The 109,875-nt window shown below is 70.8% G+C and carries 113 protein-coding genes and 1 riboswitch (2 of these 114 only partly in view); of the genes, 68 read left to right on the top strand and 45 right to left on the bottom strand.

What is annotated here, in order from left to right:
- On the top strand, window positions 1-1,306 hold the 3' portion of the coding sequence (locus AC07VM_RS05605) for a glycine--tRNA ligase (RefSeq protein ID WP_267416183.1). 80 nt of this gene lie to the left of the window's left edge; 1,306 of the gene's 1,386 nt are visible here — the last part of the coding sequence; its start codon lies off the left edge, out of view; it ends in the stop codon at window positions 1,304-1,306.
- A 1-nt stretch (window position 1,307) separates the two neighbouring features.
- Window positions 1,308-2,027, top strand: a complete 720-nt coding sequence (locus AC07VM_RS05600; protein WP_494910308.1) for a hypothetical protein — start codon at window positions 1,308-1,310, stop codon at window positions 2,025-2,027.
- Window positions 2,028-2,036: 9 nt separating this feature from the next.
- On the opposite strand, the gene AC07VM_RS05595 is transcribed toward AC07VM_RS05600, so the two are convergent.
- Entirely contained in the window at window positions 2,037-2,993 is a 957-nt protein-coding gene (locus tag AC07VM_RS05595) for a helix-turn-helix transcriptional regulator (RefSeq protein WP_494910307.1), read from the bottom strand.
- Window positions 2,994-3,062: 69 nt separating this feature from the next.
- Here AC07VM_RS05595 and AC07VM_RS05590 point away from each other — a divergent pair, with 69 nt between their 5' ends.
- Window positions 3,063-4,220, top strand: a complete 1,158-nt coding sequence (locus AC07VM_RS05590; RefSeq protein WP_494910306.1) for an epoxide hydrolase family protein — start codon at window positions 3,063-3,065, stop codon at window positions 4,218-4,220.
- A 74-nt stretch (window positions 4,221-4,294) separates the two neighbouring features.
- On the opposite strand, the gene AC07VM_RS05585 is transcribed toward AC07VM_RS05590, so the two are convergent.
- Genes AC07VM_RS05585 through AC07VM_RS05575 form a run of 3 tightly spaced genes read right to left on the bottom strand, consistent with a single transcriptional unit; the run spans window position 4,295 to window position 6,635 of the window.
- Window positions 4,295-4,720 (bottom strand): DUF1801 domain-containing protein, encoded by a 426-nt coding sequence (locus AC07VM_RS05585; protein ID WP_494910305.1) that lies wholly within the window; start codon window positions 4,718-4,720, stop codon window positions 4,295-4,297.
- Window positions 4,717-5,289, bottom strand: coding sequence for an HhH-GPD-type base excision DNA repair protein (locus AC07VM_RS05580; protein WP_267416178.1), 573 nt, complete (start codon window positions 5,287-5,289; stop codon window positions 4,717-4,719). Before AC07VM_RS05580 ends, AC07VM_RS05585 begins: the two co-directional genes overlap by 4 nt.
- A gap of 44 nt (window positions 5,290-5,333) precedes the next feature.
- The gene (locus AC07VM_RS05575; RefSeq protein WP_267416176.1) at window positions 5,334-6,635 is read right to left on the bottom strand and encodes a glutamyl-tRNA reductase; all 1,302 of its coding nucleotides are present in this window, start codon (window positions 6,633-6,635) and stop codon (window positions 5,334-5,336) included.
- A gap of 87 nt (window positions 6,636-6,722) precedes the next feature.
- Here AC07VM_RS05575 and hemE point away from each other — a divergent pair, with 87 nt between their 5' ends.
- Window positions 6,723-7,745: a uroporphyrinogen decarboxylase gene (gene hemE / locus AC07VM_RS05570; RefSeq protein WP_494910304.1), complete on the top strand. Its 1,023-nt coding sequence runs from the start codon at window positions 6,723-6,725 to the stop codon at window positions 7,743-7,745.
- Window positions 7,746-7,761: 16 nt separating this feature from the next.
- On the opposite strand, the gene AC07VM_RS05565 is transcribed toward hemE, so the two are convergent.
- Window positions 7,762-8,664, bottom strand: a complete 903-nt coding sequence (locus tag AC07VM_RS05565; RefSeq protein WP_494910303.1) for an NAD(P)H-binding protein — start codon at window positions 8,662-8,664, stop codon at window positions 7,762-7,764.
- Window positions 8,665-8,731: 67 nt separating this feature from the next.
- On the opposite strand from AC07VM_RS05565, the gene AC07VM_RS05560 reads away from it, so the two are divergent.
- The 10 genes from AC07VM_RS05560 (at window position 8,732) to hemL (ending at window position 16,795) form a co-directional block, all read left to right on the top strand.
- Entirely contained in the window at window positions 8,732-9,064 is a 333-nt protein-coding gene (locus AC07VM_RS05560; RefSeq protein ID WP_267416172.1) for a metalloregulator ArsR/SmtB family transcription factor, read from the top strand.
- A gap of 26 nt (window positions 9,065-9,090) precedes the next feature.
- A complete protein-coding gene (gene hemG, locus AC07VM_RS05555; RefSeq protein ID WP_494910302.1) occupies window positions 9,091-10,662 on the top strand; it encodes a protoporphyrinogen oxidase in 1,572 nt (523 codons plus the stop codon).
- A gap of 150 nt (window positions 10,663-10,812) precedes the next feature.
- On the top strand, window positions 10,813-11,250 hold the full coding sequence (locus AC07VM_RS05550) for a hypothetical protein (RefSeq protein ID WP_267416170.1): 438 nt from the start codon (window positions 10,813-10,815) through the stop codon (window positions 11,248-11,250).
- A 2-nt stretch (window positions 11,251-11,252) separates the two neighbouring features.
- Window positions 11,253-11,660, top strand: coding sequence for a phage holin family protein (locus AC07VM_RS05545; protein WP_267416169.1), 408 nt, complete (start codon window positions 11,253-11,255; stop codon window positions 11,658-11,660).
- Window positions 11,647-11,919, top strand: coding sequence for a hypothetical protein (locus tag AC07VM_RS05540; protein ID WP_267416168.1), 273 nt, complete (start codon window positions 11,647-11,649; stop codon window positions 11,917-11,919). Before AC07VM_RS05545 ends, AC07VM_RS05540 begins: the two co-directional genes overlap by 14 nt.
- A 79-nt stretch (window positions 11,920-11,998) precedes the next feature.
- Complete coding sequence (hemQ, locus tag AC07VM_RS05535; protein ID WP_494910301.1) at window positions 11,999-12,679, top strand: hydrogen peroxide-dependent heme synthase; 681 nt, start codon at window positions 11,999-12,001, stop codon at window positions 12,677-12,679.
- 5 nt (window positions 12,680-12,684) lie between these two features.
- Window positions 12,685-13,674, top strand: coding sequence for a hydroxymethylbilane synthase (gene hemC, locus AC07VM_RS05530; RefSeq protein ID WP_494910300.1), 990 nt, complete (start codon window positions 12,685-12,687; stop codon window positions 13,672-13,674).
- Window positions 13,675-13,680: 6 nt separating this feature from the next.
- Complete coding sequence (locus AC07VM_RS05525; RefSeq protein WP_494910299.1) at window positions 13,681-14,478, top strand: uroporphyrinogen-III synthase; 798 nt, start codon at window positions 13,681-13,683, stop codon at window positions 14,476-14,478.
- On the top strand, window positions 14,475-15,452 hold the full coding sequence (gene hemB, locus AC07VM_RS05520; protein WP_267416164.1) for a porphobilinogen synthase: 978 nt from the start codon (window positions 14,475-14,477) through the stop codon (window positions 15,450-15,452). Before AC07VM_RS05525 ends, hemB begins: the two co-directional genes overlap by 4 nt.
- Before the next feature lie 20 nt (window positions 15,453-15,472).
- Window positions 15,473-16,795: a glutamate-1-semialdehyde 2,1-aminomutase gene (gene hemL / locus AC07VM_RS05515; protein WP_494910298.1), complete on the top strand. Its 1,323-nt coding sequence runs from the start codon at window positions 15,473-15,475 to the stop codon at window positions 16,793-16,795.
- A 61-nt stretch (window positions 16,796-16,856) separates the two neighbouring features.
- On the opposite strand, the gene AC07VM_RS05510 is transcribed toward hemL, so the two are convergent.
- The gene (locus tag AC07VM_RS05510) at window positions 16,857-17,189 is read right to left on the bottom strand and encodes an SdpI family protein (protein ID WP_494910297.1); all 333 of its coding nucleotides are present in this window, start codon (window positions 17,187-17,189) and stop codon (window positions 16,857-16,859) included.
- Window positions 17,190-17,364: 175 nt separating this feature from the next.
- On the opposite strand from AC07VM_RS05510, the gene AC07VM_RS05505 reads away from it, so the two are divergent.
- Window positions 17,365-17,814: a hypothetical protein gene (locus AC07VM_RS05505; RefSeq protein ID WP_267416161.1), complete on the top strand. Its 450-nt coding sequence runs from the start codon at window positions 17,365-17,367 to the stop codon at window positions 17,812-17,814.
- Between the two features lie 103 nt (window positions 17,815-17,917).
- Here AC07VM_RS05505 and AC07VM_RS05500 read toward each other — a convergent pair whose 3' ends face one another.
- A complete protein-coding gene (locus tag AC07VM_RS05500; RefSeq protein ID WP_494910296.1) occupies window positions 17,918-20,029 on the bottom strand; it encodes an ATP-binding cassette domain-containing protein in 2,112 nt (703 codons plus the stop codon).
- A 111-nt stretch (window positions 20,030-20,140) separates the two neighbouring features.
- Here AC07VM_RS05500 and AC07VM_RS05495 point away from each other — a divergent pair, with 111 nt between their 5' ends.
- The gene (locus AC07VM_RS05495; protein ID WP_494910295.1) at window positions 20,141-21,202 is read left to right on the top strand and encodes an enoyl-CoA hydratase/isomerase family protein; all 1,062 of its coding nucleotides are present in this window, start codon (window positions 20,141-20,143) and stop codon (window positions 21,200-21,202) included.
- 66 nt (window positions 21,203-21,268) lie between these two features.
- On the opposite strand, the gene AC07VM_RS05490 is transcribed toward AC07VM_RS05495, so the two are convergent.
- Together AC07VM_RS05490 and AC07VM_RS05485 are read right to left on the bottom strand one after the other, a co-directional pair.
- On the bottom strand, window positions 21,269-21,667 hold the full coding sequence (locus AC07VM_RS05490; protein ID WP_494910294.1) for a GntR family transcriptional regulator: 399 nt from the start codon (window positions 21,665-21,667) through the stop codon (window positions 21,269-21,271).
- The gene (locus AC07VM_RS05485) at window positions 21,664-22,710 is read right to left on the bottom strand and encodes a hypothetical protein (RefSeq protein ID WP_494910293.1); all 1,047 of its coding nucleotides are present in this window, start codon (window positions 22,708-22,710) and stop codon (window positions 21,664-21,666) included. Before AC07VM_RS05485 ends, AC07VM_RS05490 begins: the two co-directional genes overlap by 4 nt.
- Window positions 22,711-22,978: 268 nt before the next feature.
- Between AC07VM_RS05485 and AC07VM_RS05480 the strand changes: the two genes are divergently transcribed.
- Complete coding sequence (locus AC07VM_RS05480) at window positions 22,979-24,706, top strand: ABC transporter ATP-binding protein (RefSeq protein ID WP_494910292.1); 1,728 nt, start codon at window positions 22,979-22,981, stop codon at window positions 24,704-24,706.
- Complete coding sequence (locus AC07VM_RS05475; RefSeq protein WP_494910291.1) at window positions 24,703-26,970, top strand: ABC transporter ATP-binding protein; 2,268 nt, start codon at window positions 24,703-24,705, stop codon at window positions 26,968-26,970. Before AC07VM_RS05480 ends, AC07VM_RS05475 begins: the two co-directional genes overlap by 4 nt.
- A gap of 159 nt (window positions 26,971-27,129) precedes the next feature.
- Here AC07VM_RS05475 and AC07VM_RS05470 read toward each other — a convergent pair whose 3' ends face one another.
- Window positions 27,130-28,932, bottom strand: coding sequence for a D-alanyl-D-alanine carboxypeptidase family protein (locus AC07VM_RS05470; RefSeq protein WP_494910290.1), 1,803 nt, complete (start codon window positions 28,930-28,932; stop codon window positions 27,130-27,132).
- Window positions 28,933-29,014: 82 nt separating this feature from the next.
- Window positions 29,015-29,126, top strand: a riboswitch (TPP riboswitch).
- Here AC07VM_RS05470 and AC07VM_RS05465 point away from each other — a divergent pair.
- The 3 genes from AC07VM_RS05465 (at window position 29,117) to AC07VM_RS05455 (ending at window position 32,006) form a co-directional block, all read left to right on the top strand.
- A complete protein-coding gene (locus AC07VM_RS05465) occupies window positions 29,117-29,761 on the top strand; it encodes an ECF transporter S component (protein ID WP_267416151.1) in 645 nt (214 codons plus the stop codon). It overlaps the preceding riboswitch by 10 nt.
- Window positions 29,761-31,218 carry an ABC transporter ATP-binding protein gene (locus tag AC07VM_RS05460; protein WP_494910289.1) on the top strand — a complete coding sequence of 486 codons (1,458 nt, stop codon included), beginning with the start codon at window positions 29,761-29,763 and terminating at the stop codon, window positions 31,216-31,218. Before AC07VM_RS05465 ends, AC07VM_RS05460 begins: the two co-directional genes overlap by 1 nt.
- Window positions 31,215-32,006, top strand: coding sequence for an energy-coupling factor transporter transmembrane component T family protein (locus AC07VM_RS05455; RefSeq protein ID WP_494910288.1), 792 nt, complete (start codon window positions 31,215-31,217; stop codon window positions 32,004-32,006). Before AC07VM_RS05460 ends, AC07VM_RS05455 begins: the two co-directional genes overlap by 4 nt.
- Before the next feature lie 21 nt (window positions 32,007-32,027).
- On the opposite strand, the gene AC07VM_RS05450 is transcribed toward AC07VM_RS05455, so the two are convergent.
- Both AC07VM_RS05450 and AC07VM_RS05445 read right to left on the bottom strand, forming a co-directional pair.
- The gene (locus tag AC07VM_RS05450; protein WP_494910287.1) at window positions 32,028-32,381 is read right to left on the bottom strand and encodes a CHY zinc finger protein; all 354 of its coding nucleotides are present in this window, start codon (window positions 32,379-32,381) and stop codon (window positions 32,028-32,030) included.
- A 2-nt stretch (window positions 32,382-32,383) separates the two neighbouring features.
- The gene (locus AC07VM_RS05445; protein ID WP_494910286.1) at window positions 32,384-33,109 is read right to left on the bottom strand and encodes a phosphotransferase; all 726 of its coding nucleotides are present in this window, start codon (window positions 33,107-33,109) and stop codon (window positions 32,384-32,386) included.
- Between the two features lie 203 nt (window positions 33,110-33,312).
- Here AC07VM_RS05445 and AC07VM_RS05440 point away from each other — a divergent pair, with 203 nt between their 5' ends.
- Complete coding sequence (locus AC07VM_RS05440) at window positions 33,313-34,071, top strand: SDR family NAD(P)-dependent oxidoreductase (protein ID WP_494910285.1); 759 nt, start codon at window positions 33,313-33,315, stop codon at window positions 34,069-34,071.
- A gap of 46 nt (window positions 34,072-34,117) precedes the next feature.
- The gene (locus AC07VM_RS05435; protein WP_021198290.1) at window positions 34,118-34,948 is read left to right on the top strand and encodes an SDR family oxidoreductase; all 831 of its coding nucleotides are present in this window, start codon (window positions 34,118-34,120) and stop codon (window positions 34,946-34,948) included.
- 81 nt (window positions 34,949-35,029) lie between these two features.
- Here AC07VM_RS05435 and AC07VM_RS05430 read toward each other — a convergent pair whose 3' ends face one another.
- The 4 genes from AC07VM_RS05430 to AC07VM_RS05415 all read right to left on the bottom strand — a co-directional run bounded on the left by AC07VM_RS05430 (window position 35,030) and on the right by AC07VM_RS05415 (window position 37,807).
- Entirely contained in the window at window positions 35,030-35,779 is a 750-nt protein-coding gene (locus AC07VM_RS05430) for a sulfite exporter TauE/SafE family protein (RefSeq protein ID WP_494910284.1), read from the bottom strand.
- The gene (locus AC07VM_RS05425) at window positions 35,776-36,471 is read right to left on the bottom strand and encodes an ankyrin repeat domain-containing protein (RefSeq protein ID WP_494910283.1); all 696 of its coding nucleotides are present in this window, start codon (window positions 36,469-36,471) and stop codon (window positions 35,776-35,778) included. The genes AC07VM_RS05430 and AC07VM_RS05425 overlap by 4 nt, the downstream gene beginning before the upstream one ends.
- Before the next feature lie 38 nt (window positions 36,472-36,509).
- Window positions 36,510-37,148: a bifunctional 4-hydroxy-2-oxoglutarate aldolase/2-dehydro-3-deoxy-phosphogluconate aldolase gene (locus tag AC07VM_RS05420; protein ID WP_494910282.1), complete on the bottom strand. Its 639-nt coding sequence runs from the start codon at window positions 37,146-37,148 to the stop codon at window positions 36,510-36,512.
- Between the two features lie 74 nt (window positions 37,149-37,222).
- Window positions 37,223-37,807, bottom strand: a complete 585-nt coding sequence (locus tag AC07VM_RS05415) for a ribosomal protein L7/L12 (RefSeq protein ID WP_494910281.1) — start codon at window positions 37,805-37,807, stop codon at window positions 37,223-37,225.
- A 72-nt stretch (window positions 37,808-37,879) separates the two neighbouring features.
- Here AC07VM_RS05415 and rlmN point away from each other — a divergent pair, with 72 nt between their 5' ends.
- Window positions 37,880-39,181, top strand: a complete 1,302-nt coding sequence (gene rlmN / locus AC07VM_RS05410) for a dual-specificity RNA methyltransferase RlmN (RefSeq protein WP_494910280.1) — start codon at window positions 37,880-37,882, stop codon at window positions 39,179-39,181.
- On the opposite strand, the gene AC07VM_RS05405 is transcribed toward rlmN, so the two are convergent.
- The gene (locus AC07VM_RS05405; RefSeq protein ID WP_494910279.1) at window positions 39,130-39,771 is read right to left on the bottom strand and encodes an NAD(P)H-dependent oxidoreductase; all 642 of its coding nucleotides are present in this window, start codon (window positions 39,769-39,771) and stop codon (window positions 39,130-39,132) included. The genes rlmN and AC07VM_RS05405 overlap by 52 nt on opposite strands.
- 66 nt (window positions 39,772-39,837) lie before the next feature.
- Here AC07VM_RS05405 and AC07VM_RS05400 point away from each other — a divergent pair, with 66 nt between their 5' ends.
- Entirely contained in the window at window positions 39,838-40,410 is a 573-nt protein-coding gene (locus tag AC07VM_RS05400; protein ID WP_494910278.1) for a TetR/AcrR family transcriptional regulator, read from the top strand.
- An 86-nt stretch (window positions 40,411-40,496) separates the two neighbouring features.
- Window positions 40,497-42,032 carry a DUF4407 domain-containing protein gene (locus tag AC07VM_RS05395; protein ID WP_494910277.1) on the top strand — a complete coding sequence of 512 codons (1,536 nt, stop codon included), beginning with the start codon at window positions 40,497-40,499 and terminating at the stop codon, window positions 42,030-42,032.
- Here AC07VM_RS05395 and AC07VM_RS05390 read toward each other — a convergent pair.
- Window positions 42,020-42,361: a hypothetical protein gene (locus tag AC07VM_RS05390; protein ID WP_494910276.1), complete on the bottom strand. Its 342-nt coding sequence runs from the start codon at window positions 42,359-42,361 to the stop codon at window positions 42,020-42,022. The two genes, AC07VM_RS05395 and AC07VM_RS05390, sit on opposite strands and share 13 nt — an antisense overlap.
- 19 nt (window positions 42,362-42,380) lie before the next feature.
- Here AC07VM_RS05390 and AC07VM_RS05385 point away from each other — a divergent pair, with 19 nt between their 5' ends.
- The 3 genes from AC07VM_RS05385 to AC07VM_RS05375 are packed head-to-tail and all read left to right on the top strand — an operon-like array spanning window position 42,381 to window position 45,451.
- Window positions 42,381-43,880, top strand: a complete 1,500-nt coding sequence (locus tag AC07VM_RS05385) for an aminotransferase-like domain-containing protein (RefSeq protein ID WP_494910275.1) — start codon at window positions 42,381-42,383, stop codon at window positions 43,878-43,880.
- 9 nt (window positions 43,881-43,889) lie between these two features.
- Window positions 43,890-44,384 carry a hypothetical protein gene (locus AC07VM_RS05380; protein ID WP_494910274.1) on the top strand — a complete coding sequence of 165 codons (495 nt, stop codon included), beginning with the start codon at window positions 43,890-43,892 and terminating at the stop codon, window positions 44,382-44,384.
- A gap of 53 nt (window positions 44,385-44,437) precedes the next feature.
- A complete protein-coding gene (locus tag AC07VM_RS05375; protein WP_494910273.1) occupies window positions 44,438-45,451 on the top strand; it encodes an aldo/keto reductase family protein in 1,014 nt (337 codons plus the stop codon).
- A gap of 80 nt (window positions 45,452-45,531) precedes the next feature.
- On the opposite strand, the gene AC07VM_RS05370 is transcribed toward AC07VM_RS05375, so the two are convergent.
- The 4 genes from AC07VM_RS05370 to AC07VM_RS05355 all read right to left on the bottom strand — a co-directional run bounded on the left by AC07VM_RS05370 (window position 45,532) and on the right by AC07VM_RS05355 (window position 48,294).
- Window positions 45,532-46,047 carry a glycine cleavage system transcriptional repressor gene (locus AC07VM_RS05370; RefSeq protein WP_494910272.1) on the bottom strand — a complete coding sequence of 172 codons (516 nt, stop codon included), beginning with the start codon at window positions 46,045-46,047 and terminating at the stop codon, window positions 45,532-45,534.
- Window positions 46,048-46,070: 23 nt separating this feature from the next.
- The gene (locus tag AC07VM_RS05365; protein WP_494910271.1) at window positions 46,071-47,129 is read right to left on the bottom strand and encodes a PLP-dependent cysteine synthase family protein; all 1,059 of its coding nucleotides are present in this window, start codon (window positions 47,127-47,129) and stop codon (window positions 46,071-46,073) included.
- A gap of 42 nt (window positions 47,130-47,171) precedes the next feature.
- A complete protein-coding gene (locus AC07VM_RS05360) occupies window positions 47,172-47,528 on the bottom strand; it encodes a cytoplasmic protein (protein WP_267416129.1) in 357 nt (118 codons plus the stop codon).
- Window positions 47,529-47,616: 88 nt separating this feature from the next.
- Window positions 47,617-48,294, bottom strand: coding sequence for a FadR/GntR family transcriptional regulator (locus AC07VM_RS05355; protein WP_494910270.1), 678 nt, complete (start codon window positions 48,292-48,294; stop codon window positions 47,617-47,619).
- A 46-nt stretch (window positions 48,295-48,340) separates the two neighbouring features.
- On the opposite strand from AC07VM_RS05355, the gene AC07VM_RS05350 reads away from it, so the two are divergent.
- Window positions 48,341-49,315: an amidohydrolase family protein gene (locus AC07VM_RS05350; protein WP_494910269.1), complete on the top strand. Its 975-nt coding sequence runs from the start codon at window positions 48,341-48,343 to the stop codon at window positions 49,313-49,315.
- 45 nt (window positions 49,316-49,360) lie between these two features.
- On the opposite strand, the gene AC07VM_RS05345 is transcribed toward AC07VM_RS05350, so the two are convergent.
- Window positions 49,361-50,125, bottom strand: a complete 765-nt coding sequence (locus AC07VM_RS05345) for an SDR family NAD(P)-dependent oxidoreductase (protein ID WP_267416125.1) — start codon at window positions 50,123-50,125, stop codon at window positions 49,361-49,363.
- Complete coding sequence (locus AC07VM_RS05340; RefSeq protein ID WP_494910268.1) at window positions 50,107-50,967, bottom strand: fumarylacetoacetate hydrolase family protein; 861 nt, start codon at window positions 50,965-50,967, stop codon at window positions 50,107-50,109. The genes AC07VM_RS05345 and AC07VM_RS05340 overlap by 19 nt, the downstream gene beginning before the upstream one ends.
- Window positions 50,968-51,092: 125 nt before the next feature.
- Between AC07VM_RS05340 and AC07VM_RS05335 the strand changes: the two genes are divergently transcribed.
- A complete protein-coding gene (locus AC07VM_RS05335) occupies window positions 51,093-52,388 on the top strand; it encodes an L-fuconate dehydratase (protein WP_494910267.1) in 1,296 nt (431 codons plus the stop codon).
- A gap of 27 nt (window positions 52,389-52,415) precedes the next feature.
- Here AC07VM_RS05335 and AC07VM_RS05330 read toward each other — a convergent pair whose 3' ends face one another.
- Window positions 52,416-52,952, bottom strand: coding sequence for a CGNR zinc finger domain-containing protein (locus AC07VM_RS05330; RefSeq protein WP_494910266.1), 537 nt, complete (start codon window positions 52,950-52,952; stop codon window positions 52,416-52,418).
- Window positions 52,953-53,000: 48 nt separating this feature from the next.
- Between AC07VM_RS05330 and AC07VM_RS05325 the strand changes: the two genes are divergently transcribed.
- The 13 genes from AC07VM_RS05325 to AC07VM_RS05265 all read left to right on the top strand — a co-directional run bounded on the left by AC07VM_RS05325 (window position 53,001) and on the right by AC07VM_RS05265 (window position 65,019).
- Entirely contained in the window at window positions 53,001-53,999 is a 999-nt protein-coding gene (locus tag AC07VM_RS05325) for an EamA family transporter (protein ID WP_494910265.1), read from the top strand.
- An 85-nt stretch (window positions 54,000-54,084) separates the two neighbouring features.
- Window positions 54,085-54,393: a hypothetical protein gene (locus AC07VM_RS05320; RefSeq protein WP_494910264.1), complete on the top strand. Its 309-nt coding sequence runs from the start codon at window positions 54,085-54,087 to the stop codon at window positions 54,391-54,393.
- Window positions 54,390-55,601: a hypothetical protein gene (locus AC07VM_RS05315; RefSeq protein ID WP_494910263.1), complete on the top strand. Its 1,212-nt coding sequence runs from the start codon at window positions 54,390-54,392 to the stop codon at window positions 55,599-55,601. Before AC07VM_RS05320 ends, AC07VM_RS05315 begins: the two co-directional genes overlap by 4 nt.
- A 57-nt stretch (window positions 55,602-55,658) precedes the next feature.
- Window positions 55,659-56,267 carry a hypothetical protein gene (locus AC07VM_RS05310; protein WP_494910262.1) on the top strand — a complete coding sequence of 203 codons (609 nt, stop codon included), beginning with the start codon at window positions 55,659-55,661 and terminating at the stop codon, window positions 56,265-56,267.
- 7 nt (window positions 56,268-56,274) lie between these two features.
- Window positions 56,275-56,829 carry a hypothetical protein gene (locus AC07VM_RS05305; protein ID WP_494910261.1) on the top strand — a complete coding sequence of 185 codons (555 nt, stop codon included), beginning with the start codon at window positions 56,275-56,277 and terminating at the stop codon, window positions 56,827-56,829.
- A complete protein-coding gene (locus AC07VM_RS05300; protein ID WP_494910260.1) occupies window positions 56,819-57,619 on the top strand; it encodes a hypothetical protein in 801 nt (266 codons plus the stop codon). Before AC07VM_RS05305 ends, AC07VM_RS05300 begins: the two co-directional genes overlap by 11 nt.
- 200 nt (window positions 57,620-57,819) lie before the next feature.
- Entirely contained in the window at window positions 57,820-58,485 is a 666-nt protein-coding gene (locus AC07VM_RS05295) for a GntR family transcriptional regulator (RefSeq protein WP_494910259.1), read from the top strand.
- A 3-nt stretch (window positions 58,486-58,488) separates the two neighbouring features.
- Window positions 58,489-60,015, top strand: a complete 1,527-nt coding sequence (locus tag AC07VM_RS05290; protein ID WP_494910258.1) for an MmgE/PrpD family protein — start codon at window positions 58,489-58,491, stop codon at window positions 60,013-60,015.
- Window positions 60,015-60,917: a methylisocitrate lyase gene (gene prpB / locus AC07VM_RS05285; RefSeq protein WP_267416117.1), complete on the top strand. Its 903-nt coding sequence runs from the start codon at window positions 60,015-60,017 to the stop codon at window positions 60,915-60,917. The genes AC07VM_RS05290 and prpB overlap by 1 nt, the downstream gene beginning before the upstream one ends.
- A 2-nt stretch (window positions 60,918-60,919) precedes the next feature.
- A complete protein-coding gene (locus tag AC07VM_RS05280) occupies window positions 60,920-62,110 on the top strand; it encodes a bifunctional 2-methylcitrate synthase/citrate synthase (protein WP_494910257.1) in 1,191 nt (396 codons plus the stop codon).
- A gap of 188 nt (window positions 62,111-62,298) precedes the next feature.
- Complete coding sequence (locus tag AC07VM_RS05275) at window positions 62,299-63,786, top strand: MFS transporter (protein WP_267416115.1); 1,488 nt, start codon at window positions 62,299-62,301, stop codon at window positions 63,784-63,786.
- A 4-nt stretch (window positions 63,787-63,790) separates the two neighbouring features.
- A complete protein-coding gene (locus AC07VM_RS05270) occupies window positions 63,791-63,955 on the top strand; it encodes a hypothetical protein (protein ID WP_494910256.1) in 165 nt (54 codons plus the stop codon).
- A gap of 128 nt (window positions 63,956-64,083) precedes the next feature.
- Entirely contained in the window at window positions 64,084-65,019 is a 936-nt protein-coding gene (locus tag AC07VM_RS05265) for an Ig-like domain-containing protein (RefSeq protein WP_494910255.1), read from the top strand.
- A gap of 91 nt (window positions 65,020-65,110) precedes the next feature.
- Here AC07VM_RS05265 and arfA read toward each other — a convergent pair whose 3' ends face one another.
- The 5 genes from arfA to AC07VM_RS05240 form a co-directional block, all read right to left on the bottom strand.
- Entirely contained in the window at window positions 65,111-66,634 is a 1,524-nt protein-coding gene (gene arfA / locus AC07VM_RS05260; protein WP_494910254.1) for an arabinosylfuranosidase ArfA, read from the bottom strand.
- A 49-nt stretch (window positions 66,635-66,683) separates the two neighbouring features.
- On the bottom strand, window positions 66,684-67,607 hold the full coding sequence (locus AC07VM_RS05255) for a carbohydrate ABC transporter permease (RefSeq protein WP_494910253.1): 924 nt from the start codon (window positions 67,605-67,607) through the stop codon (window positions 66,684-66,686).
- Entirely contained in the window at window positions 67,607-68,554 is a 948-nt protein-coding gene (locus AC07VM_RS05250; protein ID WP_267416112.1) for a carbohydrate ABC transporter permease, read from the bottom strand. Before AC07VM_RS05250 ends, AC07VM_RS05255 begins: the two co-directional genes overlap by 1 nt.
- Entirely contained in the window at window positions 68,551-69,888 is a 1,338-nt protein-coding gene (locus AC07VM_RS05245) for an extracellular solute-binding protein (RefSeq protein ID WP_494910252.1), read from the bottom strand. Before AC07VM_RS05245 ends, AC07VM_RS05250 begins: the two co-directional genes overlap by 4 nt.
- A 97-nt stretch (window positions 69,889-69,985) precedes the next feature.
- Window positions 69,986-71,032, bottom strand: coding sequence for a LacI family DNA-binding transcriptional regulator (locus AC07VM_RS05240; RefSeq protein WP_267416110.1), 1,047 nt, complete (start codon window positions 71,030-71,032; stop codon window positions 69,986-69,988).
- A gap of 76 nt (window positions 71,033-71,108) precedes the next feature.
- Here AC07VM_RS05240 and AC07VM_RS05235 point away from each other — a divergent pair, with 76 nt between their 5' ends.
- The 6 genes from AC07VM_RS05235 (at window position 71,109) to AC07VM_RS05210 (ending at window position 78,531) form a co-directional block, all read left to right on the top strand.
- A complete protein-coding gene (locus AC07VM_RS05235; protein WP_494910251.1) occupies window positions 71,109-72,368 on the top strand; it encodes a D-arabinono-1,4-lactone oxidase in 1,260 nt (419 codons plus the stop codon).
- 41 nt (window positions 72,369-72,409) lie between these two features.
- Complete coding sequence (locus AC07VM_RS05230; RefSeq protein WP_494910250.1) at window positions 72,410-73,414, top strand: LacI family DNA-binding transcriptional regulator; 1,005 nt, start codon at window positions 72,410-72,412, stop codon at window positions 73,412-73,414.
- A gap of 238 nt (window positions 73,415-73,652) precedes the next feature.
- Window positions 73,653-74,372 carry an L-ribulose-5-phosphate 4-epimerase gene (locus AC07VM_RS05225; RefSeq protein WP_494910249.1) on the top strand — a complete coding sequence of 240 codons (720 nt, stop codon included), beginning with the start codon at window positions 73,653-73,655 and terminating at the stop codon, window positions 74,370-74,372.
- Window positions 74,369-76,012: a xylulokinase gene (locus AC07VM_RS05220; protein ID WP_494910248.1), complete on the top strand. Its 1,644-nt coding sequence runs from the start codon at window positions 74,369-74,371 to the stop codon at window positions 76,010-76,012. The genes AC07VM_RS05225 and AC07VM_RS05220 overlap by 4 nt, the downstream gene beginning before the upstream one ends.
- Before the next feature lie 72 nt (window positions 76,013-76,084).
- Complete coding sequence (gene araA, locus AC07VM_RS05215) at window positions 76,085-77,599, top strand: L-arabinose isomerase (RefSeq protein ID WP_494910247.1); 1,515 nt, start codon at window positions 76,085-76,087, stop codon at window positions 77,597-77,599.
- Complete coding sequence (locus AC07VM_RS05210) at window positions 77,599-78,531, top strand: aldose 1-epimerase family protein (protein ID WP_494910246.1); 933 nt, start codon at window positions 77,599-77,601, stop codon at window positions 78,529-78,531. The genes araA and AC07VM_RS05210 overlap by 1 nt, the downstream gene beginning before the upstream one ends.
- Before the next feature lie 27 nt (window positions 78,532-78,558).
- Here AC07VM_RS05210 and xylB read toward each other — a convergent pair whose 3' ends face one another.
- Window positions 78,559-79,890 (bottom strand): xylulokinase, encoded by a 1,332-nt coding sequence (gene xylB / locus AC07VM_RS05205; protein WP_494910245.1) that lies wholly within the window; start codon window positions 79,888-79,890, stop codon window positions 78,559-78,561.
- Window positions 79,891-79,895: 5 nt separating this feature from the next.
- Window positions 79,896-81,086: a xylose isomerase gene (gene xylA, locus AC07VM_RS05200; protein ID WP_494910244.1), complete on the bottom strand. Its 1,191-nt coding sequence runs from the start codon at window positions 81,084-81,086 to the stop codon at window positions 79,896-79,898.
- Between the two features lie 120 nt (window positions 81,087-81,206).
- Between xylA and AC07VM_RS05195 the strand changes: the two genes are divergently transcribed.
- Window positions 81,207-82,373 carry an ROK family transcriptional regulator gene (locus tag AC07VM_RS05195; protein ID WP_494910243.1) on the top strand — a complete coding sequence of 389 codons (1,167 nt, stop codon included), beginning with the start codon at window positions 81,207-81,209 and terminating at the stop codon, window positions 82,371-82,373.
- Between the two features lie 64 nt (window positions 82,374-82,437).
- Here AC07VM_RS05195 and AC07VM_RS05190 read toward each other — a convergent pair whose 3' ends face one another.
- Window positions 82,438-83,103, bottom strand: a complete 666-nt coding sequence (locus AC07VM_RS05190) for a type 1 glutamine amidotransferase domain-containing protein (RefSeq protein ID WP_494910242.1) — start codon at window positions 83,101-83,103, stop codon at window positions 82,438-82,440.
- Window positions 83,104-83,197: 94 nt separating this feature from the next.
- Between AC07VM_RS05190 and AC07VM_RS05185 the strand changes: the two genes are divergently transcribed.
- A complete protein-coding gene (locus AC07VM_RS05185) occupies window positions 83,198-84,097 on the top strand; it encodes a LysR family transcriptional regulator (RefSeq protein WP_494910241.1) in 900 nt (299 codons plus the stop codon).
- A 15-nt stretch (window positions 84,098-84,112) separates the two neighbouring features.
- Here AC07VM_RS05185 and AC07VM_RS05180 read toward each other — a convergent pair whose 3' ends face one another.
- Complete coding sequence (locus AC07VM_RS05180; RefSeq protein WP_494910240.1) at window positions 84,113-84,559, bottom strand: hypothetical protein; 447 nt, start codon at window positions 84,557-84,559, stop codon at window positions 84,113-84,115.
- Between the two features lie 94 nt (window positions 84,560-84,653).
- On the bottom strand, window positions 84,654-85,238 hold the full coding sequence (locus AC07VM_RS05175) for an antibiotic biosynthesis monooxygenase (protein WP_494910239.1): 585 nt from the start codon (window positions 85,236-85,238) through the stop codon (window positions 84,654-84,656).
- 414 nt (window positions 85,239-85,652) lie between these two features.
- On the opposite strand from AC07VM_RS05175, the gene AC07VM_RS05170 reads away from it, so the two are divergent.
- From AC07VM_RS05170 to AC07VM_RS05155, 4 genes are all read left to right on the top strand, one after another.
- Window positions 85,653-87,155, top strand: a complete 1,503-nt coding sequence (locus tag AC07VM_RS05170) for a CoA-acylating methylmalonate-semialdehyde dehydrogenase (RefSeq protein WP_494910238.1) — start codon at window positions 85,653-85,655, stop codon at window positions 87,153-87,155.
- 22 nt (window positions 87,156-87,177) lie between these two features.
- Window positions 87,178-88,383, top strand: coding sequence for an acyl-CoA dehydrogenase family protein (locus AC07VM_RS05165; protein ID WP_494910237.1), 1,206 nt, complete (start codon window positions 87,178-87,180; stop codon window positions 88,381-88,383).
- Window positions 88,380-89,285, top strand: a complete 906-nt coding sequence (mmsB, locus tag AC07VM_RS05160; RefSeq protein ID WP_494910236.1) for a 3-hydroxyisobutyrate dehydrogenase — start codon at window positions 88,380-88,382, stop codon at window positions 89,283-89,285. The genes AC07VM_RS05165 and mmsB overlap by 4 nt, the downstream gene beginning before the upstream one ends.
- A gap of 153 nt (window positions 89,286-89,438) precedes the next feature.
- Window positions 89,439-90,215 (top strand): enoyl-CoA hydratase, encoded by a 777-nt coding sequence (locus tag AC07VM_RS05155; protein WP_267416090.1) that lies wholly within the window; start codon window positions 89,439-89,441, stop codon window positions 90,213-90,215.
- Window positions 90,216-90,283: 68 nt separating this feature from the next.
- Here AC07VM_RS05155 and AC07VM_RS05150 read toward each other — a convergent pair whose 3' ends face one another.
- Genes AC07VM_RS05150 through AC07VM_RS05140 form a run of 3 tightly spaced genes read right to left on the bottom strand, consistent with a single transcriptional unit; the run spans window position 90,284 to window position 91,732 of the window.
- Window positions 90,284-90,727 (bottom strand): YdeI/OmpD-associated family protein, encoded by a 444-nt coding sequence (locus tag AC07VM_RS05150; protein ID WP_267416089.1) that lies wholly within the window; start codon window positions 90,725-90,727, stop codon window positions 90,284-90,286.
- Window positions 90,724-91,194, bottom strand: a complete 471-nt coding sequence (locus AC07VM_RS05145) for an SRPBCC family protein (RefSeq protein WP_494910235.1) — start codon at window positions 91,192-91,194, stop codon at window positions 90,724-90,726. Before AC07VM_RS05145 ends, AC07VM_RS05150 begins: the two co-directional genes overlap by 4 nt.
- A 1-nt stretch (window position 91,195) precedes the next feature.
- Entirely contained in the window at window positions 91,196-91,732 is a 537-nt protein-coding gene (locus AC07VM_RS05140) for a MarR family winged helix-turn-helix transcriptional regulator (protein ID WP_267416086.1), read from the bottom strand.
- A gap of 139 nt (window positions 91,733-91,871) precedes the next feature.
- Between AC07VM_RS05140 and AC07VM_RS05135 the strand changes: the two genes are divergently transcribed.
- From AC07VM_RS05135 to AC07VM_RS05125, 3 genes are read left to right on the top strand one after another with little or no spacing between them, the layout of a single operon-like run.
- A complete protein-coding gene (locus AC07VM_RS05135) occupies window positions 91,872-92,648 on the top strand; it encodes an electron transfer flavoprotein subunit beta/FixA family protein (protein WP_267416085.1) in 777 nt (258 codons plus the stop codon).
- Between the two features lies 1 nt (window position 92,649).
- Entirely contained in the window at window positions 92,650-93,621 is a 972-nt protein-coding gene (locus AC07VM_RS05130) for an electron transfer flavoprotein subunit alpha/FixB family protein (protein WP_494910234.1), read from the top strand.
- Window positions 93,622-93,623: 2 nt separating this feature from the next.
- Entirely contained in the window at window positions 93,624-95,330 is a 1,707-nt protein-coding gene (locus tag AC07VM_RS05125; RefSeq protein WP_494910233.1) for a cytochrome b/b6 domain-containing protein, read from the top strand.
- Window positions 95,331-95,339: 9 nt separating this feature from the next.
- Here the strand turns inward: AC07VM_RS05125 and AC07VM_RS05120 are convergent, their stop codons facing one another.
- The gene (locus tag AC07VM_RS05120; protein WP_267416079.1) at window positions 95,340-95,771 is read right to left on the bottom strand and encodes a hypothetical protein; all 432 of its coding nucleotides are present in this window, start codon (window positions 95,769-95,771) and stop codon (window positions 95,340-95,342) included.
- 127 nt (window positions 95,772-95,898) lie between these two features.
- Between AC07VM_RS05120 and AC07VM_RS05115 the strand changes: the two genes are divergently transcribed.
- A complete protein-coding gene (locus AC07VM_RS05115) occupies window positions 95,899-97,050 on the top strand; it encodes an acetyl-CoA C-acetyltransferase (RefSeq protein ID WP_494910232.1) in 1,152 nt (383 codons plus the stop codon).
- A gap of 84 nt (window positions 97,051-97,134) precedes the next feature.
- Here the strand turns inward: AC07VM_RS05115 and AC07VM_RS05110 are convergent, their stop codons facing one another.
- The gene (locus AC07VM_RS05110; protein ID WP_267416076.1) at window positions 97,135-97,644 is read right to left on the bottom strand and encodes a GNAT family N-acetyltransferase; all 510 of its coding nucleotides are present in this window, start codon (window positions 97,642-97,644) and stop codon (window positions 97,135-97,137) included.
- 131 nt (window positions 97,645-97,775) lie between these two features.
- Here AC07VM_RS05110 and AC07VM_RS05105 point away from each other — a divergent pair, with 131 nt between their 5' ends.
- Entirely contained in the window at window positions 97,776-98,336 is a 561-nt protein-coding gene (locus AC07VM_RS05105) for an acyl-CoA thioesterase (protein WP_267416075.1), read from the top strand.
- Between the two features lie 43 nt (window positions 98,337-98,379).
- Window positions 98,380-99,780, top strand: a complete 1,401-nt coding sequence (locus tag AC07VM_RS05100) for a hypothetical protein (RefSeq protein ID WP_494910231.1) — start codon at window positions 98,380-98,382, stop codon at window positions 99,778-99,780.
- Here AC07VM_RS05100 and AC07VM_RS05095 read toward each other — a convergent pair.
- The 3 genes from AC07VM_RS05095 to AC07VM_RS05085 are packed head-to-tail and all read right to left on the bottom strand — an operon-like array spanning window position 99,735 to window position 101,580.
- The gene (locus AC07VM_RS05095) at window positions 99,735-100,334 is read right to left on the bottom strand and encodes a hypothetical protein (RefSeq protein WP_494910230.1); all 600 of its coding nucleotides are present in this window, start codon (window positions 100,332-100,334) and stop codon (window positions 99,735-99,737) included. The genes AC07VM_RS05100 and AC07VM_RS05095 overlap by 46 nt on opposite strands.
- The gene (locus AC07VM_RS05090) at window positions 100,331-100,891 is read right to left on the bottom strand and encodes a DUF4352 domain-containing protein (RefSeq protein WP_494910229.1); all 561 of its coding nucleotides are present in this window, start codon (window positions 100,889-100,891) and stop codon (window positions 100,331-100,333) included. Before AC07VM_RS05090 ends, AC07VM_RS05095 begins: the two co-directional genes overlap by 4 nt.
- Window positions 100,888-101,580, bottom strand: coding sequence for a hypothetical protein (locus tag AC07VM_RS05085; RefSeq protein WP_267416070.1), 693 nt, complete (start codon window positions 101,578-101,580; stop codon window positions 100,888-100,890). Before AC07VM_RS05085 ends, AC07VM_RS05090 begins: the two co-directional genes overlap by 4 nt.
- An 88-nt stretch (window positions 101,581-101,668) precedes the next feature.
- On the opposite strand from AC07VM_RS05085, the gene AC07VM_RS05080 reads away from it, so the two are divergent.
- Window positions 101,669-105,328, top strand: coding sequence for a proline dehydrogenase family protein (locus AC07VM_RS05080; protein WP_494910228.1), 3,660 nt, complete (start codon window positions 101,669-101,671; stop codon window positions 105,326-105,328).
- Window positions 105,329-105,331: 3 nt separating this feature from the next.
- Here the strand turns inward: AC07VM_RS05080 and AC07VM_RS05075 are convergent, their stop codons facing one another.
- The gene (locus tag AC07VM_RS05075; protein ID WP_494910227.1) at window positions 105,332-105,676 is read right to left on the bottom strand and encodes a hypothetical protein; all 345 of its coding nucleotides are present in this window, start codon (window positions 105,674-105,676) and stop codon (window positions 105,332-105,334) included.
- 123 nt (window positions 105,677-105,799) lie between these two features.
- On the opposite strand from AC07VM_RS05075, the gene AC07VM_RS05070 reads away from it, so the two are divergent.
- The 5 genes from AC07VM_RS05070 to rocD all read left to right on the top strand — a co-directional run bounded on the left by AC07VM_RS05070 (window position 105,800) and on the right by rocD (window position 109,749).
- Window positions 105,800-106,234: a hypothetical protein gene (locus AC07VM_RS05070; RefSeq protein WP_494910226.1), complete on the top strand. Its 435-nt coding sequence runs from the start codon at window positions 105,800-105,802 to the stop codon at window positions 106,232-106,234.
- Window positions 106,234-106,464, top strand: coding sequence for a helix-turn-helix transcriptional regulator (locus AC07VM_RS05065; RefSeq protein ID WP_267416066.1), 231 nt, complete (start codon window positions 106,234-106,236; stop codon window positions 106,462-106,464). Before AC07VM_RS05070 ends, AC07VM_RS05065 begins: the two co-directional genes overlap by 1 nt.
- Window positions 106,461-107,462, top strand: coding sequence for an NAD(P)-dependent alcohol dehydrogenase (locus AC07VM_RS05060; protein WP_494910225.1), 1,002 nt, complete (start codon window positions 106,461-106,463; stop codon window positions 107,460-107,462). The genes AC07VM_RS05065 and AC07VM_RS05060 overlap by 4 nt, the downstream gene beginning before the upstream one ends.
- Before the next feature lie 182 nt (window positions 107,463-107,644).
- Window positions 107,645-108,523, top strand: coding sequence for a dimethylargininase (gene ddaH / locus AC07VM_RS05055; RefSeq protein WP_494910224.1), 879 nt, complete (start codon window positions 107,645-107,647; stop codon window positions 108,521-108,523).
- Window positions 108,520-109,749, top strand: coding sequence for an ornithine--oxo-acid transaminase (rocD, locus tag AC07VM_RS05050; RefSeq protein WP_494910223.1), 1,230 nt, complete (start codon window positions 108,520-108,522; stop codon window positions 109,747-109,749). The genes ddaH and rocD overlap by 4 nt, the downstream gene beginning before the upstream one ends.
- Window positions 109,750-109,844: 95 nt before the next feature.
- Here rocD and AC07VM_RS05045 read toward each other — a convergent pair whose 3' ends face one another.
- Window positions 109,845-109,875: the 3' end of a hypothetical protein gene (locus AC07VM_RS05045; RefSeq protein WP_267416062.1), read on the bottom strand. It continues 257 nt past the right edge of the window; only the last 31 of its 288 coding nucleotides appear in the window; the start codon falls outside the window, past its right edge — the gene reads right to left on this strand; its stop codon occupies window positions 109,845-109,847.

Raw genomic sequence — 109,875 nt, 5'->3', positions numbered from 1 at the left:
CGGCGGTTCTCGATCGGCCTGGGACTACGGCCCCCTCGGAACGGAGCTCAAGGAGAACATCCGTCGCCAGTGGTGGCAGACGTTCGTGCGCGGCCGTGGCGACATGGTGGGCCTGGACTCGAGCATCATCCTCCCCAAGCGCGTGTGGGAGGCATCGGGCCACGTCGCGACGTTCACCGACCCGCTGGTCGAGTGCCTGCAGTGCCACAAGCGCTTCCGTGCCGACAACCTCATCGAGGACTTCGAGGCGCGCAAGGGACGCAAGGCCGAGAACGGTCTCGCTGACATCCCGTGCCCGAACTGCGGCACCAAGGGCCAGTACACCGAGCCCAAGGCGTTCTCGGGTCTCGTGAAGACCTACCTCGGCGTCGTCGACGACGAGTCGGGCCTCTACTTCCTGCGCCCCGAGACCGCGCAGGGCATCTTCGTGAACTTCTCCAACGTGCTCACCGCGAGCCGGAAGAAGCCGCCGTTCGGCATCGGCCAGGTCGGCAAGGCGTTCCGCAACGAGATCACCCCCGGAAACTTCATCTTCCGCACCCGCGAGTTCGAGCAGATGGAGATCGAGTTCTTCACGCCGCCGGCCGAGGCGCAGGAGTGGTTCGAGCACTGGGTCGAGGCTTGCTGGAACTGGTTCATCGACCTCGGCATCGACCCCGAGAACATGCGTCAGTTCGACGTGCCCGAAGACGACCGCGCGCACTATTCGGCCGGCACGATCGATGTCGAGTACAAGTTCGGCTTCGCGGGCAAGGAGTGGGGCGAGCTCATGGGTGTCGCCAACCGCACCGACTACGACCTCTCCAGCCACAGCGAGGCCTCGGGTCAGAGCCTGACGTACTTCGACCAGGCCACGGGCGAGCGCTACACGCCGTACGTGATCGAGCCGTCGTTCGGCCTCACCCGCGCGATGATGGCGTTCCTCGTCGACGCCTATGTCGAGGAGCAGGTGCCGAACGCCAAGGGCGGCACCGACGTGCGCACCGTGCTCCGGCTCGACCCGCGCCTCGCTCCGGTCAAGGCCGCCGTCCTGCCGCTGTCGCGCAACGAGAAGCTCTCGCCGCTCGCCCGCGAGGTCGCCGACACGCTCCGCAGCTCCTGGGCCGTGGACTTCGACGACGCCGGTGCGATCGGCCGTCGCTACCGTCGCCAGGACGAGATCGGCACCCCGTTCTGTGTCACGGTCGACTTCGACTCGCTCGACGACCGTGCCGTCACGGTGCGCGACCGCGACACCATGGCGCAGGAGCGCGTCTCGATCGACGAGCTGCACGCGTACCTCGCGGAGCGCCTGCGCGGCGCCTGAGATGTCGTCGCCGGGGGGAGACGGCACGCGGGTGCGGCCGGACTCCCCGGTCCGGCCGGTCGCCGCGATCGTCATCGGAGCGCTCGCGCTCGTCTGGATGATCCTGACGACGCTCGACCTCCGCGAGAACGACGGCATCGCCCCGCTCATCGCGATGTTCGGAGTGCCCGCGCTGGCCGCCGCCGTCATCATCCAGACCGTGATGACGCGTCTTCGGCGCAAGGAGCGGGTGAGCGGTGCCGTCTTCTGGTGGGTGCTCGTCGTGCTCCCGCTCGGGACGCTCGCCGCCTTCGTCGTGGCGGTTCTGCGTGACCCCGAGTACTTCATCGGGGGCGCCGGGCCCTGGATGCTGATCTGGGTGCCCATCTTCATCATCGTGGCGATCCTGCTCGGAGCGCTCGTCTGGTTCTTCTTCGTCTTCCCCGCGGTCATGCTCGTCGAGGTGAGCCGCAGGATCCTCCGCGGCGAGGCCAAGCCGACGGCGATCCTCCCGTCGCTGATGCTGCTCGCGATCGGGGTGCTGTGCATCGTCGGAGGCCTGTCGATCGACGCCGACAGCAGCGGACGCGCGTCGTGGGGCGCCATCATCGCCGCCTTCCTCGGCGTTCACGGCGGGTATGACGTGGTGTACGAACCGGGTCTCTGGATCGTCCGCGGCATCATCCTGGCGATCGTGCTCGTGTTCGCGGTTCCGGCGATCGCGCGGCGCATCCGCTCCTGAGAGCCGGGGTCAGCTCCCGGCCACGGCGCGCGCGTAGCGCTCGGAGAGCAGCTGCAGGCGGGGGAGCAGCTCGGGCGGGCTCTCGACCGTGAAGTCCATCATCAGCATCCCGATGTACGCGGCGACGGTGTCGAGGCTGTCCGCGCCGGTCACGAGGATGCAGTGCTCGTCGTCGACCGGTTCGACCACGCCGACCGCGGCGTGGATCCGCGCGAGCACGGCCTCGGCGGGCGCGTCGATGCGGAGTCTGGCGTGCACGACCCAGCCGCTCACGGCGATGGTCCGCATCGCGAACGCCGTGTAGTCGCCCCCGGGCAGCGGCTGCGGATCGAAGCGGCGACGCGTCGGCATCCGCAGCTCCATCCAGTCGACGCGGTACGTGCCCCACTCGGTGCTGTCCGCATCGCGCGCCACGAGGTACCAGCGTCGGTGCCAGGTGAGCAGGCGGTACGGCTCGGCGAGCACCGGCGTGCCCTCGTAGTCGAAGCGCAGCCACTCCTCGTTGCGGATCGCGCTCGCGATGGCCTGCAGCGCCGCCGCGTCGACCTCGGGATCGGGGGCGTCCGTGTCGTTGTTCTCCGGGGCGCGGTCGACGCTGGAGCGAAGGGCGTCGACCGTGGGGCGCAGGTGCGAGGGCAGCACCTGTTCGAGCTTGGCGAGCGCCCTGGCCCCCGACTCCGCGACACCCGCGATGCCGGCTGCGGCGCGAAGGCCGACCGTGACCGCCACCGCCTCCTCGTCATCCAGCAGCAGGGGTGGGAGGCGCCCGCCCGCGCCCAGACGGTATCCGCCGACGGAACCTCTCGTGGCGTCGACCGGATAGCCGAGGTCGCGCAGCCGCTCGATGTCGTGCCGCACCGTGCGGGAGGAGACGCCGAGGCGCGCGGCGAGATCACTCCCGGAACGCTCCGGGCCGGTCTGCAGCAGTGCCAGCAGGGAGAGCAGTCGAGCCGTCGGATCGGCCATCAGAACTCCTCGAGAAGTCATCCATCCATTAGGAACAGATCCAACCTAATGCGCTCGTACCTTCGAGATATGGACAACACGACGCTCACCTTCCGCCCCTTCACCGTCTCGGTCTCCGCCGCCGAGGTCGCCGATCTCCAGGATCGTCTCGCCCGCACCCGCCTTCCGCAGCCGTCGCCGACGGATGACTGGGATGCCGGCACCCCCAACTCCTACCTGCGCGAGGCCATCGCCGCCTGGCGCGACTTCGACTGGGCCGCCGCCCAGGAGCGGATCAACGCGGTCCCGCATCTCACCACCGAGATCGACGGCCAGACGATCCACTTCCTCCACGTGCGCTCGGCCCACGAGGGCGCGACGCCGCTGCTGCTCGCGCACACCTATCCCGGCTCCTCCATCGACTACCTCGACCTGATCGACCGGCTCGTCGACCCGGTGGCACATGGCGGTCGGGCGGAGGACGCGTTCGACGTCGTGATCCCCGATGCTCCGGGCTACGGCTTCTCGCAGCCGCTCGCCTCGGCCGGGTGGACGACCGCCCGGGTCGCCGAGGCCTACGACCGCCTCATGCGCGGACTCGGCTACGACAGCTACGGCATCCACGGTTCCGACAACGGCGCCATGGTCGCCCGTGAGCTGGGGCTGCGGGAACCGGAGGGCTTCCTCGGACTGCACGTGCTGCAGCTGTTCTCGTTCCCCTCGGGCGACCCCGCGGAGTTCGAGAAGCTGGAGCCCGCGGACTACGCCGGCCTCGAGCACATGCAGTGGTTCCAGTCGGTCGGCGGGTACAACACGATGAACGCCTCGCGCCCGCAGACCGTGTCGGTGGGGATCAGCGACTCCCCGGTCGGACTGCTCGCCTACAGCGAGCTGTTCAACTCGTTCGGCAACGGCACGTCTCTCGTGCCGCTCGAGAAGATCCTGCTCGAGGTCAGCGTGAACTGGTTCGCGAACGCCGCATCCGGCATGAGCCGCAGCTACCTGGAGAACGCCAGGGCGGATGCCGCGGGCGAGGGCGCCGAGGGTGCCGAACCGCGGATCAACACCGCACGGACCGGGGTCGCGGTGTTCGCCGACGACTTCCAGACGATCCGTGTCTTCGCCGAGCGCGACAACGCGAACATCGTGCACTGGAGCCGCTTCGACGAGGGCGGGCACTTCGCCGCTCTGGAGCGCCCCGACCTGCTCGCGGGTGATCTCCGCACGTTCTTCGCCGGAGCGCGCTGACGCCCGCATCGATCCCGAGGCCCACCCGTGCGCACCCTGCGCGGGTGGGTCCGGTGCGTCTCAGCCGGTGCGTCTCAGCCGGTGACGGTGAGCTGCACCTCGGGGGTGCCGCCCGCCTCGACCCAGGCCAGGGAGCGCTCCAGGATGCCGCGCAGCACGTCGAGGTCGACCTGCTCGAGGTCCTTGATGTACAGGCATCCGACGCCCGTGGTGTGCGGTCCGAGCTCCGCCAGGGCCTCGGTGTGCGCGTCGACGCCGTCGAACAGGTAGATCGTGGACGCGGCCTTGCGCGGGGCGAAGCCGAGGAGTCCGCTGTCGCCCTCCGTGCCCGTGGGGTAGCGGTAGTGGCACGAGCCGAACCCGATGATCGTGCCCCACGTCTGCGGCTCGCGTCCGGTGATCTCCTGCATGAGCGCGGTCAGCGTCTCGGCGTCGCGGCGTCGCACGGCGGGGGAGGAGCGGGCGATGAGTCCCGCGACGTCATCACCCGTGGGCTTCATTTCGGAGCCTTCGCCGCGGCCTTCATGGCCTTCTTGTGCTCGCGCACCTTCGTGAGCGAGTCGGGCGAGACGATGTCGGCGACGCTGCGGTACGACCCGTCCTCGCCGTAGGGGGCGGATGCCTCACGCCAGCCCTCGCCGGTGAAGCCGTACTGCTTGCCGAGGAGCGCGAGGAAGATCTTCGCCTTCTGCTCACCGAAGCCGGGGAGCGCCTTCAGCCGCTTCAGCACCTCGGGGCCGGACGGGTCGCCCTCGGTCCACAGGGCTGCGGCATCGCCGTCCCAGTCCTCGACGAGGGTCTGGCACAGCGTCTGCACGCGCGTCGCCATCGATCCGGGGAAACGGTGCACGGCGGGTGTCTGTTTGAACGCCTCGAGGAATTCGTCCGGGGCCATGTGCGCGATCGTCGCGGCGTCGGCCGCTCCCGTGCGCTGCTCGATCTTGAGAGGACCGGCGAACGCGGTCTCCATCGGCACCTGCTGGTCGAGCAGCATGCCCACCAGGAGGGCGAGCGGGTTGTCGGTCAGCAGGGCGTCGGCGGCGGTGTCTCCGGTGATGTGAAGGGCCATGCCTCCAGTGTCCCACCCCGCGCCCGGGGCGACAGCCCGCAGCGTCAGGCGGTGGCGGCGTCGTCCGCGGCGGAGGCCTCGGCCTCGGGCGCGATGCCGTAGAGGGCGGCCAGTGCCGCGGTGAACTCGTCGGCCCGGCCGGCGGCGGCGAGCTCGTGCGCGCGGACCGTCGGGGTGTGCAGCAGCACACCGGAGAGGTGACGCAGAGCCTGCTCGACCTTGCCGTCCTCATCGCCGCGTGCGCGGGCACGGTCGATCTCGCGCTCGAGCAGCTCGAAGATGTGCGACCGCAGCGCCACGACCGACGGGGTCACGCTCTGACGGGCGCCCACCACGTGGAAGGTCTCGGCCGCTTCGCGGACCACGCTGCGTGCGGCATCCGTCGCCTGCAGCTCTTCGAGCGGTGCGTGCAGGCGGATGGTCTCGAGGTCGAGCAGGGCGACGCCCTCGAGCGCAGCGACCGCGGGGTCGACGTTGCGCGGCATGCCGAGGTCGACCACGAGCTGGTTGTGCGCACCGACGGGGCAGCCCGCGGCGGCGAGGCCGGTCGGCAGCTGCAGGTGCTCGGGCCCGAGCACGGGTTCGGTCGCCGAGGTGCAGGTGATGAGCAGGCTCGACCGGGCGGCGGTGTGCGCGTACTCTTCGGCGGCGATCGGACGGATGCCGTGCTTCGCGGCGAAGACCTCGGCGCGGCCGGAGGGCGAGTACACCGAGATGTTCTCGGCGCCGCGTTCCCGGAGCGTGGCGAGGGTGACCGCGGCGTAGGCCCCGGTGCCGACCAGCAGCACGCGCTCGGCGGACCAGTCGGCGATGCGGCTGTCCGCGAGCTCGAGGGCGAGGCGGACGAGCGATCGACCGGCGCGTCCCAGGGCGGTGACGTTCTTGACCTTGCGCTGCGCCTGGCTCGCACGCTGGAAGAGGCGCTCGAGCTCGGGCGAGGTGGTGCCGTCCTTGCGGGCGGACTTGAGTGCGCGGCGGACCTGTCCTGCGATCTCGCCCTCGCCGGAGACGACGGACTCGAGCCCGGAGGCGACGGAGAAGAGGTGCTCGGCGACGCGGCGCCCCGAGTGCACGGCGTAGGCGCCGTCGAGTTCTGCGGCGGGGATCCCGGTCGCGGCTTCGACGGCCTCGATCACGGCTTCGACGCCGATCGCACCGGCGGCGGTGACCGGTTCGTCCATTTCCACGTACGCCTCGAACCGGTTGCACGTCGCCAGAACAACGGCACCCTGCACGCACGGCGTCATGCCCACGAGAGTGGGAGCGACGTCGTCGGGGGTGCGGCTCAGGCGTTCGAGCAGTTCGAAGGAGGCGGTCTTGTGACTCGCCGTCACACACAGCAGCACAGATCGATTGTACCGGAGCGTCCGCGGGCGAAGGTTCGACCGGTCGAACTCGGCGGCTCCATAAGGCTCGAATGGGAGGATGGAGGCATGGCCCTCTCCGACGCTCCGCTCCTGCGCGCCCTCTCCGGCGACCGCCCCGCTCAGACCCCGGTCTGGTTCATGCGGCAGGCCGGAAGGTCGCTCCCCGAGTACCGCGACCTGCGCGTCGGGACCCGGATGCTCGACGCCTGCCTCACGCCCGACCTCGCGGCCGAGATCACGCTGCAGCCGGTGCGTCGACACGGCGTGGACGCGGCCGTCTTCTTCAGCGACATCGTCATCCCGCTGCGCCTCGCCGGCGTCGAGGTCGAGATCGAGCCCGGTCGCGGTCCGGTGTTCGCGAACCCGGTGCGCACGAAGGCCGACGTCGAGCGCATCACCGCGATCGACCCGGACGGCCTGGACGGCACGGCCATCGCCGAGGCCGTGCGCCTCGTCACGGCGGAACTCGGCGACACCCCGCTGATCGGCTTCGCGGGCGCACCCTTCACGCTCGCGGCCTACCTCGTCGAGGGCGGCCCATCCAAGGAGCACCTCCGCGCGCGGGCCATGATGCACTCCGACCCGGACTCGTGGAACCGTCTCGCCGGGTGGCTCGCCCAGGTGTCCCGCCGGTTCCTCGAGACCCAGCGCGACGCCGGAGCATCCGTCGTCCAGCTCTTCGACAGCTGGGCGGGATCGCTCAGCACCGCCGACTACCGCGCCTTCGTCGCCCCGCACTCCCGCGCGGCGCTCGAGGGGATCGGCCTCCCGACCATCCACTTCGGCGTCGGGACCGGCCCGTTCCTCGCCGACATGCGCCTCGACGGCATCGCCGATGGCGTGGGAGTCGACTGGCGCCTGCCGCTCGACGAGGCGGCGGCCATCCTCGGGCCGGACGTCACGGTCCAGGGCAACATCGACCCCGCTCTGCTCTCCGCTCCCTGGCCGGTGCTGGAGGCGCACGTCCGCGACGTGATCGAACGGGGCCGGGCCGCGCGCGGCCACATCCTCAACCTCGGCCACGGCGTTCCGCCGGAGACCGACCCCGATCAGCTCACCCGCATCGTCGAGCTCGCGCACACGGTCTGACGCGGGCGGCAGGCGCTCAGGCGCTCCGCCTCCGCCGCACGCGACGGGTGATCCGCAGGTCCTCGAGCGTGAAGCGGCCGGTCGGCAGCGCGGCGCGGATGCGCGCGTCGTCGAACGACCGCGAGGGGCGGATGTCGGCGGGAGCCTCGGGTGCGTACGGCGCCGCCTCGCTCACGCCTTCGGTGAGCATCCGCGCCTGAGCCTTCGCGACGAGCGGGACGACCATCGTCCATTCCGTCACCTGGGCGAGCACGCGCACCATCCACGTCGGTACCGGGAGGAAGGCGGGGCGGCGTCCGGCCACGCGGGAGATGCGGCGGATGGCCTCGCCGAGCGTGACCTCGTCCGCACCCAGGACGGCGATCGTCGGATCCGGGATGCGGCCCTCGAGCGCGGCGACGAGCACGTCGACCGCGTCCTCGACCGGCACCGGCCGCGCGGTGCGCTCGCGATAGCCGACCGTCCAGAAGAACGGGAGGGTGCGCACGGCCTTCGTCACGTGATCGACCATGTGGTCGCCGGGACCGTAGATCATCCCCGACTTCAGGATCGTGTGGGGGATGCCGGACGCGCGGACGATCTCCTCCGCCTCCCACTTCGACTCGTGATAGCCGGAGCCGCAATCGGGCCGTGCCCGGAGGAAGCTGACCAGGACGATGCGCTGCACACCCGCGCGGCGGGCGGCCTCCACGACGGCCCGCGTCCCGTCGACGTGCACACGCCGGAAGGTCTGCTCGCCGATCTCGCGGTTGATGCCGGCGCAGTGCGCGACGGCGTCGCAGCCCTCGAACGCCGCGGCGAGGGCGTCGACATCCGTGATCTCGACACCGCTGCGGCGAGAGATCACGACCGCGTTCTCGAGCCGCTCGGCGAGGTTCCTGCCGACGAAGCCGGTACCGCCTGTGATCGCAACCTTCATGACACCCATCCTTCGCTCATTAGCTATGCGGCTAAAGACTATCTAGCGAACGTGCTATATTGCAACCATGGCAGACAGCGCGACCGACATCTTCGCGGCGCTGGCGCACCCCACCCGCCGCCAGATCCTGCAGGACCTGAAAGACGGTGAGCTCGCGGCCGGTGAGATCGCGGCGCGCTTCTCCGCGAGCGGCCCGACCATCTCCCGCCACCTGAGCGTGCTCCGCCAGGCGGGACTCATCAGCGAGCGCCGCGACGCCAACCGCATCCTCTACTCCCTCGTCGGCGAACGGCTCGCGCTCTCCGTCGGCGACTTCCTCTCCACCGTCTGCCCCGAGCAGATCGTGCTCCGCGAGGTCCGCAAGCGCGGGCGCGGCGCTACGGAGACCGTCGAGGCCTGAACCGTCCCGGTGCGAGAATTGGGGGCATGACCCCTGAGTCCTCTTCCGCCGAGCCCTCCGACCTCGCCGCCCGCGCGGCGGAAAAGCACGTCGTCGTGGTGGGCGGCGGAATCGGCGGACTCGTCGCTGCGCGCGAGTGCGCGAAAGTCGGCATGCGGGTCACGCTGCTCGAAGCGGACGACGACCTCGGCGGCGCGATCCGCCGGGTCGAGCTCGATGGCGTGACGGTGGATGCCGGTGCCGAGAGCTATGCCACGCGGGGCGGCCATGTGCGCGCACTCGTGAAGGATCTCGGGCTGTCCGACCGGATCGTCGCCCCGCGTCCGGGCGGCGCGTGGCTCGCCGGCATCCCCGGCGTGGGGGCGGCGCCGCTGCCGGTCGGCGGCATCCTCGGCATCCCCGCCAACCCCTTCCAGGATGACGTCCGTCGCATCATCGGATGGTCCGGCGTCTGGCGTGCCTACCTCGACCGGGTGCGTCCCCCGCTGACGATCGGTCACCAGCTCAGCCTCGGCAAGCTGGTCGCCTCGCGCATGGGGGCGAAGGTGCGCGACCGCCTCGTCGCGCCCGTCACCACCGGCGTCTACTCGGCGTCGCCCGACGACGTCGACATCGATGTCGCCGCCCCCGGTCTCAACGCCGCCCTCACCCGGGTCGGCTCCCTCTCCGGCGCGGTGCAGACCCTGCGCGACGATGCGGCGGCCCGGTCCTCCGCCGCGCCGACCGCGGCGAAGGCGCCGGGCGCCGCCGTCGAGGGGCTGTCCGGCGGGATGAGCACCCTCGTCGATGCGCTCGCCGAAGACCTGGAGCAGCTCGGTGCGGAGGTGCGGACGGGCGTGCGCGTGCGCGGCATCCGGAGGGCCGGGGCATCCTGGACGATCGAGACCGCCGTCGCTCCCGCAGGTCTCTCTCCGGAGGACGACCCCGACGCGATCGTCGCCGAGCTGCGCGCCGCCGAGGTGGAGGCCGGCGCCGACCCGGTGATCGAGGAGATCTCCGCCGACGCCGTGATCGTGGCGACGCCCGAGGCCGCAGCGCGGGAACTCCTCGCGGTCGCGGTCCCGGCGCTGAAGCGGACCGACGCCGCCTCGTCGCCCGAGATCGAGATCGTCACGCTTCTGCTCGAGGCGCCCGAGCTGGATGCCGCACCGCGCGGCACCGGCGTGCTCACAGTGCCCGGCAGTCACACCGCGAAGGCGCTCACGCACTCGACGGCGAAGTGGGGCTGGGTGCGCGACGCCGCGGGGACCCAGCAGATCGTGCGGGTGTCGTTCGGTGCGCAGGGCGAGCCCGCGGCCACTTCCGGTCTGGACGACGAGGCCGCCACCGCGCTCGCGCGGACCGAGGCCGCCGCCATGCTCGGCGTCGCCCTCGCTCCCGACGCGGTGATCGCCGCCCATCGCGGCCGGTTCGTGCAGTCGCAGCCCGCGTCGATCATCGGATCCGGTGAGCGCCGCGCCGCCGCTCGCGCAGCGGTGCAGGCGGTGCCGGGTATCGCCGCGGTGGGCGCCTGGCTCGCCGGAACCGGCCTCGCACAGGTCGTCCCGGACGCGCGTGAAGAGGCCGACCGCCTGCGGCGCGCCCTGTTGTGGGACTGAGAAGACTCTCCGTGTCAACCCTCTGACCCATAGATGCCGAAATCGGCATACGGGGTTACGCTGGGTACCTGATCGAGGGGCGACAATCCCTGCGGTCGGTCCCAACCGGGCGAATCTGGCCGGACTACCGGAACAAGGTGAGGAGACCCCATGAAGGGGAAGATCGGACTCGTCGTCGGGCTCGGCGTGGGCTACGTCCTCGGCACCCGTGCCGGACGTGAGCGCTACGAGCAGATCAAGACGCAGTGGCTCAAGGTATGGCACCTCGATCCCGTGCAGGAGCAGGTCACCAAGGTCAAGGGCTTCGTCGGCGACAAGGCCGCGGCCGTCCCCGGAGCGATCTGGACCGGTGTCGTGAAGGTCGCCAAGTCGGTCAGCGGCTCGGGTACTCCCGGTCAGCGACTCGACTCCGCCATCGCCACCGGCCGCGAGGCCGCGGAAGACCTCGCGGAGGCGACGGAGGAAGCGGTCGAGGCCGCGAAGGCGACCGCGTCGTCGGCCAAGCCGGCGTCGAAGACGGCCGCCAAGAAGCCCGCCGCGAAGAAGCCGGCGGCCACCAAGGCCGCCCCGAAGAAGTCCGGGGCCTGACCATGCCCCGCGGGTACCGAGATCGTGCCGACGACAGCCTGCTGACCCTCCTCGGGGATCTACCGGAACTCGTCACGAATCTGGTGAAGGCCGAGATCAACGCCGCGAAGGCGTGGATCTCGCGCACCTCGAAGGACGCGGGCATCGGCTCGGTGTGGTTCCTGGTCGCGCTGTTCTTCCTGTTCTGGGCGGTGCCGGTGATCCTGGTCTTCGCGATCGCCGGGCTCTCGTCCTGGTGGCCGGTGTGGCTCTCGGCGATCGCCGTGTTCGGCATCCTGATCGTCGCCGTGCTGCTGTTCGCGCTGCTCGGCATCCTGAAGTTCCGCAAGGTGCTCGCCCGCCAGAACCCGGCGCAGGCCGTCGCCGAGGACATCCGACTCGTGAAGGAGGCCGGCGATGACGAATTCTGAGTCGCTGCCGCGCACCGCCGTTCCCGGCGGGATCGTCGACCCCGTCGCCTCGGCGCGCGCCGAGTTGAAGGCCGCCCTCGCGGCGATCGAGGTGAAGGGCAACATCCCTCGCCGCGTCGAGAAGGCTTCGACGCGTGCCGTGGCCAGGGCGCGTGTCTTCGCCGACCGCAACCCGATCGGTGCGGTCGCCGCCGCGGTCGGCATCGCCGCTGCCGTGGGGGGCGCGGTCTGGGCGATCGCGCGCGCGATCTCGCGCTGACGCACAGCATTCCGGGATGCCGTCTGTCGCCCCCGGGGGTGATTAGCGGCTCCTGCGCAAACGAGGCAGACTGGGGAGCATGATGTCCGAAGAGCGCGATGAGAACCCGTCCGGCTTCACCCTCTGGGCTGTCTGGCGACGGAATCCCGACGTCCCCGTGACGGAGACCGAGTCGACCGAGCTCGAGACGATCGTCTCCTACATCGAGGACTCGGGCGTGGCCGTCCGCGGGTTCTACGACGTGTCCGGCCTCAAGGCCGACGCCGACCTCATGGTGTGGCTCCACGGCGAGACGGCCGAGGAGCTGCAGAAGGCGCTGCGTCGCCTGCGCCGCACCGAGCTGCTGCGTCCGCTCCTCCCCGTCTGGAACGTCATGGGCGTGCACCGCGACGCCGAGTTCAACCGCGCGCACGTGCCCGGCTTCCTCCGCGGCGTCGAGCCGAAGGACTGGCTGTGCCTGTACCCGTTCGTGCGCACGCCGGAGTGGTACCTCGCCCCCGAGGAGGAGCGTCGCAAGATGCTCGCCGACCACGGACGCAAGGGTGCCGCCTTCACGGGCGTGCTCGCCAACACCGTCGCGTCCTTCGCCCTCGGCGACTACGAATGGCTGCTGCCGCTCGAAGCCGATGAGCTGACCGACCTCGTCGACCTCATGCGCGACCTGCGCTACACGGACGCCCGCATGTACGTGAAGGAGGAGGTGCCCTTCTACACGGGGCGCAGGCTCCGGTTCGACGAGATCGCGGACGTCCTCCAGTAATCGCCATGAGCACCCCCATCCGTCTGGGTACCCGTCGCAGCGCGCTCGCGCAGGCGCAGTCGGGTCATGTCGCCGCCGCCCTCGAGAAGCTCTCCGGGCGCCGGGTCGAGCTCGTCCCGATCACCAGCGAGGGCGACACGAACCGTGCATCGCTCTCCGAGATCGGCGGCCAGGGCATCTTCGCCACGCGTCTGCGTGAGGCGCTGCTCGCGGGGGAGTGCGACTTCCTCGTGCACTCCCTGAAGGATCTGCCGACCGCCATCCCCGAGGGGCTCGTGATCGCGGCGACGCCGAAGCGCGAAGACCCGCGCGACGTGGTCCTGACCCGCGACGGGCTTCCGCTGCACGAGCTGCGCGCCGGCAGCACCGTCGGCACCGGATCCCCCCGCCGCATCGCGCAGGTGCGCCGTCGTGCGCCCGGTGCCGAGGTGGTCGACATCCGCGGCAACGTGGACTCGCGCCTCGCACGCGTCGCCTCCGGAGAGCTGGATGCCGTGATCCTCGCGGCGGCCGGACTCTCCCGCCTGGGATCGGACTCGCCGCTGCGTCGCGAGGAGCTCGGTCTCGCCGAGTGGCCGACCGCACCGGGCCAGGGTTCGCTCGCCGTGGAGACGCGGACGGACGCCCCCGAGGAGCTGCGCGCGGCACTCGCCGGCCTCGACGATCCGGACACCCGTCTCGCCATCACGGTGGAGCGCGCGATCCTCGAGGGACTGGACGCCGGATGCCAGGCGCCGATGGCCGCGCACGCCGTCGTCGACGGCTCCTCGATCCGCGTCAGGACGGTCGTCTACGCCACGGACGGCAGCCGTCGGATCGGGCTCGACGTCACCGAAGCCCTGAACGGGGAGTATATTCGTCGGAACGGCAGTGGCAATGGAGCGGATGCTGCCGATGGTGCAGACCCGATGCACGCAGCGCGCGAGCTCGGGTTCACTGTTGCCCGTCGGCTGCTCGATCAAGGGGCGGCCGGCCTCGTACCCCGAGAGCAATAAATCCTCATGACCACTTCCGAAATCAAGCAGGACCGACCGCTGGACGGCTGGCGCATCCTCGTGCCCCGTGGCGGGCCGTGGGGCGACAGCGTCGCCGCGAGCCTCCGGGTACTGGGCGCCGTCCCCGTGGTCGCACCCCTCATCAACTTCGCCCCGACGACCGACCAGGCGACGCTCGACACCGCGCTCGCACAGCTCGCGGCGGGGGAGTTCGACTGGCTGACCGTCACGAGCGCCACCACGGTGGACGTGCTCTTCGCACACCGGGCGGTCGTGCCGCGTTCGACCAAGATCGCCGCCGTCGGCGAGACCACCGCCGCGGCTCTGCAGGCGGTCGGCTACGAGGTCACCCTGGTGCCGGAGCAGGACAACTCCGCCGAGGGCATGGCGCAGCAGCTCATCGCGCTGGAGCGGGAGCCGCGTCGCATCCTCGCCCTGCGCAGCGAGATCGCGAAGCCCGTGCTCAGCCGACTCCTCTCCGAGGCGGGGCACGACGTGCACGGCGTCGTCGCGTATCGGACGGTCGGTGTCCCCGTGACGGAGCGCATCCGTCGCGACGTGGAGAACGGCCGCATCAACGCGATCCTCATCACCAGCGGATCGGTCGCCGAGCAGGTACGCGAGCAGTTCCCGGAGATCCCGGACGAGACGCTGCTCGCCGCGATCGGACCGCGGACCGCGAAGGATGCCGAGCGTGCGGGGCTGCCCGTGTCGGTGGTCGCCGATCGACAGACCGTCGACGCGCTGATCGACGCGGTGTCGCACTTCACCCTTCCGCACGCGGCCGACGAGTTCGCGCCGTGAGCTTCCCCGACGTCCGGCTGAGGCGACTGCGTCAGTCGCGGGCCGTCCGCGATCTCGTGCGCGAGACCTCGCTGCAGCCCCGTCAGCTCGTGCTGCCGCTGTTCGTCCGCGAGGGCCTCACGGAGTCGGTCGAGATCGGCTCGATGCCCGGTGTCGCCCAGCACTCGCTCGACTCCCTGCGTGCGGCGGCCGTCGAGGCCGCGGAGGCGGGTGTCGGCGGCGTGATGCTGTTCGGCGTGCCGGCGGTGCGTGACGCGCAGGGGTCCGGCGCCGACGATCCTCGCGGCATCCTCAACGTCGCGACCGAGGCTCTGGCGGCAGAGGTGGGCGATGCGCTCGTCGTGCAGACCGATCTGTGCCTGGACGAATTCACCGACCACGGGCACTGCGGCGTTCTCGCGTCCGACGGATCGGTCGACAACGATGCGACGCTCGAGCGCTACGCCTCGATGGCTCTCGCCCAGGCGCGCGCCGGATCGCAGCTGCTGGGACTGTCCGGGATGATGGACGGCCAGGTGGCGGTGATCCGCCAGGCGCTCGATGCCGAGGGCTTCACCGACACCCTGCTGCTCGCCTACGCCGCGAAGTACGCGAGCGCCTTCTACGGCCCGTTCCGCGAGGCCGTCGACTCGCAGCTGAAGGGCGACCGACGCACGTACCAGCTCGACCCGGGCAACCGCCGCGAGGGTGTGCGCGAGGCGGTCGTCGACGAGGCCGAGGGGGCGGACATCGTCATGGTGAAGCCGGCGATGGCCTTCCTCGACGTGCTGCGCGAGGTGCGCGACACCGTGAGCATTCCGGTGTGGGCATACCAGGTCTCCGGCGAGTACGCCATGATCGAGGCCGCCGGTGCGAACGGCTGGATCGATCGCCGTGCCGCCATCCTCGAGTCGCTGCTTTCCATCCGTCGCGCCGGGGCCGACGCGGTCCTGACCTACTGGGCCACCGAGGCCGCCGGCTGGCTGCGCGACTGACTTCTCCGAGGAGCTCTCTCATGACCGACCGCAATGACGACCTGTTCTCCGCTGCCCGCGCAGTGATCCCCGGTGGGGTCAACTCGCCGGTGCGGGCCTACGGGTCGGTCGGCGGCACGCCGCGGTTCCTCGCCTCGGCGAAGGGCGCGCGCGTGACGGATGCCGCGGGTCGCGAGTACGTCGACCTCGTCGCGTCCTGGGGTCCCGCTCTTCTCGGTCACGCGCACCCGGAGATCGTCGCCGCCGTGCAGGAGGCCGCATCGCGGGGCCTGTCGTTCGGCGCTCCGACCGAGGGCGAGGTCGAGCTCGCGGCGCTGATCGCCGATCGCGTGCGGTTCGGCGAGACCCGTCCCGTGGAGCGCGTGCGGCTGGTGTCGACCGGCACCGAGGCCACGATGACGGCGATCCGTCTCGCCCGCGGTGCCACCGGGCGCGACCTGCTGGTGAAGTTCGCGGGGCACTACCACGGCCACTCGGACGGGCTCCTGGCCGAGGCGGGCTCGGGCGTCGCGACGCTGGCCCTCCCCGGTTCCGCCGGAGTGCCGGCCCCGATCGCGGCGCAGACGCTCGTGATCGGCTACAACGACCCGGAGGCTCTCGCCGCGGTGTTCGCCGAGCACGGGGAGCGCATCGCCGCCGTCATCGTGGAGGCCTCGGCGGCCAACATGGGTGTCGTCGCTCCGCTGCCCGGCTTCAACCGTCTGATCGCCGAGACCGCGCACGCGCACGGCGCGCTGATGATCCTCGACGAGGTGCTGACCGGCTTCCGCGTGCACCCCGCCGGCTTCTGGGGGCTGCAGGCGGCAGCGGGCGAGGACTACCTCCCCGACATCTTCACGTTCGGCAAGGTCGTCGGCGGCGGGATGCCGCTGGCCGCGCTCGGCGGTCGCGCCGAGGTCATGGACCTGCTGGCACCGCTCGGCCCCGTGTACCAGGCGGGAACCCTGTCCGGGAATCCGCTCTCGGTCGCAGCGGGCCTCGCGACGCTGCGGCTCGCGACGCCGGAGGTCTACGCGACCGTGGACGCGGCAGCCGCCCGGGTGTCGGACGCTCTCGATGCCGCGCTCACCTCAGCCGGAGTGACCCATGCGGTCGCGACCGCCGGGAACCTGTTCAGCGCGTCCTTCCGCGCCTCCGCGCCGCGGAACTATGCCGAGGCGCAGGCGCAGGAGTCGTTCCGCTACGCGCCGTTCTTCCACTCGCTGCGCGAACAGGGCGTGGCTCTTCCGCCGAGCGTCTTCGAGGCGTGGTTCCTCACCGCCGCCCACGGCGAGGAGGAGCTGCAGCAGATCGAGGCCGCACTCCCCGCTGCCGCCGAGGCCGCGGCGGCCGCGCGTCCGTAGCGCGGGTGCGACGAGCGCTCCTGCTCGCCGGTGCTCCTCGGCGCCCGGATGGTGGCGAGGGCTATGACGCAGCCGCGCCCGCTCTGCCCGCCTGGATGAGCGATGCCGCGGCCGTGGCGAAGAACGCGACCACGACGGTGACACCGCACACGAGGGAGAGGGTGCCGTCGCTGACGAGCGCGACGATGCCGGCGACCGCGCTCACCGCGAAGCCGATCCAGACCGTCGGGGCGGCCGATCGGTGCGCCGCGGACCAGGCGGCGTCGCTCCTCATGGTCGCGCGAGTGCGGATGCCGGCGATCCGGTTGCGCCGTAGTCGACCGCGGCCCGCCAGCTCCACCAGCACCGTGGTGACCAGCAGCAGGAGCGGGACGACCACGGCGATCACGACCATGCCGCCAGTCTAGGTCGCGCCCTTCGAACGGTCGCCGCTCAGCCCCGCGGGGACGTGCGTGTGCTCGGATGCGGGACGAGGGTCGGGGCGAGTGGTGGCAACCGACAAGGGATCGTTGCGTTCCTGTGAGCAACTTCCAGACAACTGGCAGGGCCGCGCTGGCAGACTAAGTGACATGGTGACGTTGCTGCTGGACCAGACGCAACTGGAGGTCGTGCTCTCGCCGATCGAACGTGCCGCGACGTTCCACAGGGAGAACCTCCGGATCGCGCGCGACACCATCACCAAGGTCCAGCTGACGGAAGACGCCTGGACCTGGCTCCGCGGCGTGCCGAACCCCGGGACGCATATCCCCGGTGTGCTCGCCGCCGGCAGCTGGAAGGCGGCAGGCAGCCTCGACTTCGTCCTGATCCGTCGCCGACGTCCGAGCGTCGTCATCGACCTCGAAGGCGACGAGCAGTACGGCCGACTGATCCTCACCACGCGGCACGGCGTCGCCCTCACGCAGGCGCTGCGCCTGGACGTGTCGGACGAGCCGGCGACCGTCGAGGAGATCGTGGCGTCCGCGTCGATTCCCGTGTCGAAGGGGAAACGGCGGCCCGTGATCCGTCCCCGACCGGCCTGACGCGAACCGGCCTGACGAACCGGCCCGCCGGCTCATCGGTCCTGAACGACAACGCCCTCCGCGACCAGCAGGTCGGGAGGGCGTTCTCGTGGGCCGAACGCACTCAGCCGTGGTGGTTGTCGCCGTTGTGGTGCTCACCCTCGCGGTGCTCACCCTCGCGGTGCTCGCCCTCGGCGTGCTCGCCCTCGTGGTGCTCACCCGCGGGGTTCTCGCTGGCGTCGTCGGCGTGCTCGTCGTCGGTGGGGGCGCCCGCGGAGTCGGAGCCGTGCTCCGCCGCTGCGGCGCTGTCGTCTGCTTCCAGCGGCACGGTGTCGATGACGCCCGTGGAGGCGACGCTCCAGTGGGCGCCCTCCGCCGCGGTGTCTTCGCCGGCTTCCTGACCGTCCGAGCTCAGCGGGTAGTCCCGTGGCTCATCCTCGTAATAGGCGCGAGCCGCTGCGGCGAGCATCGAGCTGACAGCAGCGGAGCGGGGGTCCGACTCCTCGCCGTCGCTCTCCTCGTCGGTGCGGGTGTCGCCGTCGGCGGACGACGCGGCGTCGTCGACGCCGGACTCGCTCGCCGCGTCGAGGTCGGCGAAGATCTCGACCCCGGCATGGTCGTCCTCGGACGCGGCTTCGTCCTCCGACACGGCTTCATCCTCGGGCGCGGCTTCGTCCTCCGACGTGGCGTCATCCTCCGAGGAGGTGTCGCTCTCCGGCCCGGCGTCGGCGACGTGGTCCGGAGCCTGCTCGGGCTCGTCCGCATCGGTGGGCGGGGTCGTGAAGATCTCGGCGACGCTGTCGCGGACATCTTCCGCGGGGGTGGGCTCGACGGCGGTGACCGGCGCGGCCGCCCCGAAGAGGATCTGGTCGAAGGACGGCGCCGGCGACTCCTCGGCCGCGGTCTCGTCCTGCGTGTCCTCGGCGGGGGCGTCCTCGGCGGGGGCTGCGTCGGCGGGGGTCTCCTCGACAGAAGGCTCGTCGGCGGAGGTCACGTCTGCGGATCCCTGCTCCGTGGGCTCGCCTTCAGCGTCCTCGGCCGGTGCTTCCTCAGCAGTCGCGACCTCAGCAGTCGCGTCTTTAGCAGTCGTGTCTCCAGCAGGCGCTTCCGGAGCGGCGACGGAGGCGGCGAGGTCGTCCGCGACATCCTCACCCTCCGGAGCGGCAGCGGCTTCGGCCGCCCATGCGGCCGCCGCGGCCACGGGAATCGCGACCACGGAGTCGACAGGCCCGACCGGGGCATCCGTCACGTCGTCGGAGGGGCCGTCGACCTCGGCGGTCACGGGGGCAGCGGTCGCGGGGGCAGCGAGCTGCGGGGCCGCGTCCTCGATGCGCGTGCTCAGTCGGCCGCCGCGCATCAGGTCGATGAAGACGTCTTCGAGCGTCGGACCGCGCTGCACGAGCGTGCTCAGGGCGATCCCGGCGTCGGCGGCGACGGCACCGACCGTGCCGGCGTCTCCGCCGCGGACGGTGAGGCCGGAGCGCAGCACCTCGATGTCGAACCCGGCAGCCGACAGCGCGGCCGTGAGTGCGCCGCGATCCGCGGCATCCACGATCACGGAGCCGCCCTTCGGGTCGGCGAGGGTCTCGATGCCGCTGGCCAGCACGAGCTGGCCCTTGGACAGGACGAGCACGTTGTCGGCGACCTGCTCGACCTCGCTGAGGACGTGCGAGGACACGAGGACGGTACGGCCCTCGTCGGCGAGGCGGCGCATCAGGAGCCGCATCCAGCGGATCCCCTCCGGGTCGAGTCCGTTGGCCGGTTCGTCGAAGACGAGGGCACCGGGGTCGCCGAGGAGGGCGTGCGCGACGCTCAGCCGCTGACGCATACCGAGGGAGAAGCCGCCGATCCGCGAGTCGCCCTCTCCGTCGAGTCCGACCAGGGAGAGGACCTCGCCGACGCGAGCCAGCGGGATGCCGTTCGCCTTCGCGGCGATGGTCAGCTGTCGTTCGGCGGTGCGGCGGGGACGGTAGACGGTCTCTTCGAGGACCGAGCCGATCGTGCGCAGCGGCTGGCGGAGCTCGGCGAAGGCCGTGCCGCCGATCGTGGCGGTTCCGGACGTGGCACGCAGCTGACCGAGCAGGATGCGCAGCGTGGTGGTCTTGCCGGCTCCGTTCGGCCCGAGGAATGCGGTGACGGCACCGGGCTCGACGCGCGCGGAGAAGTCCGAGACGGCGGTCACCTCATTGAAGCGCTTCGTCACGTGCGTGAACTCGAGCACCTGTCCTTCAGGCATCCGTGACCTCTCGTCGCATTGAACAGTTCCTCCCTATCCTGCCGGAAAACCCTGTCGGATCCCGCATTTCGCGCGGAATACCGCCGCTGGCGACGGGGTAGCCTGGCACGCGTGACCGATTCTCGCGCTGCATCCCGCGTCCTCGTCCGCACCGAAGGAGCGCTCGGGCGGCTCACGCTCAATCGCCCCGAGGCGATCAACGCCCTCGACGTCGAGATGATCGGCCTCCTGACCGAGGCCCTGCACGCCTGGCGCGACGACACCGACGTGCAGATCGTGCTCATCGACGGCGCGGGGGAGCGCGGCATGTGCGCCGGCGGCGACGTCCGTGCCCTGCACGCGCAGATCGTCGCCGGACAGGCCGAGCAGACGGCGGAGTTCTTCCGCGCCGAGTACGCACTGAACGCGATGATCGCGGAGTACCCGAAGCCGGTCGTCTCCTTCGCCGACGGCATCACGATGGGCGGCGGCATCGGCCTCGCCGGCCACGCCGCGATCCGCATCGTGACGGAGCGCTCGAAGCTCGCGATGCCCGAGACCCGCATCGGCTTCACCCCCGACGTCGGCGGCACCTGGCTGCTCGGCCGCGCTCCGGGACGCTTCGGCGAGTACTTCGGCCTGACCGGGGCGACCATGAGCGGAGCGGATGCCGTGTACCTGGGCTTCGCCGACCACTTCGTGCCGTCCGACCGTCTCGACGCACTCAGCGAGGCGCTCGCCTTCCGCGCGGACCCGACCGGGCCCAGCGAGATCGTGCTGCTGTTCGACGAGACGCCCGAGCCCACGCAGCTCCCGGAATCGCGCGAGTGGATCGACGACGCCTTCTCGGCGCCGACCGTGACCGAGATCATCGAGCGTCTCCAGGCGCGGGGGACGACGGAAGCCGCCGCGACCGCCGACCTCCTGGAGGGGCTCGCCCCCACCGGTCTCACGGTCACGCTCGACGCCGTGCGCGAGGCGCGCGAGCTGCCGGGGCTGCGCGCCGCGCTGGAGGGCGAGTACCGCCGAGTGCTGTGGTTCGTGAACGAGCACCCCGACCTCGTCGAGGGGATCAGGGCGCAGCTGGTGGATAAGGACCGGAACCCGAAGTGGGACCCGCCGACGCTCGCCGAGCTCACCCCTGACGCCGGTGCTCCTGCGCGCGACTACGTGCCGCAGCATCCGCTCTTCTGACGTTCCCCTCGGACGGCTCGTGCCCCCGCGGGCGGACTCGCCCGCGGAGAGTGGGGTGCGCCGGGCCTACTCCTCGCCGTCGGCCATGACGGAGGGGTCGGAGCGCGTCTGCCAGATGGTGCGGAGCACGTCGATGACGTCGTCGGGATCGGCATCGGCGGACGCCGCCTCCTCGACCAGGTCGCGGATGCGCCGGATGACCGAAGCAGGGAGCACTCCGGCCGACTCCGCGACCCGTGTGCCGGCGGCCGTCCGCGAGACCACGAGTCCCTCACCCTCGAGCATCTTGTACGCCCGCGCGACGGTGCCGGGAGCCACGCCCAGATCGCTCGCCGTCTGGCGGACGGTCGGCAGTCGTTCGCCCGCGCCCAGCTGCCCCGACACGATGAGGCCGCGCAGCTGGCGGTAGATGTCGAGCGCCGGATTCGCCTCGGCTGCCGGTGCGAGCTTCGGCGTCGGACTCATCGTGCCGCCCCCGAGTCGGCGGTGGCCTCGACGGGCTCCGCGGACCCGGCGCCGTACGTGAAGGGGCGCAGCTGCGCGGTCACCAGGAGCAGCAGCGCGAAGGCCGCGATCTCGAGCACCGGTGCCAGCCAGCCGCCAACCGCGGCGATCTCCCCGTAGCGCCAGAACGCCTCGTACGAGTCGTCGCCGCCGTCGCCCATGACGGTGAGCCCGCTGACCGAACCGGCCTCCGCGATGAAGCGCCAGGCGCCCGCGAGGGCGAGGAGGGCCGAGGCGGTCACGATCCGGGCGATCCCGGTCGCGAGGTCTCGGCGCTCGCGCTGCTCGGCGACGACCGTCTCGGGGCGCAGGAACGCGCGCGCGGAACTGGCCTGGAGCGCGCCGACGGCGAGGCCCACGAGGGCGACGATGCAGAGCAGGACGGGGATGCCGTACGCCCAGCCGTAGAACCAGGGACGGATCGGATCGATCGCCTCGTTGGGGACGCCGATCTCGAGGTACACGTAGGGGCCGTCGCCGATGTTCGACGAGGCGAGGCCGGCGGCCACGGTGGTCGCCGTGAGGGCGAGCAGCGCGATGGCGGCTCCCGCAGACCCGACGCGGGAGCTGAAACTCCGCCACGTCCGACGGACGGCGGGCAGGACGGGGCGCTCCGGCGGTGTGCTCCCGCGACCCACGACGAACATCAGCAGGACCGCCAGGCCGACGGCTGCCGTGAAGAGCGGCGTCGCGTAGCGCCACCAGGAGACGACGTTGTAGAGGTCGAGGAAGTACCCCATGACCACGTTCTCGACCGTGAAGGCCAGGATCACGGCGATGGCGGTGATGCCGAGCACGCGGTGCTCCGGCGTGTAGCGGGAGACGACCCCGGCGGCCGCCGAGGGGGCGAGCCGGACGCGACCCCGGCGTCGCGCGGGTTCGCGGGACAGAAGCGTGATGCCGCCGACGATGATCGCCGCGAGCACCAGGGAGACCACGGGCAGCGTGAGGGCGGCGCCGAGCAACGGGCCCGGGTCGATCAGGGAGGCAGGGTGCAGAGTCATGCGGTGTCCGTTCTGTTTGTACCGCATGTCTATCACAAGTTGTGTCAAGTCGTAAATACAAGAGAGGGCAGCCGCGAGCGTCGTCCCGTTGTTCGCCCGTGTGCAGAAAGCGCTGGTCGCAGCGGGAACCGGTTCGCTCTCAGCGAAGGTCCTCCCTGAGGGGGATACGAATGTCGGCGGTTCGTGGCACTCTGTCTTGTGGCCGATTGTCGGTCGGCATCCGTCAGCCGAGAAATCCGCCGTTCCATCCTTCCTAGAAAGTCCGCCTGTGCTGGGAAAAATCCTCGTCCGCTATCTGTCTCGATATCGATGGCTGCTGCTCGCCGTGCTGGTCTTCCAGCTCGCCAGCGTCGCCGGTACTCTCTATCTCCCGAGCCTCAACGCCGACATCATCAACAACGGCATCGCGCGCGGTGACACCGGCTACATCTGGGGCACCGGCCTGTTCATGCTGGCGGTGTCGCTGGGGCAGATCATCGCCTCGGTCACCGCGACCTACTTCGCTGCGCGCGCCGCGATGGGCGCAGGCCGCGACATCCGCGCCGATGTGTTCGGCAAGGTCAGCGGCTTCTCCGAGCGTGAGGTGTCGCAATTCGGCGCCGGCTCGCTCATCACCCGCAACACCAACGACGTGCAGCAGGTGCAGATGCTCGCGATGATGGGCGCCACCATGCTCGTCACCGCGCCGCTGCTCGCCATCGGCGGCATCATCTTCGCCGTGCGAACCGAGGTGACCCTCAGCTGGCTGATCGCGGTGTCGGTGCCGCTGCTGCTGATCCTCGCCGCACTCGTGATCGGGCGCATGGTGCCGCTGTTCCGCAGCTACCAGGGCAAGCTCGACAACGTGAACCGCATCATGCGCGAGCAGCTCACCGGCGTCCGCGTCGTGCGCGCTTTCGTGCGCGAGCGCATCGAGGAGGAGCGCTTCCGCGGCGCCAACACCGACATCATGGTCGTCGGTCGCAAGGTCGGCTCGCTGTTCGTGCTGCTGTTCCCGCTGTTCATGCTCATCCTCAACGTCACGGTCGTCTCCGTGATCTGGTTCGGCGGCATCGAGGTCAACAACGGCTCGGTGCAGGTCGGCACGCTCTTCGCCTTCATGCAGTACATCGGCCAGATCATGGGCGGCGTCATCATGGCGAGCTTCATGGCGATGATGATCCCGCGCGCCGCGGTCTCGGCCGAGCGCATCGGCGAGGTGCTCGACTCCGAGTCCACCCTGGTGCGGCCCGAGAACGGCGTCACCGAGTTCCCGGTCCCCGGATCCGTGGCGCTCGACGACGTCGAGTTCACCTACCCCGGAGCCGACTCCCCGGTGCTCACCGGCATCAGCTTCGGCGCACAGCCGGGTGAGACGGTCGCGATCGTCGGATCCACCGGATCGGGCAAGACCACGCTCATCTCGCTCATCCCGCGCCTCTTCGACGTCTCCGGCGGCTCCGTGCACGTCGGCGGCACCGATGTGCGCGAGGCCGACGTCGAGTCGCTGTGGGACAGCATCGGCCTCGTGCCGCAGCGCCCGTTCCTCTTCACCGGCACCGTCGCGTCGAACCTGCGCTACGGCCGTGAAGACGCCACCGACGAGGAGCTCTGGCACGCGCTCGACATCGCGCAGGGTCGCGACTTCGTCGAGGAGATGCCGGACGGCCTCGACTCCCGCATCGCCCAGGGCGGCACGAACGTGTCCGGCGGTCAGCGCCAGCGTCTCGCCATCGCCCGTGCGATCGTGCACCAGCCGAAGATCCTCGTCTTCGACGACTCGTTCTCGGCCCTCGACCTGACGACGGACGCCCGTCTGCGCCAGGCACTGTGGCGGGAGCTGCCGCACGTGACGAAGATCGTGGTCGCGCAGCGCATCTCGACCATCACGGATGCCGACCGCATCGTCGTCCTCGACGGCGGCACGATGGTCGGCGTCGGCACGCACGAGGAGTTGCTCGAGACGAGCGACACCTACCGCGAGATCGTCGAATCGCAGCTGGGGGTGGACGCATGAGCGAGCAGAGCAACGAACAGGGCAAGATCAAGCGTGGCCGTGGCCGTGGCAAGGCAGGAGCAGCAGTGGCCGAGGTCGAGCTGACCGCCGAGGAGAAGTACGAGGCCGAGCTCGCGGAGCAGGCCCGTCAGAACTCCGGCGACTGGGACAGCGTGGCACCGGGCAAGGCCGACAACTTCGGTCCGAGCTTCGCGCGCATGATCGGACTGCTGAAGCCGTCGGCCCTCTGGTTCGTCTTCGTGTCGATCCTCGGCGCCATCGGCGTGGTCCTCACGGTCGCGGCGCCCAAGGTGCTCGCCGAGGCGACGAACCTCGTCTACAAGGGGTTCATCTCGATCCAGCTCGGTCAGTCGACCGACGGCCTCCCCGGCTTCCCGGCCGGCACGCCGCAGGACACCGTCATCGAGGCGCTGCGCGCGCGTGGCCAGGACGACTACGCGAACCAGGTCGGCGCGCTCGGCGACTTCACCGTCGGCCAGGGCGTCGACTTCGACGCGCTGCGGCTGGTCATCGCCGCGGTCCTCGGGATCTACGTGGCGGCGGCGTTCCTCACGTGGATCCAGGGCTACGTCATCAACGTGATCATGGTGCGCACCATGTGGCGACTGCGCGAATCGGTCGAGGCGAAGATCAACCGCCTGCCGCTCGCGTACTTCGACAAGGTGCAGCGCGGTGAGCTGATCTCACGCGTCACGAACGACATCGACAACATCACGCAGACGATGCAGCAGTCGCTCTCCGGTGCACTAACCTCGGTGCTCACCGTGATCGGCGTGCTCGTGATGATGTTCTCGATCTCCTGGCAGCTCGCGCTCGTCGCCCTCGTCACCCTGCCGCTGATGGGCATCATCTTCGGCGTGATCGGACCCCGCTCGCAGAAGGCGTTCGGCACGCAGTGGCGCAAGGTCGGCCGACTGAACGCCCGCGTCGAGGAGGCGTTCTCCGGCCACGCGCTGGTGAAGGTCTTCGGACGTGAGAAGGACGCGCTGGACAAGTTCCAGGCCGAGAACGAGGAGCTGTTCCAGGCGAGCTTCAAGGCGCAGTTCCTGTCCGGCATCATCATGCCCGCCATGATGTTCGTCGGAAACCTCAGCTACGTGGGCATCGCGGTGCTCGGTGGTCTGATGGTCGCGAACGGCCAGCTCCGTCTCGGTGACGTGCAGGCGTTCATCCAGTACTCGCAGCAGTTCACGCAGCCGCTGTCCGAGCTGGGTGGCATGGCCGCCGTCGTGCAGTCCGGCACGGCATCCGCCGAGCGGGTGTTCCAGCTGCTCGACGCGGATGAGCAGGAGGCCGACGACGCCGATGCTCCCGAGCTCGTGGAGGGCAAGGGCGTCATCGAGTTCGAGAACGTCGCGTTCTCGTACACGCCGGATCGTCCGCTCATCCGGGACCTGTCGTTCCGGGTGGAGCCGGGTCAGACGGTCGCGATCGTCGGTCCGACCGGCGCGGGCAAGACGACGCTGGTCAACCTGATCATGCGTTTCTACGAGCTCAGCGGCGGACGGATCATGCTCGACGGTCAGGACATCGCCGAGGTGACCCGCGACGAGCTGCGATCCCGCACCGGCATGGTGCTCCAGGACCCGTGGCTGTTCGCCGGCAGCATCCGCGAGAACATCCGCTACGGTCGCTCCACCGCGACCGATGAAGAGGTTCTCGCCGCCGCCAAGGCGACCTACGTCGACCGCTTCGTGCACGCCCTCCCCGAGGGTTACGACACGGTGCTCGACGAGGATGCCGCGAACGTGTCGGCGGGTGAGCGTCAGCTCATCACCATCGCCCGGGCGTTCGTCGCGCAGCCGTCGATCCTCATCCTCGATGAGGCCACGTCGGCGGTCGACACCCGCACCGAGCTGCTGCTGCAGCACGCGATGGCCGCGCTCCGCGAGGGACGCACGTCGTTCGTGATCGCGCACCGCCTGTCGACCATCCGCGACGCTGACCTCATCCTCGTGATGGAGCACGGCGACATCGTGGAGAAGGGCACGCACGACGACCTCATCGCCGCGCAGGGCGCCTACTGGCGGCTGTACCAGTCGCAGTTCGAGCAGGCGGCGACCGACATCGACGCCGAGGACGCGCTCACCGGTTCCACGCCCGTGGTCGTGACCGGCGAGGCGGGCGCGGGCGAGAGCGCGCTGTCCGAGTCGGCAGCCGCGGTGGCCGGAGCCTCGGTCGGGGCGAACGTCCCGGCTGCCGAGACCGCCGCCGCTCAGTCGCTGCTCGAGGACGGAGCGGACGGCTCCGGCCCCCGCGCCTGATCAGCGAGACGCCGACGCCCCACTCCGGTCATCCGGGGTGGGGCGTCGTGCTGCGGCGGCAGTGCTGCTGCGGCGGCGGTAGTGCCACGCGTCGGGGTAGTGCCACGCGTCGGTGGTAGTGCCACGCGTCGGTGGCAGCGCCAGGCGTCGGTGAAGCGGTCAGGGCTTCTCGGTCGTGATGCCGAGGAGCTCCAGCGGGTGGGTCAGCCGCCACCACGGGCTCGGGTCGGCCACGTCTTCCGCCAGGACCAGCGGCGTCGAGGTCGTGTTGATCGGGCCGACCGTGGTCAGCGTGCCGACCGTGCCGTCCTGGTCGCGCTCGTCCCCGAGATCGAAGGCGACGGTCGACGTGGGGAGAGCGCCGTTCCACAGGACCACGTCGGCGTCGGCGTCGGCGACGACGTCGACCTTCTCGCCCCACAGCGTGGTGACCCGGCCGACGACCGTGCCCTGGGGGACGGCCGGTGCCTGCGCCTCCAGCTCCGCCTCGGCCTGAGCGAACAGGGAACGGGTGAGGGCCAGGCGCGCCTTGTCGTCCGCCTGGTTCAGCGCGGCGGCGTACAGCTTCACCGTCGTGTCGCCGATCGTGACGTCCTTCGCGGTGAGGAGGTTCCAGCCGACGAGCGTGCCGGTCTTGATGCCGACGACGCCCGGGTCGGCGAGCATGCCGTTGGTGTTCACGACGGTGCCCGCGCCGGGAAGGTCGACTGATTTCGTGCCGACGATCTCCGCGAACACGGGGTTCTGCATCGCCTTTTCGCCGAGGGCGATCAGGGCGGCGGGCGTGGCGACGTTGCGCTCGTCGAAGCCGGACGGCGTCACCACCGTGATGCCGCTGAGGCCGCGCTCGCGCAGCCAGACCTCGGCGGCGCGTGCGAACTCCTCGTCGGAGCCCCAGATCTCGGAGGCCAGGCGGTCGATGTAGTTGTTCGCCGAGCCCAGAAGGGTGCCCTGCAGCATCTGGTACTCGGTCAGCACGCCGTCGACGGGGACGTCGAGGGCGGACTGGTCGCTGCGCCGGTAGTCCCAGTACTTGACGCTGTCCCAGTAGGTGAAGGAGAACTCGCGTCCCTGCTCGCCGGGCGCGAGGGGCATCCGGTCGAGCACCATCAGGGCGCTGACGACCTTGGTGATGCTCGCGATGCTCACCGGAGCGGTGCCGGATGCGCTGGTGCTCATGCCCGCGATGCCGACCGCTCCGCTGCCTGAGGTGGGCCACGTGACGGCGGCCGCGGGCGCGGCGACGGGCTCGAACGCGACGGACTCCACGGTCGGAGGGACCTCGTGCAGCGGCCAGAGCAGCGTCGTGCCGGCGTATGCGGCGACGAGGCCGACGAGGGTGGCCAGCGGCACCAGGATCCCCGGACGGAGGATCGCCGGTCGCAGCTGTGCGCCGCGCAGGAGGCCGCCGCCCTTCTCGACCTCGGCCGTCTCGTCGAGGGTCGCGAGCGGGGAGTGCGCGGCGACCTCCGCGGCATCGACCCAGGTCAGCGCGGTCGCGGTGGTCTCCTCATCCGCCCACTGCGGGGCGGTCGCATCCGCCAGCGCATCCGCATCCTCGGGAGAGGGCTCCCGGGTGCGGCGCCCCGAGGGGACGAACGGCGGCTTGGTCAGCGGAGGCGTGGAGTCGGTCGGGACCGCCGGCTCGGGCGTGAGGCCCGGTTCGGGGGAGAGGACGGGCTCGGGCGAGAGGACGGGCTCGGAGCCGGCCCCCTTGTCCCCGGTGAACAGGGCATCGAGCACGGCCGCGTCGACGGGGATCGCGGGAGCGACGGAGGCATCGGGCGGCAGCGCGTCGCCCGCGAACAGCCGATCGGCCGCGAACGAGGTGCTGCTGTGAGCGGGGTCCGCGGCATCCGGTGCGACCGGGAGGCTCTCGTCGGGGCCGGAGGGGACACCGGCCGGAGAGCTGTCGTCGCTGACGACGCCCGTCGCCTCGTCGGCGGGATCTGTTGCGGTCACTCGCTTACGGTACCGAATCCCTGGAGCGTTCCGCGGCGCGGAGCCCCCGGGGGCGCGGGGTGTCGCCAGCGGGTAGGATCGTCAGCACAACCACGGGAGTCCGGCGAGCCGGGCTGAGAGGGAGCGAATCGCGCTTCGACCGTCGAACCTGATCTGGGTCATGCCAGCGCAGGGAGGAGTTCAGATGAGCACGTCCACATCCACGTCCGCATCCGCGAAGACGCAGGCACCTGCCCCGGCCAGGAGCTTCCTACGCTGGCGCATCGTCGACATCGTCGTCGCCAGCGTCATCGGCGTCGCCGCCGGCCTGATCTTCCTCGCCTGGAACGTCGGCTACCTCGGGCCGAAGGCGCTGCTGGAGCCGCTGCTCCCCGGCGTCCAGGGTCTCCTCGACGGTCCGTGGCTCTTCGCCGGCGTGCTCGGCGGGCTCATCATCCGCAAGGCCGGCGCGGCGATCTACGTCGAGCTGCTCGCGGCCGTCGTCTCCGCGCTCATCGGCAACCAGTGGGGTGGGTTCCTCACGCTCGAGGCCGGCCTCGTGCAGGGCCTCGGCGCCGAACTGATCTTCCTGCTCTTCTTCTACCGTCGCTGGTCGCTGCCCGTGGCGATCCTCGCGGGCGCGGGCGCCGCCCTCGCCGGCGGGATCAACAACCTCGTGCTCTGGTACGCCGGCTCCGGTCCCGCCTTCACGACCATCTACCTGATCAGCACGGTCATCTCCGGAGCCGTCATCGCCGGAGCCCTGTCCTGGGTGCTGGCGCGAGGCATCGCCGCGACCGGAGCCCTCGACCGGTTCGGCTCCGGGCGCGAGGCGCGCGTCCGCGTCTGATGGCGGCGGACGGGGCCGTTCCCGCCGCCGTCGAGGCACGCGGCTGGGGGTGGAGGCACGCGAGTCGTCTCGCCTGGGCGCTGCGCGACGTCTCCTTCCGCATCGAGCCGGGGGAGCGCGTGCTGGTGCTCGGCGCGTCCGGTGCCGGCAAGTCCACCCTGCTGCACGGCCTCGCGGGCGTGCTCGGCGGCGAGGAGGAGGGCGAGAGCACCGGCGACCTGCTCGTCGACGGTGCTCCCGCCGTCGCGACCCGCGGCCGTGCCGGGCTCGTGCTGCAGGACCCCGACTCGCAGGTCATCCTGGCGCGTGCAGGGGATGACGTGGCGTTCGGCTGCGAGAACCTCGGCGTGCCCCGGGAGGAGATCTGGCCGCGCGTGGAGTCGGCGTTGGAGGCGGTCGGGCTCGATGTGCCGCTCGACCACCCGACCAAGGCGCTGTCCGGCGGCCAGAAGCAGCGGCTGGCGCTCGCCGGGATGCTGGCGATGCGTCCGGGACTCGTCCTGCTCGACGAGCCGACCGCGAACCTCGATCCCGCCGGGGTGATCGAGGTCCGCGACGCGGTGGAGCGGATGCTGCAGGCGCGGCCGGCGACGCTCATCGTCGTGGAGCACCGACTCGAGGTCTGGCTGCCGCTCATCACCCGTGTGATCGTGATCGGGGCAGGAGGAGTGATCGCCGACGGAGCGCCCGCAGAGGTCCTCGGTGCGCAGGGGGCGCGACTCGCCGCGGACGGTGTCTGGGTGCCCGGGCATGCGCCGGCCACGCCCCCTCCTCCGCGGTCGGCCCCCGGGGACGCCCTGCTCTCGGCGCGCGGCCTGGCCGTCGCCCGCGTCAAGGGACGTCCGGTCGCCACCGGCATCGACCTCGACGTGCACGCCGGGCAGGTGCTCGCGATCACGGGGCCGAACGGAGCGGGCAAGTCCACGCTCGGGCTGACCCTCGCCGGCCTCCTCCCGCCCGCCGGCGGAGCGCTGACGGCATCCGCTCGGCTGGCGGACGGCGCCGACGCGTCGCCGATCCGCTGGGCGTCGAAAGACCTGCTGACGCGCATCGGCATGGTCTTCCAGGAGCCCGAGCACCAGCTGCTCGCCAAGACCGTCCGCGACGAGCTGGCCGTCGGCCCGCGCGCGCTCGGCATGACCGAGGAGGAGATCGCCGTCCGCAGCGACGAGCTTCTCGCACGACTGCGCCTCGACCACCTCGCCGCCGCCAACCCGTACACGCTCTCCGGGGGTGAGAAGCGCCGGCTCACGGTCGCCGCCGCGATCGCGACCAGGCCGCGCGTGCTGGTGCTGGACGAGCCCACGTTCGGGCAGGACGCCCGCACCTGGGCCGAGCTCGTCGCGATGCTCGCGGCCCTCCGCGACGAGGGGTCCGCGATCGTGACCATCACCCACGACATCGACGTCGCGCGGGCGCTGCGGGCCGAGCGGTTCGAACTCGGGGGTGCGGCATGACCGTGCTCGACACACGTGCGCGCACCGGTGCCATCGCCGCGATCAATCCGGTGGCCAAGCTCGGCGTGAGCGCCCTGATCGCGGTGCCGCTGATCCTGACGCTGGATCCGGTGTCGGCGTCCGTGGCGCTGCTGCTGGAGTTCGTGCTGTTCCTGTTCGCCGGCATCGGCTGGCGCGAGTTCTGGGTGCGGACCTGGCCGGTCTGGCTCGCCGCACCGCTCACCGGACTGACCATCGCGCTCTACGGCGAGACGAGCGGGGTCGTGTACGTCGACTGGTTCGTGCTGCGCATCAGCGAGGGGTCGCTTGCTCTCGCGCTCGCCACCATGCTGCGCGTGCTCGCGATCGCGCTGCCCTCGGTGGTGTTGTTCATCACGGTGGATCCGACCGACCTGGCCGACGGGCTGGGGCAGGTCCTGCGGCTGCCGGCGAGGTTCGTGCTCGGCGCCCTCGCGGGGCTGCGCATGGTGGGGCTCTTCCTCGACGACTGGCGTGCGCTGGAGCTCGCGCGGCGTGCCAGGGGCGTGGCCGATCGCGGACGCATCCGGCGCTTCCTCGGCATGGCCTTCGCGCTGCTCGTGCTCTCCATCCGCCGCGGCGCGAAGCTCGCCACCGCCATGGAGGCGCGGGGCTTCGGTGCCCCCGGGCGTCGCACCTGGGCACGCGAGTCGCGGTTCGGCGCGGCCGAGTGGACGCTGCTGGCCGTCGGCGCGGCGATCTCCGGCATCGCGATCGCCGCAGCCGTGGCCACCGGGGCGTGGAACTTCATCCTCGGGCCGAGCGCCTGACCGCCGTCCCTGTCGGATCGGTCAGGGGCCGGCGAGGGGCTCCGTCCGGAAGTAGAGATCCCGGTGCAGGGCGCACCGCTCGTTGAACGGGGCCGCGCATCGCGGGCACGCCGTCACCGCGAAGTACTCGGCGATCGTGAGCTCGTGCCCGCACGCACCGCACAGGATCGCCGCGGTGTCGTGCTGCTCTGGTGCCCACTGCTCCGCCGGATGTCCCGCCGCCTCCTCGTGACAGCGGTGGCAGGGGTAGTAGTCGCCGCAGCAGGCGAAGCGGATCGCGATGATGTCGGTCGGGCCGCGGTAGTGCACGCACCGGGTCATGTCGTCGACGACGGCGCCGAGCACGGCGGGGCGGTCGAGGGGCGGCGGGGTCATGCTCACGTCTCGTTCCAGAGTCGGCGGTAGTACTCCAGGCGCTGACGGTCGGGCTCGATCCCGTAGGCCGCGATGAGCGTGTCCTCCCAGCCGGGCCCGAAGTTCCACTCGGTGCTCATCGATGCGACGGCGATGTCCGCCCAGCGGTCGGCCGTGCCGAGGGCGGCGAGATCGACGAAGGCGACGGGCCGGCCGGCGGCGTCCAGCAGGGTGTTCGGCATGCAGGCGTCCCCGTGGCACACCACCAGCCGGTCGATCGGCGGCGCCGGGATCAGGTCATCCGGAACGACGATGCCGCGCGCCGCCGCGCCCGCGATCCGCCCGTCCGTGCTCCACTCCCAGGGGCAGTCGGCGACGGGCAGGGCGTCGTGCAGGGCGCGGAGCCCTTCGCCGACCGCGCGCACGGCCTTCTCCGCCTCGTCGGCCCAGCGCGGACCCACGGCACTACTCGCATCGATCGCGACGGTGACGAGCCATTCATGCGCGTCATCCTGCCCCTGCTCGATCACCTCGGGGACCGCGATCCAGGCGCGCGCCCACCGCAGGCGCTCCGCCTCGTCGCGCATGTTCGCCTCGTCGTCCAGCGGACCCCACTTGATGTAGCGGCTGTCGTCGGTGCGGAACGTCAGACCGCCGAGGCCGTTGCGCCAGACCGGGGTCAGCGTGGCACCGCGGGCGAGGGTGAGGACGCGCGGCGGGACCTCGACGGATGCGGAGGGGATGCTCACGTCTCCATCCTGCCCGACGGGCGCGGAGCCATCGAGAGCGGATCGTCGAGACGGTGTCGTAGGCTCGCTCTCGACGCGGTCCCCGGTCGTCGGCAGCATCCGATCGGTGCGTCGGGACCGACCGCATCAGAGGTTCGTGGTGGAACCAGGAACCACGTAGGCTGAAACTCAGTCGCACGACGACGTTCGAAGGAGAACATCAGATGCAGATCAGCGGACAGGGTGCCCTCATCACAGGCGGAGCCTCGGGGCTCGGCCTGGCGACCGCGCGCCGACTCGTCGCCGCGGGCGCGCACGTCACGATCATCGACCTCGCCTCGTCGAAGGGGGCGGAGCTCGCGGACGAGCTCGGCGGCCTCTTCGTCGCCGCCGACGTCACCAGCGCCGACGAGGTGCGTGCGGCGGTCGCAGCCGCGCAGTCCGCGGCCCCGCTGCGCGTCGTCGTGAACTGCGCCGGCATCGCGCCGCCGGCCAAGGTGCTCGACCGCGAGGGCAACCCCGCGGTGCTCGCCGACTTCGAGCGCGTGGTCCGCATCAACCTCGTCGGCACGTTCAACGTCATCTCGCAGGCCTCCGCCGTGATCGCCCAGAACGAGCTGCACGACGAGGAGCGCGGCGTCATCGTCAACACCGCGAGCGTCGCGGCGTTCGACGGGCAGATCGGCCAGCCCGCGTACTCGGCTTCCAAGGGCGGCGTCCACGCCATGACGCTCCCCGTGGCGCGCGAGCTCGCACGCCACGGCATCCGCGTCTGCACGATCGCCCCCGGCATCATGGAGACCCCGATGCTGATGGGGCTCCCGCAGGCCGCGCAGGACTCGCTCGGCCAGCAGGTCCCCTTCCCGTCGCGCCTCGGCCGTCCCGACGAGTACGCCGCCCTCGTGCAGCAGATCGTCGAGAACGGCTACCTCAACGGCGAGACCATCCGCCTCGACGGAGCCATCCGCATGGCACCGCGCTGACCCCGCGGCCGCTTTCCCCCTTCGCGATCAGAACCCAGGAGAACCCATGTCCCTTGCAGGCAAGACCATCCTGATGTCGGGCGGCAGCCGCGGCATCGGCCTCGCGATCGCGCTGCGTGCCGCCGCCGACGGTGCGAACATCGCGATGCTCGCGAAGACCGACACCCCGCATCCGAAGCTCGAGGGCACGATCCACACCGCGGCCGAGCAGATCCGCGCGGCCGGCGGGCAGGCCCTGCCGATCGTCGGCGACGTGCGCGATGACGACGACATCACCGAAGCGGTCATGAAGACCCAGGGCGAGTTCGGCGGCATCGACATCGTGATCAACAACGCCAGCGTGATCGACCTCTCCCGCTCGCTCGACCTGAACGCCAAGAAGTACGACCTGATGCAGGACGTGAACGTGCGCGGCACGTTCATGCTGTCGCGCGCGGCGGTGCCGATCCTCAAGGACGCCGAGAACCCGCACATCCTCTCCCTCTCGCCGCCCCTGAACCCGACGCCGAAGTGGCTCGGCGCGCACACCGGCTACACGCTCGCGAAGTTCGGCATGACCATGGCGACGCTCGGCCTCGCCGCGGAGTTCGCCCGTGACGGGATCGCGGCCAACACGCTGTGGCCCCGCACCACGATCGCGACGGCGGCGGTGCAGAACCTCCTCGGCGGCGACAAGGTCATGGCCGCGAGCCGCACGCCCGACATCTACGCGGATGCCGCGTACGCCGTGCTGCTCAAGCCGGCCGCGTCGTACACCGGCCAGACGCTCATCGTGGAGGATGTGCTCGAGGCCGACGGCGTGACCGATTTCTCCGGCTACGCGGCGATCCCCGGCACCCCCGACAGCGCGCTCTTCCCGGACATCTTCCTCGACTGAGCCCGCCGGCACTCGACCGCGCGCGGGAGGACGAGGCCGAAACGGAGAGCATCCGCTCGCGGCAGAGCGGGCCGGGCAGGGTCAGATCAGCAGGTAGACCGCGCCGACGATCGTGAGGGCGATCACGATGCGGTCGAACACGCGCTGATTCATCCGGCGCGCGACCCGCAGCCCGAGGAGGGCGCCGATCACCACGAGCGGTGCCAGCACGGCATCCATCAGCAGCACGGGCGCCTCGAACAGACCGAGGCCCGCGAGGAACGGCACCTTGATCACGTTGATGATGGCGAAGAACCACGCGGATGTGCCCAGGAACACCTGCACCGGGGTGCGGGTGGCGAGGAAGTACATCGACATCACGGGCCCGCCCGCGTTGGCGACCATCGTGGTGAAGCCGCCGAGCGTGCCGTACGCGCCCGCGAGCAGGATGCCGCTGGAAGGCGGGGCGACGGTGTCCGCCCTGCTCTGCCGCCAGCGGCGCCACAGCGTCACGGCGATCATCAGCAGCAGGATCACGCCGATCGCGCGGCGGACCACCCCGTCGCCCGCGAGCGCGAGGAAGGCGAACCCGACGAGCAGACCCGCGATGACCGCGGGGGCGAGGCGCAGCAGCGTCGGCCAGTGGGCGTGACGGCGGTAGGCGGTCAGCGCGAAGAGGTCGCCCACCATGAGCAGCAGCAGCGTCGCAGCGGTCGAGGTGCGGGCGGGCAGGACGGCCGCGAACAGCGCGATGGCGAGGATGCTGCCGCCGGGCAGCGCGGTCTTCGAGACGCCGATGATCACCGCGGCCACGGCCAGGGCCGTCCACGCCCACGGATCGAGGGCGATCACCGTTGGAGCTCGGAGACGATCGCGTCGTAGCCACGGCTCGCGGCGAGGTCGACCGGGAGCACGCCGTCGCCGTCCGGGATGCCGGCGTCCGCACCGCCGTCGAGGAGCGCGCGCACCACGTCCACGTAGCGGGGGGAGCCGTCTCCGAGCACGATCGCCTCGTGCAGCGCCGTCCAGTTCAGGTTGTTGACGTGGTTCGGGTCGACGCCGGCCTCGAGGAGGATCTCGACGGTCGCCAGCAGTCCGCGTTCGGACGCGGGGATCAGGGCCGTGCCCCCGAAGCGGTTGGTGCTCTTCAAGTCGGCGCCGTGCTCGAGGGTGAGCACGAGGATCTCGTCGTGTCCGCGAGCGCCCGCGTACAGGTATGCCGAATCCTGGATGTCGTCCTTCGCGTTCACGTCGGCGCCCGCCTCGATCAGGATCCGCGCGGCATCGACATGGTTCGCCTTGGTCGCGGCGACCAGGGCCGTCATCCCCTCGGAGCCGCGCGCCTCGATGTCCGCTCCCGCGTCGAGGGCCGCCCGCACGGCGTCGGCTTCCCCGGCAGCGGCGGCGGTGAGCAGGTCGTGCGTGGCGTCGGTCATGGCGGTCTCCTGTGTCGGCGGTGACGGATGCGCTTCCGCGGCGCAGCCCGACGCGGTCAGCAGGGTGGCCGCGAGGGCGGCGATGATCGTCATCCGTCGCACACGCATGCGTCTGGTATACCAAACGAGGCTGGAAGCGCGCGCCCTCAGCCCCGCGTGGCGGCCAGCGCCGCGGCGAACCGCGCGGCGCGCTGCTCGATGTCGGCCCAGTCGGCGGCCTTGATCGACGCGCCGTTCGCCAGGTCTCCGCCGGCGCCGACCGCGACCGCGCCGGCCGCGAACCAGGCGGCCAGGTTGTCGGGGCTCACGCCGCCGGTGGGCATCAGCGGGGCGTCGGGGAACGGGCCGCGCAGTGCGCCGAGGTAGGACGGGCCGCCGAGCGATGCCGGGAAGATCTTCACGACGTCGACGCCGAGTTCGAGTGCGCCCATCACCTCGGTGGGGGTCATCGCTCCGGTCATCACGACGCGTCCGGTGTCGAGCATCGTGCGGGTCAGGTGGGGGAGCGTGCCGGGGCTGACGAGGAACTGCGCGCCCGCCTCGGCGGCCTGGGCGGCCTGCTCCGCTGTCGTCACGGTCCCGGCGCCGATGTACGCGGCGTCGCCGTGGCGGGCGATGAGCTCACGGATCACCGCAGGGGCGTCGGGGGTGGAGAAGGTGACCTCGATGCCGGTGACCCCACCGCGGATGATGGCCTCGGAGGCCTCGAGCGCCAGCTCGGGGGACGGGGCGCGGAGGACGGCGAGGATGCCGGTGGCGCGGGCGGTGTCGAGACGGTCGGTCATGAGGCTCCTTGGAGTGAGGGACGCTCCCATTCTCCCCCGCGCAGGGTGCGTCGCCGCGCGTCGTCCGTGACGGGTCAGCTGCGGTGCGGTGCCCAGCCGTCGATCAGGGTCTTCGATTCCTTGAGTCCCAGTCCGGTGTGCTCGCGGAGCGCCTTGATGGCCGCGATGTTCGAGCCGGCCGCGACCAGCCTGTCGATGTCGGATGCCACGGCCGCCGGGAGCGACGCCCGGACCGCCGAGACGGTGGGGGTGGCCGGGGTGATCGAGGAGTGCACGGCGGTGGCGTTCGAGACCGCGGCGAGGTGCGGCGCCGTGGTGCTGACCGACCAGTGGTCGATGCGATCCTTGGCCTCCTTCAGGCTGACGCCGGAGCGGTCGCGGTACAGCTTGATGGCATGGATCTTCTGGTCGGCCGCGACGAGCCGGTCGATCTCGGCGACAACATCGCCCGTCAGGCCCGACACGGTCGTGGTCGCGGAGGAGGCGGCCGCGGAGTGCGACGTCGCGGTCGTCGGTGTGAAGACCTGCGGCTCCGGCAGCTTCGGCCGCGTCTTGCGCATGGCGACCACGATGATCCAGATGCCGCCGATGACGACACCGCCGATGACGAGGAAGAACCCCAGGAAGAGCCAGGGGATCGTCTCCCATGCGTCCATCATGAGGGGGAGTCTACGGGAGCGGTGTCGCCCGCCCCAGGGGCTTCCCATCCGGTACCGCGTACCCTGGAGGGTATGACCGAGACTCCCCGCACGCGCGAGACGCGCCCCGCAGCATCCGCGTCCGCCCCGCAGGGTCGTCCGGCCCCGGGCAAGGTCCGTGAGACCCGCACCGCGCAGGTGCGCCCGAAGACCGAGGGATGGACCCAGCAGAAGGATGCCGAGGGGCGTCCGCTGCTGCAGTTCGCGAGCCCGAAGCGCGGCAAGCCGCCGGTGCACCTGGCCGACCTCACCCCGGCCGAGCGCATCGAGAAGGTCAAGGAGCTCGGGCTGCCCGGCTTCCGTGCGAAGCAGCTGTCGACGCACTACTTCCGCCACTACACGTCCGACCCCGAGCAGATGACCGATCTTCCGGCCGACACCCGGGAGCAGCTGGTCGCCGGGATGCTGCCGCCGCTGCTCACCGAGGTGCGACGCCTCGAGACCGACCGCGGCGACACGATCAAGTTCCTCTGGCGCCTGCACGACGGCGCCCTGGTCGAGTCGGTGCTCATGCGCTACCCCGGCCGCATCACGCTGTGCGTCTCGAGCCAGGCCGGCTGCGGCATGAACTGCCCGTTCTGCGCCACCGGACAGGCGGGCCTGACCCGCAACATGTCGACCGCCGAGATCATCGAGCAGATCGTGCGCGCCAACCGTCTGATCGCCGAGGGCGGCCTCGGTGGCAAGAAGGCCGACGACCACAGCATGGAGCGCGTCTCGAACATCGTCTTCATGGGCATGGGGGAGCCGCTCGCCAACTACAAGCGCGTCATGGATGCGGTGCGGTCGATGGTCGCCCCGCAGCCCGACGGCCTCGGGATGAGCGCCCGTGGCATCACGGTCTCCACGGTCGGTCTCGTGCCCGCCATCAAGAAGCTCGCCGACGAGAACATCCCGGTCACGTTCGCCCTGTCGCTGCACGCGCCCGACGATCACCTGCGCGACGAGCTCATCCCGGTGAACTCGCGCTGGAAGGTCGACGAGGCCCTCGACGCCGCGTACGAGTACTACGCCAAGACCGGTCGTCGCGTCTCGATCGAGTACGCGCTCATCAAGGACATGAACGACCACGCCTGGCGCGCCGACCTCCTCGCGGAGAAGCTCAACCAGCGCGGACGCGGCTGGGTGCACGTGAACCCGATCCCGCTGAACCCCACTCCCGGCTCGATCTGGACCTCGTCGGAGATCCCGGTGCAGAACGAGTTCGTGCGCCGGCTCAACGACGCCGGCATCCCGACCACCCTCCGCGACACCCGCGGCAAGGAGATCGACGGGGCGTGCGGTCAGCTCGTCGCCACCACCGAGGATGAGGCCGCTTCCGCCGCGATGGCCTGAGGCGCCGCGATGGCCTGAGGCGTGCCCGCTCGGCGCCCGTCGGCGGCACCGAGGCGCTCGGCGCGGTCGAGCCAGCGGGTGATGGTGGCGCTGCTCGCGTCCTTCACACCGAGCATGCGGTGCGTGCGCACCGAGCGGATGCCGCAGAAGCGCATCGTGCCCCGGGCGACGTGGGTCTGCGCGGGCAGCCCGGTGAAGGGTACGAAGTACCAGGGGGTGTCCGCGAGCAGGAGCAGCCTGCCGTGACGGGCGGGCAGCAGCCCCTCGACGAGACCGAGCTTCGTGTAGCGGTACTCCTGCTGCGGCAGCAGGGCGCGGTCGAAGAAGCCCTTGAGCAGGGCGGGCACCGACCCCCACCAGAGCGGCGTCGCGATGACGATCCGGTCGGCTTCGTGCAGCGCCCGCTTCGCCTCGACGAGGTCGGGCTCGAGCGTCGTGCGCGCCCGGTAGCCGAAGCGCAGGTTCGGGTCGAAGTCGAGGTCGCGCAGCGCGAGCACGCGAGCATCGCCGTGCCCGTCGGCGTAGCGCCGGGCGATGGCGGCGGTCAGCGAGAGGGCGTCGGGGTGGCCGTCGATCACGAGAGTGGGCATGTCATCTTCCTATCTGGACAGTGTCAAGCTGGGTGGACAGTGTCAAGATAGGAGACAATGTTGCTCATGTCAAGTTCGAAGGACGGCTACCACCACGGCGATCTCGCCCGTGCCCTGGAAGACGCCGCCATGCAGCTGCTGGAGCGGATGCCCGCGGCGGAGATCAGCCTGCGCGAGGTCGCCCGAGCTGCGAACGTCAGCCACAACGCCCCGTACCACCACTTCTCCGACCGGCTCGGTCTGCTCAAGGCGATCGCCGAGCGCGCCATGGCCGATCTCCTCGATCAGGTCCGCTCGGCGGCGGAGAAGGCGTCGACCCCGCGGGCCGCACTCACCGACGGCGGCTCCGCATACGTCCGCTTCGCCGTCGAGCATCCGCATGCGTTCGACGCCGTCTACGACCCGACCGTCTGCGTGCCCGGATCTCCGACCCCGACGATGGCACCGCTGATCGACGGACTCGAGGCGGTGCTCGCCGAGGGGGCGGCCGCGGTCGGCCTCGACCGACCGACCGACGTCGTGGCGCTCTGGGGTCTGATCCACGGGCTCGGCACGCTCGCCGCCGCCGGGCACTTCACGCTCGACGAGGGACTGTCCGCGTATGCCGCGGCCCTCGATCGACTGCTTCCCGCGGAGTGATCCGGCCCGGTTCCGTGATCCAACCTGTGAGTCGCTCAAAGCGCTCTTCCACGCGATGCACAGGCGACATTTCGTAGATTGTTCGAATGCCCTATTCCGCCCATCGACCGGGTCGCTACGACTCGCAGGGTCGGATCATCCTCGACAGCGAACCCGACGCCGTCACGGATGACCTCGACTTCCTGCGCGAGTTCGAGCCCACCGGCACCGACGACGCCACCCGTGCGGCGTCCGCATCCGTGCCGTCCGAGGCGACCCCGATCGCCGATGCCCTCGCTGCTGACGAGTCGACCGCTGACGAGTCGACCGCCGCAGAGCCCGCCCCGGTGAAGCCGCCGCGCGAGCCCCGCCTGCGCCGGCCCCGCAAGGCGCGCAAGGCGCGCACGCCCGGGTCCCGCGCCCGGACCCTGGCCATCCTCGGTGGCGCAGAGGGCGAGATCCTCGACCGTGTCCCCGGCGAGACGCCGCGCTTCGTGCAGATGTTCTTCGTGCTCGCCGGCACCGCGCTCGTCTCGGCGATCTCGATGCTCTTCGCCCTGACCACGGGCGTGCAGGCAGCCCTGTGGCTCGCCGTGCCGCTCGCGCTCGTGTGGGCACTCATCATCTTCAACCTCGACCGCTTCCTCACGTCGACCATGAGCTCGACGCGCAACGTCTGGCGGCTCATCGGCCTCGCGATCCCCCGTGTGATCATGGCCGCGATCATCGGCTTCGTCGTCGCCGAGCCGCTCGTCCTGCAGATCTTCCACAACGACATCGCCCGCGAGGTCGCGTCGACCAACATCACGCAGTCGCAGACCGACCAGGAGGCACTCGAGTCGGGGCCGGAGAAGCTCGCGCTGGACGCGGCCACCGCCAAGGTCGCCGAGCTCGAGAACCAGGCGGCGACCGGCATCGTGGCAGGGACCGACGCCTCGTCGGCGACCGAGTCGGCGGCGCAGGCGACCGTCGACGACGTGACCGCGAAGATGACCGCCCAGCAGACCGTGATCGACCAGGCCCGCGCGCTCTACCAGTGCGAGCTGACCGGTGAGGGCGCCGGGACCGTTCCCGGCTGCACCGGCGTCAACGGCGAGGGCGCGAGCTCGAGCGCCGCCAAGGCCCAGCTCGCCGAGGCCCAGCAGACGTACGACGCGCTCGCCGCTCAGCTGCGCACCGCCAACGAGGAGCTCGCCGCCGCCGGCACCGCCGCGAAGGAGAACACCTCCTCGTCCGAGGCGCAGAACCGCGAGCAGGCGAAGTCGCAGCTCCCGACCGCCCGCAAGACCTATGATCAGGCGCTCACCGCGTACAACGCGCGCGCCGACGCCGTGGCGCAGGGCAACGCCGGAGCCGTGGGCCTCCTCAGCCAGATCAGCGGACTGAACCGGCTGAGCGAGAAGGAGCCCTCGATCCTGTGGGCGCACATCCTCATCGCCGCGCTGTTCTTCATGATCGAGCTGCTGCCGGTGCTGGTGAAGGTGCTCACGAGCTACGGCGACCCGAGCCTGTACGAGAAGGCGGCGGCGATCCGCAAGCAGGTCGCCCTCGACCGGGTCACGGCCGAGGGGTTCCGCGACCGCGCCGACATCGTCACGACTCCGACGCCACCCGCGGCGACGGCCTCGGCTCAGGCGACCTGACGCTGCGGCGTCCTGCTCCCGCCCGCCCCGTCGTCGTCCGCTCGCGCGACGAGCGACAGCCTCTGAGGCGGGAGCAGGACCTCCGCGATCACGGACGCGGCGTGCCCGGGTGCGGCGAGGGTCAGTGAGCGGACCAGCGCGACGGTCGACGGCGTTCGCGACCACGGCGCCCCGGTCAGGGCCGCCTCGATCAGGGCGAGCGGATGCCGCAGCGCCGGGTCGTGCGGACGGGCGTCGTCGTCGCTCAGCCACGTGATGAGCTCCGCGATGGTCCAATCCGGGCTGATTGGTCCAAGATTGTGCATCAGGGTGGTCATCTTCTCGTCCATTGGTCCAGAATCAGGTCTCATGAGCTCCGATGACAGGGCCAATGATCGGCCGGTGGACCACGGATCGGCCACGGATGGTTCCACGAACCTGGTGCGCGCCGGTGAGGTCTCCTCGGGCGCGCTCTCCGCGCGGCTCGGCCGCTGGACGCACGGCGACGGCACCCTCGCGACGCGACTCGCCCGCGGCATCGAGGCGCTGATCGCGAACGGCGAGCTGCGTCCCGGAGACCGGCTGCCCGCCGAGCGTACGCTCGCGGCTGCGAGCTCCGTCTCCCGCGGCACGGTCGTCGCGGCCTACACGGACCTCGCCGAACGCGGACTCGTCGAACGGCGTCAGGGGAGCGGCACCCGCATCGCCGGTGCGGTCGCGCCTGTCGCGTCCACGCAGCGTCCCGGCCGGGGCGAGGCCCTGTTCTCCGCGCTTCCGAACGCGATCGATCTGCTGCGCACCGTGCCGCAGATCTCCGACCTCGGCGTGCAGCTCATCCGCGATCACGAGCCGCGGCTGGATATCGCCCTGCTGCCCGAGACCGACCCGGCCGGACTCCCCGCTCTGCGCACCCTCATCGCGGACATGTACTCCGCCGAGGGTACGCCGACCACACCGGAGCAGATCCTCGTCACCCACGGTGCGCAGCAGGCCATCAGTCTGGTGGTCAACGCCCTCGTCGGTCCGGGTGACATCGTCCTCGCCGAGGAGATCACGTGGCCGGGGGTCACCGACTCGGTCGGCCTCCGCGGCGGCACGGTGCACGGCATCCCGATGGGTCCCGACGGGCTCGACGTCGACGCCCTCGAACAGGCGCTGGCCCGGTTGCGGCCCGTCGTCGTCGCGCTCAATCCGCACCACCAGAACCCGACGGGCTCGCGCCTCCCGGCCGCCGCTCGGCATCGTGTCGCCGAGCTCGCCGCGCAGTACGGGGTGCCGGTGATCGAGGACCGCGTGCTCGCCGGGATCTCCTTCGACGGCGTCGTGCCACCCACCCTCGCCGCCGAGCGCGCCGACGCCCCGGTCATCGTCGTCGAGTCCGTGTCGAAGTGGGTGTGGGCCGGCCTGCGGATCGGATGGCTGCGGGCCGACCCCGTGCTCGTGCGTCGCCTGCGCGGTGCGCGGCAGCTCGCCGACCAGTCCACGAGCGTGCCCGGTCAGCTGCTCGCGCTGGATCTGATCGCTCGCGCCGACGACCTCCGCCGGGCGAACAGCCGGATCCACCAGGAGCGTCTGCAACTGCTGCAGACCCTCATGGCCGAGCACCTGCCTGACTGGGCGGTCGAGCCGCCGCGCGGTGGACTGTCGCTGTGGGTGCGGGTGCCGGCGGGGTCCGCGGCCGCGCTCGCGAGGACCGCGGCCGCGCACGGTGTCTCGATCGCGGGGAGCGCCGCCTTCGCGGTGTCGGCCTCGCCCGACGACCACATCCGCATCCCCTTCACGGCGCCGGACGACGTGCTCGCCGAGGGGATCCGTCGGCTCGGTGCGGCCTGGCGCGAGTATCGGGACTCTCTCAGCGGACCTGCCTAGGGTGACCGCATGAACCGGATGCGGCGACAGACCCTGGGGATCTCGATCGTGGGCGTGCTCGCCGTCACGGCCTACGCCGCCTTCGCCGCGGTCCAGATCCTCGTGCTCAACCCCCTCGCCGCGGCACCCGGCCTCACGCTCGACGAGATCGACTCCGAGATGGCGAATGCGGGGGAGAGCCTCAGTGAGGGCGCGATGTTCTTCATCCTCGGCATCGGCGTGGTCCTCGCCGTGGTGGTCGCCGTGGTCTCCATCGGTGCGGGCGCACATCCCCTGGTGCCGACGATCGGGTTCCTGGTGCTGCTGATGCTCGGGACGATCGGCTATTTCGCCGCCTCCTTCGGCGCCGGCATGGCGCTCGCCGACACCTTCGGGATCAGCGGTGCCGACTACTCGCCCTGGGCGCGCCCGCTCTACGCCGTGAGTGCGCTCTCCGCGGTCGCCCTCATCGTCGTGGGCGTCGTGCGGGCTGTGCGCCAGCGCCCGGCCCGCGCCGTCGCCTGACTTCGGACGCCGCATCCGCCCCCGCCCTCCGAGCCAGCCAGTAGCGTGGATCCATGGTCAACTATCGCTATCTCGGCAACAGCGGTCTCAAGGTCTCGGAGATCACCTACGGCAACTGGGTCACCCACGCCTCGCAGGTCGGCGACGACGCCGCCGTGAAGACCGTTCATGCCGCCCTCGACGCCGGAATCACCACGTTCGACACCGCCGACACGTACGCCAACACGGCCGCCGAGGTCGTCCTCGGAAAGGCTCTGGAGGGGCAGCGCCGCGAGGGTCTGGAGATCTTCACGAAGGTCTACTTCCCGACCGGTCCGAAGGGTCCGAACGACACCGGCCTGAGCCGCAAGCACATCTTCGAGTCGATCAACGGCTCGCTGCAGCGTCTCGGCACCGACTACGTCGACCTGTACCAGGCCCACCGCTTCGATTACGAGACCCCGCTGGAGGAGACGTTCCAGGCGTTCGCCGACGTCGTCCGCCAGGGCAAGGCGCTCTACATCGGCGTCTCGGAGTGGACGGCCGAGCAGCTGCGCGAGGGACACGCGCTGGCGAAGCAGCTGGGCATCCAGCTCATCTCGAACCAGCCGCAGTACTCCATGCTGTGGCGCGTGATCGAGGGCAAGGTCGTGCCCGCCTCCGAAGAGCTCGGCATCTCGCAGATCGTCTGGTCGCCGATGGCGCAGGGCGTGCTCAGCGGCAAGTACCTGCCGGGCCAGCCGGTGCCGGAGGGCTCGCGCGCGACCGATCCGCACAGCGGCTCCGACTTCATCAAGGCGCTGCTGCGGGACGACATCCTCACCGCCGTGCAGCGTCTGAAGCCGATCGCCGAGCAGGCCGGACTCTCGATGCCGCAGCTCGCGATCGCGTGGGTGCTGCAGAACCCGAACGTGGCGGCCGCGCTGGTCGGAGCCTCCCGTCCGGAGCAGCTCGCCGAGACGGTCAAGGCCTCGGGCGTGAAGCTCGACGCCGACACGATGGCTGCGATCGACGAGGCCCTGGGCGACACGGTCAACCGCGACGCCGAGGGCACCTACTCGGTCTCGCCGAAATCCCGTCTGGTCTGAGGCCGGACACGAAGAAGGCCGCCGTTCTTCGGAGCGGCGGCCTTCTCCACGTCCGGGTGCTGCTCCTCAGCCGGCCCCGTTCAGCCGAGGGTGATGTCGACCTGGATCTCGGCGGCGAGGCGCTCGAGGTCGTCGCGCAGCGCATCCAGATCGACGGATGCCGGGACCTTCGCCACCACGGATGCCTCGAACAGGCGGCCCCCGGCCATCGCGGCGTCCCGCGTCTCGGTCGCGAGCTCCTCGATGCTCAGGGCGTGGGCGCTCAGCACGGTCGAGACCTCCCGCACGATGCCGGGTCGATCGTTGCCCAGCACCTGGATCTCGAGCAGCTGATCGTCGGCGGCGGCGGCATCCGGCGTGCCCGTGAGCACCGCGAGCGTGAGCAGCCCCTGTCCCTGCAGCCCGCGCAACGCGGACTGCAGGTCGCTCGACCGCTCGTCCGCGACCGAGACCTCGATCACGCCCGCGAACGTGCCGGCGAGCTCGGCCAGCGAGCTGTTCTCCCAGTTGCCGCCGTGCGCATCCACGACATCGGCGACGGCGGCCACGAGGCCAGGACGGTCTGCACCCGCGACGGTGAGGATCAGAGTAGTCATGCGGCCAGCGTAGCCCGCAGGTCTCACTCCACCCAGGTGCCGGACTCCAGGAACGACTCCAGCCGCGCGCGGTGCGGGGCGAGGTCCCAGCCCTGCGCCGCGACCCACTCGTCCGAGTAGTACGTGCCAGCGTAGCGGACCCCGCTGTCGCAGATCAGGGTCACGACGCTGCCGGTCTCGCCCGCGGCCCGCATCCGGGCGATGAGCTGGAACGCGCCGTACAGGTTCGTGCCGGTCGAGCCGCCGGCCCAGTGCAGGGTGCGCTCGCGCAGCATCCGGATCGCGGCGATGGACCCGGCATCCGGCACGCGGATCATCTCGTCGATCACGGTCGGCACGAACGAGGCCTCGACCTGCGGGCGGCCGATGCCCTCGATGCGACTCGGGCGCCCGGCCGGCGGGTCCACGGTGCCGGCCCATCCGTCGTAGAACGCCGAACCCTCGGGGTCGACGACCGCGACCTTCGTGTCGTGGCGACGGTACTTCACGTAGCGGCCGAACGTGGCGCTCGTGCCGCCGGTCCCGGCGCCGGTCACGATCCAGGTGGGGATCGGATGCCGCTCCTGGGCGAGCTGGCTGAACACACTCTCGGCGATGTTGTTGTTGCCGCGCCAGTCGGTCGCGCGCTCCGCGAACGTGAACTGGTCGAGGTAGTGGCCCGTGCAGTCGGACGCCAGGCGCTGCGCCTCGGGCGACATGTCCTCCGCGCGGTCCACGAAGTGGCAGGTGCCGCCGTAGAACTCGATGAGGTCGATCTTCTCCTGCACCGTCGAGCGCGGCACGACGGTGATGAACGGCAGCCCCAGCATGCGGGCGAAGTACGCCTCGGACACCGCGGTCGATCCGCTCGACGACTCCACGAGCGTGGTGTCCTCGCGGATGCGGCCGTTGACGAGGCCGTAGAGCAGGAGCGAGCGCGCGAGGCGGTGCTTGAGCGACCCGGTGGGGTGGACGGACTCGTCCTTCAGATACAGGTCGATGCCCCACTCCGGCGGCAGTGGGAACAGGTGCAGGTGCGTGTCGGCGCTGCGGTTCGCGTCGGCTTCCAGCAGGGCGATCGCGGTGCTGGTCCAGTCGCTCATGCCATCGAGACTACCGGCCGGTGCAGCCACCTCTCGGGCCGGTCACGCCGCGGCGGGATGCTCGGGACCGAGGTGCGCGTCCGTCGGCTCTCCGGCCGCGTCGCCCTTCAGCTCGATGAGGATCGTGTGCGTCGGCGTCGTGCCGGTGTTCTCGCCGGAGTGGCGCTGCGCGGGAAGCCAGACGGCCTGCCCGGTGGTGAGGGTCGTGTCGAACGTCCGCTCGCCCGCGCGGAGGCGACGGGAGAAGTCGCTGAGGGTGACCATGACCGAGTTGGGATGGTCGTGCGGGGTCGTCGCGTCGCCCGGGACGTCGGTGTACTCGAGCACGCGGACGTGCTCGTTCTCCCAGAGCGTGCGGTAGTGGTCGGGGTTGGTCAGGGTGGGATCGTCGGCGATCATGCGGCGACCGTACACCCGGGAGAGCCGGCGCGGCAGGCCCTCTTCCGGTGGTCCGCAGGCCACTCGTCCGGGGTGCGTCGACCGGCGCTCAGGGAGCGGTCGCGTGGCGCAGCCAGCGCTCGATACCGGCGATGTGCGCGGTGGTGAGAGAGGTCGCCAGGGCGGGGTCGCGCTGGGCGATGGCATCCGAGATGGCCCGGTGCTCCGAGAGCGTGCGCTCCACGGCCCCGGTCTCGGTGAGACCGCGCCAGGCGCGCGCCCGCACCGTCTGACTGCTCAGGTGCTCGATCAGGCTCGCGAGATACGCGTTGCCGGCCATCGCCACGATGTCCCGATGGAAGCGGATGTCGTGGTCGACGAGCTCCTCGATGCTGACCGAGGCGTCGATGCCGTCGACCTCGCGCTGCAGTTCCATGATCTGCTCGTCCGTGCCGAGCGTGGCGGCCAGCCCGGTGGCCTGCGACTCCAGCATCCGTCGCACCGCGAAGATCTCGAGCATCGAGTCGTCGTCGTGCATGTCGACGACGAACGAGATCGCCTCCAGCAGCAGGTGCGGTTCCAGGCTCGTCACGTAGGTGCCGTCACCGCGGCGCACGTCGAGCACGCGGATCACCTCGAGAGCCTTGACGGCCTCGCGGAGGGAGCTGCGGGACAGGCCGAGCCGTTCCGACAGCTCCTTCTCCGGGGGGAGGCGGTCGCCGGGGGCGAGCTCGCCGGACACGATCATCGCCTTGATCTTCTCGATCGCGTCGTCCGTCACTGCCATGGCGTCATCCTAGCGATTGATCCGATGTCTGCGGCAGGATGGGGGCATGCGAGTTCTCGATTCCCATCTGCACCTCTGGGACCCCGAGGTGCTGACCTACACCTGGCTCGAGGGCCCGATGGCGTACCGGTTCGCCGACCTCGAGCTCGAACTCGCCCGTGTCGTGCAGGCCGAGCCGGAGAAGTGCGTCTTCGTGCAGGCCGAGACCGTCGAGGACGACTTCCTCGACGAGGTGCGCTGGGTCGCCGGACTCGCACCGGCCCTCGGCCTCGTCGGCATCGTCGCGGGCATCCGTCTCGACCGGGGGACCGACACCGTCGCCCACCTCGAAGGGCTCGCTGCCGAGCCTCTCGTCGTCGGCGTCCGGCATAATCTGCAGGGCGAGGTGGACGGGCTGGCCGTCTCGGCGGCGTTCGTGACCGGTGCGCGCGAGGTCGCGGCGCGCGACCTCGCGTTCGACGCCTGCGTCCGCGCCGCGCAGCTGCCGGAGGTCGCCCGTCTCGCCGGCGCGATCCCGGAGCTGCGGATCGTGCTCGACCATCTGGGCAAGCCCGCGGTCGGCACGGCCTCCGCCCCGCTCGCCCCGACGGCGGAGTGGGTGCGCGACCTCGCCGAGCTGGCACGGCATCCGAACGCCTCGTGCAAGCTCTCCGGTCTGCCGGGCGAGGCGGGCGGCGACTGGAACGCTGCGCAGCTGGAGCCGTTCCTCGATGTCGCCGCCGATGCGTTCGGGCCGGAGCGACTGCTGTGGGGGAGCGACTGGCCGGTGTCGGTGATCGGGCCCGCCGAGGAGGACGACCCGCATGCGCCGGAGGACGGCTCCGCCACCTATCAGCCCACGGGGCGCACGCGCTGGGCGGACACCGTCATCTCCTGGGCGCAGTCGCGAGGGCACGACCTCGACGCCATCCTGTGGGCCAACGCCGAGCGGGTGTATCGCACCGACGCCCCGCGCGACAGCGCTCCTCCCGAGGCGCCGCGCACCGGCCTCCGCGCCTGGCTCCGCGGCACCCGCGGCTGACCGCGACCGGACACGGGGGCCGCGGAGCCGACGGAGGGAGCGGTTCTACTCGGCGCGGAGGCGCAGTCGCGCCATGCCGCCGTCGACCTCGATGGACGTGCCGGTGGTCGAACCCGCGTCCGGGCCCACCAGGTACGCGACCGCCGCGGCCACCTCGGCCGGGTCGACCAGGCGCCCGTGCGGCTGCCGGGCCTCGAGCGCGGCACGCTCGGCGGCGGGGTCGGTCGCGGAGTCCAGCAGTCGCCCGACCCAGGGGGTGTCGGCGGTACCGGGGTTGACCGCGTTCACCCGGATGCCCTCGCGCAGGTGGTCCGCGGCCATCGCGCGGGTGAGCGCCGACACGGCGCCCTTCGACGCGCTGTAGAGCGCCCGCTGCGGCAGCCCGGTGGTCGAGGCGATGGATGCGGTGTTGCAGACCGCCGCGGCGGGCGACTGCCGCAGCCAGGGCAGGGCGGCCGTCGTGACGCGCGCGATGCCGGTCACGTTGATCGACAGGACGCGTGCCCACTCGTCGTCGTCGTTCGCGGCGATGTCGCCCTGGGCGCCGATGCCGGCGTTGTTCACGAGGATGTCGATGCGCCCGAACCGCTCGGCCACGGCGGCGACCGCCGCGTCGACGCTCGCCCGGTCGGACACGTCGGCCGTGAACGCGGCGAAGGCGGGGTCCGCTGCCGTGGTGTCGCGGTCCAGCACCGCGATGGTCGCGCCATCCGCGTGCAGTCGTCGCGCGATCGCGGCGCCGATCCCGGATGCTCCGCCGGTGACGATCGCCACGAGGCCGTTCAATGCGCTCACTTCCGGGCCTCCCATGCCACGAACTCCTGCCGCTGACGGCCGAGGCCGTCGATCTCGATCTCCACCACGTCGCCCGCGGCGAGGTAGGGGTACTTGCCCGACAGGGCGACGCCCTGCGGGGTGCCGGTGAGGATCAGGTCGCCGGGCTCGAGGGTCACGTACTGCGACAGGTGGTGCACGATGTGCTCGACCGTGAAGATCATGTCGCTGGTGTTCGAGTCCTGGCGCGGCTCGCCGTTCACGAAGCTCCGCAGCCCCAGGGTCTGATGGTCGACCTCGTCGGGGGTGACCAGCCACGGGCCGGTCGGGTTGAAGCCGGGGGCGATCTTGCCCTTGGACCACTGGCCGCCGGACACCTCGAGCTGGAACGCACGCTCCGAGACGTCGTTCGCGGCGACGAAGCCCGCGACGTGCGCGAGCGATTCGGCCGGGGAGTCGAGGGACGAGGCGCGCGCGCCGATCACGATGCCGAGCTCGACCTCCCAGTCGGTCTTCTCGCTGCCGCGGGGGATGGTCACCGCATCGTTCGGTCCGACCACCGTGTTCGGCGTCTTCAGGAAGAGGATGGGGATGGTGGGCGGTTCCGACCCCGACTCGGCCGCGTGGGCCGCGTAGTTCATGCCGATGCAGATCACCGCGCTCGGGCGGGCGATGGGGGCGCCGATGCGCATCGTCGCGGCGTCCGCGATCTCGGGCAGCTCACCGGCGTCCCGGGCGGCGGTGACCCGGGCGACGAAGTCGCTCTCGAGGAAGTCCCCGTTCACATCGGATGTCACAGGGCGGAGGTCGAGGTAGCGGTCACCCTCCACGAGGACGGGGATCTCTGTCCCGGGGGTGCCGAGCCGCGCGAACTTCATGTTTCTCCTGATCGGTCGGGTGGCCGCTGCGATGCGGCCCATCTCGTTGACAGTATAGACATCGGATGTTTACACTCCAAAGCATCCGCACGGACAAGACCCGTGCTCCGAGAGGACCCCCACCCGTGAGCCGCATCGTCGCCCTCGACACCGCCGACATCCGCTTCCCCACGTCTCTGAGCCTGGACGGATCGGACGCGATGAACCCCGATCCGGACTACTCCGCGGCCTACGTCGTGGTGCGCACGGATGCCGGGGACGGCATCGAGGGGCACGCGTTCGTCTTCACGATCGGGCGGGGGAACGACGTGCAGGTCGCGGCGATCGACGCTCTCGCCGGACACCTCGTCGGACGGGAGGTCGAACCCCTGCTCGACGACATGGGCGGCACGTTCCGCGACCTCATCGGCGACTCGCAGCTGCGGTGGCTCGGCCCGGAGAAGGGCGTCATGCACATGGCGATCGGCGCCGTGATCAACGGGCTGTGGGACCTCAAGGCCAAGCGCGCCGGCCTCCCGCTCTGGCAGCTGCTCGCCCGCATGACGCCGGAGGAGATCGTCGACCTCGTCGACTTCCGCTACCTCACCAACGCCCTCACCCGTGAGGACGCCCTCGACATCCTGCGCGCCGCGGAGCCGGGCCGCACCGAGCGGGAGCAGCAGCTGCTCGCGACGGGGTACCCGGGGTACACCACGAGTCCCGGGTGGCTCGGGTACTCCGACGAGAAGCTCGAGCGCCTCGCCCGGGAAGCCATGGCCGACGGCTTCACCCAGATCAAGCTCAAGGTGGGCGCCGACCTCGACGACGACATCCGCCGGTTCCGCAAGGCGCGCGAGGTGTGCGGGCCCGACTTCCCGATCGCGATCGACGCGAACCAGCGTTGGGAGGTGGCGGAGGCGATCGAGTGGGTGAACGCCCTCGCCGAGTTCCACCCCGCGTGGGTCGAGGAGCCCACCAGTCCCGACGACGTCCTCGGTCACGCCGAGATCGCCCGCGGCGTCGCGCCCATCCGCGTCGCGACCGGCGAGCACGCGCAGAACCGCGTGATCTTCAAGCAGCTGCTGCAGGCGGACGCCATCTCGGTCATGCAGATCGATGCGACGCGGGTGGCGGGCGTCAACGAGAACATCGCGAACCTGCTGCTCGCCGCCAGGTTCGGCGTGCCGGTGTGCCCGCACGCGGGCGGTGTCGGGCTGTGCGAGGCGGTGCAGCATCTGTCGATGTTCGACTTCGTCGCGGTCACCGGCACCCGCGAGGGCCGCATGATCGAGTTCGTCGACCACCTGCACGAGCACTTCGTCGTCCCGACCGACATCCGGGGCGGGTCCTACATGGCGCCGACCGCGCCCGGATCGAGCATGGAGATGAAGGCGGACAGCATCGCCGAGTACACCTGGACGGGCACGCACGCCGGGGCGTGATCGCGGCCGTCCGCGGGCGGGCTCCGGTCAGCCGGCGGCGCGGCGCGCGCGATACGCGGCGACCGCGTTGCGGTTCGCGCACGTCGTGGAGCAGTACCGCTTCGAGCGGTTGCGGGAGAGGTCGAGGGCGATGGCCAGGCAGGTGTCGTCCTCGCAGACCGAGAGGCGCGATCCCTCGTCGGAGCGGATGACGTCGATCAGGGCCATGGCGGTCTCGAGGAGCACGCGTTCGTCGAGGGGATGGTCGTCGGTCACGGTGTGCAGGTGCCAGTCGGCGCCGTCGTGTCGGAGCAGACGCGGGGTGAGCCGGACCTCCGCGAGAGCCTCGTTGACGTGCGCGGCCATCTCGTCGCGGGAAGCGAGCAGCATCGAACGCAGGCGCGGACGCAGCGCGCGCAGGGATGCCACCTCGGCCTGATCGAGATCGAGCCTGCCGGTGTAGGGGAAGTCGCGGAGGAACGCGGCCTCGTCGTCCACGTCGTTGAGTGTGTCCGGATCCTCCGCGGAGTTCACGAGCCAGACGGCGGCCCGCAGAGCATCCTCGGTGTCATCGGTGAAGATCATGTTGACATCTTACAACTCGCGCGAGTAGCGTCATCGATCATGAGCACGGTGAGCAATGACTCAAGGCTGAGGTCCGCACGGGACGTGCGCCTCGGGCTGCCGCTCGCGATCGCCGCGGCCTTCGCCTTCGGCATGTCGGGCGGATGGGCGCGCGGACTCATCGACGCCGGATGGACGCCGGGCGCCGCGGTCACGGCGCGCATCTGGGTCGCGGCGCTCGTGCTCCTGATCCCGACGATCCTGTCCCTGCGTGGGCGGTGGGGGCTGCTGCGGCGCAACGCGGGGATGATCCTCGCCTACGGACTGCTCGCTGTCACCGCGACCCAGCTCTTCTACTTCCAGGCCGTCGCGGTCATGGACGTCGGCCTCGCGCTCCTCATCGAATACACCGCTCCGGTCGCGGTGCTGCTGTGGCTCTGGGTGCGGCGGGGTGAGCGGCCGAACCGCACGAGCATCATCGGCGCGGTCATCGCGTTCGTCGGTCTGGTGCTCATGCTCGACATCCTCACCGGCGCCGACGTGAACGTGGCCGGCATCCTGTGGGCGCTCGGGGCCATGGTGGGCGCGGCGACGTACTTCGTGCTCTCGGCCAAGGCCGACACCGGCCTGCCGCCCATCGCCCTCGCCGGGAGCGGACTGCTGCTCGGCGCCCTGGGTCTGACGGTCGCGGGAGCGATCGGCGTGCTGCCGATCTCGTGGACGACGGAGGACATCGCGTACCGGTTCGGCAGTGTGCCGTGGTTCGTCCCGGTGCTGGCCATGGGCGTCGTCGCGACGGCGCTCGCGTACCTGCTCGGCATCGCGTCGACCCGGATGCTGGGTTCGCGGCTCGCCTCGTTCGTCGCGCTCGCCGAGGTGGTCGCCGCCCTGCTGTTCGGCTGGCTGCTGCTCGGACAGCTCCCCGACCTGCTGCAGGCCCTCGGCGGCGTGCTCGTGCTCGCGGGTGTCGTCGTGGTCAAGCTCGGTGAGCCGGTCGCCCCGGAGTTCGTGGAGCCGGTGCCCCCGTCACGACTGCCGGTCGCGAAGGGGGAGCTCCCTCCGACCTGAGCGTTGCGGGGGGATGGGTCTTTCTCCCCATCGCCGGTGATCCGCATCTGCACTTATGCTGGCCTCGGCAGTGCGGAGGAGTGGCATGGCAGATGGGGTGGACATCCCGCTTGATTCGATGCGGGAACTGAGCGAGACACTGGGCCTGATCATGGCCGAGTTCGGTGATAAGGGTGCGGGGGCGCGAACCGGCAGGCTCCTCGACGCGATCGGCGAGCCCCTGGGCGACACGAGGCTCGCCCGCGCCGCCGACGAGTTCGAATCGGCCTGGGACGACAAACGGGAGACGCTGCGCCGCGAACTCGAGGAGATGAAGACCCGCATCGACGATGCACGCGACGGCTGGCGCGAGGCCGACCTCGAGCTCGCCAGGAGTATGGAGCCCAAAGAGTGACCGAGAACTCATACATCTACTCGCGCGTCGACATGCCCCACACCCCCGGCGGACGCGAGGTCAGGATGATCGACGGTTCGCCGAGTGCGATCGCGGCGCATGCCACCGACATCGAAGAGCTCGGGCAGAAGATGGCCAACGCCGCACTCACGCTCGAACTCTTCGCCGACGGCGCCGTCGGCAAGGGGGAGTCCTTCGAGGCGATTCGCGAGCAGGCGAAGAAGGTGCACGCCGACCTGTCCGCCGCCGCAAAGAGGTACCGACCGAGCGGCGCGGCGCTCGGCGCCTACGGGCGAAGCCTGGAGACCGCTCAGAGCGAGACGGGATGGCGCGTCAGCGGGGCCGAGCGCACCTGGGAGGAGGTTCGCGCCGCCTCTCTCGCGCTCGGCGGAGCCGCGGCGGAGAAGAGCGAGTGGGAGCGCAACGACCGCAACGGCGTCGAGCAGACCGGCACGGCGCCCAGCGATGCCTCGGAGCAGGCGGCCTTCGACACCGCCGTCGAGGGTTGGGAGTACTACTGGGCCGGCTTCGATGCGCCGACCCAGACCTGGGAGACCGCCTACGAGGCCGCGTGCGCGGGCCTCGAGAAGGTCAATGCGGATGGCGTCTCCGACAGTTTCTGGGACAACTCGATGCCATTCGTCGAGGCGATGCTCGCGGTGCTGCTCGTCGTCGGCATCGTGCTCATCATCGTCGCCTTCGTCGTGACGGGGCCTCTCGCGCTCCTCGCCGGAGTCCTCGCCGCTGTCGCGGGCGTGCTCAGCCTGCTGGGCGAGATCGCGAAGCTGAACGCCGGTCGTGGTGACTGGCAGAGCGTCGCGCTCGCGGCCATCGGCATCATCCCGTTCGGCAAGCTCGCCAAGTTCGCGACGTTCGTCAACCCCGGCAAGTTCCCGCAGATCGCGGCCGTGTTCCGCATCGCCGGAGATGACTTCGCCCAGTACGGCAGCAAGCTCGATGATTTCCTGAAGACGCGGATTCCTGATCTTTTCGAGGGGGCGCACGGTCTGAATTCGCAGAACCTCATGCGAATTCTCCACACACCCCAGTTCCTCCTTCAGGGCAACATGCGCGTCGGCGGTTGGCGTGCGGGGTGGCAGGCGCTCGCGGGCAATCCGACCAACGCCGCGCAGGCATTCGGAGGAGCTGCCGACGTGTACGTGCGATTCACCAGCACCCTCAAGGACCTCAACGAGGCGTTGACCTAGAGCCGTTAGGCTCGACACCGGCGCATCCGACGCCGGTCGATTCCAGGAGGCTCCCCGATGTCGCTGCGCGCTGAAGTTATCGACGCGTCCGCGGGTATGCCGGCGTTCGCCGTCCTCCTGCCCGCGGGGTGGGAGGCGACGGATGCCTCGTTCGGATCGATGCGCCCTCGTCTCGATGCCGTGCTCGATCAGTTCCCGGTGGCGAATCGCGCTGTGATGCGCGCTCGTGTCGAGGAGATGATGGCGACCGCGCGCGCCGAGGCCTCTCGCGCCGAGGTGGTGCGCGTGTTCGCTCCTGCCGGCGCTGACGCCGAGGACTTCGTCCCGGTGAGTCTGGTCGCCTCCTGGCTGCGTGCGCCCGGTGGCGGTTCGCTGCAGGATCTCGGGAGCGGCTTGATCGCGAACCGCGGAGCGACGCCGCTCGACTCCGGCGGAACCATCCTGCGGTGGACGATGGATCAGAAGAGCACGGTCGAAGGCGGCGAGGTCGACATCGCCGGCTCGGGCTATCTGCTTCCCGTGCCCGGGCATCCGTCCGTCGGCCTGATGTTCCGCTCGCAGATACTTCGCGGCGCGGATGGCTCGCAGCTGCCCGACGAGGGGCTGCGGGCGATCTCGCTCGTGTGCGATGCGATCGTGGCCAGCGTGAGGTGGCGTCGTGGCTGAGCTGACTATGCAGGCGGACCCGGCGGTCTGGCAGGTCGTGCCCGGCAAGGACGACATCGCCGCCTGGTACGAGCGGCAGATCGCTTCGGCACCCGAAGACTCCCGAGAGGCGGTGGCCACGGCATGCGCCCTGGCTCTCGGTGCCCGCGTCGACACCGATCTGAGCGCTGTCCTGCTGCTGTGTGACCCGACGGCCGAGCTTTACGCGATGCTCGGCATCGCCGCTCTCGACGGCGTACCCGCCCCCGCGACCGGCGAGGGGGCGTTGGGTGTCGCCGAGGCCCTCGTGCCCAGTCCGTGGCCCGGTCAGGCGCTGCCGTTCGACTTCGTGGGTGTCTCCGGCTGGAGAGTGACTCTCCTCGATGAGCAAGGAGCGCACGGGGACGGTCTCGTCGCGCTGCCGCAGACCGTGTCGACGGTCTACGTGGCTGACGTGTGCGGGCGTTGCGTCGTGGCGGCGCTCTCGTCGTTGACACCGTTGGCGGCAGCGGTCGTTCATGGACTGGCTGAACAGGTTGTCGCGACGTTCGACGTCGCAGAAGGAGATGAGCATGTCGGCTGATCAGACGTCGACTCGACCGAGTCAGCGTGTACTTCTCGACGCGGCGACGGCGGAGATGAACGCCTTCGACCGTGTCGGTCGCAAGGACCTCGCCCTCGAGACCTGGCACTCCGCCCGGGAAGCGGCGGAGAAGGCTCGAAAGGACTGCTGGGCGTGGCTGCGTGCTGAATATGGTGCGCGTAACCCGCACTGGGGGTGGGCGTCGTTCACCTTACTCGCCGCGGCGCTCTGCGCGGCAGTGGCAGCCGTGCTCACGAGCGGATTCCGATTCGACCCCGCTGACACGGCGGTCGTCGCGACCGTTCTCGCGGTGATGGCGGCGTTCGGCGACCTTCTCGTCATCCTGGCGAGCCGATTCCGCCCACTCGACAGGGGAGCACTCAGGTCTCAGGCGATCGTCACGATCGCGCTCGTCCTTGCCGCGGGATTCCAATTGTCCCGGGGATTGACGACGGCGCCCGTGGTCATCGGGGCCGCGCTGATCGGCGTCGGTGCGCTCATCACCTACTTCGTGGTGCGCGGTGCCGACCCGGAAGGCACCGAAGAGATCGACACCGCCATCAACGTGGCCCTCGCGCGCATGCGTCCGCAGGTGGCTGCGATCGGCGAGCGGATGCAGGCCGACCTCACGGCGCAGTTGAGTGAGTCGGAGCGGGCGGCCATCGTCGGGTCCCGGGGGCCGCTGCCCGCGGGTGCGCCGGTCGACGACCGCGCGCCGGCAGGAGGCGTGATCATCGCTGTCATTCTGGGCACATGGGTGCCCGAGGTGCTCCGCGCGTCCGATGCCTGAGGTCGAACCGGTGGTGCCGGAGGGCACGCCAGCGGGCGGTGCGATGATCTCGGCGCTCTTGGTCGACTGGCACCCATACTCCAAGCAGGACTGATGCGCACGCTGCATCAATGAAACGGCAGGCACGATGAATGTATACGAAAGAATCGATCATTTCATCTGAGGCCTGACCGGGGCCGGTTTATGTATACACTGAGGGCATGACCCTCGCCGTCGAACGCACCTCCGCGAGCGATCGCGCGTATGCGGCCCTGCTCGACGACATCCAGTCCGGTGCCCTTCCGGCCGGCTTCGTGCTCGGCGAGGTCGACCAGGCCGAGCGGCTGGGCGTGAGCCGCACGCCGATGCGCGAAGCGCTGCGTCGCCTCATCGCCGACGGGCTCGTCGTGCAGCAGTCGCCGCGGGTCACCGTGGTCGCCGACCTCGACGCCGACGACATCCGCTCCCTCTTCGAGATCCGCCGCGCACTCGAGGAGAGCTCGGCCCGTCTCGCCGCCGCCCGAGGAGACGCCGCACTCTTCGCCGCGCTCGCGGACGAGTTCGCGCAGGTCGACCTCGACGGGGCGGAAGGCCGCGACGCGTACTACGCGCTGATCGCCCGGTTCGACGCCGCGCTCGACGCCGCGGTCGCCAACGACTACATCGCCTCGGCGTTGCGCACCGTGCGGACCCACCTCGTGCGGGTGCGCCGGATGGCGCGTGACAAGCCCGCTCGCCTCGCCGCCTCCGCCGGCGAGCACCGCACCATCGCTCAGGCGCTCGCCGCCCGCGACGGCGACCTCGCCGCCCACGCCACGCACGTGCATCTGCACAACGCGCTCGCCGGCATCCTCGACTCCCTCCCCGACAGCAACAGTGAAGGATAAGCAATGACCGTCACCCACCACGTCCGTGTGCACCGCAGCGACGAGAACCTCGCCCGGGAAGACCAGCTCGCCTGGAAGATCGCCGAGGTCGCCGCCGACGGGGTCGAGGTCGAGCAGGACGTCGTCGACATGATCATCAACCGCATCATCGACAACGCGTCGGTGGCTGCGGCCTCCCTCACCCGCGGTCCCATCAACGCGGCCCGCGCGCAGGCGTTCAGCCACCCCGTCTCGACCGGCGGCGTCGGCGCGAACCTCTTCGGTGCGGCGCTCGACCACCGCACCAGCCCGGAGTGGGCGGCCTGGGCGAACGGCGTGGCCGTGCGCGAGCTCGACTACCACGACACGTTCCTCGCCGCCGAGTACTCGCACCCGGGCGACAACATCCCGCCGATCCTCGCCGTGGCGCAGCACACGGGCAAGGACGGTCGGGCGCTGGTCCGCGGCATCGCCACCGGCTACGAGATCCAGATGGACCTGGTGCGCGCGATCTGCCTGCACAAGCACAAGATCGACCACGTCGCCCACCTCGGCCCGTCGGCCGCCGCCGGCATCGGCACCCTCCTCGGCCTCGACGTCGAGACCATCTACCAGGCCGTCGGCCAGGGACTGCACACGACCACCGCCACGCGCCAGAGCCGCAAGGGCGAGATCTCGACCTGGAAGGCGCACGCTCCGGCGTTCGCGGGCAAGATGGCCGTCGAGGCAGTCGACCGGGCGATGCGCGGGCAGACCAGCCCGGCCCCGATCTACGAAGGCGAAGACGGCGTGATCGCCTGGATGCTCGACGGCAAGGACGCGGCCTACGACGTGCCGCTGCCCGCTGCGGGCGAGCCCAAGCGCGCGATCCTCGACTCGTACACGAAGGAGCACTCGGCCGAGTATCAGGCGCAGGCGCTCATCGACCTCGCCCGCAAGCTCGGGCTCGAGAACCCGGCGCTGCGCGACCCCGCGAACATCGATCAGATCGTCATCCACACCAGCCACCACACGCACAACGTGATCGGCTCGGGCGCGAACGACCCGCAGAAGTACGACCCGACCGCGTCGCGCGAGACGCTGGACCACTCGGTGCCCTACATCTTCGCGGTGGCGCTGCAGGACGGCGGCTGGCACCACGTCGACTCCTACACGCCCGAGCGTGCGGGCCGCGCCGACACCGTCGCGCTGTGGCACAAGATCACCACGGCGGAGGATGCCGAGTGGACGCGCCGCTACCACTCGGAGGACCCCGCCGAGAAGGCGTTCGGCGGTCGCGTCGAGATCCGCCTGACCGACGGCTCGACCGTGGTCGACGAGATCGCCGTCGCCGACGCGCACCCGCTCGGAGCCCGTCCGTTCGCCCGCGAGAACTACATCGCGAAGTTCCGTCTGCTGGCGGAGCCCGTGCTCGAGCCCGCCGAGATCGAGCGGTTCCTCGCCCTCGTGCAGCGCCTGCCCGAGCTCACGGCCGCCGAGGTCGGCGAGCTGTCGATCGTCGCGAAGCCCGGGCTGCTCGAGGCCGCTCCGGCGCCGGCGGGACTGTTCTGATGCTGTACTCCACCGTCACCCCCGCCGAGAAGCGCCGGCTGTTCCGTGAGCGCCTCGCGAGCGGCGAGCTGCTGCGCTTCCCCGGCGCGTTCAACCCGCTGAGCGCGCGCCTGATCGAGCAGAAGGGCTTCGACGGCGTCTACATCTCCGGCGCCGTGCTCTCGGCCGACCTGGGGCTGCCCGACATCGGCCTCACCACGCTCACGGAGGTCGCCGGTCGGGCGAAGCAGATCGCCCGCATGACCGACCTCCCCGCGATCGTCGACGCCGACACCGGCTTCGGCGAGCCGATGAACGTCGCCCGCACGATCCAGGAGCTCGAGGATGCGGGGCTCGCGGGCACGCACATCGAGGACCAGATCAACCCGAAGCGCTGCGGTCACCTCGACGGCAAGGCGGTCGTCGACGAGAACACCGCGATCAAGCGCATCCGCGCCGCCGCCGACGCCCGTCGTGACGAGAACTTCCTCATCATGGCGCGTACCGACATCCGCGCGATCGAGGGGCTGGACGCGGCGATCGACCGTGCCAAGGCGCTGGTGGACGCCGGGGCCGACGCGATCTTCCCGGAGGCCATGCGCACACTGGCCGAGTTCGAGGCCATGGCCGAGGCGCTCGACGTGCCGATCCTGGCGAACATGACCGAGTTCGGCAAGAGCGAGCTGTTCTCCACGGACCAGCTGCGCGATGCCGGCGTGAACCTCGTCATCTGGCCGGTCTCGCTGCTGCGCATCTCGATGGGCGCGGCGGGCCGCGCGCTCGATACGCTGAACGACGAGGGGCACCTGACCTCGAAGCTCGGCGAGATGCAGCACCGCGCCGATCTCTACGACCTGATCGACTACGAGTCGTACAACCACTTCGACTCCGGCGTCTTCAACTTCACCATCACGAAGGAGTGACCATGACCGAGCCGGACATCAAGAAGGGCCTCGCGGGAGTCGTCGTCGACACGACGGCGATCTCGAAGGTCAACCCCGAGACGAACAGCCTGCTGTACCGCGGCTACCCGGTGCAGGAGCTCGCGGCCACGCAGCCGTTCGAGGCGGTCGCGTACCTGCTCTGGAACGGCGAGCTGCCGACGCCGGAGGAGCTGGCGGCCTTCCGGGTCACCGAGCGCGCGAACCGCGCCCTCGCGCCGGTCGTCAAGGACGCGATCGACCGGCTGCCGTTGGACTCCCACCCGATGGACGAGGTGCGGACCGCCGTGAGCGTGATCGGTGCGATCGAGACCGCCGGCATCGCCAACGTCCTCGACGCGGTCGGCACGCCGGAGGAGAACCTCCAGCGCAGCCTCACCCTGTTCGCCGCGCTTCCGGCGATCGTGGCGTACGGTCAGCGCCGGCGTCGCGGACTCGAGCCGGTCGAGTCGCGCGACGACCTCGACTACGCGGCGAACTTCCTCTGGATCACGTTCGGCGAGGAGCCGGACCCGGTCGTGGTGGACGCGTTCAACCGCTCGATGATCCTCTACGCGGAGCACTCGTTCAACGCCTCGACCTTCACGGCGCGTGTGATCACATCGACGTTGAGCGACCTGTACTCGGCGGTCGTCGGGGCGATCGGCGCCCTCAAGGGGCCCCTGCACGGCGGGGCGAACGAGGCCGTCATGCACATCTTCGACGAGATCGGCTCGGCCGACCGGGTGGAGGGATGGCTCGACAAGGCGCTCGCCGAGAAGCGCAAGATCATGGGGTTCGGCCACCGCGTCTACAAGCGCGGCGACTCCCGCGTGCCGACGATGAAGGCCGCTCTCGACTCCCTCGTCGCGCACTACGACAAGCCGGCCGTCGCCGAGCTGTACGAGAAGCTGGAGGGCGAGTTCGTCGCCCGCAAGTCCATCTACCCGAACCTCGACTATCCGTCCGGACCGGCGTACAACCTGATCGGCTTCGACACGCTGACGTTCACGCCGCTCTTCGTCGCGGCGCGCATCACGGGGTGGACGGCCCACATCATCGAGCAGCAGGCGTCGAACGCGCTGATCCGTCCGCTGTCGGCCTACGACGGACCGGACGAGAGGCACATCGAGGAGTACGTGCCCGACACGGCGGCGATCGACGTGCTCGAGCGTCCGGAGGAAGCGGCCGGCTGAGGCCACCGCGAGCCGCCGTCGCCCGACGACGGAAAGGCCCCGACACCTCTGCGTGTCGGGGCCTTTCGCGTTCCCGGATCCGCGGGCGATAGCGTGACGGCGGTCCGCGGTCAACCCGGTGCGGCGGGTCCATGCGGAGGAGTAAGACAGATGCCGGGGCGATCCCGCCCGCCGACGAAGGAGGGTCCATGTCCGCATCCGACGCCGCCGTCAAGGAGGTCAAGTCGCTCGTCCCCGCACGCATGGACCGGCTGCCCTGGTCGCGGTTCCACTGGCTGATCGTCGTCGGGCTCGGCTTCTCGTGGATCCTCGACGGCCTCGAAGTGCAGATCGTCGCCGCGAACGGATACGCCGCGACTCTCGGGATGGGCCCGGCCGAGGTGGGACTCGCCGGTACGTGCTATCTGCTCGGGCAGGTCTTCGGCGCGCTGGTGTTCGGACGGCTCACCGATCGCCTCGGACGCAAGAAGCTGTTCCTCGTCTCCCTGGTGGTCTACCTGGTCGGATCCGCCGTCGCCGGTCTCGCCTTCGCGCCCTGGTTCTTCTACATCTGGCGATTCGTCGCGGGTGCCGGCATCGGCGGCGAGTACGCGGCCATCAACTCGGCCATCGACGAGATCATCCCGGCGAAGTACCGCGGGCGCGTCGACATCGCGATCAACGGCACGTACTGGGGCGGCGCGGCACTCGGTGCGGTGGCGAACGTGTTCTTCCTGAACACCGACATCCTCCCGGAGGACGTCGGCTGGCGTCTCAGCTTCTTCCTCGGTCCGGTGCTCGGCCTCCTCCTCATCTGGCTGCGCCGGCACATCCCGGAGAGCCCGCGGTGGCAGATGACCCACGGTCGGGAAGAGGCCGCGGAACGCAACGTGGACCAGATCGAGGAGCGCATCCGCCAGGAGGGCAAGACGATCCCGCCGGTCGATGAGAGCAAGGCGATCACGGTCAAGGAGTACGGCCGGGTGCCGTTCCTGCTCATCGCCAAGGTGCTGTTCCGCAAGTACCCGCGGCGCACCCTCGTCGGCATCACGATGATGGTGACGCAGTCGTTCCTCTACAACGCGATCTTCTTCACCTACGCGCTCGTGCTCGAGAACTTCTACGACACCCCGCCGGCCTCCGCGTCGCAGTACTTCATCGTCTTCGCCGTGGGCAACCTCGCCGGGGCGCTCATCCTCGGGCACTTCTTCGACACCTGGGGTCGCCGGCGGATGCTCTTCGGCACGTACATGCTCGCCGGCCTCATCCTCCTGGTCAGCGCCTTCCTTTTCAACGCGGGCGTGCTGAACGCGGCGACGCACACGGCATTCTGGTGCGCCTCGTTCTTCTTCGCCTCCGCCGGAGCCTCGGCGGCGTACCTGACGGTCAGCGAGATCTTCCCCCTGGAGCTGCGCAGCCAGGTCATCTCCTACATCTTCTCGATCGGGCAGCTGGTCGGTGCGATCGCGCCGGTGCTCTACGGCGCTCTCATCGGTCAGAGCGCCGAGAGCGGTGACCGCGGACCGCTGTTCTGGGGCTACGTGCTCGGCGCGGCGATCATGATGTTCGGTGGCATCGTCTGCGGGATCTTCGGGGTCAGTGCCGCGGGGAAGTCGCTGGAGGACATCGCGGATCCGCTCTCCCTGGTGGAACCGGCGGAGAAGGGCGTCTCGCCCGACAGCGGGAAGAGCTCGTAGCGCCGTGACGACGTGGAACGTGCCCGTCAGGCTTCGTGTGGGTGCCGGACGCCTTGACCGCATCGATCGTCGCTTCGACGCCTGCACCTTCACGCCTCTGTTCGCGGCGCGGGTGACCGAGAGGACGGCGGACGTGATCGAGCAGGCCGGCGCACTTTCTTCGATTTAATGGAATAACAGTCGCGCGCTGACTAGTATTTCGGTGATCGCCGTCCACGGCGTTCCACGACCATGGAGGATCTGCGCCACATGAAGAACAGAGGGACAGCGCGACGCCCCTTGGCTATCGCCGCCGCCGTGACCATCGCTCTCTCAGGGCTCTTCATCGCGGCGCCGGCGTTCGCCGACGACTCCGCAGGACCGTCTTCGGATCCGGTGGCGACGACGTCGGAGACCGCCGAGCCCGCAGCGCCCGCCGAGGGAGAGTCGTCGGACGCTCCCGAGGTGACGAGCTCGGAAGACACCGGCCCGGCAGAGACCGCCGACGAGCAGCTCGTCGCCGCTGCCGCGGTCGCGGCCCCGCTGATCACCTTTCCCGCGAACGGCCAGACGATCACGGCGCCCGTCACCCAGATCAGCGGAACAGGTCTCCCGAACGCCGGCATCGTCGTCGAGGACGGTGAAGGTACCGAGCTCGGCACGACCGTCGTCGACGCCTCAGGCGACTGGACCGTCACGGGAATCGACCTCGGCTACGGCGCGCACAGCATCGTCGTCACGCAGGCCGACGACGTGGAGACCTCGTCGGCAGCGACGTCGGCCTTCTCTGTCGTTCCGGCGGCTCCCGTCGTGACGTCGATCGCGGACGGTCAGGTCTTCCCCTACGACCAGACCCCATTGAACGTCTCCGGCACGGGCATCGAGGGCGCCACGGTGAACGTCAGGATCGATGGTCGCGGTAACGACCTTCGCTTCGCGGTGACGGTCGTGGACGGCGAATGGCTGGTCGACTTCGGTGGCCTCAGCTATGGGGGAGTCTTCACGATCGAAGCGAACCAGGTCGTCGACGGGGTCGCCTCCGCCACGACCACGCTGTATTTCGTGAGCGTCCCTGAGCCCGTCGACGGCGGGGGCGATGACGACGGCGGCGCAGCTGCACCGGGTGATGAAGAGGAACTCGCCGCGACCGGTCTCGACTCGTTCGCGCCGCTTGCCGGCGTTGCCTCCGCGCTCGCGCTGCTGACCGCGGGTCTCGTCCTCGCGACGCGTGGTCGGCGGAGGGCCGAGGCCTGACCCGCGAACGCTGACGTGAAGAAGCCCGGTATCTGCGGATACCGGGCTTCTTCACGTTCGGACGCGATCCGCGCGATTCGACAGAGACCGTTCAGGCGAGTTCGATCACCGACCACGACAGCGGCGGAAGCGTCGCGCGCACCGCGCCGTCGACGACCTCGGCCGCTGCGAGCGGCACCATGTGCACGGCATCCTGCGTGGTCTCGAGGTTCGAGGTATGGCGGTCGCCACCCTCCGGGATCGTCAGCGTCTCTGCCTTCACGACGCGAAGACCGGTGAGGCCGCGCAGTTCGACGGTCAGGTCGCTCTCCTCATCGAGTGAGCGGTTGGCGACGAAGACCACGAGCCGCCCGGTGGCCTCGTCCCAGGTGGCGGCGGCGTCGACGGCATCGACCCCGCCGTAGCGCTTGGTCTCGATCTGCGGGGCCGACACCGCGAGCCGCAGGATGCGGCCCTTCGCGAGACGCGCCATGCGCTCGAACGGCCAGAAGCTGGTCTGGCGCCAGGCGGCCCCGCCCTCCTCCGAGCGGATCGGGGCGATCACGTTCACGAGCTGCGCCTGGTTGGCGATCTTCACTCGATCGCCGTGGCGCAGCAGGCTGTTGAGGAGGGTGCCGACGACGACGGCATCCGTCACCGAGTAGGTGTCCTCGATGAGTCGCGGATGCTGCCGCCAGCCCGCCTTCTCGATCTCGCCGGCCTCGACGTCGTTGTACTTCACCTGGTCCCATACGTTCCACTCGTCGAACGAGATGTCGACCTGCTTCGTGTGCTTGCCGGACGCCTTGACGGCATCGATCGTCGCGATGACGCCCTCGATGAACGCATCCATGTCGACGGACTCGGCGAGGAACGACTCGGCGTCGCCGTCGTGCTCCTGGTAGTAGGCGTGCATGGAGATGAAGTCGACCTCGTCGTAGGCGTGCGTGAGCACCGTGTGCTCCCACGTGCCGAAGGTCGGCATCGAGCGACCGGAGGAGCCCACCGCCACGAGCTCGATCGAGGGGTCGATCAGCCGCATCGCCTTCGCCGACTCCTGCGCGAGGCGGCCGTACTCGGTCGCCGTCTTCCCGCCGATCTGCCACGGGCCGTCCAGCTCGTTGCCCAGGCACCACAGCTTGATGTCGAAGGGCTGCTCGGCGCCGTTCTTCCGCCGCAGGTCCGACCAGTACGTGCCGCCGGGGTGGTTGGCGTACTCGACGAGGGCACGCGCCTCCTCGACGCCACGGGTGCCGAGGTTGACCGCCTCCATGACCTCGACGTCGGCCTCCCGCGCCCAGTCCATGAACTCGTGCAGGCCGAACGCGTTCGTCTCGATCGTGTGCCAGGCGCCGTCGATCCGGACGGGCCGATCCTCGGCGGGGCCGACCCCGTCCTCCCAGCGGTAGCCGGACACGAAGTTGCCGCCGGGGTAGCGGACGACCGTCGGTCCCATCTCCTTCACCAGGGCCAGCACGTCCTGCCGGAATCCGCGCGCGTCGGCCTGGGGGTGGCCGGGCTCGTAGATGCCGGTGTAGACGCAGCGGCCCATGTGCTCGACGAACGAGCCGAAGAGTCTTCGGGGGACGTCGCCGATCGTGAAGTCGCGGTCGATGGTGATGCGGGCCTGGGACATTGCTCTCCTTGTGAGTGGCCGGGGAAGGGATCGGATGCCGTCGTGGCGGCTACTGGCCGCCGAAGCCGCTCGTCGCGACTCCCTTGACGATCTGCTTCTGGAAGATGAGGAACACGACGATGAGCGGCAGCGCCGCGAGCACGGCCTGCGCCATGACCTGCGCGTACTGCACGCCGTAGGCGCTGATCACGGTCTGCAGGCCGACCGGCAGCGTCATCAGCGTCGTGTCGTTGATGACGAGGAACGGCCAGAGGAAGTTGTTCCACGCGGCGATGAAGACGAAGATCCCGACGGACGCCATGATCGGGCGGGACAGCGGCAGGACGATGGACCAGAAGATGCGCAACCGGCTGGCGCCGTCGACCCGGGCGGCGTCTTCGAGCTCGATGGGGATCGCGTCGAAGAACCGCTTCAGGATGAACACCATCGCAGGGGCGACCACCTGCGGCAGGATCAGGCCCCAGTACGTGTCGATCAGGTTGAACGCGAGCATCTCGTAGAACAGCGGGATGATCAGCACCTGCGGCGGCACGACGATCGAGGCGATGATCACCACGAACAGCCACTTCCGACCGGTGAAGTCCAGCCGCGAGAAGGCGTAGGCGGCCAGCGCCGAGATCGTCAGCGTGATCAGCGTGATGGCGACGGAGGTCCAGAGGCTGTTGAACGCCCAGGTGTAGACGTTGCCCTGCGAGAGGATCGCCGTGAACGCCTCGATGGTCGGACCGGAGGCGCCGATCCAGCCCGGGTCGCCGGACGCGGCATCCGTCTCGGTCTTGAACGCGGTCGCCACGGCCCAGAGGAACGGCAGCAGCCAGCCGATCGCGAGCAGCAGCAGGACGAGGAACGCGGCGATGCGGAGCGGTCCGAACGGCTTCTGGCCGGGCAGGTGCGGGCGCCGAGGGCGTCGCTTGCCGGCCGTGGTGATCGATTCGGTTCGGGTGGCGACGGCGTCGGCGGTGACGGTGGACATCAGAACTGCTCCTTCCGGCGGCGCGTGATCAGGGCCTGCGCGATGCCCAGGATGACGATGAGGGCGAAGAACACATAGGAGATGGCGGCCGAGTAGCCGAACCGGTAGCTGACGAAGCCGGCCTCGTAGATGTACTGCACGATCGAGCGGGTGGTGTCGCTCGCGACCCCGCCGAGCATCTGGTACGCCTGGTCGAACAGCTTCAGGGAGGCGAGGATCTGCAGGATCAGGATCAGGACGGTCGCCGGTCCCAGCTGGGGGAGCGTGATCGACCAGAACTGCCGCCAGGCTCCCGCCCCGTCGAGAGACGCGGCCTCGTACTGCTGCGGCGGGATGTTCTGCATCGCGGCCAGGTACAGCAGGAAGTTGAAGCCGACGGTCCACCACACGGTCGCGATCACGATCGACAGCATGTTCGTGTCGGGGTTCTGCAGCCAGGCGATCGGCTCGAGCCCGAAGAACTCGAGGATGTTGTTCGCGGCGCCCACCTGCGGGTTGAAGATCCAGACCCAGATCTGCGAGATCACGGTCGAGGCGAGCAGGAACGGCATGAAGAACGACAGCCGCCACAGCCACTGGCCGGGGATGCCGCGGTCGACGAGGGCGGCCATGACCAGCGCGATCACGACCAGCGGAACGGTGGAGAGCAGCGTGAACCACACGGTGTTCCCCATCGACTGCCACATCTTCGGGTCGGTCAGCGCCTCGGCGTAGTTGGCGAAGCCGATGAACGCGCCACCCGCCCCGGTGAGCGACTGATCGGTGAAGCTGAGGATGATGCCGTGCACGATGGGCCAGGCGAGGAACAGGACGAACGCGATCAGGAACGGGGCGAGGAACGCCCAGCTGATGAGCTGCTCGCGGTTGCGGGCACCTGCTCTGCGCGCGGGTGTCGCGGCACGCGAACCCGTGACGATCGCGCGGGTGGAGGTCGTGGCGGTCGTCATGATGCGAACGTCCCTTCGGGATCTGCGGGGTTCGGCTGTCGGAGCAGGGTGTTGACCCGCGCCTCGAACCGGTCGATCGCCGCGGCGGGGTCGTCGCCCGAGAGCAGGACGCCCTGCACGGCGGCGCCGAACTCGCCCTGGAAGTTCGAGCCGGAGCCGGTGAACCACGCGGTCGGGTCGTACACGACGTGCTGGGCCGCTTCGGCGTAGTGCGCCTGCGGAACGAGGTCGGCGTACGCGGGAGACTCCGTGACGGGAAGGAACGCGGGGATGTGACCGGCCTCCGCCCAGCCGAACGATCCCTTCAGCATGTCGGCGACGAAGGCGTAGGTGAGGTCGCGCCGGACCGGATCCGCCTTCGTCTGGTGCGGGAGCACGAACGAGTGCGAATCGGCGTAGACGGCCGGTGTGCCGTACAGCGTGGGGATCATCGTGGCGTCGAAGGGCAGCTTCGCGGCCTGCATGGTGCGCAGCTCCCACACCCCGGTGAAGAGCATGCCGCTCTTGCCGGTGGCGAACTCGGCGATCGCGCTGCCGTAGTCGGCCTGGGCGAGGGCGATCTCCCCGTCGAGGAGCGTGCGCATGAGCGTCAGCGACTCGACGGCCACGTCCTTGTCGATCGCCGCGGGCCCGCCGGGCGGCAGCTCGATGGCGGCGCCGTGCTGCGAGTAGAACGTGTAGAACAGGCGCCACATCTGCGCCCCGTCGCCGAGGTAGCCGTAGGACAGCGCGTGCCCCTCCGCCTGGCCGCCGACCGCGCGCAGCTGGTCGAGGAACTCCTCGGGGGAGGAGGTCTCCTCGAGCCGACCGTCGCTGTCGAGGACCCCGGCCGCGTCGCAGATGTCGGTGTTGAACATCATCACGAACGGATGGGCGTCGAGGGCGATGCTGTACATGCCGTCGCCGACGAAGCCCTTTTCCCAGATCGGCTTCGGGAAGGTCGAGCTGTCGATGCCGAGGGACGCGAGCCGGTCCACGTCCCACGGGTCGAGGAGGCCGCCCGGCGCCCAGCCGACCGTGCGGGTGGCGTGCATGATCGCGACGTCGGGCGCACGGCCTCCGGCGCCGGCCATCGCGAGCTTCGTGTAGTACGGCGTGCCCCAGGCGAGAACCGTGGGGCGGATCCGGAAGGCGCTCTGCGCACCGTTCACCTCGTCGAGGAGCTGCGACATCGTCACGCCGTCGCCGCCGCTGAGCAGGTGCCAGAACTGCAGGGTCTGGGGGCCGGAGCCAGGGGCGGCACCCGGGGCGCAGCCCGCGAGCAGGGCCGTGCCCGCGGCGACCGAGGCGGCAGCCAGGAACTGCCTTCGAGACAGATCGAGTGGGGGCGTCATCGTCACTCCTTCGTGACCGGTGGGTGGACGCCTCATCATTACATCGATGTAATCGGGTGCGCAAGGATCGATTCTCCGCCCGCCCGACGGCCGTGCGTCAGGGGCGGTAGCCGGAGGGGCGGCCGTCGGTGCTGGCGCGCTCCAGGAGGTGATGCGAGAGCGTGAGGGCCCGCGGCGGCGCGCTGCGGTCGCCCATCCGCGTCTCCAGCAGCCCCAGGGCGGCGACGGCGAACGCCTGGCGGTCGAACGCCACCGAGGTCAGGGCCGGCGCGGTGTACTTCGAGAACTCCACGTCGTCGAACCCGGTGACGATCACGTCGTCCGGCACCCGGATGCCGTGCTCGTGCAGCGTGTGCAGTGCGCCGAGCGCCAGCGAGTCGGTGAAGGCCACGATCGCGTCGAACTCCACCCGACGGGCGAGCAGCGCCCGCGCCGCTTCCGCGCCCCCCGACATCGACCAGGGCAGGCGGTTCACCTCGAGGGCGGGGTCGCGGGCGATCCCGGCCGCGCGCAGTGCGTCGTGCACGCCCTCCAGCCGGAGCCGGCTCGTGGCGGTCGCGATCGAGGCGTCGTCGTCGGCGCCGATCACCGCGACCCGGCGCGCCCCGCGGGAGAGCACGTGCCGCGTGGCATCCGCGGCCGCGAGCCGGCTGTCGATGCGCACGTGGTCGGCGCGGTTCTGCTCGACCTCGCCGATCACGACCACGGGCGGGAGGCGGTCGGCGTAGCGGATCACGCTGTCCTCGAGGCGGATGGGGTTGAGGATGAGCCCGTCCACCAGGTGGGCCCTGGCGCGGGAGACGAGCTCCTTCTCGCGTTCGGGCTCGGTCGCGGTCTCCTCGATCTGCACGGCCAGGCCCCGCTCGTGCGCCGCCTCGACGATGCGGTGCAGCAGCTCGGCCGAGAACGCCGTGGTCAGGTCGGGCAGGGCGACCGCGATGATGCCCGATCGGCCGTTGCGCAGTCCGCGCGCGCTGAGGTTGGGTACGAAGTCGAGCTGCACCATCGCGGCTTCGACCTTGAGCCGGGTCTCCTCGCGCACCGGGATGGTTCCCGTCACGACGTTCGAGACCGTCTTGGGAGAGACTCCGGCCAGGGCGGCGACGTCCTTCATCGTCGCGCGGGGCGGCGTCGGCGCTGTCATCCGCTCAGCATACCGAGGCGTCTTCGCGCGGCGGCTACATCGATGTAGAGCGGGTGATCCGTGGTTGTATAGCGCCATGGGCATCGAACGCAACTGGGCGGGCAACCTCACGTACCGCGCATCCCGGGTGGAGCATCCGTCATCGATCGACGAACTGCGCTCCCTGCTCGCGCAGGGCGGGCCCGTGCGGCTGTCGGGGTCGCGGCACTCGTTCAACGACCTCGCCGACACCGACGGCGTGCTCATCGCCCTCGATGCCCTGCCTCCGGTGTTCGAGGTGAACGAGGCGCGCGACGCGGTGCGGGTCTCGGGCGCGCTGCGGTACGGCGACGTCGCACCGCTGCTCCAGGCGGAGGGGCTCGCGCTCGCGAACCTGGCCTCCCTGCCGCACATCTCGATCGCGGGCACGGTCGCCACCGGCACGCACGGCTCGGGCGACGCGCTGGGCTCCCTCGCCTCCGCGGTGCGCGCGCTCACGATCATCACCCCCGCCGGCGAGACGCGCACCCTGACCCGTGGCGAGGACGACTTCGCCGGCGCGGTCGTCAGCCTCGGGGCGCTCGGCGCCGTGGTCGACGTGACACTCGACGTCGAGCCGACCTACGACGTCGCGCAGCACGTGTTCGAGCATCCGGACTGGGACGCGATCCTCGCGCAGTTCGACGAGGTGACCGGTGTCGGCACCAGCGTGAGCATCTTCTCCACCTGGCAGCGCACCGACATCGCCGACCAGATCTGGGTCAAGCAGCGTCTCCCCGAGGCGCACGAGGCTGCCAGGGAGTCGCTGTTCGAGCGGCTCGGCGCCGAAGCCGCGGCGGGCAAGCGGCATCCGATCCTCGGTGTCGACCCGGTGGCCTGCACCGAGCAGCAGGGCGAGGCGGGACCGTGGTCCCAGCGGCTGCCGCACTTCCGGCTCGAGTTCACCCCCTCGGCGGGTGCCGAGATCCAGAGCGAGTACCTCGTGCCGCGGGCCGACGCCGTCGCCGCGATCCAGGCCGTGCGACAGCTGGCCGGGCAGATCGCCCCGCTGCTGCTCGTGAACGAGATCCGCACGGTGCGCGCCGACGACCTGTGGCTGAGCTCCTCGTACGAGACGGATGCCGTCGGCATCCACTTCACCTGGAAGCCGGAGGAGGCGGCCGTGCGGGCACTGCTCCCCGCCATCGAGGCGGCACTGCCCCCCACCGCCCGACCGCACTGGGGCAAGGTGTTCACGCTCGACGGTGCGGAGGTGCGCTCGCGCTACCCGCGCTTCGACGACTTCGCGGCCCTCGCCGCGCGCTTCGACCCCGAGCGGCGCCTGGTGAATCCGTACCTGGAGCGTCTCGGACTGTAGGCCGTCGGCTTGGGGCCGCGCGAGGTCGTACACTCGTCGGCGTGAGTGAGTCCCCCCGCGCGTCCGGCCGAACGGTCGGCGTCCGTGACGTGGCGGCGCTCGCCGGGGTCTCCCGGCAGACCGTGTCGCGGGTGCTCAACGACCACCCCGACGTCGCCGCCGACACGAAGCAGCGCGTGGAGTCCGCGATGGCCGAGCTCGGATATCGCATGAACAACGCGGCCCGGGCGCTGGGCACCCGTCGCTCCCGCACCATCGGCGTCCTGGCCTCCGACGCGCTGCAGTACGGGCCGTCGCGCAGCATCGCCGCGCTCGAGGCGACCGCGCGCGAGTCGGGCTACTGGGTCAGCGCCGCGTTCGCCGATGCGGGCGACGCCGAGGCCGTCGTCGCCGCCGTCGAGCATCTCGTCGCCCAGGGCGTCGAGGGGATCGTCGTGGTCGCCCCGCACGCCCGCACCCTCGAGGCCCTCGACGCCCTGCGGATCGGGGTGCCGGTGGTCACGCTGCACTCCGCCGGTCGCGGAGCTCGCGGTCTCTGGGTCGATCAGGCCGCCGGCGCCCGGCTGGCGGTCGCGGCTCTCGCGGATGCCGGGCACACCCGCATCGCGCACCTCGCCGGCCCCGCGGACTGGCTCGAAGCGGAGTCGCGCGTCCAGGGCTTCACGGCCGAACTCGCCGCGCGCGGCCTCGAGCCGGGGCCGGTGATCGCGGGGGACTGGTCGGCCGGATCGGGGTATGCCGCGACCGCCGCGATCCGGGCCGCGGGAGTGACCGCGGTCTTCGCCGCGAACGACCAGATGGCGCTCGGGCTGCTCGGCGGTCTGCAGGAGGCCGGGCTGTCTGTCCCCGCCGACCTCAGCGTGGTGGGCTTCGACGACATCCCGGACGCCGCGTTCTACTGGCCGAGGCTCACCACGGTGCGGCAGGACTTCGACGAGCTGGCGCGCCGCGCGGTCGCCGCCCTGATCGGCACGGTGGAGGCGGATGCCCTGGCGCCGGTCGCCCCCGAGCTCATCTCCCGCGCCTCGGTCGCCCCGCCCCGCTGACCCGCGCCCCGCGCCTCGCGCCCTCCTTCGTTTCGCCGAGTGCACGGCTTCTCGTCGAGTGCACGGCTTGCCGACGTGAACAGGCCGTGCACTCGGCGACATCGCGTGCACTCGGCGGAGGAAGGGGTGGGGAGCGGGACGGCGGGAGGAGAGGGGGCGGGGTGGTTGACGCGGGGGAGTGCTCGTGGCACACTGCTGTGACCGGTCACAGTGATCGGTCACAGCAGTCCGAGGTCCCGTGAGCAACGAAGCCCCCACCTTCTCCGATGAGGTCGAATCGGCCATCCGCACGGTCCGCGCCGACGTCGCCCGGCTGCACGGCGAACTCGTGCGCTACGGACTGGTCGTATGGACGGGCGGCAACGTCTCCGGCCGGGTCCCCGGCGCCGACCTGTTCGTGATCAAGCCCTCGGGCGTCTCGTACGACGATCTCTCCCCGGAGAACATGATCCTCTGCGATCTCGGCGGCCGCGTCGTCCCCGGCACGCCCGGCAGCGACCGCTCGCCGTCGAGTGACACCGCCGCGCACGCCTACGTCTATCGGCACCTGCCCGAGGTCGGCGGCGTCGTGCACACCCACTCGACCTACGCCGTGGCGTGGGCGGCCCGCGGCGAGGAGATCCCGTGCGTGATCACCGCCATGGCCGACGAGTTCGGGGGCGCGATCCCGGTGGGTCCCCTCGCGGTCATCGGCGACGACTCGATCGGACGGGGGATCGTCGACACGCTCCGTGGCCACCGCTCGCGCGCCGTGCTCATGCAGAACCACGGTCCGTTCACGATCGGCATCGATGCGGCCGACGCCGTGAAGGCCGCCGTGATGGTCGAGGACGTCGCCCGCACCGTGCACCTCGCCCGTGAGGCGGGACCGCTGATCCCGATCCCGCAGGAGACGATCGACCGCCTGTTCGACCGCTACCAGAACGTCTACGGCCAGAACGGGGATGCCCGCCGATGACCTCGCGACAGGACGCGGGGCGCGTCGCCGACGACATCCGGGCCGGTCGGACGAGCCTGGGCATCGAGCTGGGGTCGACGCGCATCAAAGCCTGCCTGATCGGGGAGGATGCCGTGGTGCTCGCGACCGGGTCGTCCTCGTGGGAGAACCGCCTCGAGGACGGTGTCTGGACCTACGCGATCGACGAGGTGTGGGCGGGGTTGCAGTCCGCCTACGCGGCGCTGATCGACGATGCCGAGCAGCGGCACGGCATCCGTCCCGACTCGTTCGGGGCGATCGGCATCTCGGCGATGATGCACGGCCACCTCGCCTTCGGTGCGGCGGGCGAACTGCTCGTCCCGTTCCGCACCTGGCGCAACACCGGCACCGGCGTCGCGGCGGCCGAGCTGACGGCGCTGCTCGGTGTCAACATCCCGCTGCGCTGGTCGATCGCGCACCTGCACCAGGCCGTGATCGACCGCGAGGCGCATGTGCCGCGGATCGCGAGCATCAACACCCTCGCCGGCCACGTGCACGAGCGGCTCACCGGCGAGCGGGTGCTCGGCGTGGGCGACGCCTCCGGCATGTTCCCGATCGACGCCCGCTCCGGCACCACCGTCGCACCCGCCTACGACGCGCGGATGCTGCGGGCCTACGACGCGCTCGCCGGTGACCGCCTCTCCCGTCCGCTCGCCGAGCTGCTCCCCGTCGTGCTCCCGGCCGGGGCGCCCGCCGGCACGCTCACCGTGTCCGGCGCGGCGCTGCTGGATCCGTCCGGCGCCCTCCGGCCCGGCATCCCGTTCTGTCCGCCCGAGGGCGATGCGGGCACCGGCATGGTCGCGACCAACTCCGTGTCGCCCCGAACCGGCAATGTCTCGGCGGGCACCAGCATCTTCGCGATGGTGGTGCTGGAACGTCCGCTGGCCGCGGTCCATCACGAGCTGGATCTCGTGACGACCCCCGCGGGTGACGCCGTGGCGATGGTGCACTGCAACAACGGGGCGAGCGAGCTCGCGGCGTGGGCGGGGCTCTTCGGACGCTTCGCCGCGGCCGCCGGGCGGCCCGTCGACGACGACGCGGTGTTCGACGTGCTGTTCCTCGAGGCGCTCAACGGTGAGGCGGACGCCGGCGGCCTGCTCGCCTACAATCACCTCGCCGGTGAGCCCCTCGCCGGACTCGACGCGGGGCGGCCGCTGTTCGTGCGCACACCCGACAGCGCGTTCACGCTCGCGAACTTCATGCGCGCCCAGCTCTACGGCGTCTTCGGCACGCTCGCCCTCGGCATGCAGGTGCTGGCCGCGGAGGGTGTCGAGCTGGACCGGATGTTCGCGCACGGGGGCATGTTCCGCACGGCCGGGGTCGCGCAGCGCTTCCTGGCCGCCGCCCTCGATGCGCCGGTCGCGGTCGGCGAGCTGGCGTCGGAGGGAGGGGCGTGGGGCATCGCGGTGCTCGCGTCGTACCTCGCGCACGCCGACGCCCTCCCGCTCGGGGTCTATCTCGACGAGCGGGTCTTCGCCACGGCATCCGTCTCGGTCGCCGACCCGGATCCCTCCGACGTCGCCGGATTCCTCTCCTACCTCGCCCGCTACCGGTCCGGGCTGGCGGTCGAGGCCGCCGCCGTCGCCTCCCTCCCCGTCCTCCCGTTCGTCGAGCGGGCGTAGCGAGACAAGACGCCTCACCTCGTGTCGTCTCCCTCCCCCTCGCTCGACGATCGGCTCCCTGAAAGGCAACCCATGGCACTCACCACCTCCCTCGACGGCTACGAGGTCTGGTTCCTCACCGGCAGCCAGCACCTGTACGGGCCCGAGACGCTCGCGCAGGTGGCCGACCAGTCGCAGGAGATCGCACGCCTCCTGGACGCGGCGGACGACGTGCCGGTCACCATCGTCTGGAAGCCGGTGCTGACGGATGCCGCCGCGATCAAGCGCACCGCGCGGGAGGCCAACGCCGACGACCGGGTGATCGGGCTCGTCGCGTGGATGCACACGTTCAGCCCGGCGAAGATGTGGATCGCCGGCCTGGATGCGCTGCGGAAGCCGCTCGCGCACCTGCACACGCAGGCGAACGTCGAGCTGCCGTGGGCCGACATCGACTTCGACTTCATGAACCTCAACCAGGCCGCGCACGGCGACCGCGAGTTCGGCTACATCCAGACCCGGCTGAGCGTGCCGCGCAAGACGATCGTCGGGCACGCCAGCGACCCGCGCGTGCAACGCGAACTCGGCACCTGGCAGCGTGCGGCGGCCGGGCTCGCGGCGTCGCGCGACCTGAAGCTCGCCCGCTTCGGCGACAACATGCGCTTCGTCGCGGTGACCGAGGGCGACAAGACCGAGGCCGAGCTGCGCTTCGGCGTGCAGGTGAACACCTGGGGCGTGAACGAGCTGGCGGATGCCGTCGCGACGGCATCCGATGCCGACATCGACGCGCTCGTCGCCGAGTACGAGGAGCTGTACGAGGTCGCGCCCGAGCTGAGGCGGGGCGGCGACCGTCATGCCTCCCTGCGCGACGGGGCCGCGATCGAGATCGGTCTGCGCTCGTTCCTGGAGGAGGGCGGCTTCGGCGCCTTCACCACCTCGTTCGAGGACCTCGGGTCCCTGACGCAGCTGCCCGGACTCGCGGTGCAGCGGCTCATGGCCGAGGGGTACGGCTTCGGTGCGGAGGGGGACTGGAAGACCGCGATCCTGGTGCGCATCGCGAACGTCATGGGCGCGGGACTCCCCGGCGGCGCGAGCCTGATGGAGGACTACACCTACGACATGACCCCGGGCGACGAGCTGATCCTCGGCGCGCACATGCTGGAGGTGTCGCCGTCGCTCACCACCGCGAAGCCCACGCTCGAGGTGCATCCCCTCGGCATCGGCGGCAAGGACGATCCGGTGCGCCTGGTCTTCACGGCCGACCCCGGACCCGCCGTCGTGGTCGCGCTCAGCGACATGCGCGATCGGTTCCGCCTGACCGCGAACGTGGTCGAGAACGTCGAGCCGCGTGCGGCGCTGCCGAAGCTCCCCGTCGGCCGGGCCGTGTGGAAGCCGCAGCCGGACTTCACCACGAGCGCCGCCGCGTGGCTCACCGCCGGAGCCGCGCATCACACGGTCATGTCGACCGCGGTCGGGATCGAGGCCTTCCGCGACTTCGCCGAGATGGCCGAGGTGGAGCTGCTGGTGATCGACGAGAGCACGACGCTGCCGGAGTTCCAGAAGCAGGTGCGCTGGAACCAGGCCTACTACCGTCTCGCGCAGGGGCTGTGATGGCGGTCGCACCGAGGTCCGGACGTCAGCTCCGCATCGTCGGCCACGGGTACGAGGCGATGGTCGCGAGCGTGGGTGCCTCGCTGCGGACGCTCACCTTCGAAGGACGCGACCTCGTCGTGCCGTTCGCTGCGGATGAGGTGCGCCCCGGCTACCGCGGCGCGACGCTCGCGCCGTGGCCGAACCGCATCGTCGACGGCCGCTACCGCTTCGACGGCGTCGAGCATCAGCTGCCGCTGACCGAGCCGGCGCGGGGACATGCCCTGCACGGACTTCTCGTCTGGTCGGAGTTCTCCGATCGGCTGGTCCTCGACGACCGGGTCGTGCTCGCGGCTGTGATCGAACCGCAGGCGGGCTACCCGTTCCGCATCGAGGTCGAGGTCGAGTACCTCCTCGACGCCGAGGGCCTGCATCAGACGATCACGGCGCACAACATCGGAGCGGATGCCGCGCCCTGGGGCACCGGTCCGCATCCGTACCTCGTGGCCGGCCCCGGTCGCGTGGATGCGTGGACGCTGCGGCTCCCGGCCTCCGCGGTCCTCACGGTGACGCCCGACCGGCTGAGCCCGATCGGCGTGGAGCCCGTGGCGCAGCACCCGCAGTGGGACTTCCGTGCGGCGCGGAGGATCGACGACGTGTTCATCGACCACGCGCTCACGGACCTCGCCCGTGCGGACGGCATCGCCGAGGTGCGCCTCACGACCGACGCCGGATCGGGTGTGGCGATGAGCTGGGACGAGCGGTGTCCGTGGGTGCAGGTGCACACCGCCGACAACCCGGGCCTCGACGGCATCCATCGGATCGGCCTCGCGGTCGAGCCGATGACCTGCCCGCCCGATGCCTTCAGCTCCGGGGTCGACCTCGTGGTCCTCGAGCCGGGCGCCGTGCATGCCGCAGCCTGGCGGATCCGCGCGCTCTCGTCGGCTTCGTGACCTGAGCGGATCCGCGGCCCGACCGTCTCAGCGGCCGGCGAGGACCGCGGCGGCCTGCCGGGCGGCGCCGAGCGCGACGTACTCGCCCGCGGGCGGCACCTCGACCGGGATGCCGAGCACCGCCGGGGCGATCGCGCGCACGGCGGGGGACTGCGCCCCGCCGCCGATCAGCAGCGCGCGGTGCAGCGGCACCCCGTCCGCACGGAGGGCGTCGAGGCCCGCGCCGAGGCCGGACAGCATCCCCTCCACGGCCGCGCGCGCGAGGTTCTCGCGGGTCGTGGAGGCGAGCGTCATCCCGCTCAGCGTCGCGGTCGCATCGGGGAGGTTCGGGGTGCGCTCGCCCTCGAAGTAGGGGAGGAGCGACAGGCCATCGGCTCCGGGGGCCGCGGCCAGCGCGAGGCGGCTGAGCTCCTCGTGGTCGACGCCGAGGAGCGCGGCCGTGACGTCGAGGACGCGCGCCGCGTTGAGCGTGCACACCAGCGGAAGGAAGTGTCCGTCGGCGGACGCGAACCCGGCGATGATCCCGGAGGCGTCGGAGGAGGGCGTCGGACTGACCGCGAACACCGTGCCGCTCGTGCCGATCGAGACGACGACGTCGCCCGGACCCGCGCCGAGGCCCAGGGCGGCCGCGGCGTTGTCGCCGGCGCCGGGCGCGACTCGGCGGCCGGCAGCATCCGTCACCGATTCGTCGGCACCGAGCACGCGGGGCAGGACGGCGTCGTGCCCGAGCGCGGCGGCGAACAGCTCGCGGTCGTACTCTCCCGTCGCCGGGTTCCAGTAGCCGGTGCCCGAGGCGTCGGAGCGGTCGGTCACCAGCTCCTCGAGGACGGGGCCGTGCGTCGCTCCCTCGCCGCCGACCGGTCCGTAGCCGCGCAGGCGCCACGTGAGCCAGTCGTGCGGGAGCGCGACCGCCGCGACACGCGCCGCGTTCTCCGGTTCGTGGTCGCGGAGCCAGCGCACCTTCGAGATCGTGAAGGATGCCACGGGCACGAGCCCGGTGCGATCCGCCAGCTCCTGCGCCCCGAACTCCGCGACCAGAGCATCCGCGGCCTCCGCGGACCGGGTGTCGTTCCACAGCAGCGCATCACGGATGACACGGCCCTCGGCGTCCAGCGCGACCATGCCGTGCTGCTGCCCGCCGATCGCCCAGGACTCGATGTCGTCGAGGCCGCCGGCATCCGCGATCGCGGTCCGCAGCGCGCGCCACCAGGCTTCGGGGTCGACCGAGGTGCCGTCGGGGTGCGGAGCGCGACCGGATCGGACGACGGCATCGGCCAGGATGTCGCTCGGAACCGCGGTGTCGAGCACCACGACCTTGCACGACTGCGTCGAGGAGTCGACGCCGAGGACGAGTGCCATGCCGATCAGCGGGCGCCGAGGAGGTGCTCCGTGGCGAGCTGCTGCAGCCGCACGAAGCCGAAGCCGTGACCGCCGAGGTACGCATCGGCGTCGAAGTCCTCGTAGGCGCTGCGGTCCGCGAGGAACGCGTCGTAGCTCTCGCCCGGGTTCAGCGTGGGCGTCGACAGCTCGGCCACGCGCGCGGCGGCCAGGGCCTCCTGCACCTCCGGGTCGGCGCGGAACGCTGCGGCGCGCTCCTTCAGCAGCAGGTAGGTGCGCATGTTGGCGGCGGCCGACGCCCAGACGCCGTCCTCGTCCTCCGTGCGGCTGGGCTTGTAGTCGAAGTGCCGCGGACCTTCGTAGGCGGGCACGCCGCCGGGGCCGCCGTTCTCCAGCAGGTCGACGAGCGCGAAGGCGTTGTGCAGATCGCCGTGCCCGAACACCAGGTCCTGGTCGTACTTGATCCCGCGCTGGCCGTTGAGGTCGATGTGGAAGAGCTTGCCGTGGAACAGGGCCTGGGCGATGCCGGCGGCGAAGTTCAGGCCGGCCATCTGCTCGTGCCCCACCTCCGGGTTCACGCCGACGAGCTCGGGGCGCTCCAGGGAGTCGATGAACGCGATCGCGTGTCCGAGCGTGGGGAGCAGGATGTCGCCACGCGGCTCGTTGGGCTTCGGCTCGATCGCGAACCGGATGTCGTAGCCCTTGTCGGTCACGTAGTCGCCGAGCAGGTTCACGGCCTCGCGGTAGCGCTCGAGGGCGGCGCGCACGTCCTTCGCGGAGTCGTACTCCGCCCCCTCGCGGCCGCCCCACATCACGAAGGTCTTGGCTCCCAGCTCGGCGCCGAGGTCGAGCTGGCGGAAGACCTTCCGCAGGGCGTACCGCCGCACCTGCCGGTCGTTCGAGGTGAAGCCGCCGTCCTTGAAGACCGGGGCGCTGAACAGGTTCGTGGTGACCATCGGCACGATCAGGCCGGTGTCGGCGAGGGCGCCCTTGAGGCGGTCGATCTGGGTCTGCCGCTCGGCGTCGGTGGAGCCGAAGGCGAAGAGGTCGTCGTCGTGGAAGGTGAGGCCGTAGGCGCCCAGCTCGGCGAGCTTCTCGACCGCGTGCACGACGTCGAGTGACGGACGCGTCGGGCCGCCGAAGGGATCGGTGCCGTTGTAACCCACCGTCCAGAGGCCGAAGGAGAACTTGTCGTCGCGGGTCGGGGTGAGGCTCATGATGCTCCTTCGCATGGTGCCGCGCGGCGGCGCTGCATAAATGTTGTGAGCAACAACATATAACCTGATGTCGAGGTTGTCCACCTCCTAGACTGACCGGAAACCGAATGCGAGGAAGATGTGACGGATGCTGCGCCGGAGCTCGGCGGAACCGCTGCGCCCAAGGAGCCCGGCGATGGCGTGCGCTCGCGCAACCTCGCTCGCGTCCTGCGCCTCGTGCACCGGGGCGGAGCGCAGTCGCGAGCGCAGCTGACCGCCGCCACGGGGCTGAATCGCTCCACGATCGCCGACCTCGTCGCCGAGCTCGTGACCGACGGATGGGTCGTGGAGCGCGATCCGGATCCGGTGGGCAGGGTCGGACGGCCCTCGCCGGTCGTCGCGGCAGCGCCCTCGACCGTGGTGATCGCGGTGAACCCCGAGATCGACGCGGTGGAGATCGCGGCGGTCGACCTCGCGCGCACGATCTCGGTCCGTGAGCGCATCGAGTCCGCCTCCCTGCTCACGGCCGAGGAGGTCGCGGCCCTCGTCTCCGAGGTCGTCGACCGCTGGCGCGCCGGTCCGCTCCGAGAGGCACGGCTCGTCGCCGTCGGCGCCGCGGTGCCCGGGCTGGTCCGCGCGGCCGACGGGCTCGTGCGGAACGCGCCGCACCTCGGCTGGACGGATGCTCCGCTGCGCGCGCTGATCGCCGACGCGACGGGCCTTCCTGTCGCGGTGGGCAACGACGCGAGCCTCGGCGCTCTCGCCGAGCACCTGTTCGGGGCGGCGCACGGCGCGAACGACGTCGTCTACCTCAACGGCGGGCCCTCCGGCATCGGTGGCGGGATCATCGTGCACGGCTCTCCGGTGGGCGGGGTCGGCGGCTACGCGGGGGAGTTCGGGCAGAACCGGGTCGATGCGGATCGCACCACCGTCCTCGAGGACGACGTCAGCCGCGCTCGTCTTCTCGACCTGCTCGGACTCGCCGCCGCGGACGACGCGGCCCTCGCGGACGCTCTCGCCGCGGCATCCGACGACGATCCGGTCCGAGAGGAGTGCGATCGCCAGCGCGGTGTGCTCGCGCAGGCGATCGCGGATGCCGTGAACATCCTCAACCCCTCGGTGGTCGTGCTCGGCGGCTTCCTCGCGCAGCTCGAGGAACTCGACCCGGAGAGCTTCGCCTCCGCCGTGGCCGCTCGCGCCATGGCCGAGAACGCGGAGGGGCTGCGCATCCTCCCGGCCTCCCTCGCCGCCGACCGGCTGCTGCTCGGTGCGGCCGAGCACGCGCTGACCTCGGTCGGCGTGATCTGACGGGAGCGGTCTGACGGGAGTGGCCTGACGGGAGTGGACGACGGGAGCCGGCGCTCGCAGGGTCTCAGGCGAGAGCGGTGAGCAGGGCGCGAGCCGCCGACTCCGAGGACTGCGGGTTCTGTCCGGTGATGAGCAGGCCGTCCACGATCGTGTGATCGCTCCACGCCGTGGCGACCTCGACGTCGGCGCCGAGATCGCGCAGTGCGCTCTCGAGCAGGAATGGCGCGCGGTCGGCGAGCCCGCCCAGGCGCTCCTCCTCGTCGGAGAATCCGGTGATCCGTCGTCCGGCGACCACCGGGTCACCGGCCTCCGTGCGCGCGGGCAGGAGAGCGGCCAGGCCGTGGCAGACCGCGGCCAGGGGTCGCCCGGCCGCGATGGTCGCCGAGATCAGCGCGGCCGAGTCGAGGTCGTGAGCGAGGTCCTGCATCGGGCCGTGACCGCCGGGGTAGTAGACGGCATCGAACGCAGACGCCTCGACGTCGGCCAGCACGAGCGGCGCCGCGAGGCCGGGGATCTCCGCGACAGCGGCGGCGTCACCGTCGCCGAGGCTCGCGGCATCCACGACGGGGGCGACCCCGCCGGGAGTGGCGAAGACGACGTCATGGCCCGCCGCGGTCAGCAGTCGCCACGGGGTCACCAGCTCCTCCGCCCAGAATCCGGTGGGGTGCTCGGTGCCGTCGCTGAGGGTCCAGCTGCGGGCGGCGGTCACGACGAAGAGGACGGTGGACATGAGGGCTCCTTCGAGATGGGGGACGGCTCCCGTGCGGAAGTCGATACCGGGGATAACGGACTCCTGTCAGGAACGCTTCCGATAGATTCACGGTATGAGCAATCGGAATTCCGATGGTCTGGGAGACATCGCCCTGTGGCGCACGTTCCTCGTCGCGCACCGATCGGGGTCGGTGTCGGCGGCCGCGCGGACGCTGGGGCTCGCGCAGTCCTCCGTCACCGCTCAGCTGCAGGCGCTGGAGCGGAGCATGGGGGAGCCGCTGTTCGTCCGGCATGCTCGCGGGATCCGTCCCACTCCCCGCGGCGACGACCTCGCCGCCCGGCTCTCCGGTCCGCTGGACGCGCTCGCGCTCGTGGTCGGTGCTCCGGAGCCGGCCGAGAGCCCGGCGGTGCGGATCGGCGGCGCCGCCGAGTTCGTCGAGCGCGTGGCGATGCCGGCTCTGGCGCCGCTGATCGACGCGGGCCGCCGCATCGCGGTCACCGAGGGGGTCGCGGATGAGCTGTTGGAGCAGCTGCGGGTCGGCAGCCTGGACCTGGTGATCTCCGCCGTGCGGCCGAAGGGGCGCGCCCTACCCGCGGCCGCCCTCGTCGACGAGGAGTTCGTCCTCGTCGCCGCTCCGTCGCGAGGCCTCACGCCCTCCGCCGAGCTGGCCCCCGAGGCGCTCGAGGGCATCCCGCTCCTCGCCTACGCGCACGACGTGCCCATTCTGCGGCGGTTCTGGCGCCATGTGTTCGGCGTCCGGCTGGAGCGCGAGCCGGCACTGATCGTGCCCGACCTGCGCGCGCTCGCCGCGGCAGCGGTCGCCGGTGCCGGGGTCACCGTGCTGCCCGCCTACCTGATCGCGGACGAGCTCGCCGACGGCCGACTCGTCGTCGTGTGCGAGACCGATGACCCGCCGATCAACACCATCCACCTGGTGCGCCGTCCGGGACCGCTTACCGACGCGGTGGCCGAGATCGACCGGATGCTCCGTCTCGCCGTCGCCGGAGGATGACCCGCGGCGGGCGTGTCAGCGCTCGGGCATCCGCCGGGGCACGCGGGCGAGGAACGGCCGTGGCCAGGCGCCCAGCGCGAGGACGGCGAGCGCGGTCTGGAGCAGGCCCGTCACGAAGTAGATGCCGTGCAGCGGCGACCAGACGAGCATGATGGCGATCTCCACGAAGATCCAGATCATCATCGTGAGCCCGGCGGCCGCGTGCATCCCCCAGGCGAGGCGGAACCGCCCGAACTGCGCGAGGACCGCCAGCGCCTGCACCCCGCCGACGACGACGCCGAGGATGATCCCCGGCCACACGTAGGAGTCGAACGCGCTGCCCTCGATCCACTCCCTCGGCAGCCCCATCCCGCCGCCGATCGTCAGCCCCACCATCCCGGCCAGTGCGGACAGGAGCTGGAAGGAGGCGACGGAGGCGAGCGCGATCCGGAGGGCACGAGGGGGATGCGGAGTCGGTCGCATGGCCCCACCGTAGCGGCAGGGTGCGCGCCCGTGCTCGGCGAGGGGACGGGGAGAACCCGGGCCGTCGCGATGGTGTGGCCGACCCGAGGAGAGGTCAGCGCGTGAGCCAGCTCCGCAGCGAGCGCGTCACGAACGGGAGCACCCAGTACGCCATGATCGGCGTGAGCACCAGCGTGGTGACGAGCACGCGCAGCCAGATCGGCAGCTCGTTCCATCCGGGGACGGGGCTCATCGCGTACGTGAAGGCGAGGTTCACGGGGAAGAAGCCCAGCCAGATCGACGTCGCCTGCTTCCAGCGCGGGGGAGCCGGCGCGACCGTGACCGTCTCGGTGGTGCCGTCGGGGGACGGGAGCGTGATGGTGCCGGTCGTGGGCTCGTCGAACCAGCCCTCGATCCCGGTCCGGCGCTTCGAGCGCTCGCTGCGCACGAAGCCCTCGCCCATCGACAGCCACCACGCCCGCTCGGCCGACTGCTCCCAGGCCGTGAGCGAATCCTCGCTCGCGAAGCGGTAGAGCATGTGCCAGACCTGAGAGTCCTCGCCGGCACGGACCCAGCCGGAGCCGAGGAAGCCCGGATACTTCGTCGCGAGGTTCACCCCCGTCTGCACCCAGGCGGTCGCCTCGACGATGCGCTCGGGGTCGACTTCGCGGCGGATGGACACGGTGAGAGGTTCGGACAAGGTGGAGTCCTCGGTGACGGGCGTCCGGGATCGGGACGCCGAAGCGGATGCGCCAGGGGTGGCGGCGCACGTCGATTCTACTTCTGATGCGACCGGAGGCAGGGCATCGGCGCCGCCACGAAGAGGACCCCCGCCGACCCGATTCGGCGGGGGTCTCGCGGCGTGGGAGCCGCAACGGGAGCGAGAGTGCCCACCGTGCGCGCGGTAGACGTGACACCCGATCCGGTCTGAGTCTCTGTCCGCGCATCTGCAGTTGTACGCGGGCCAGATGACGCGGCGGTGAACGCCGCGCGAACAACCTCGATCCGTGGGGGAGGAAGGAGCGGGTCGAAATACAAGGACGTCCTAGGAAATGTCCGGGCGCCAGAGTAAACTCGCCAATGTGCCAACGACGGCACGGAGGGATGTCACACAATGACTCGTACCATCGCGCACTTCGTAGGCGGATCGCTGCTCACACCCGACGAGGGCCGCTTCGCCGACGTGTTCGATCCGAGCACCGGCGCCGTGCAGGCCCGTGTGCCGCTCGCCTCGGCCGAGGAGGTGCGTCGCGTGATCGCGAACGCCGCGGAGGCCCAGGTCGCCTGGGCGGCGACCAACCCCCAGAAGCGCGCCCGCGTGCTGCTCCGCTTCCTCGACCTGGTGCAGCGCGAGATGACGTCACTCGCCGAACTGCTCGCGAGCGAGCACGGCAAGACGGTCGACGATGCGAAGGGCGACATCCAGCGCGGCCTCGAGGTCATCGAGTTCTCCGCCGGAGCTCCGCACCTGCTCAAGGGGGAGTACTCCACCGGAGCCGGTGCCGGGATCGACGTCTACTCGATGCGGCAGCCGCTCGGCGTGGTCGCCGCGATCACCCCGTTCAACTTCCCGGCCATGATCCCGCTCTGGAAGGCGGGCCCCGCCCTCGCCGCCGGCAACGCGGTCGTGCTCAAGCCCAGCGAGCGCGACCCCTCGGTACCGGTGCGCATCGCCGAGCTCTTCCTCGAGGCAGGGCTGCCCGCCGGTGTCCTCAACGTGGTGCACGGCGACAAGGAGGCGGTCGACACGCTGCTCACCGACGACCGCATCCGCGCCGTCGGCTTCGTCGGCTCCACCCCGATCGCCGAGTACATCTACGCGACCGCCGCGGCGAACGGCAAGCGCGCGCAGTGCTTCGGCGGGGCGAAGAACCACATGATCGTGATGCCCGACGCCGACCTCGACCAGGCTGTCGACGCGCTGATCGGCTCCGGCTACGGCTCGGCCGGCGAGCGCTGCATGGCCATCTCGGTCGCGGTGCCGGTGGGGCAGGAGACGGCGGATGCCCTCGCCGCCAAGCTCTCCGAGCGCGTCGCACAGCTGCGGGTCGGTCCGTCCCTCGCGACCGACGTCGACTACGGGCCCCTGGTCACGCGGGCGGCCGTCGAACGGGTCGAGGGGTACATCCAGCAGGGCGTCGACGAGGGCGCGACGCTCCTCGCCGACGGTCGCAGCTTCACGGTCCCCGGTCACGAGGAGGGGTTCTACCTCGGCCCGACGCTGTTCGACCACGTCACGACCGACATGGCGATCTACCGCGAGGAGATCTTCGGCCCGGTGCTGGTGATCGCCCGCGCCGCCGACTACGAGGAGGCCCTGCGTATGGCCTCCGAGCACGAGTACGGCAACGGCGTCGCGATCTTCACGCGCGACGGCGACGCCGCCCGGGACTTCGCGGCCCGCGTCGAGGTCGGCATGGTCGGCGTGAACGTGCCGATCCCGGTCCCGATCGCGTATTACACGTTCGGCGGCTGGAAGCGCAGCGGCTTCGGCGACCTCAACCAGCACGGCACCGACGCGTTCCGCTTCTACACGAAGACCAAGACGGTGACGAGCCGTTGGCCGGCGGCGGGCATCCGCGACGGCGCCAGCTTCGTCATCCCCACCATGCATTGATCCACTCCCACAAGGAACCACGATGACCATGACCACCGTCACCACCACCGCCGAGGAGCGCGAGGCGATCCTCGGCGCCGTCCGCGAGTTCGCGGAGACCGAGCTCGCCCCGTACGCCGCCGAGCGCGACGAGAAGCACCTGTTCCCGCGGGAGTCGCTCAATCGCGGCGGCGAGCTGGGCCTCGGCGGCATCTACGTCGACGAGGAGTTCGGCGGCACCGGGCTCAGCCGCACCGACACCGTCGCGATCTTCGAAGAGCTCTCCAAGGGCGACCCCGCGGTAGCCGCCTACATCTCCATCCACAACATGGTGGTGTGGATGATCGACACGTACGGCGACGAGGCGCAGCGCGGCCAATGGCTGCCGAAGCTCACCGCCATGGCGGAGTTCGGCGGCTACTGCCTCACCGAGCCGGGCGTCGGGTCGGATGCCGCGAACGTCGCGACCAGTGCCGTGCGCGACGGCGACGACTACGTGCTCACCGGTGTCAAGCAGTTCATCTCGGGCGCCGGCGAGGCCGCCGTCTACGTCGTGATGGCGCGCACCGGGGAGCCGGGTGCCCGCGGGATCAGCGCCTTCCTCGTCCCCGGCGACGCCGAGGGGCTGAGCTTCGGAGCCCTGGAGAAGAAGATGGGCTGGCATGCACAGCCGACGCGACAGGTGATCTTCGACGGCCTCCGGGTGCCGGCATCCGCCATGCTCGGTGACGCGGGCCGCGGTTTCGCGATCGCGATGTCGGCCCTCAACGGCGGCCGCCTCAACATCGCCGCCTGCTCGCTCGGTGGCGCGGAATGGGCGCTCGACCGGGCCGTGCAGTACGTGCACGAGCGGGTCGCCTTCGGGGAGCCCCTCTCGGAGAAGCAGTCGATCCTGTTCGCGATCGCCGACATGCGCACCGAGCTGCACGCCGCCCGACTGATGGTGCGCGACGGCGCGCAGGCGGTCGACGAGCACGCTCCCGACGCCACCATGCGCTGCGCGATGGCCAAGCGCTTCGCGACCGACGCCGGCTTCGACGTCGCCAACCGCGCCCTGCAGCTGCACGGCGGGTACGGATACCTGCAGGACTACGGGATCGAGAGGGTTGTCCGCGATCTGCGGGTGCACCAGATCCTGGAGGGGACGAACGAGATCATGCGACTGATCGTCGGACGCGAGATGCTGCGACCCGCGGGTTCGAGCTCCCTCCAGCGCAGCGGCGGAGACCAGATGCGGAGCGCCTCATGACCACGCCGGCCTCCCGCCCCGTGGTGGCGTTCCTCGGTCTCGGACACATGGGGCTGCCGATGGCGAAGAACCTGGTGGCCGCCGGGCATGAGGTGCACGGCTTCGACCTCGTCCCCGCGGCCATCGTCGCGGCGCGGGCCGCCGGCATCACGGTGGCGGCGAGCGGTGCGGATGCCGTGACCGAGGCGGATGTCGTCATCACGATGTTCCCCGCCGGAAAGCACGTGATCGAGGCGTATCGCACCGAACTGCTCGCGGCCGCGCGACCGGGAACGCTCTTCATCGAGTCGTCGACCATCGCGGTCGACGAGGCGCGGGCCGCGCACGCGCTCGCGCTCGCGGCGGGGCACCGCAACGTCGACGCCCCGGTGTCGGGCGGCGTGGTCGGAGCCGAGAACGGCACCCTGGCGTTCATGGTCGGCGGCTCGGACGAGGACTACGCGGCGGCACGCCCGCTGCTCGAGGTCATGGGCGCGCGTATCGTGCACTGCGGTGGTCCCGGACTCGGCCAGGCCGCGAAGGTCTGCAACAACATGGTGCTCGCGGTCTCGCAGATCGCGGTGGCCGAGGCCTTCGTGCTGGGTGAGCGGCTCGGGCTCGAGCACCAGGCGCTGTTCGACGTCGTCTCGCAGGCCTCCGGTCAGTGCTGGTCGATCACGACCAACTGCCCGGTTCCCGGACCGGTGCCCACGAGTCCCGCGAACCGCGACTACCAGCCGGGCTTCGCCGGGGCGCTGATGGCCAAGGACCTCGGGCTCGCGCTGCAGGCGATCGAGCAGACCTCGACGGATGCGCGCATGGGGCGGCTGGCGCAGGAGATCTACGCGGCCTTCGCGGCCGGTGACGGGGCGGCGCGCGACTTCTCCGGGATCATCACCGACATCCGCGACGACCGCGTGTGAGCGCTGCGTCGCGGACGTTTCGTCTCGCTCCGCTCGCTCAACGACCGGGGGCGGGCGGGGGAGATCCGGTCGTTGAGCGAGGGAGCGCAGCGACCGAGACGAAACGTCCCCGCGCCGCGACATACTGAAGAGAACCACGACGGAGAGGGCGACATGACCGAGTACGAGACGATCCTGGTCGAGCAGCGCGGACGAGTCGGATGGATCACCCTGAACCGGCCGGAGGCACTGAACGCCTTGAACGGCCGGCTCGCCGAGGAGGTCACGGCCGCGGCGCTCGCCTTCGACGCGGACGACGGCGTCGGAGCCATCGTCGTGACGGGCTCGGAGAAGGCGTTCGCGGCCGGTGCTGACATCAAGGAGATGGAGGGCATGTCCGCGGCGGAGATGCTCGAGACTGACCACTTCGGCATCTGGCACGAGTTCGCTGCGGTGCGCACGCCGGTGATCGCGGCGGTCTCCGGGTTCGCCCTGGGCGGCGGATGCGAACTGGCGATGATGTGCGACATCATCCTGGCCGCCGATACGGCGAAGTTCGGTCAGCCCGAGATCAATCTCGGCGTGATCCCGGGCATGGGCGGTACGCAGCGCCTGATCCGCGCGGTCGGCTACTACAAGGCCGCGGAGTTGGTGCTCTCCGGCCGCTTCATGGGCGCGGAGGAGGCGGAGCGGTCCGGCCTCGTGTCCCGCGTCGTGCCGGCATCCGACCTCCTGGCCGAGGCGACGAAGCTCGCCGACACGATCGCCTCGAAGTCGCTGCCGTCGGTCTACGCCGCGAAGGCCGCGCTGGATGCCGCGATGGAGACGACCCTCTCCGAGGGGCTCGCGCACGAGAAGCAGGCGTTCGCCGCACTGTTCGACACCGCCGACCAGAAGGAGGGCATGTCGGCCTTCCGGGAGAAGCGGTCGCCCGACTTCCAGAACCGCTGAGCGTCTGAGCGCCCGAACACCTGACGAGACGAGTGCGTGACGCGATGAGTGCCGGGATCGAGGAGCGGTCAGCCCCGGAGCGCGTCGACGATCTTCGCGATCCGGCGCTCGCGGGTCGCGTCCTGCTTGGCCTCGGCCACGCTCCGCGCGTGCTCCTTGCGCACGGTGTACGACAGGGCGTCGAAGGCGGAGCGCAGCGCGGGATCGGTGTCGAGAGCGGCGGCGAGCTCGGGCGGGACCTCCACCGTCCGCTCCGCGGCATCCACGCGGATCACGGCGTCGATCTCCTGACCGATCTCGAGCCCGAGGTCGGCGCGCACGGCCTTGCTGAAGCCGATCATGTTCTCGCTGCCCATGCGCGCGACGCGCAGGCGGGCGGTGCGTCCGCCGATCGTGACGGCGACCGGGAAGGCCTTGCCGGCGCCGAACGACGCGACCTGCTCGTCGCTGAGCAGGATCGCCGCAGCGGGGCCACGGCCGGTGAGGACGGTGTGCAGACGCAGTTCGCTCATGCCGAAAGGGTACGCCCGGGATCCTCGAATTCGGCGGCGAGAATCGCGTTGCGCTCCGCGATCAGCCGACGCATGTACGCGCGCAGGAACATCGCGTCCACGAGCCGGCCGAGCGGTCCGAACGGCGAGCGGAAGGTCACGGTGTCGTGCATGAGCGTGCCGGCCGGATGCTCCTCGAACCGGTGCTCGTGCAGGAAGGCGGCGAACGGACCGGCGATCTGCCGATCCGAGAACCCGTGGGGCGGATCGACGTCGAACACGATCGACCGCAGGCGGAAGGGGATGCCGAAGTGGCGCGCGCGCCAGGTCGCGGTCGTGCCCTCGGTGAAGACGCCGCCCGCCGGTGCCTCGACCATGGTCTCTCCGTATCGGGCCATGCTCTTCACGTGCAGTGACGGGTCCAGCGACGCGGCGAACACCTCGGCCGGAGTCGCGCCGATGATCGTCTCGAGCGCGAACCGGGCCATGTCAGAGGGCTTCGGGCTGCGGACGCGGATCGGCGAAGTCGCCCGCGTCCTTGCGCAGCCGGGCCACGATCGCGACGAGCTCGGCGGCGTCGTCGCGGCTCAGCCCGGGCTCGGCGAAGACATCGGCGTTGAGGGCCTGGGTCGCCTGCTCGACGAGTTCCCGACCGGCGTCCGTCAGGACGAGGAGTGCGGCCCGTCCGTCGTGCGGGTGCGGTTCGCGGGCGATCAGGCCGTCACGGACCAGACGCTCCGCCGTGCTCGTGACCGTCGTCGGATGCACCTGGAGTCGGGCGACCACGCTCGAGAGCGGAAGGCTGCCCGCGCGGCTGAAGGCCAGCAGGCGCAGCACCTCGTAGCGCGCGAAGCTCAGAGCGAAGGGCTTGAGGGCCGCGTCGACGCGGGCGAGCAGCAGCTGCTGGGCCCGCATGACCGACGTGACCAGCGCCATGCCGTCGGCGGCATCCGTCCACCCGTGCGCGAGCCACTGCCGCTTCGCCTCGGCGAGCGGGTCGATGGGGAGCGGACGGGGACGGGCCATTTCTCTACGGTAGTGGCGGGAGTGGGTGGCGCGGCGACGGCGCGCGCCGCATCGTCGTCGATACCGCTGAGTCTGAGTCGCAAGTCGGCTGGGACTCAGTACCGCGGTCTAGAATTGCAGCAGTCGTGAGGAGCAATCGATGAAGATCTTCGTCCTGGTCAAAGAGGTGCCGGACACCTATGGCGACCGCAAGCTGAATCTCGAGACCGGACTCGCCGATCGCGCGGCCGGTGACGTCGTGCTCGACGAGATCACGGAGCGCGCGCTCGAGGTCGCGCTCAGCTACGCCGACAAGAACGACGGCACCGAGGTGGTGGCCGTCTCGATGGCTCCCGAGGGTTCGACCGCCTCCGTGCGCAGGGCGCTCGCGATCGGGGCCGGCTCCGCCGTGCACATCGCCGACGAGCAGCTCGCGGGGGCCGACCTTGGACTCACCGCCGAGGTGCTCGCGGCCGCGATCCGCCGCGGTGCCCCCGACCTCGTGATCACGGGCAACCTGTCGACCGACGGCTCCGGCGGTGTGATCCCCGCGATGCTGGCCGAGCACCTCGGGTTCGCGCAGGCCACCGCGCTGACCTCGGTCGAGATCACCGCGGAGGGCGTCTCGGGGACTCGTGGCGCAGACGCCGGGAGCCAGCCGGTCTCGGCGTCGCTGCCCGCCGTCATCTCGATCACCGAGGCGCTCCCCGATGCCCGGTTCCCGAACTTCAAGGGCATCATGGCCGCGAAGAAGAAGCCGCTCGAGGTGCTCTCTCTCGCCGACCTGGATGTCTCGGCCGATCCGGCCGCAGCTCCGCGGACGATCATCACCGCGGTGTCGGAGAAGCCCCCGCGTGCGGCCGGCGTGAAGATCACCGATGAGGGTGACGCCGCCGACAAGCTCGTCGAGTACCTCGTGCAGAACAGGCTGGTGTGAGATGACCTCTTCCGAGAACCCGATCCTCGTCCTCGTCGACGTCGACCCTTCGGGCTACGCCGCGAGCAGCACGGCCGCCCTGATCGGTGCGGCATCGACCATCGGCTCGCCCGTGGCGCTCATCGTCGGCGGCAGTCCGGCGACGGTGGACCAGGTCGCTGCCGCCGGAGCCTCCGTCGTGCTGACGGCCGACGGGGACCCCGCCGCTCTCACGGTCCCGATCGTGGACGCGCTGGAGGCCGCGGCGGCGCAGGTGCGCCCCGATGCGGTGCTCATCTCGAACTCGATCGCCGGGCGCGACGTGGCCGGACGCTTCGCCGTGCGCACGAAGAGCGCACTCTCGGTCGATGCCGTCGGCGTCTCCCGCGATGAGGAGGGCGTGGTCGCGCACCACTCCGTCTACGGCGGGGCGTACCTCGTCGACTCGGCTCCCACGTTCGGCGCCCCGGTGATCACGGTGCGCCAGGGCGCGGTGGACGCGCGCGCGGAGGCCGTGGCCTCGCATTCGGTCGAGGTCCTCGCCGTCACGCCGTCGGGCGCGGTCGCGGCGACCGCCGGCCCGGTCGAGGCCGTCGAGGTGGCCTCCTCCCGTCCCGAGCTCCGCGGTGCCACGCGCGTCGTGTCGGGCGGACGCGGTCTCGCCTCGAAGGAGAAGTTCGTGCTCGTCGAGGAGCTGGCCGATGCGCTCGGCGCCGCGGTCGGTGCCTCCCGGGCAGCCGTCGATGCGGGCTACATCCCGCAGTCGCACCAGGTCGGGCAGACCGGTGTCTCCGTGTCGCCCCAGCTGTATGTCGCGCTCGGCATCTCCGGCGCGATCCAGCACCGCGCGGGCATGCAGACATCGAAGAACATCGTCGCGATCAACAAGGACCCCGAGGCGCCGATCTTCGACGTCGCGGACTTCGGCATCGTCGGCGACGTGTTCGCCGTGGTCCCGCAGGTGATCGCCGCGCTCGAGGCGCGGAAGAAGTAGTCATGGCGACGCGGGTGCTGCGACGCGGGCTGCCGCGTGTGCCGGGCGGGGAACCCTGGCCTCCGGCGGATGCCGTGGCGGCGGAGGCGGCCGCCGACGGCGGAACGGATGCCGGCCCGGCCGCTGAGGCGACGCCCATCCACGAAGCGCCGGCGGCTGCCGTCACCGCTGCTTCCGTAGAGACTCCCTCGGCTTCTGCTCCCTCTGCTGGGGCTGCCCTCGCGGGTACCGCGAGACGGTCCGGTCTGCGTCGTGGGCTCCCGCGCGTTCCGGGTGGAGAGCCGTGGCCGCCGGCCGACACCGCCTCCTCCGTCACGGCGGACGTGGCTTCCGTACCCGGGACCTCGGAAGGCCCGAAGCTGTCGGCTCCGGTCGCAGCACCCGCTGCTGCCGCGACCGTGCCCGCCGTCGCGACGGAGACTGCCGCGGCGTCGACGGTCTCTCCGGCTGCGGTCGCTCCGGCTGCGGTCGCGCAGACCGCGGCCGTGCCCGGATCGGAGTCCGGGGCGAATGTCCGTCGCGGACTGCCCCGCGTCGCCGGCGGAGAGCCGTGGCCGCCCGCGGGAACGGTTCCGGCGCTGCAGGGCGCCTCGTCTCGGTCGGCTGCGCCGTCCTCGCTCGACGACCGGGGAAGCGCGTCGACTGCGCCGTCCTCGCTCGACGACCGGACGGTTGAGGCGGACCTCGTTCCCGTCCCCGCTTCCGCGGTCGCCGTCCCTGCCGTCGCCGACCTCGACGCGCCGCTGCCCTGGACGCGCACGGTGTGGAACGGTCGCGCCCCGCGGCACATCACTGCGGCTCCGGAATCCGGTCGCCGCCGTCCGACGTGGACGCAGGCGATCGCCGTCCTGCTCGGCGCGGCCGCGCTCGGGCTGATCGCGGGCGCCGCCGTCGCATTCGTGCGCACGCTGCTGAGCTTCCCGTTCATGCAGGACTTCCTCGCCGCGTTCCCCGGTCACTACGAGCCGGCGATCGCCGTCGAGCCCGGGTTCTCGCCGTGGATCGGCTGGCAGCACTTCTTCAACATGTTCCTGATGGTGCTGATCATCCGCTCCGGTCTGCAGGTGCGCACCGAGAAGCGGCCGACGGTCTTCTGGACTCCCCGAGGGAACGCCAAGGGGAAGATCAGCCTCAACCTCTGGTTCCACCAGTCGCTCGACATCCTGTGGCTGGTGAACGGCGTGATCTTCGTGGTGCTGCTGTTCGTCACCGGGCACTGGGTGCGGATCGTGCCGACGAGCTGGGAGGTGTTCCCGAACGCGCTGTCGGCGGCGCTGCAGTACGTCTCGTTCGACTGGCCGCACGAGAACGGATGGAACAACTACAACAGCCTGCAGCAGCTCGCGTACTTCGCCACCGTGTTCCTCGCCGCGCCTCTCGCCGCGATCACCGGGTTCCGGATGTCGGGGCTGTGGCCGAAGAACGCCGAGAAGCTGTCGAAGGCCTACCCGGTCGAGTGGGCGCGTGCGCTGCACTTCCCGATCATGCTCTACTTCGTGGCGTTCATCATCGCCCACGTCGCGCTGGTGATGCTGACCGGATTCCTCGCCAACCTGAACCACATGTTCGCGGCGCAGGACGCGGTCACCTGGACCGGGTTCTGGGTGTTCATCGGCGCGCTCGTGGTGATCGCGATCGGCTGGGTGGCCGCTCGCCCGCTGGTGCTCGCGCCGATCGCGAAGGCCTTCGGAAAGGTCTCGGGGCGCTGACGCGGTGCCCTAGACCTCGACGGCCCGGAACGTGATGGTCTCGGTCTGCGGCGCGCCGTCGCGGAGCAGGGCGAGCGTCAGCTCCGAGTCCCAGGCGGCGGCGACGTGGAAGCCGGTCACGCCGACGGCGACCATCGCGGAACCGCCGGCCGGGATCGTGATCGTGCCGGTGACCGGACCCGTCAGGGAGTCGAGCGCCGGCGTGACGTCGACCGTCCAGGTGAGCGTCACGTCCGACGTCCCGGTGTTCGTGACGAGCGCTCCCGGCCAGTCGAAGGTCGAGCCGTCGACGGTCGCGGGGTTCATCTGCACGATCAGCGGGGAGGTGGATGCGGCGGCGAGCGGTGTGGCGACCGCCACGGCGATCACCGGCACGGACCATGCCGCGGCGCGCACCAGCGTCCGTCGTGTGACTGCGGTCGATGTCCCCTGCTGTTCCATGCGATTCCCCCAACGTCTATGACTTTTGGCCATAGTTCCCATGACTTAAGGCTAGTCGAAGACGTGCGCGTGCGATGATCGGCCCACGTGTCGAAAAGGCGGCGGCGCACTCCACGGAAGGAAGAACATGGCAGAGGCATACATCGTCGACGCGGTGCGCTCGCCCGTCGGCAGGCGCGGCGGCTCGCTCTCCGGCGTCCACCCGGCCGACCTCGGCGCGCACAGCCTGACCGCGCTCATCGACCGCACGGGCATCGATCCCGGCGCCGTCGACGACGTGATCCTCGGAGCGATCGACGCGATCGGGGGACAGGCGGGCAACGTCGCCCGCACCGCGCTCCTGGTGGCGGGCTTCCCGGAGCACGTGCCCGGCGTCACGATCGACCGTCAGTGCGGATCGAGCCAGCAGGCGGTGCACTTCGCCGCACAGGCGGTCATGAGCGGCACGAGCGACCTGATCATCGCGGGCGGGCTGCAGAACATGTCGCAGGTGCCGCTCACCGCGGCGGCGACCGTGGGAGAGGCCTACGGCTTCACCACCCCGTATGCGGAGTCACCCGGCTGGCGTGCGCGCTACGGGGACCAGGAGATCTCGCAGTTCCGCGGCGCCGAGCTGATCGCGCAGAAGTGGGGCATCACGCGTGAGGAGATGGAGCGGTTCGCGCTGGAGAGCCACCGCCGCGCGGCACGCGCACAGGACGAGGGACGCTTCACGAACGAGATCGCGCCGCTGAACGGCCTCGATCACGATGAGGGCGTTCGCCGCGACACCTCGCTCGAACGCATGGCCGGGCTCCCGCCCCTCGCCCCCGACGGGCGGATCACCGCAGCGGTCGCCTCGCAGATCAGCGACGCGTCCAGCGCCGTGCTCATCGCGAGCGGGCGCGCGGTGAAGGAACAGGGGCTCACCCCGCGCGCCCGCATCCATCACCTGTCCGTCCGCGGCGACGACCCGGTGCTCATGCTCACCGCCCCGATCCCCGCGACCAGGCAGGCACTGGAGCGGACCGGACTGCGCGCCGAGGACATCGACCTCTTCGAGGTGAACGAGGCCTTCGCGTCGGTGGTGCTCGCCTGGATGCGCGAGACCGGGGTGCCGCACGAGAAGGTCAACGTCAACGGCGGCGGTATCGCGCTCGGGCACCCGATCGGCGCGACGGGCACGCGCATCCTCTCGACCCTGCTCAACGAACTGGAGCGCACGGGCGGGCGCTACGGCCTGCAGACCATGTGCGAGGGCGGCGGCGTCGCGAACGTGACGATCATCGAGCGTCTCTGACGGCTCCCCGAATCCTCTGACCGCCACGAAAGGAGACGGGCCGCCTCCCCGAAGGAAAGCGGCCCGTCTCGGACGAAGAGTGGATCAGGGGCGGACGAAGCGGACTTCGGTCAGCGTCTCGCCGAGGAACGGCTCGGTGTGCGTGGCACCGTCGAGACGGAATCCGTTGCGCGTGTAGAAGCGGTGCGCGCGGGGGTTGTCCTCGGCGACCCAGAGGTACAGCGGCTCGTCCTTCTCGACGGCGGCGTCGAACAGCTTCTGGCCGATGCCGGTGGAGTGCCACGCGTCGAGCAGGTAGATGAAGTAGAGCTCGCGGAAGGCGGGAGCATCCTTGTCGCGGGCGGGACCGGAGCCGACGAAGCCGACGATCTCCCCGTCGACGAGCGCGGCGTTCATCTTGAACTCGGGGCCCTGCGAGGCCCAGTGCGTCCAGAGCTCGGCCATGCGGCGAGGCGAGACCTTCTCCAGTGCCGCCTTGCTGATCAGGTGGTCGTAGGTCTCGTGCCAGCACTGGGCGTGCACGCGACCGAGGGCTTCCGCATCCACATCACGGACCGGACGGACGATGACTTCAGGCTGGGCTTCGGCGCTCATGTTCGTGACTCTACGCGCGGCATCCGCGAAGAGGAAATCGAGTGGATGCCCGACGAGACGCGCTGTCACGTGCTGGAGGGTTCGCACAACGATGTTCGCGAATCGTGCACGTCTGGCTACGATCGTTCCTCGTGAACGTGATCTGGCGGACCCTCCTCGTGATCCTCGGCGCCCGGCGCCGCGTACGGCGGGGGAAGACCCTCGACCCGACGGCCGTCGGGAGCATCACCCTCACGACCCTGCCGACCGACCTCGACATCCTGCGCCACATGAACAACGGCCGCTACCTGTCGCTGTTCGACCTCGGGCGGTGGGACCAGCTCATCCGCACCGGGCTGTTCGACGCGATGAAGGACCGCGGCTGGTACGCGGTCGTCTCGAGCGAGACGGTCACGTTCCGCAAGTCGCTGCAGCTGTGGCAGCGGTTCGAGGTGCAGTCCCGGTTCATCGGGCACGACGAGAAGGCGCTGTTCCTCGAGCACCGCGCGGTGGTCGACGGCGAGGTCTACGCCCGAGCGATCGTGCGGGCCCGGATGCTGCGCCGCACGGGCGGCACCGTCAGCAACGAGGAGCTGTTCGCCGCCGTCGGAAAGCCCGAGGGCGTGCCGGAGATCGACGCCTGGGTGCACGACTGGGCCGCCGCATCCGCCCTCCCCCCGGTACGGGTGAAGGCGCCGAGCGTCTGGGGCTGACGCCTTCTGCTCGCGGCGCCGTCGAGCGCGGTAGCTTAGGCGTGTGCTGGCGATCCTGAAGACCGCGGGGCGGGTGCTCTGGCGGCACTGGCCCGCGCTGATGGCGTGGTACCTCGTCGGTGTGCTCGTGCACTACGTGGTCACGGAGATCGCCGGGTTCATCGGCGCCTCCTCCGCCACTCTCGGGTTCCTCGTCCTTCCGATCGGGATCCTCGCGCGGCTGGTGAGCCTGGTCGCGATGTTCCTGGTGCTGCGAGACGGTCTGCGCAACCTGCAGGAGGTCGCACCGCTGCCCGAGGCCGCCGCGGATCGGCGCCGCACGTTCCTGTCCGCGCTGCTGGCCGGCATCCTCCCCTTCTTCGCGGTCTACTGGGCGCAGGGGCTGCTGGGCGAGGACGTCCGGGCATACTCGCTGCGCGCACTCGAGGTGCGGCAGGGGATCATCGCGTGGGCGGCTGTCAGGAACGAGGGGCCGGTGAGCTCGGTCGACACGGTGCTCAACCTGCCGATCAACGTGTGGACCATCTCGATCATCGTGCTCGCGTTCGCCGGCCGCTGGGCGTGGTCGAAGTGGTCGGCGAAGCTCGCGAAGTGGTTGTCGCCGGTCGCGGTCTACTTCGAGGTCGTCTGGGTCTTCTTCTCGGTGATGGTGCTCGGCGACATCTTCGACACGATCAAGGTGTGGGTCGACAGCCGTGCGGCCGTGGCCTTCTTCGAGACGGTCAGAGAGCAGATCCTGGATGCCGTCGCCCCGCTGCGCTGGCTGTGGGAAGGGATCGGCTGGCTGCTCTCCGAGGCGGGGCCGGTGCTCCTCGCCCCGCTGGCGTGGCTCACCATCGCGGGTGTGGTGTTCGGGCAGGCGATCGTGGCCGAGAAACTGCGGGTCGAGGGCGAGCTGATCGCCCGGGTGCGTGCCCACGCGGCCGTCATCCCCAACCCGCTCGTGCGCCGACTCAAGGATCTCGGCGAAGAGCTCGGTGCCCGCTTCCGACCCATCGGACGGGCGCTGCTGCTCATGTGGCGCGCGGGACCGCTGCTCGTCGGCTCCTACGCGCTGCTCTACGTGATCGTGAAAGCGCTCGAATCCTTCCTCGGCTTCGGCATCACCCGGCTGGTCGGCCCGCAGGACTTCGTGTTCTGGGCGATCGCCACGCCGCTCGTCTCCCTCGTGCCGCTCCTGCTCATGGAGCCCGTGCGCATCGCGGTGATCAGCGGGGCGTACGACGCCACCCTCGCCCGGCTGCGCAAGCGCCGGCAGGACCGCACCGATACGGCGGGCGTCTCGGCGGAGGAGGGGGAGATGCGCGCGGTCGCCGATGCCGCCGGCCTCCTGCCCTCGTCGGTGGATGCCGTCGCCGCCGCGATGGTCACCGCCCCCGCCAGGGACAGCGTCGAGGGTCAGGGCTCGAACTCGAACCTCACGAAGGAGCCGCCGGCGTCGTAGGGGCGCACGTCGACCCAGAAGGGCCCCTCGACCTCCTCGGGCACCACGAACGGGACGATCAGCTCGTAGGAGCCGGTCTGCGATCGCAGACAGAGCTCCGGCTCGTCCGGGCTCGAGTCCAGTCCGATCTCCGCACGCACGGGACTCCACTCGCGTCCCGTCGACTGCTCCACGAGGGCCGGCGTCTCGCACGCGACTCCCTCGGCACCCGCTTTCACGGGCACGCCGACCGCGATCAGGCGCGTGCCGTCGGGGACGTCGAGACCCGAGAGATCCTCGATCTCCCCGCCGCGCACCGGACCCCAGCCCGCGCCGGCGAGATCCGTCGTCTCGTCTTCGGCGACCACCACGGGCGTGACCGCGCGGGCGCCGAATCCGAAGTACTGGTACCACTCCTGCCACCCGACCGCGATGGCGGTCGCCGGCAGGAGGAGGACGAGCGCGACCAGCGCCAGCGTGTTCCGCCGCCACCAGGACGGCGGCTTCGGCGGGGCATCCGTCACCGCCGGGTCTTCGCGGGGGGCGGGCGGGACGGGTGGGAGCGGAATCGTCATCGGGCCCATCCGTTCTCGTCCAGGAGCACCTCGGCTTCGACGGGCAGGGCGGCCAGGTCGACGGGCAGGTCGATCACCCCGTCGAGCTGCACCTCGCCGACGCCGGCCCCCGGCACCCCCAGGCGGAGGGTGGCACGGTCGCCTCGGACGTCGTCGGGAAGTTCGAAGGCGAGGCTGCCGGCGCGGGGGACGGCGGTGACCAGGTCCTGTCGGGCGAACGTGGTGCCGCGCTCGGTGGCGCTGAAGGTGCGCTCGCCGATCGTGAGCTCCGCGAACGACAGCGTGCTGAGGTCCTGCGTCACCCCGGTGGCCGCTTCCAGATCGACGACGAGCCACGTCCCCTCGGCCGACCATCCGCGCGCATCGGTGACACGGTCGGCGAGGTGCACGTCGGTCACGGTCACGACGAGGTTGCGGGCGGTGGCATGCTCGCCGATCTGCGCGGTCGTGACGAACGGGGCGCTCGGGGCGTCGTCGGGGAGGGTGACCTTCGTCACGACCCAGGCGCACGCGAGCAGCGCGGCGGTGGCGAGCCAGACGAGGACGTGCTTCTTCACGGGACCGTCACCTCGTCGACGGTCGCCGTCAGGGTCGCTCCGACGCGCACGTCCTCCCAGTAGTCGCCGCGCATCACGCTCTGCCCGACGTAGTGATCCGCGTCCGGGAGGGTGAGGGTGATCTCCTCGCCGTCCCGGTAATCCTCCGGACCGACGATCCAGGCGAGCAGCACGCGCACGGGGACGTCGGGCTGCAGCAGGGAGACTTCGCCGCCGTCGTCGGCGCGGGAGATCGTGCCCTTCTCCTCGAGCCCGTCGATGCGGATGCCGTCGACGAACGGTGACGGCGATCCACTCTTCGCGGCAGGCCGGGGACGCTCGAACGTGTTGACGACGTCGACCGTGACGACCAGTACCCGCTCGCCCTTCTCCTCGTCCGGATACAGTCCCGCGTTCCCGCGTTCCTCGCTCAGCTCGACACCGACGACGGTCATCTCCATGTCGGACCCGGAGAAGGTCTCGCCGACCGCGACGACCGGGATGGGGTCGACGGCCGCGGCCTCCAGCCCACCGAACACCGCGGTGGTCGCCAGGAGCGCGGCACCGGCGCCGGTGATGAGCCAGGAGGTCGGGATGAGGTCGATGCTGCGTCGCGCCCATCCGAGGACCTTCGCCCTCGCCCCCGCATTGGTCGCCGCGACGGCCGGGTCCTGCCCCTGGTCGGGGCTCGCCGGCGGGGTCGTGGTCACGGCAACAGCATAGGGCGGGCCGTGCGAGCACGGAGAGAGGGGTGCGGGCTCCCGCTCGGCGGGGGCATCCAGACCTAGGGTGGACACCATGGCAGAGTCGTCGTCATCCCCATCGGATGCCGTGGCATCCGCACCCCTCGCCGACCGTGCCGTCGAGCTCGCTCGGCGGTGGGCGATCGAGGCCGCGGCGATCGAACCCGACCCCGCGGCCGCGCGGCTCGCCGGAGTGCTCCAGGATGCGAACGGACTGCCGTTCACCCTCGGATTCGTGGACGGCGTCATGCGTCCGGAGAGCCTGACCGCCGCAGCCTCCCAGCTGCACCGGATCGCGCCGATCGTGCCCGAGTTCCTGCCCTGGTACCTGCGCTCGGTGGTGCGTCTGGGCGGAGGCGTCGCCCCGGTCCTGCCGTCTCCCGTGGTGCCGATCGCGCGCAGGGTGCTCCGCGACATGGTCGGACACCTCGTGGTCGATGCGCGACCGGCGAAGCTCGGCACCGCGATCGCACGGCTCCGGGAGACCGGCTCGCGCCTCAATCTCAACCTCCTCGGCGAGGCCGTGCTGGGCGAGGCGGAGGCGAAGCGTCGGCTGGACGGCATCCACGAGCTCATCCGTCGCCCCGATGTCGACTACGTCTCGGTCAAGGTCTCGGCGATCATCAGCCACCTCTCGATGTGGGCGTTCGACGAGGTCGTCGACGCCGTCGTCGCCCGGCTGCTGCCCCTGTATCTGACCGCAGCCGCCGACGGCACGTTCATCAACCTCGACATGGAGGAGTACCGCGATCTCGACCTCACGATCGCGGTGTTCACGCGCATCCTGGAGGACCCGCGCCTGGCGGGCCTCGAAGCCGGCATCGTGCTGCAGGCCTACCTGCCCGACGCCCTGCCCGCGCTGCAGGAGCTGACTGCCTGGTCCGAGGACCGCGTCGCACACGGCGGCGTCCGCATCAAGGTGCGCCTCGTCAAGGGCGCCAACCTCGCGATGGAGAACGTCGAGGCGCGGATGCACGGCTGGACGCCGGCGACCTACGACACCAAGCTCGACACCGACGCGAACTACCTGCGCTGCCTCGACTGGGCGCTGCGGCCGGAGCACACCGCGGCCGTGAAGCTCGGCGTCGCGGGGCACAACCTCTTCGGGATCGCATACGCCTGGCTGCTCGCGGGCGAGCGGGGGGTGCGCGAGGCGGTGGAGTTCGAGATGCTCCTCGGCATGGCGCAGGGCCAGGTGCAGGCCGTGTCGCGCGAGGTCGGTCCCGTCCTGCTGTACGTCCCGGTCGTCGCGCCGACGGAGTTCGACGTCGCGATCAGCTACCTCGTGCGCCGGCTGGAGGAGAACGCCTCCCCGGACAACTTCCTCTCCGCCGCCTTCCGCCTCGGCGAGGACGAGTCCCTGTTCGTGCGGGAGCAGGACCGCTTCCTCGACGCGCTCGACCGCGCCGGCGACGCCACGCTCCGGATCGGTCCGCGCCGCACGCAGGACCGGCTCGCACCCGTGCACGAGTCCGTGCGACCGGCCCCCGTCGCCCCGGCTCCGGAGACCGACCTCACCAAGGCCGTGCTCGGGATCTCGCGCGGCTCCGACGGCGGCGACCGCGAGGCCTTCCTCGAGACCGCCGTCTACTCCGCGCGGGAGGTGGAGCAGGATTCCGGTGGCGCCCCCGGCTTCTCGAACACGGTCGACAGCGACCCGGCGCTGCCGGCGAACCGCGACTGGGCACGCGAGGTGCGCGAGCGCATCCCCGCCTCCCACCTCGGCACGGACACGATCGCCGTTGCGCAGGTGTCGGATGCGGAGTCTCTGGAGCGGATCGTGCAGGGCGTCCGACGCGCGGCTCCGACCTGGGGCGGACGTCCCGCCGCCGAACGCGCCGAGGTGCTGCTGCGTGCCGCCGCCGCGCTGGAGTCGCGGCGAGCTGACCTGATCGAGGTCGCGGCATCCGAGACCGGCAAGATCTTCGCCGAAGCCGACGTCGAGGTGAGCGAGGCGGTCGACTTCGCCCGCTACTACGCGGCCAAGGCGCGGGAGCTCGACGCGATCGCCGGCGCCGTGTTCGTGCCCGCCTCCGTCACCGTCGTCACGCCCCCGTGGAACTTCCCGCTCGCGATCCCGGCCGGCGGCGTGCTCGCCGCGCTCGGCGCGGGCTCCGGCGTCGTCTTCAAGCCGGCACCGCAGGCGCGCCGCTGTGCCGCGGTGATCGCCGAGGCCCTGTGGCAGGCGGGAGTGCCGCGCGATCTGCTGGCCCTCGTCGACATCGAGGAGGGCGAGCTCGGCCGCGAGCTCATCACGCACGATGCTGTCGACCGCGTGATCCTCACCGGCGCGTGGGACACGGCGGCCCTGTTCCGCTCCTGGCGCTCCGACCTGCCGCTGCTGGCCGAGACCAGCGGCAAGAACGCCATGATCATCACTCCGTCCGCGGATCTCGATCTCGCGGTCGCCGACCTCGTCAAGAGCGCGTTCGGTCACGCGGGCCAGAAGTGCTCCGCGGCGTCGCTCGCGATCCTCGTCGGTCCCGTCGGTCGCTCAGCGCGGTTCGCCCGACAGCTGGCCGACGCCGTGCGCTCGCTGCACGTCGGACCTCCCACCGACCCGCTGGCGGAGGTCGGTCCCGTGATCGAGCCGCCGCAGGGCAAGCTCGCCTGGGCGCTGAGCGAACTCGGGAGCGACGAGCAGTGGCTGATCGAGCCCGCGCTGGACGAGGCGGACGACGGCAGCGGGCGACTCTGGCGCCCCGGCATCCGCGTCGGCGTGCAACCGGGATCGCGCTTCCACACCGAGGAGTTCTTCGGTCCGGTGCTCGGCGTCATGCACGCTCCGACGCTCGCGAAGGCCGTGGAGCTGCAGAACGCGGTCGCCTACGGGCTCACCGCCGGGCTGCACACCCAGGACCCCGACGACCTCTCGTTCTGGCTCGACCGGGTGCAGGCCGGCAACCTCTACGTGAACCGCGGCATCACCGGCGCGATCGTGCAGCGGCAGCCGTTCGGCGGCTGGAAGCGCTCGTCCGTCGGGCCCGGAGCCAAGGCGGGCGGGCCGAACTACCTCATCGGTCTGGGCTCCTGGCGCTCGCACCCGGGCGGACCCGCGTCCAGCACCCTGCATCTGCGCGGGCTCGACTCCCGCATCACGGGCCTCATCGAGTCGGCGCAGTCGTCGCTCGAGTACGAGAAGTTCGAGTGGCTGCGTCGGTCCGCGCTCTCCGATGCGCTGGCCTGGGACCGCGAGTTCGGTCAGGTGCGCGACGTGTCCCGCCTGGGCGTGGAGCGCAACCTGTTCCGCTATCGACCGGTGCCGGTCGAGATCCGCGCGACCGAGGACGCAGCGCTGCAGGACCTGCTGCGCGTCGTGATCGCCGGGGTGCGCTCGGGGGCGAAGTTCGTCATCTCGACCCCGGTCGGGCTGCCGGGCGAGGTGCGTCGTGCGCTCGGCGACCTCGATGCCCCGGTGTTCCTCGAGACCGACGAGGAGTGGATGCAGCGGATGCGTCACGAGGCCGATGCCGACGGGCTCGTGTCAGCGACGCCGAGCGATCGGGTGCGCCTGGTGGGCGGTCGGGCCACTGTCGCCGCTCTGCGCTCGGCTCTGGCGACGGCATCCGGTGGCGACCCCGACCTCGCGGTGTACGACGGCGAGGTGACGGCCGCGGCCCGCATCGAACTGCTGCCGTTCGTGCACGAGCAGTCGATCTCGATCACCGCGCACCGTTACGGCAACCTCGACTCCTGGAGCAGCGGCGTGATCTGAGGCTCACGGCACGGTCGCGAGCACCATCAGGACCGCGGTGACGATCGCGCCGAGCACGGCCGCGCCGAGCGACGCCCCGGCGATGATGCGGCGCTTCGTCCTGTAGGAGCGCGCGATCGCTGATGCGATGCCGCCGCCGCCGAGCGACACGAGGCAGAAGACGAGTGCCGTGATATTGGCTGCGTCTTTGAGGGAAGGTGACTGACCAGGCATGTTGACCGTCGCGACGGAGACGCCGACGGATGCGAGGAGAGTGCCGCCTGCGAACACACAGGTCAGGATCCATGGCAGCACGATCGAACTCTTCACCTGAACATCATGCGTCATCGGCCGGTTTCGCGGCCCCACCCCCGGGAGCGGATGGGCGGGGCTGAAGACGGCGGGCGGACGGAGGCGTGTAAAGAATTCTTGACACGGTGGTCGCGCGGACGTACGCTGAGGGTGTCAAGAATCTTTTACATCGGAGGCATCATGGTCTACGAAGAACGCAACGCCTGGGCGGGACTCATCGTCAGCCCCATCGTGCTCGTCGTGTATGTCGTGCTGGTGCTGCAGCAGGCAGGCGGAGGGCCGCTCACCGGTGTCGACTGGTTCCCGCTGATGCTGTGGGTGATCGGCGGGGGCATCGTCGCGACGATCGTGATCAGCGTCGTGTGGGGCATGATCGCCGGGATGAAGGATCCCGACGGTGTCGGACGCTCCGACATCCGCGACCGCGACATCAGTCGCATGGGCGGCCGCGTCGAGCAGGCCTTCGTCGTGATCGCCGGCCTCGGGGTCATCGCCCTCTGCGCCGTCGGAGCCGACGTCTTCTGGATCGCGAACACCATGTTCCTGGGCTTCGCGGTGTCGGCGCTCGTCGGCGGCGTCGCGCGCGTGATCGCCTACCGGCGGGGACTCGTCTGATGGTCAAGCCCACCCTCGTCTCCAACAGCATCCGCATGCATCGTGAGCAGGCCGGGATGACGCAGGCCGAGCTCGCCCGGACGATCGGGGTGACGCGGCAGACGCTCATCGCGATCGAGCAGCAGAAGTACTCGCCGACACTCGAGCTCGCCTTCCAGATCGCCCGCGCGTTCGGCGTGGGGATCGACGACCTGTTCGGGTATCCAGACACCTCCGGAGGGACATCATGACCGACACGATGTCCGCGTGGCGGCGCGAGACGTACGGGCCCGCCTCCGGGGTCGCCCTCGAGCGGATTCCGGTGCCGGTGCCGCATCACGGCGAGGTGCTGCTGCGCGTGCGCGCCACGGCCCTGAACGCCGGAGACGTGCGCCTGCTGCTCGGCGATCCGCTGCTCGTGCGTCCCGTGTTCGGACTCACCCGTCCGAAGCATCCGGTGCGCGGGATGGAGGTCGCAGGCACCGTCGTCGCGATGGGTCCCGACGTCGTCGGCGCCGAGATGGGCGAGGACGTGGTGGGCGAGCTGGTCGGCGGCGGAGGCCTTGCGGAATACGTGCGCGTCCCGGCATCCCGACTCGTGCCCGTGCCGCCCGACATCCCGGCCGCATCCGCCGCCTGCCTTCCGGTCGCCGGCGGCACCGCCTGGCAGGCCCTCGATCTCGCGGGAGTGGGGCTGCGCCACGGCCATACCCCTCGACTCCTGATCATCGGCGCTTCCGGCGGCGTCGGTACGTTCGCGGTGCAGCTCGCCGCCCTCCGCGGCGCCGAGGTGTGGGCCACGTGCAGCGCCCGGAACGCGCCGCTGGTCGAGCGCCTCGGCGCCGTCCGCACCCTCGACCACCGGGAGTCGCCGTTGAGCGGCATCCCGGCCGGGCGCTTCGACGCGATCATCGACATCGCCGGCGGAGTGCCGCTGCGCGAGCTCCAGCGCCTCACCGTGCACGGGGGCACGATCGTGCTCGTCACGGGGGATGGCGGCCACGTGCTCGGTCCCATCCCGCGGATGCTGCGCGCGGCCGTGCTGTCCCTGGGATCGCGCCGCATCCGCCCGCTCGCCGCGTCGCCGCGCCCGGAGGTCCTCACCAAGCTCCTCGAGCTCGTCGCCGAGGGGCGCGTGGTCCCGGTGATCGAGCGCGAGTACCCCTTCGCCGAGGCATCCGCCGCCCTCGCGCACCTCGAGGCCGGGCACACGGTCGGCAAGGTCGTGGTCACCCACCCTGCGCGGTGACTCCGTCCCGCCCGTGCGGGGCCGGTCGCGGCTCTGGCGGTGCACAGGGGGTGGATGACACAATGGACTCCGGCGTGCCCGAGTCGCATCTTCCCCGCCGCCGGCTCTGAACGAGCTGCGGGTCGAAGGACCGCCGGGCCCCTGGACAGCGTCCGCCGCGCCCGTTCATTCGAGGAGCATCCATGTCGACGCCTGAAGCCGCCGTATCCACCGCACCCGCGCGCACCGCGCACCACCGCCACTACCTGATGTGCAAGCCGGAGCACTTCACGGTCAACTACTCCATCAACCCGTGGATGGAGCCGTCGCGTCCGACCGACACCGCCAACGCGGTCGCGCAGTGGCAGAAGCTCTACGACCTGTACCTCGAGCTGGGCCACGAGGTCGAGCTCATCGAGCCGCTCCCCGGTTACCCGGACATGGTCTACACGGCCAACGGCGGGTTCCTCATCGACGGCCGCGCGTACGTGCCCGAGTTCCGCTTCGTCGAGCGTCAGGGTGAGGCCCCGGCGTTCGCCGACTGGTTCCGCGCCGCGGGCTACGACACCGTGATGCCCGAAGAGGTCAACGAGGGCGAGGGCGACTTCCTGCTCGTCGGCGACGTGATCCTGGCCGGCACCGGCTTCCGCTCCACGGGTGACAGCCACCGCGAGGTCGGAGAGGTCTTCGGCCGTGAGGTCGTGTCGCTCAACCTGGTCGACCCGCGCTTCTACCATCTCGACACCGCGATCGCCGTGCTCGACCCCGTGCAGGGCGTGGAGAACGGCGGCCCGGAGCGCGCGAACATCGCGTACCTCCCCGGGGCCTTCGACGACGCGAGCCGTGCCGAGCTCGAGAAGCGCTTCCCGGACGCGATCCTCGTGTCGGACGAGGACGGCGCCGTGTTCGGTCTGAACTCGGCGAGCGACGGCTACAACGTGATCATCTCCCCGCGCGCGAAGGGCTTCGAGAAGCAGCTGCGCGAGCGCGGCTACAACCCCATCACCGTCGACCTGTCCGAGCTGCTGCTCGGCGGCGGCGGCATCAAGTGCTGCACGCTCGAACTGCGGGGTGCGAAGTGACCGCGGTCGAGTCTTCGACGGGCGCAGAGGCCGAGGGGGCGACCGGGGCGGGGGCCGAGCCACACGTCGCGCACAACTACCACCCGCTGCCGGTGAACATCGCCCGCGCCGAGGGCGCCTGGGTGACGGATGTCGAGGGCAAGCGGTACCTCGACCTGCTCGCGGCGTATTCGGCCGTGAACTTCGGGCACCTGCACCCGGCCCTCGTGGCGGCAGCGACCGAGCAGCTCGGGCGGGTGACGCTCGTCAGCCGTGCGTTCCAGAGCGACCGGCTCGAGCCGTTCGCCGCGGCCCTCGCCGAGCTCGCCGGCAAGGACCTCGTGCTGCCGATGAACACCGGCGCCGAGGCCGTCGAGACCGGCATCAAGGTCGCACGCGCCTGGGGCTACCGGGTCAAGGGCATCGCCGAGGGCAAGGCGCGCATCATCGTCGCGGCCGGCAACTTCCACGGCCGCACGACGACGATCGTCAGCTTCAGCGACGACGAGTCCGCACGGGACGACTTCGGTCCGTACACCCCCGGCTTCGACGTGGTGCCCTACGGCGACGCGGAGGCGATCGCCGCGGCCATCACCGACGACACGGCCGCTGTGCTCGTCGAGCCGATCCAGGGCGAGGCCGGCGTCGTGATCCCCCCGGAGGGGTACCTGCGCCGCATCCGCGAGATCTGCGACGAGAAGAACGTGCTCTTCATCGCCGACGAGATCCAGGCGGGACTCGGGCGCGTGGGCGAGACGTTCGCCTGCGATCGCGAGGGCGTCGTGCCCGACCTGTACCTGCTCGGCAAGGCGCTCGGCGGCGGCATCCTGCCCGTCTCGGCCGTCGTCGGGAACACCGACGTGCTGGGCGTCATCCGTCCCGGCGAGCACGGGTCGACGTTCGGCGGCAACCCGCTCGCGGCGGCCGTGGGGCTGCGCGTGGTCGAGATGCTGCAGACCGGCGAGTTCCAGGAGCGGGCGCGCGCACTCGGCGCGCACCTGGAGCAGGCGCTCCAGCCGCTGATCGGGCACGGCGTCACGGCCGTGCGCATCGCGGGGCTGTGGGCCGGCGTCGACATCGACCCCGCCAGGGGCACGGGCCGCGAGATCGCAGAGAAGCTCCTCGACCGCGGCGTCCTGGTGAAGGACACGCATGGGCAGACGGTGCGCATCGCGCCGCCGCTCGTGATCCGCGCGACCGAGCTCGACTGGGCGGTGGAGCAGCTCAAGCTGGTGCTCGGCGCGTAGTCCCGCGCCGAGTGCTGTGACGGGCAGCGCCACCGGGGGGAGGGCCGCCGCTGGGGATGGCGGCGGCGACGGTGACGCTGCCCTCACGCAGATGCTCAGGCCGGAGGCGAGTCCGGGTCGAGGGTC

The sequence above is a fragment of the Microbacterium sp. GW821-FHT01D02 genome (assembly GCF_059422585.1).
Note: the sequence above shows the minus strand (reverse complement) of the source record. Positions and strands in the feature narration are given on the sequence as shown.

Coding starts and splice junctions, on each gene's coding strand:
- AC07VM_RS05600 (WP_494910308.1), top strand. CDS start 1,308: ATGTCGTCGCCGGGGGGAGACGGCACGCGGGTGCGGCCGGACTCCCCG.
- AC07VM_RS05595 (WP_494910307.1), bottom strand. CDS start 2,993: ATGGCCGATCCGACGGCTCGACTGCTCTCCCTGCTGGCACTGCTGCAG.
- AC07VM_RS05590 (WP_494910306.1), top strand. CDS start 3,063: ATGGACAACACGACGCTCACCTTCCGCCCCTTCACCGTCTCGGTCTCC.
- AC07VM_RS05585 (WP_494910305.1), bottom strand. CDS start 4,720: ATGAAGCCCACGGGTGATGACGTCGCGGGACTCATCGCCCGCTCCTCC.
- AC07VM_RS05580 (WP_267416178.1), bottom strand. CDS start 5,289: ATGGCCCTTCACATCACCGGAGACACCGCCGCCGACGCCCTGCTGACC.
- hemE (WP_494910304.1), top strand. CDS start 6,723: ATGGCCCTCTCCGACGCTCCGCTCCTGCGCGCCCTCTCCGGCGACCGC.
- AC07VM_RS05565 (WP_494910303.1), bottom strand. CDS start 8,664: ATGAAGGTTGCGATCACAGGCGGTACCGGCTTCGTCGGCAGGAACCTC.
- AC07VM_RS05560 (WP_267416172.1), top strand. CDS start 8,732: ATGGCAGACAGCGCGACCGACATCTTCGCGGCGCTGGCGCACCCCACC.
- hemG (WP_494910302.1), top strand. CDS start 9,091: ATGACCCCTGAGTCCTCTTCCGCCGAGCCCTCCGACCTCGCCGCCCGC.
- AC07VM_RS05550 (WP_267416170.1), top strand. CDS start 10,813: ATGAAGGGGAAGATCGGACTCGTCGTCGGGCTCGGCGTGGGCTACGTC.
- AC07VM_RS05545 (WP_267416169.1), top strand. CDS start 11,253: ATGCCCCGCGGGTACCGAGATCGTGCCGACGACAGCCTGCTGACCCTC.
- AC07VM_RS05540 (WP_267416168.1), top strand. CDS start 11,647: ATGACGAATTCTGAGTCGCTGCCGCGCACCGCCGTTCCCGGCGGGATC.
- hemQ (WP_494910301.1), top strand. CDS start 11,999: ATGATGTCCGAAGAGCGCGATGAGAACCCGTCCGGCTTCACCCTCTGG.
- hemC (WP_494910300.1), top strand. CDS start 12,685: ATGAGCACCCCCATCCGTCTGGGTACCCGTCGCAGCGCGCTCGCGCAG.
- AC07VM_RS05525 (WP_494910299.1), top strand. CDS start 13,681: ATGACCACTTCCGAAATCAAGCAGGACCGACCGCTGGACGGCTGGCGC.
- hemL (WP_494910298.1), top strand. CDS start 15,473: ATGACCGACCGCAATGACGACCTGTTCTCCGCTGCCCGCGCAGTGATC.
- AC07VM_RS05510 (WP_494910297.1), bottom strand. CDS start 17,189: ATGGTCGTGATCGCCGTGGTCGTCCCGCTCCTGCTGCTGGTCACCACG.
- AC07VM_RS05505 (WP_267416161.1), top strand. CDS start 17,365: ATGGTGACGTTGCTGCTGGACCAGACGCAACTGGAGGTCGTGCTCTCG.
- AC07VM_RS05500 (WP_494910296.1), bottom strand. CDS start 20,029: ATGCCTGAAGGACAGGTGCTCGAGTTCACGCACGTGACGAAGCGCTTC.
- AC07VM_RS05490 (WP_494910294.1), bottom strand. CDS start 21,667: ATGAGTCCGACGCCGAAGCTCGCACCGGCAGCCGAGGCGAATCCGGCG.
- AC07VM_RS05485 (WP_494910293.1), bottom strand. CDS start 22,710: ATGACTCTGCACCCTGCCTCCCTGATCGACCCGGGCCCGTTGCTCGGC.
- AC07VM_RS05475 (WP_494910291.1), top strand. CDS start 24,703: ATGAGCGAGCAGAGCAACGAACAGGGCAAGATCAAGCGTGGCCGTGGC.
- AC07VM_RS05465 (WP_267416151.1), top strand. CDS start 29,117: ATGAGCACGTCCACATCCACGTCCGCATCCGCGAAGACGCAGGCACCT.
- AC07VM_RS05460 (WP_494910289.1), top strand. CDS start 29,761: ATGGCGGCGGACGGGGCCGTTCCCGCCGCCGTCGAGGCACGCGGCTGG.
- AC07VM_RS05455 (WP_494910288.1), top strand. CDS start 31,215: ATGACCGTGCTCGACACACGTGCGCGCACCGGTGCCATCGCCGCGATC.
- AC07VM_RS05450 (WP_494910287.1), bottom strand. CDS start 32,381: ATGACCCCGCCGCCCCTCGACCGCCCCGCCGTGCTCGGCGCCGTCGTC.
- AC07VM_RS05440 (WP_494910285.1), top strand. CDS start 33,313: ATGCAGATCAGCGGACAGGGTGCCCTCATCACAGGCGGAGCCTCGGGG.
- AC07VM_RS05435 (WP_021198290.1), top strand. CDS start 34,118: ATGTCCCTTGCAGGCAAGACCATCCTGATGTCGGGCGGCAGCCGCGGC.
- AC07VM_RS05425 (WP_494910283.1), bottom strand. CDS start 36,471: ATGCGTGTGCGACGGATGACGATCATCGCCGCCCTCGCGGCCACCCTG.
- AC07VM_RS05420 (WP_494910282.1), bottom strand. CDS start 37,148: ATGACCGACCGTCTCGACACCGCCCGCGCCACCGGCATCCTCGCCGTC.
- AC07VM_RS05415 (WP_494910281.1), bottom strand. CDS start 37,807: ATGATGGACGCATGGGAGACGATCCCCTGGCTCTTCCTGGGGTTCTTC.
- rlmN (WP_494910280.1), top strand. CDS start 37,880: ATGACCGAGACTCCCCGCACGCGCGAGACGCGCCCCGCAGCATCCGCG.
- AC07VM_RS05405 (WP_494910279.1), bottom strand. CDS start 39,771: ATGCCCACTCTCGTGATCGACGGCCACCCCGACGCCCTCTCGCTGACC.
- AC07VM_RS05400 (WP_494910278.1), top strand. CDS start 39,838: ATGTCAAGTTCGAAGGACGGCTACCACCACGGCGATCTCGCCCGTGCC.
- AC07VM_RS05395 (WP_494910277.1), top strand. CDS start 40,497: ATGCCCTATTCCGCCCATCGACCGGGTCGCTACGACTCGCAGGGTCGG.
- AC07VM_RS05390 (WP_494910276.1), bottom strand. CDS start 42,361: ATGGACGAGAAGATGACCACCCTGATGCACAATCTTGGACCAATCAGC.
- AC07VM_RS05385 (WP_494910275.1), top strand. CDS start 42,381: ATGAGCTCCGATGACAGGGCCAATGATCGGCCGGTGGACCACGGATCG.
- AC07VM_RS05380 (WP_494910274.1), top strand. CDS start 43,890: ATGAACCGGATGCGGCGACAGACCCTGGGGATCTCGATCGTGGGCGTG.
- AC07VM_RS05375 (WP_494910273.1), top strand. CDS start 44,438: ATGGTCAACTATCGCTATCTCGGCAACAGCGGTCTCAAGGTCTCGGAG.
- AC07VM_RS05370 (WP_494910272.1), bottom strand. CDS start 46,047: ATGACTACTCTGATCCTCACCGTCGCGGGTGCAGACCGTCCTGGCCTC.
- AC07VM_RS05365 (WP_494910271.1), bottom strand. CDS start 47,129: ATGAGCGACTGGACCAGCACCGCGATCGCCCTGCTGGAAGCCGACGCG.
- AC07VM_RS05360 (WP_267416129.1), bottom strand. CDS start 47,528: ATGATCGCCGACGATCCCACCCTGACCAACCCCGACCACTACCGCACG.
- AC07VM_RS05355 (WP_494910270.1), bottom strand. CDS start 48,294: ATGGCAGTGACGGACGACGCGATCGAGAAGATCAAGGCGATGATCGTG.
- AC07VM_RS05350 (WP_494910269.1), top strand. CDS start 48,341: ATGCGAGTTCTCGATTCCCATCTGCACCTCTGGGACCCCGAGGTGCTG.
- AC07VM_RS05345 (WP_267416125.1), bottom strand. CDS start 50,125: ATGGGAGGCCCGGAAGTGAGCGCATTGAACGGCCTCGTGGCGATCGTC.
- AC07VM_RS05340 (WP_494910268.1), bottom strand. CDS start 50,967: ATGAAGTTCGCGCGGCTCGGCACCCCCGGGACAGAGATCCCCGTCCTC.
- AC07VM_RS05330 (WP_494910266.1), bottom strand. CDS start 52,952: ATGATCTTCACCGATGACACCGAGGATGCTCTGCGGGCCGCCGTCTGG.
- AC07VM_RS05320 (WP_494910264.1), top strand. CDS start 54,085: ATGGCAGATGGGGTGGACATCCCGCTTGATTCGATGCGGGAACTGAGC.
- AC07VM_RS05310 (WP_494910262.1), top strand. CDS start 55,659: ATGTCGCTGCGCGCTGAAGTTATCGACGCGTCCGCGGGTATGCCGGCG.
- AC07VM_RS05305 (WP_494910261.1), top strand. CDS start 56,275: ATGCAGGCGGACCCGGCGGTCTGGCAGGTCGTGCCCGGCAAGGACGAC.
- AC07VM_RS05300 (WP_494910260.1), top strand. CDS start 56,819: ATGTCGGCTGATCAGACGTCGACTCGACCGAGTCAGCGTGTACTTCTC.
- AC07VM_RS05295 (WP_494910259.1), top strand. CDS start 57,820: ATGACCCTCGCCGTCGAACGCACCTCCGCGAGCGATCGCGCGTATGCG.
- AC07VM_RS05290 (WP_494910258.1), top strand. CDS start 58,489: ATGACCGTCACCCACCACGTCCGTGTGCACCGCAGCGACGAGAACCTC.
- prpB (WP_267416117.1), top strand. CDS start 60,015: ATGCTGTACTCCACCGTCACCCCCGCCGAGAAGCGCCGGCTGTTCCGT.
- AC07VM_RS05280 (WP_494910257.1), top strand. CDS start 60,920: ATGACCGAGCCGGACATCAAGAAGGGCCTCGCGGGAGTCGTCGTCGAC.
- AC07VM_RS05275 (WP_267416115.1), top strand. CDS start 62,299: ATGTCCGCATCCGACGCCGCCGTCAAGGAGGTCAAGTCGCTCGTCCCC.
- arfA (WP_494910254.1), bottom strand. CDS start 66,634: ATGTCCCAGGCCCGCATCACCATCGACCGCGACTTCACGATCGGCGAC.
- AC07VM_RS05255 (WP_494910253.1), bottom strand. CDS start 67,607: ATGTCCACCGTCACCGCCGACGCCGTCGCCACCCGAACCGAATCGATC.
- AC07VM_RS05250 (WP_267416112.1), bottom strand. CDS start 68,554: ATGACGACCGCCACGACCTCCACCCGCGCGATCGTCACGGGTTCGCGT.
- AC07VM_RS05245 (WP_494910252.1), bottom strand. CDS start 69,888: ATGACGCCCCCACTCGATCTGTCTCGAAGGCAGTTCCTGGCTGCCGCC.
- AC07VM_RS05240 (WP_267416110.1), bottom strand. CDS start 71,032: ATGACAGCGCCGACGCCGCCCCGCGCGACGATGAAGGACGTCGCCGCC.
- AC07VM_RS05235 (WP_494910251.1), top strand. CDS start 71,109: ATGGGCATCGAACGCAACTGGGCGGGCAACCTCACGTACCGCGCATCC.
- AC07VM_RS05220 (WP_494910248.1), top strand. CDS start 74,369: ATGACCTCGCGACAGGACGCGGGGCGCGTCGCCGACGACATCCGGGCC.
- araA (WP_494910247.1), top strand. CDS start 76,085: ATGGCACTCACCACCTCCCTCGACGGCTACGAGGTCTGGTTCCTCACC.
- AC07VM_RS05210 (WP_494910246.1), top strand. CDS start 77,599: ATGGCGGTCGCACCGAGGTCCGGACGTCAGCTCCGCATCGTCGGCCAC.
- xylB (WP_494910245.1), bottom strand. CDS start 79,890: ATGGCACTCGTCCTCGGCGTCGACTCCTCGACGCAGTCGTGCAAGGTC.
- xylA (WP_494910244.1), bottom strand. CDS start 81,086: ATGAGCCTCACCCCGACCCGCGACGACAAGTTCTCCTTCGGCCTCTGG.
- AC07VM_RS05190 (WP_494910242.1), bottom strand. CDS start 83,103: ATGTCCACCGTCCTCTTCGTCGTGACCGCCGCCCGCAGCTGGACCCTC.
- AC07VM_RS05185 (WP_494910241.1), top strand. CDS start 83,198: ATGAGCAATCGGAATTCCGATGGTCTGGGAGACATCGCCCTGTGGCGC.
- AC07VM_RS05180 (WP_494910240.1), bottom strand. CDS start 84,559: ATGCGACCGACTCCGCATCCCCCTCGTGCCCTCCGGATCGCGCTCGCC.
- AC07VM_RS05170 (WP_494910238.1), top strand. CDS start 85,653: ATGACTCGTACCATCGCGCACTTCGTAGGCGGATCGCTGCTCACACCC.
- AC07VM_RS05165 (WP_494910237.1), top strand. CDS start 87,178: ATGACCATGACCACCGTCACCACCACCGCCGAGGAGCGCGAGGCGATC.
- mmsB (WP_494910236.1), top strand. CDS start 88,380: ATGACCACGCCGGCCTCCCGCCCCGTGGTGGCGTTCCTCGGTCTCGGA.
- AC07VM_RS05155 (WP_267416090.1), top strand. CDS start 89,439: ATGACCGAGTACGAGACGATCCTGGTCGAGCAGCGCGGACGAGTCGGA.
- AC07VM_RS05150 (WP_267416089.1), bottom strand. CDS start 90,727: ATGAGCGAACTGCGTCTGCACACCGTCCTCACCGGCCGTGGCCCCGCT.
- AC07VM_RS05145 (WP_494910235.1), bottom strand. CDS start 91,194: ATGGCCCGGTTCGCGCTCGAGACGATCATCGGCGCGACTCCGGCCGAG.
- AC07VM_RS05140 (WP_267416086.1), bottom strand. CDS start 91,732: ATGGCCCGTCCCCGTCCGCTCCCCATCGACCCGCTCGCCGAGGCGAAG.
- AC07VM_RS05135 (WP_267416085.1), top strand. CDS start 91,872: ATGAAGATCTTCGTCCTGGTCAAAGAGGTGCCGGACACCTATGGCGAC.
- AC07VM_RS05130 (WP_494910234.1), top strand. CDS start 92,650: ATGACCTCTTCCGAGAACCCGATCCTCGTCCTCGTCGACGTCGACCCT.
- AC07VM_RS05125 (WP_494910233.1), top strand. CDS start 93,624: ATGGCGACGCGGGTGCTGCGACGCGGGCTGCCGCGTGTGCCGGGCGGG.
- AC07VM_RS05120 (WP_267416079.1), bottom strand. CDS start 95,771: ATGGAACAGCAGGGGACATCGACCGCAGTCACACGACGGACGCTGGTG.
- AC07VM_RS05115 (WP_494910232.1), top strand. CDS start 95,899: ATGGCAGAGGCATACATCGTCGACGCGGTGCGCTCGCCCGTCGGCAGG.
- AC07VM_RS05110 (WP_267416076.1), bottom strand. CDS start 97,644: ATGAGCGCCGAAGCCCAGCCTGAAGTCATCGTCCGTCCGGTCCGTGAT.
- AC07VM_RS05095 (WP_494910230.1), bottom strand. CDS start 100,334: ATGACGATTCCGCTCCCACCCGTCCCGCCCGCCCCCCGCGAAGACCCG.
- AC07VM_RS05080 (WP_494910228.1), top strand. CDS start 101,669: ATGGCAGAGTCGTCGTCATCCCCATCGGATGCCGTGGCATCCGCACCC.
- AC07VM_RS05070 (WP_494910226.1), top strand. CDS start 105,800: ATGGTCTACGAAGAACGCAACGCCTGGGCGGGACTCATCGTCAGCCCC.
- AC07VM_RS05065 (WP_267416066.1), top strand. CDS start 106,234: ATGGTCAAGCCCACCCTCGTCTCCAACAGCATCCGCATGCATCGTGAG.
- AC07VM_RS05060 (WP_494910225.1), top strand. CDS start 106,461: ATGACCGACACGATGTCCGCGTGGCGGCGCGAGACGTACGGGCCCGCC.
- ddaH (WP_494910224.1), top strand. CDS start 107,645: ATGTCGACGCCTGAAGCCGCCGTATCCACCGCACCCGCGCGCACCGCG.